Consider the following 115,343-nt stretch of genomic DNA (forward strand, 5'->3'; position numbering starts at 1 on the left):
CGGAAGCTAAGCCTTTCAGCGCCGATGGTACTGCAGGGGGGACCCTGTGGGAGAGTAGGACGCCGCCGAACAATCTTTGGCCTCAACCCCCGGACACAGTCCGGGGGTTGAGGCATTTCTGCGTTCATGTCGTGGTTTCCGGTACGGCCCGGCTTCGGGTATGATCTCTCTCGTTGCCCCGCCCCAATAGCTCAGTCGGTAGAGCGTCTCCATGGTAAGGAGAAGGTCTACGGTTCGATTCCGTATTGGGGCTCCAACACGAAGAAGGGCCCCGCCTGTTGGCGGGGCCCTTCTTCGTTCTCGTTCAGTCAGGTCTACTCCATCGCGGTCTCGGTCTACTGCGGTTCCGGCACCCGCATCGCCAGGATGGCCATGTCGTCCGACGCCGGCTCGGCCGCGAACCTCTCCACCGCTCGCAGCACGCGTGACGCGACCGCGCCGGCCGTCAGGCCCGTACAGCCCGTCAGGACGTCGACGAGGCCGTCGTCCCCGAGCATTCGGGTCCCCTCGCGGCGCTCGGTGACGCCGTCGGTGACACAGAGAAGGACATCGCCCGGGTCGAGGGTGACCATCTGCTCGTACAGCTCCAGGTCGTCCATGACGCCGAGCAGCGGCTGCGGGTCCGCCGCAGCCTCTACCGTGCCGTCCTGGCGCAGGCGCAGCGGCAACGGGTGGCCGGCGCAGACGACCTTGAGGACCGCGCTGCCGTCCTCCTGGGGCCACAACTCCCCGTAGAGCAGCGTCAGGAAGCGGCTGCGCGCGCCCTCGTCGAGGATCGCCGCGTTCAGGCGCTCCAGTACGGCCGGGCCGCTGAAGCCCTCTCGGGCGAGGAGCCGGAGCGCGTGCCGGGCGAGTCCCGTCACCGCCGCGGCTTCCGGGCCCGTGCCGCAGACGTCGCCGATGGCGAAGCCGTACGCGCCGTCGCGGATCGGGAAGAGGTCGTAGAAGTCGCCGCCCACCTCGTTGCCTTCGCCCGCCGCGCGGTAGATGACCTCCACCTCGACGTTGGGCACCTGGGGCAACTCCGGCGGCAGCAGGCTGCGTTGGAGGGACTGGCTGATGGCCATGCGCTCCGAGTAGAGGCGCGCGTTGTCGAGCGCGAGCGCCGCCCGGCGGGACAGGTCCTCGGCCAGCTCCAGGATCTCCTGGCGGAAGTGGTCGTCGGACGGCTTGCCGAGGGTGAGCATCCCGATCACGCGGTTACGGGCGACGAGTGGCAGCACGACGGTCTCTCCGCCCACCGCGGCGGCCGTCGCCAATGTCGTACCGATTCCGGAGGAGACGGGCGTGGAGGCCCCTCCCAGCTCTCTCATGGACGTACGGAGCGCCGCCTGGTGCGCGGCGTCGGCCGGGCCGGTCCAGACGCGGGCGCCCGGGGTCGGCACCGGCTCGGGCGGATCGATCTTGGAGAGCAGGGCCTTGAGACCGTCGATGCGCTCCTCGTCCTCGTGCAGGACGTACGAGAGGTACGGATCCGACGTCTGGTCGGCGATGGTGTAGACGGCGCACCAGGTGGCGAGGGTCGGCACCGTCATCTGGGCCATCAGCGCGAGAGTCTGGTCCCGGTCGAGGGTGCCGGCCAGCAGGTCGGAGGCTTCGACGAGGAACGAGAGCGAACCACGGCGGAGGCGTTCCAGCTCGCCGAGCCTGGCGGACTCGACGGCCAGGGCGATGCGGTCGGCCGCGAACTGGAGTCGCAACGCTTCCTCGTTCGAGTAGCGGCCCGCGGATTCGGCGGCGACGCCGAGGGAGCCGGTGAGGCGGCCCTCGACCTTGAGCGGGACGGTGACGACGGAGCGCATGCCGGTGCCGTTGAGCAGCGGGACGGCTCCGGGGACGATCACCAGGTCCTCGTGGACGGCGGGCATCCTGGCGGAGCCGTACCGCCCCGTGCCGGCCTCCACCGGGACGCGGGCGAAGCGCTGACGGGCCGAGGGAAGGCCGGTGGTGGCCCGGACCTCCAGTTCCGTCTCGTCGTCGGTGGCGAGCAGGAGGAAGGCCGAGTCGCCTTCAAGCATGTCGCGGGCGCGCTCCACGGTGCGCTGGAGCAGACCGTCGAGATCCTCTGGGGCCGGTGAGCCGATGAAGACCTCGAAGGGGTCCACGGTGCGGCTCTCGGCGCCGGTCTCGGTGACGGGGGCGCGTTGCGGGGTCTGGATGACGGCGCGTTCGTCGTCGCGTACGAGGAGGCAGACGGTGGACGGCTCGCCTTCCGTGTCGCGCACCCGGAGGTGGGACGCGTACACGGGGATGACTCTGCCGTCGCTGCCCCGGATTCCGTAACTGCCCTCCCAGCGTGACAGCAGCAGCGCCTCGGCGATGCCGGTGCCGATGCCCGGTGTGTGCGGCCAGGCGGCGAAGTCGGTGAGGGGTTTGCCGACGACCTGGTCCGCCGGGTAGCCGAAGAGGCGCTCCGCGTCCTCGTTCCAGGTCGAGACGGTGCCGGTTCTGTCGATCTGGACGACGGCGACCCTGACCCGTTCGTCGGTGACGGGGAGGAGCGCGTTCGGGATGACGGGGCCGGCGGACCGCGCGCCGACGGGGCGGTCGGGGAGGTCGAGCTGGAACCAGACCTGTTTGTGCGTCGGGGTGTAGTCGACGCCCCAGCGGGAGGCCAGGGCGGCGCAGAGGAGCAGTCCCCGGCCGTTCTCCCGGTCGGGGCTGCCCAGGGACAGCCCCGTGCCCTGCATGGGGATCTCACGTTCGGGATAGCGGTCGGAGACCTCGACGCGGACGCCGTCCTCCGTACGGAGGCAGAGCACGTCAGCCGACGTGCCGGCGTGGATGACGGCGTTGGTGACGAGTTCGCTGGTGAGGACCACGGCGTCGTCGACGACGTCGGCGTATCCCCAGCCCTGGAGCGTGTCACGGACAAAGGCGCGGGCGGTCGCGACGGACCGCCCGACAGGGTCGAAGCTGGCAGCCGCCCGCGCGGTGATCACAGAACTCCTCGTACGCGTCTCGACGCCCGGCTCCGCCATGATTCGGCCCCGCCCTCCAGGTGCCCGGTGGTAGTACGTTCGCCACACCGCCCCCGCCGGGCAGACCGGGACGGTTGGACAGCCGGATGCCAGGTTACTTACCTTCGCTGGGTGGGTGGATGCCGGTCGCCACTGTTTCCGCCTACCGGGGGTGGGGACGCTATGCGAAGCTGCCGAACTGTTATCGCCAGGTTCAGCCGTGGTGAAACACTGGGCAGGATTCCAGAGACAGTCCGAGTAACAGGTCTGAGCAGTCAGTACGGTCAACCCCCGCGGGAGGGACACGGTGGAGTCTGGCGTGGCGGCGCGTGGCAACAGCACGCGCGCGAAAGGCGGACGGTCCCGGAACAACGGGGCCATCGAGGTCGATGCGGCGGCTCTGAACAGACTGCTGACGGCCCTGGTGGCGATGCGGGACGGCAACTTCCGTAAACGCCTCACCGTCTCCGGTGACGATGTGATGGCGGAGATCTCCGCCGTGTTCAACGAGGTGGCGGACCGGAATCTGCACCTCACGGGCGAGCTGGCCCGCGTACGGCGCATGGTCGGGCGCGAGGGCAAGCTCACCGAGCGGCTGGAGACGGGCGCCTGTGAGGGGTCCTGGGCCACTGCCATCGACGCGTCGAACGCGCTGGTGGACGACCTGGCGCGCCCCGTGTCCGAGGTCGGGCGGGTGCTGTCGGCGGTCGCCGAGGGCGACCTGGAGCAGCGGATGGAGCTGCGTTCGCACTTCACCGAGGGTTCGGCGGGGACGGAGCGCCCGCTGCGCGGCGAGTTCCTGAAGGTCGCCAGGACCGTGAACAACCTGGTCGACCAGCTGTCCGCGTTCACCGACGAGGTGACGCGGGTGGCGCTGGAGGTCGGTACCGAGGGCAAGCTCGGTGGACAGGCCAAAGTGCGAGGTATGTCGGGTTCGTGGAAGGACCTGACGGACTCCGTCAACACGATGGCGTACCGGCTCACCGCTCAGGTACGTGACATTGCTCTCGTTACGACGGCCGTCGCCAAGGGTGATCTGTCGCGCAAGGTCACCGTGCACGTGGCCGGCGAGATGCTTCAGTTGAAGAACACCGTGAACACGATGGTGGACCAGCTGTCGTCGTTCTCGTCCGAGGTGACCCGGGTGGCCCGCGAGGTGGGCACCGAGGGCGAGCTGGGGGGCCAGGCCACCGTGCCCGGCGTGGCCGGCGTGTGGAAGGACCTCACCGATTCGGTGAACACGATGGCCGGCAACCTGACGAGTCAGGTGCGTGGCATCGCCGAGGTCACCACCGCCGTCGCGAACGGCGATCTTTCCCAGAAGGTCACCGTGAGCGCGCGCGGCGAGGTCGCGCAGCTCGCCGAGACGATCAACCAGATGACCGAGACGCTGCGTACGTTCGCCGACGAGGTGACCCGGGTGGCGAGCGAGGTCGGCGGCTCGGGTGTGCTGGGCGGCCAGGCGCAGGTGCCGGGCGCGGCGGGCACCTGGAAGGACCTGACGGACTCGGTCAACACCGTCTTCCGCAATCTGACCACCCAGGTGCGGGACATCGCCCAGGTGACGACGGCCGTCGCGAACGGTGACCTCTCTCAGAAGGTCACCGTCGACGTGGCCGGCGAGATGCTCGAACTGAAGAACACCGTCAACACGATGGTGCGGCAGCTCAATTCGTTCGGCTCCGAGGTGACGCGGGTCGCCCGCGAGGTCGGCGTCGAGGGTCAACTGGGCGGCCAGGCCGAGGTTCCGGGCGCGGCGGGTACGTGGAAGGACCTCACCGACTCCGTCAACACCGCGTTCCGTAATCTCACCGGCCAGGTGCGGGACATCGCGCAGGTGACGACGGCGGTGGCGAACGGCGATCTTTCCCAGAAGGTGACCGTCAACGTCGCGGGCGAGATGCTCGAACTGAAGAACACGGTCAACACGATGGTGGCGCAGCTGTCGTCGTTCGCCGACCAGGTGACGCGGATGGCGCGTGACGTGGGTACGGAGGGCAGGCTGGGCGGCCAGGCGCGGGTGGACGGCGTCTCCGGTACCTGGAAGGAACTGACCGACTCCGTCAACTTCATGGCCGGCAACCTGACCGATCAGGTGCGCCAGATCGCCCAGGTGACCACGGCCGTGGCGCGTGGCGACCTGTCGCAGAAGATCGACGTCGACGCCCGTGGCGAGATCCTGGAACTGAAGAACACCATCAACACGATGGTCGACCAGCTCTCCGCCTTCGCCGAGCAGGTCACGCGCGTGGCCCGTGAGGTGGGCACGGACGGCAGGCTCGGCGGTCAGGCGCAGGTGCCGGGCGTCGCCGGTGTCTGGCGCGATCTGACGGACTCCGTGAACGGCATGGCCGGGAACCTGACCTCCCAGGTCCGCAACATCGCGCAGGTCGCCACGGCGGTGGCGCGCGGTGACCTGTCGCAGAAGATCGACGTGGACGCGCGCGGCGAGATCCTGGAGCTGAAGAACACCCTCAACACGATGGTGGACCAGCTGTCGAACTTCGCCGAGCAGGTCACCCGGGTCGCCCGCGAGGTCGGTACGGAGGGCATGCTCGGCGGTCAGGCCGAGGTGCAGGGTGTCTCGGGCACTTGGAAAGACCTCACCCAGTCGGTCAACTTCATGGCCGGCAATCTGACGGACCAGGTGCGGCAGATCGCCCAGGTCACGACGGCCGTCGCCAAGGGCGACCTGTCGAAGAAGATCACGGTCGACGCCAAGGGCGAGATCCTCGACCTCGTCACGACCGTCAACACGATGGTCGATCAGCTCTCGAACTTCGCGGACGAGGTGACCCGGGTGGCCCGCGAGGTGGGCACCGAGGGCATCCTCGGCGGCCAGGCGCGGGTGCGCGGCGTCACGGGCATCTGGAAGGACCTCAGCGACAACGTCAACACGATGGCCAACAACCTGACCAGTCAGGTGCGGAACATCTCGCGGGTCTCCTCCGCCGTCGCCAACGGTGACCTGACCAAGAAGGTCACCGTCGAGGCGCGGGGCGAGGTCGCCGAACTCGCCGACACGGTCAACATCATGGTGACGACGTTGTCGTCGTTCGCCGACGAGGTGACCCGGGTCGCCCGTGAGGTGGGCACCGAGGGCGAGCTGGGCGGCCAGGCGCGCGTCCCGGGCGTCTCGGGGACCTGGAAGGACCTCACCGAGTCCGTGAACTCGATGGCGTCCAACCTGACCGGTCAGGTGCGCCAGATCGCGACGGTCACCACCGCCATCGCCAAGGGCGATCTCACCAAGAAGATCGACATCGACGCCCGCGGTGAGATCCAGGAGCTGAAGAACACCATCAACACGATGGTCGACCAGCTGTCGTCGTTCGCCGAACAGGTCACCAGGGTGGCCCGCGAGGTGGGCACGGACGGGCAGTTGGGCGGCCAGGCCCGGGTCAGGGACGTCGACGGCACCTGGCGCGACCTCACCGAGTCGGTGAACGAGATGGCCGGCAACCTGACCCGTCAGGTGCGGGCGATCGCCGCCGTCGCCACCGCGGTGACCCGCGGCGATCTGAATCTGAAGATCGACGTCGACGCGGCGGGCGAGATCCAGGTCCTCCAGGACAACATCAACACCATGATCGCCAACCTGCGCGACACCACCCTCGCCAACGAGGAGCAGGACTGGCTCAAGGGCAACCTGGCCCGTATCTCGGGTCTGATGCAGGGCCGCCGCGACCTGGACGACGTCGCCTCCCTGATCATGAGCGAGCTGACACCGGTGGTGGCGGCGCAGCACGGCGCGTTCTTCCTCGCGATGCCGACCGGCACCGTCTCCGAGCTGGGGACGGGCGGCGGGCGCGACGGCTCGTACGAGCTGTGCATGCGCGGCAGTTACGGCTACTCGGCCGGTTCGATGCCGACCTCCTTCCGGCCGGGCGAGACCCTGATCGGTACGGCCGCCGAGGAGAAGCGCACGATCCAGGTCAACGTTCCGCCGGGCTATCTCAAGATCTCCTCGGGGCTCGGCGAGGCGTCACCGGCGTACGTGATCGTGCTGCCGGTGCTGTTCGAGGGCAAGGTCCTCGGGGTGATCGAGCTGGCCTCGTTCCAGCCCTTCACCCAGATCCAGCGGGACTTCCTGAACCAGATCGCGGAGATGATCGCGACGAGCGTCAACACGATCAGCGTCAACACCAAGACCGAGGTGCTGCTCAAGCAGTCGCAGGAGCTGACCGAGCAGCTGCGGGAGCGCTCGGCGGAGCTGGAGAACCGGCAGAAGGCCCTGCAGTCCTCCAACGCGGAGCTGGAGGAGAAGGCGGAGCTGCTGGCCCGTCAGAACCGCGACATCGAGGTGAAGAACACCGAGATCGAGGAGGCGCGGCAGGTCCTGGAGGAGCGCGCCGAGCAGCTCGCGGTGTCGATGCGCTACAAGTCCGAGTTCCTGGCGAACATGTCGCACGAGCTGCGTACGCCGCTGAACTCGCTGCTCATCCTGGCGAAGCTGCTCGCGGACAACGCGGAGATGAATCTCTCACCGAAGCAGGTGGAGTTCGCCGAGACGATCCACGGGGCGGGCTCCGACCTGCTCCAGCTCATCAACGACATCCTCGACCTGTCGAAGGTCGAGGCGGGCAAGATGGACGTCAGTCCGACGCGCATCGCGCTCGTACAGCTCGTCGACTACGTCGAGGCGACGTTCCGGCCGCTGACGGCGGAGAAGGGGCTCGACTTCTCCGTACGGGTCTCCCCGGAGCTGCCGGCGACGCTGCACACCGACGAGCAGCGGCTGCTCCAGGTGCTGCGCAACCTGCTGTCCAACGCGGTGAAGTTCACCGACACGGGCGCCGTCGAGCTGGTGATCCGGCCCGCCGGGGCGGATGTGCCCAACGCGATCAGGGAACAGCTTTTGGAGGCGGGTTCGCTGCGGGACGCGGACGCCGATCTGATCGCCTTCTCGGTCACCGACACCGGTATCGGGATCGCGGCGAGCAAGATGCGGGTGATCTTCGAGGCGTTCAAGCAGGCGGACGGTACGACGAGCCGTAAGTACGGAGGTACGGGTCTGGGCCTGTCCATCAGCCGGGAGATCGCCCGGCTGCTGGGCGGCGAGATCCACGCGGCGAGCGAGCCGGGCCGCGGTTCGACGTTCACGTTGTACCTGCCGCTGCACGCCAGTGAACTGCCCCCGCAGGGCTACCCGCAGCTGACTCCGGGCATCGACCCGCAGCGCGCCGGCGGCGACTCCTCGGCCCTGTCGGCGGAGCAGGCGCGGCTGGACCGGCCCGCGGCGCCGTCGGAGGCCCGTACGGGGCCCGCCGCGCTGTTCCGGCGCCGTCGCAAGGCCCTGGGCGGTCCGGAGCAGTTGAACTCGTCGGCGGCGCGTCCTGGGGGTCCCGGTGGTACGTCAGGCGGCCTGCCGGGCGGCGGGAACGGTTCCGCGGGCACCGCCAACGGCTCGAGGCCGTCGGGCGGTTCGGGGATGGAGGAGCCCTGGCCGGCCGACACGCAGGACGCTCCGGAGGAGCGGCGTACGTTCTCGTTCGGTGGTGAGAAGGTGCTGATCGTCGACGACGACATCCGCAACGTCTTCGCGCTGACCAGCGTCCTGGAACAGCACGGTCTGTCGGTGCTGTACGCCGAGAACGGCCGTGAGGGCATCGAGGTGTTGGAGCAGCACGACGATGTGACGCTGGTGCTGATGGACATCATGATGCCGGAGATGGACGGATACGCGACGACGACGGCGATCCGCAGGATGCCGCAGTTCGCCGGGCTGCCGATCATCGCGCTCACCGCGAAGGCGATGAAGGGCGACCGGGAGAAGGCGATCGACTCCGGCGCATCTGACTATGTGACAAAGCCGGTCGATCCCGATCATCTTCTGTCGGTGATGGAGCAGTGGATGCATCAAAAGTGACACGTACGCGACGCCGGGAGCGGCTTCGGAAGCGCCCGGCGGCTGTGCGAACCTGTGGGAGAAGGTGAGTTCTTGTGGCCGATCACGTGTGGGCCGCAGGTAATCGGGGAACTTTCCGAGCTCCTGTGACGTTTTTGCTACGTGCACAGTGACATCGCGGTGACAGGGTGTGGCGACAGGCGGGGTGCGGCTACCATGACCGGCACAAGGACGGACGGCGTAAGGGAGTCGTCCCCTGGGGCGGCGCCCGGTGCACAGCCGGGGCGAGGAGGGCGGGCCATGGTGCAGAAGGCCAAGATCCTCCTGGTCGATGACCGGCCGGAGAATCTGCTGGCGCTGGAGGCCATTCTCTCCGCGCTCGATCAGACGCTGGTGCGGGCATCGTCAGGGGAGGAAGCGCTCAAGGCGCTGCTGACGGACGACTTCGCGGTCATTCTGCTGGACGTCCAGATGCCTGGGATGGACGGCTTCGAGACCGCCGCGCACATCAAGAGGCGTGAGCGGACGCGGGACATCCCGATCATCTTCCTCACGGCCATCAACCACGGTCCGCACCACACCTTCCGGGGCTATGCCGCCGGTGCGGTGGACTACATCTCCAAGCCGTTCGACCCGTGGGTGCTGCGCGCGAAGGTCTCGGTCTTCGTCGAGCTGTACATGAAGAACTGCCAGTTGAAAGAGCAGGCCGAACTGCTCAGGCTGCAACTGGCGGGAGCGGGCGAGGTCAAGGAACCTGCCGGTCTCCTGGCCGAACTGTCCGCCCGGCTGGCGGCAGTTGAGGAGCAGGCCGAGGCGCTCTCCAAACAGCTGGACGACGAGTCCGCCGACGCGGCGGCCGTCGCCACGGCCGCGCATCTGGAGCGCAAACTGACCGGACTCCGCCGGGCGCTGGACGCCCTGGAGCCGGGCAGCGGAGGCGGCTCACCGCTTCCCTCACCGAACTGACCGGGCGCGTCGCGGGCTCAACGGGCCCGTGGGCGGCCCGTTTCGGTCTGCCCCGAGCCCCTGCCCCGAGATCTGCTCCGAGCCCTGCCCTGAGCCCTCCTTCGAGGTCCGGCCCGAGGTCCGGCCCGCAGAGCTGAGAGCGCGTCAGTTTCCGGTCCCCGACGGGCGACACGAACGGGTGAAGCGGTGGGCACACGTGTCCGTCGCCGTTCACACCGGTAACCTCACCCCCATGGCCTCACGTACGTCCGGCAAGGGTTCCCAGGGCACGGCGGGCACCGCGAAACCGCGTGCCGGCCGTCCGAGCGGTGCCGCGAAGAAGGCGGCCCCCGCCGCCAAGGCCGCGGCGAAGAAGACAGCACCCACGAAAAAGGTGCCCGCCAAGAAGGCTCCCGCGAAGAAGTCCGCGGCCAAACCGGCGCCCAGGCCCGCGCCGTCCCCGACGAACGGCGTCTACCGCCTCGTACGCGCCCTCTGGCTGGGTCTCGCGCACGCGGTCGGCGCGATGTTCCGCGGCATAGGCCGGGGCGCGAAGGGACTCGACCCGGCGCACCGCAAGGACGGCATCGCGCTCCTGCTGCTCGGGCTCGGTCTGATCGTCGCCGCCGGTACGTGGTCCAACCTGCGCGGTCCGGTCGGCGATCTCGTCGAGATGCTGATCACCGGCGCCTTCGGCCGGCTCGACCTGCTCGTCCCGATACTGCTCGGCGCCGTCGCCGTCCGGCTGATCCTCTACCCGCAGCGGCCCGAGGCCAACGGACGCATCGTCATCGGTCTCTCCGCGCTCGTGGTCGGTGTCCTGGGGCTGGTGCACATCGCCTGCGGCTCCCCGGGCCGGGACGCCGGTACGGAGGCGATGCAGGACGCCGGCGGGCTCATCGGCTGGGCCGCCTCCATGCCGCTGATCTTCGCCATGGGCGAGGTGCTGGCCGTACCGATGCTGGTCCTGCTCACCGTCTTCGGGCTGCTCGTCGTCACGGCGACGCCCGTCAACGCCATTCCGCAGCGGCTGCGACAGCTCGCCGTCCGGCTCGGGATCCTCGATCCCGCCCCGACCGACCGCGACGACGAGGAGCGGGAGGAGTACGACGGGGACGACGAGCGCTACGACGAGCAGTGGCGTGAGGCCCTGCCCGCGCGGGGACGGCGCTCGACGGCCCGCCGTGCCGCGGCGCCCGACGACGACTACGACCCCGACCAGGCCGAGGTCCAGGCGCTGGCCCGCCGCCGGCGCCCGCGCGGTCAGTCGGCGCAGCCCGGCCGCGACCGGCCCCTCGACGCCGTCGACGTGGCAGCCGCCGCCGCTGCCGCGCTGGACGGAGCCGTACTCAACGGGATGCCGCCCTCGCCGATCGTCGCCGACCTCACGCAGGGCGTCTCGGCCGACCGCACGCGGGACGCCGCGAAGGCACGGCCGGGGGCGTCCACGCGCGGCGCGGCCGGCGGCCGGTCCGGAAGCGGCGCGGGGTCGGGGGAGCACTCCGTACCCACGGCGCGCGAGCCGGAGCCACGTGCGTCCGCCGCGCAGTCCCTGCCCGGCGCCGTCGCCGACCTGACCAAGCCCGCGCCCGCGCAGGACCGGCCACTGCCGCCGCGCGCCGAGCAGCTTCAGCTCGCCGGCGACATCACCTACTCCCTGCCGTCCCTGGACCTGCTGGAGCGGGGCGGCCCCGGCAAGACCCGCAGCGCCGCCAACGACGCGGTCGTCGACTCGCTGACCAACGTCTTCATGGAGTTCAAGGTCGACGCGACGGTCACCGGCTTCACGCGCGGGCCGACCGTCACCCGTTACGAGGTCCAGCTCGGCCCCGCCGTGAAGGTCGAGCGCATCACCGCGCTCACCAAGAACATCGCCTACGCCGTGGCCAGCCCCGACGTCCGGATCATCAGCCCCATCCCCGGCAAGTCCGCCGTCGGCATCGAGATCCCGAACTCCGACCGGGAGATGGTCGTCCTCGGTGACGTCCTGCGGCTCGCCGACGCCGCCGAGGACGACCATCCGATGCTCGTCGCGCTCGGCAAGAACGTCGAGGGCGGCTACGAGATGGCCAACCTCGCCAAGATGCCGCACCTGCTGGTCGCCGGTGCCACCGGATCCGGCAAGTCCTCCTGCATCAACTGTCTGATCACCTCGGTGATGGTCCGGGCGACCCCCGAGGACGTACGGATGGTCCTCGTCGACCCCAAGCGGGTCGAGCTGACGGCGTACGAGGGCATCCCGCACCTGATCACGCCCATCATCACCAACCCCAAGCGGGCCGCCGAGGCGCTCCAGTGGGTCGTGCGGGAGATGGACCTGCGCTACGACGACCTCGCGGCGTACGGCTACCGCCACATCGACGACTTCAACCAGGCCGTACGCACCGGCAAGGTCAAGGCCCCCGAGGGCAGCGAGCGCGAGCTGACGCCGTATCCGTACCTGCTCGTGATCGTGGACGAGCTGGCCGACCTGATGATGGTCGCGCCGCGCGACGTCGAGGACGCGATCGTCCGTATCACCCAGTTGGCCCGCGCCGCCGGCATCCATCTGGTGCTCGCCACCCAGCGCCCCTCGGTGGACGTCGTCACCGGTCTGATCAAGGCGAACGTGCCCTCCCGGCTCGCCTTCGCGACCTCCTCGCTCGCCGACAGCCGGGTCATCCTCGACCAGCCCGGCGCCGAGAAGCTGATCGGCAAGGGCGACGGGCTCTTCCTCCCCATGGGGGCCAGCAAGCCGACCCGTATGCAGGGCGCCTTCGTTACGGAGGACGAGGTCGCCGCCGTCGTCCAGCACTGCAAGGACCAGATGGCGCCGGTCTTCAGGGAAGACGTCGTCGTCGGCACGGCCAAGAAGAAGGAGATCGACGAGGACATCGGCGACGATCTCGATCTGCTGTGCCAGGCCGCCGAGTTGGTCGTCTCCACACAGTTCGGTTCGACATCGATGCTTCAGCGGAAGTTGCGCGTGGGTTTCGCCAAAGCGGGCAGACTCATGGACCTGATGGAATCGCGGAACATCGTCGGTCCGAGCGAGGGTTCCAAGGCGCGTGATGTGCTGGTGAAGGCAGACGAGCTGGACGGAGTGCTCGCGGTGATCCGTGGCGAGCCCGCTCCCGAAGGAGCTGACGGGAATTGACGGTAACTGAGGCGATCCGAGAGATATCCGAAGCAACCCTTTCGGCCGGTCGGACGTCAACGTGGAGAGACAGACATCCCGATGTCCCGTCGACACGCCGCCCGGCCATTCAGATGGCGTACAAAGTGCGTCCGCCCGGTTGCCCCACCCTTTCGTACCACCCATAGACTGAACATCCAGCAGGTGGCTACACGCTCGAAAGGCACTCCCGTGTCCATCGGCAACTCCCCCGAAGACGACCAGCCTTCCGCCGTCGACCCCGCTGAGGACGAGCGGCCCGCGACCGAAGAGGACAAGCCTTCGGTCGGTCATGTCCTTCAGCAAGCACGCACCGCCGCAGGACTGACCGTCGAAGAGGTCAGCGCCTCCACCCGGGTGCGTGTTCCCATCGTGCAAGCGATCGAACAGGACGACTTCTCGCGCTGCGGCGGCGACGTCTACGCGCGCGGTCACATCCGTACGCTCGCGCGCTCGGTCGGGATCGATCCCGAGCCTCTTGTCGGGCAGTACGACTCCGAGCACGGCGGGCGCCCCGCGCCGACGCCCGCGGCCCCGCTGTTCGAGGCCGAGCGGATCCGCCCGGAGCGGCGCCGTCCCAACTGGACGGCCGCCATGGTCGCCGCGATCGTCGCGGTGATCGGCTTCGTCGGCTTCACCATGTTCAACGGCACCGACGACGAGGGCCAGGGCAAGCAGGTCGCCGAGGGCCCCGCGCCGGAGAAGAGCACCTCCGAGCCGAGCACCACGAAGCCCGCCGACCCGAAGCCCGACCCGTCGGACAGCGCCATCGCCGCGGCCCCGGCCGACAAGGTGACCGTCAAGCTCTCCGCCGTCGAGGACAAGAGCTGGATCTCCGCGAAGTCCCCCAACGGCGAACTGATCTTCGACGGACTGCTCCTCAAGGGCGAGTCCAAGACCTTCCAGGACGACGAGCAGATCGACTTCATCCTCGGCAACGCCGGCGTGATCGACATCTTCGTCAACGGCAAGCAGGTCGACGAGGACTTCAAGCCCGGCCAGGTGGAGCGCCCGTCGTACACGAAGGGTGACCCCGAGGCCGGCTGATGCCGCGGTCGGCGCCGGAGCATCTGACGGCGTCGGCGGGCATCGGGCGCAGGTCCTGCAGCGGGGCGCGGGGTCCGCGGGGGAGAGCGGGCAGCGCCTTCCGGACGGTCCTGGCAACCCTGCACGGCAGGAGGGCGGCCAGGACAAAGTAGTCTTGAGCCCATGCCCGAACGCCGTACCGTCGCCCTTGTCACGCTTGGCTGCGCCCGTAACGAGGTGGACTCGGAGGAGCTTGCAGGCCGCTTGGCAGCGGACGGCTGGGAGCTCGTCGAGGAAGCCGCCGACGCGGACGTCGCCGTCGTCAACACCTGCGGCTTCGTCGAAGCCGCCAAGAAGGACTCCGTCGACGCCCTGCTGGAAGCCAACGATCTGAAGGATCACGGCAGAACCCAGGCCGTCGTCGCCGTCGGCTGCATGGCCGAGCGCTACGGCAAGGAACTCGCGGAATCGCTCCCCGAAGCGGACGGCGTGCTCGGATTCGACGACTACGCCGACATCTCGGACCGCCTCCAGACCATCCTCAACGGCGGTATCCACGCCTCGCACACGCCCCGAGACCGGCGCAAGCTGCTCCCGCTGAGCCCGGCCGACCGGCAGGGCGCCATCGGTGTGGCACTGCCCGGACACGGCGCCACGGCGACACCTCCTACGGAGGCGGGGGGCACTGGGCTCCTGCCGGAGACGGCCGTCATCCCCGCCCCCGCCGACCTGCCGCAGGGACTCGCGCCGGCCTCCGGTCCGCGCGCACCGCTGCGCAGGCGCCTCGACAACAGCCCCGTCGCCTCTGTGAAGCTGGCCTCCGGCTGCGACCGGCGCTGCACCTTCTGCGCCATCCCCTCCTTCCGCGGCTCCTTCATCTCGCGCCGCCCCTCCGACGTCCTGGGCGAGACGCGCTGGCTGGCCGAGCAGGGCGTGAAGGAGGTCATGCTCGTCTCCGAGAACAACACCTCCTACGGAAAAGACCTCGGCGACATCCGCCTCCTGGAGACGCTGCTGCCCGAACTCGCGGCGGTCGACGGGATCGAGCGCGTCCGGGTCAGCTACCTCCAGCCCGCCGAGATGCGCCCCGGACTCATCGACGTCCTGACGTCGACGCCGGGCGTCGCCCCGTACTTCGACCTGTCCTTCCAGCACTCCGCGCCCGCCGTGCTACGCGCGATGCGTCGCTTCGGGGACACCGACCGCTTCCTGGAGCTGCTGGAGACGATCCGGGGCAAGGCACCCCAGGCCGGGGTGCGCTCCAACTTCATCGTGGGCTTCCCGGGCGAGACCGAGGCCGACTTCGCCGAGCTGGAACGGTTCCTCACCGGCGCGCGGCTCGACGCCATCGGTGTGTTCGGTTACTCGGACGAGGACGGCACCGAGGCGGCGACGTTCGAGCACAAGCTGGACGAGGACGTCGTGGCCGAGCGGCTGGCGCGGCTGTCGCGGCTGGCCGACGAGCTGACGTCGCAGCGGGCCGAGGAGCGCCTGGGAGAGACCCTGACGGTCCTCGTGGAGTCCCTGGGGTCCGCGGACGACCCCGAGGACGGCGCCGTCGGCAGGGCGGCCCACCAGGCGCCCGAGACCGACGGCCAGGTGATCTTCACGTCGCGCGAAGGTCTGCACCCCGGCCGTATGGTCGAGGCGAAGGTGGTCGGCACCGAGGGCGTGGACCTGGTGGCCGAGTACTGCGGCTTCACCGGGGACGAGCCCCGGAGCCCCGGCGAGGAGGCAGCCAGATGACCGGAGTCCCGGCATCGGCCGGGGGCGGCCAGGGAAGTAGGCCGGCGCCCGGTGGCAAGCTCGGGGCTGCGGCCGTCAATCAGGCCAGCGTGTGGAACATCGCCAACATCCTCACGATGATGCGACTGGTGCTCGTACCGGCCTTCGTGGCGCTGCTCCTCCAGGACGGCGGGTACGACCCGGCCTGGCGTGCCTGGGCATGGGCCGCGTTCGCCGTAGCCATGATCACCGACATCTTCGACGGACATCTGGCCCGTACGTACAACCTGGTCACCGACTTCGGGAAGATCGCCGACCCGATCGCCGACAAGGCGATCATGGCGGCCGGCCTGATCAGTCTCTCCGTGCTCGGGGACCTGCCGTGGTGGGTGACCGGAGTGATCCTCTTCCGGGAGCTGGGGATCACGCTGATGCGATTCTGGGTGATCCGGCACGGGGTCATTCCGGCCAGCCGCGGCGGCAAGATGAAGACGCTCGCGCAGGGCACGGCGGTCGGCATGTACGTGCTGGCGCTGACCGGGCCGCTGGCGACGCTGCGGTTCTGGGTGATGGCCCTCGCGGTCGTACTGACCGTACTGACCGGCCTCGACTACGTACGCCAGGCCATCCTCCTACGGAGGGCGGGGCTGGCGGCCGAACGTGACGGGGCGGAGCGCGCTTCGTGACGTCGGGGACGGAGGGGACGTTCGGGACGCGGACCGGGGCGGGGGCCGATGCCCTGGGGGGCGCCGGGAAGGATGCGGCGGCCCACGGCGTTCTTCCTCTTGAAGAGGTTGCCGCCCAGGTGCTCGATCTGCTCGTACGCCAGGGGACGACCCTGGCGGTGGCGGAGTCGCTGACCGGCGGTCTGGTGGCCGCGGAGCTGACGTCCGTCCCCGGCGCCTCCCGGGCGCTTCGCGGGGGAGTCACGGCGTACGCCACGGACGTCAAGCGCGATGTCCTCGGTGTGGAGGGAACACTTCTGGCCGAGCGGGGCGCGGTGGATCCCGAGGTCGCACGGCAGATGGCCGTCGGCGTACGGGGTGCGCTGGGCGCCGACTGGGGCATCGCGACCACGGGAGTCGCGGGTCCCGAGCCGCAGGACGGACAGCCCGTGGGCACTGTCTACGTGGCTGTGAGCGGTCCGCAGGGTGCCGAGAAAGTGGCCGCACTGCGGTTGAACGGTGACCGGGCGGAAATCCGTAGAGAGAGTGTACGGAGCGTGCTGGAACTGCTCTCCGGCGAACTGACCGGGAACGGGCGGACACAGGATACGGAACGGAACGGGGGGACTTGATGTTTGCAGCCCTGAGTGAACACGACATCGCTCCCCGCACGGCCGCAGCGCGAGGCGGTACGGTGGGGCGAGAAGGATGCGGCTACGCGGTCCGAGGAGGGAGCCACCGATGATTCTGCTCCGTCGCCTGCTTGGTGACGTACTGCGTCGGCAGCGCCAGCGCCAGGGCCGTACTCTGCGCGAAGTCTCCTCGTCCGCCCGAGTCTCGCTCGGCTATCTCTCCGAGGTGGAGCGGGGGCAGAAGGAGGCTTCTTCCGAGCTGCTCTCCGCTATCTGCGACGCGCTTGACGTACGGATGTCCGAGCTCATGCGCGAAGTGAGCGACGAACTGTCGCTGGCCGAACTGGCCGCGTCCGCAGCGGCCAGCGAGCCGGTGCCCGCGGCGGTACGCCCGATGCTCAATTCCGTCTCCGTGACGTCGGTGGCTGGTGTGCCGACGGAGCGTGTGACCATCAAGGCGCCTGCGGAAGCGGTGAATGTCGTCGCCGCTTGATCCGTACGGCGTGACCGAGGCCTGAGCCCCGGACGGTCCCAGTGACCGGCCGGGGCTTCTGCTTTGCCCGTTCCCGGCCGGCCGGGGGTGCGGCTCATCTGGTGGGTGAATGTCGACAATTTTTCCCGAAATGAGCCTTTTGGGGTCTTGTGCCATGGTGGGCGTACGTGTGAACGGAACTGGAGGACGCCCCATGTCTGTCGTCAAAAGCTCACTGCCCGAGGCGGACCTGAAGCTGGTCGGCGAGGCGCTACAGGGCGCGCTCGTCGATCTGCTCGATCTCTCACTGGTGGCCAAGCAGGTGCACTGGAACATCGTGGGGCCGCGTTTCCGGTCCGTACATCTCCAGCTCGACGAGGTCGTCAGCACGGCCCGGACGCACTCGGACACGGTGGCGGAACGGGCCGCCGCGATCGGTGTGACCCCGGACGGCCGCGCGGCGACGGTGGCGGCGCAGAGCGCGATCGGCACCGTTCCCAGCGGCTGGATCAAGGACACCGACGCCGTACGGACGCTGGTGGACGCCCTCAGTGCGGTGATCGTCCGCATGCGCGAGCGGATCAGCGTGACCGATCAGCCCGACCCGATCACGCAGGACATCCTGATCGGGCTGACGGCCGATCTCGAGAAGCATGCGTGGATGTTCCAGGCGGAGAGCGCGTAGGCGCGTGAGCCGGGTGCGGGTGCGTCGCGTGGTGTGCTCCGGCGAGGGGCGCCCATGCGCCGTGCACGCCTCCGATGCGCCCTTTCGCCGGATACGCGGGCCGGTCTAGCGTCGGTCTGAGGAGGCGGCCATGGCACGGCGACGGAACCTTCTGCCGGTTCTCGCTCTGGGTGGGCTCTGGTGGTGGGCCGTGCTGCGGCTCGCGCTGACGCCCGAGCACGCCGGGGTCATCGAAGGGGCGGTGGCCGCGGGCGGCTGGGGGCTGAGCCTGTTGCCGGTGCATGTGGTGGCGGCCCGTACGTCGGTGCGGTCCCGGAAGGGCGCCGTCGTGGCGGCCGAGGGGGCGGTCCCGGACGGCTGGGACGACCCGGACGGTTCTCAGGGGACGGGGCCCAACTGGCAGCGGGGGCACCAGTAGACGGGGCGCTCGTCGTCGGTCGTCTTGCTGATGGGGGTGCCGCAGCGGCGGCAGGGGAGGCCGCCGCGGCCGTAAACGTACAGATGACGGCGCGATCGTTCCCGGTTGGCCTCAAGGAGCTTCTTCGCGGCCGTCACCAGCCGCTCGGGGGCCGGCAGGTCCCCGATGGGCAGCCAGGGGGTGGTGCGGGCGAGGAAGCAGGTCTCGCACCGGAAGACATTGCCGATGCCCGCGAGATTGCGCTGGTCCAGCAGCGCCTCCCCGACGGTGCGGGCCGGCTCGGCGAGCAGATTGCGCAGGGCGGTCTCCGCATCCCAGTCCGGCCCGAGGATGTCCGGGCCCAGATGGCCGACCACGCTCTCCTCGTCCGCGGTGCGGAGGAGTTCGAGCACGGGGAGCCGGTAGCCGACGGCGGTGCGTTCGGCGTTGCCGAGGATGGCCCTGATCTGGTGGCCGGGGCCGCCGCGCCAGCGCTCGTCGGGGCCGTACACCCGCCAGGCTCCGTCCATCCGCAGATGGGAGTGGACGGTGAGGTCACCCTCGACGCGCATCAGGATGTGCTTGCCGCGCGGGGTGACGTCGAGAACCGTGCGTCCGGTGAGGTCGGCGGTCGCGAACCGGGGGACGCGGAGGTCGGAACGGGTCAGCAGCCGCCCGGCGAGGGCGGTGTTCAGGCGCCGGGCGGTCTGAAGGACGGTGTCACCTTCGGGCATGCCTCCATCATGCGCGAGACGGCCGCCGTGACCGGTGGCGTACGGGGTGTGGCGTGCGTGGATGTACGGCGCGAGGGCGGCTGCCGGGCCACGGCGCGGGTGCGGCTGCCCGGTCTTGTCCCAGGGCCGGTCCCACGCCCCTCTCAGGCCCGCAGGCGCAGGCCCGTCTCAGGCCCGCAGACGCAGGCCCCTCGGGGTGGCGTGGAAGCCCGCCGACTCCAGGACACGGCCCACGGGTGAGGTGAGTGCCTGTTCGCCGTTGGCGCGCTCGACCGTGACCGTACCGAGCGCGCCGGCGCGGGCGGCGGCGGCCAGGGCCTCGGCCGCCGAACGCAGCGCCGTGTCGTCGGCCGCGTCCGGATGCTCCGGGTCGGACCGGGGGGCGTCCTCGCCCGGCCAGGCGAGGAGGGTCTTGCCGCCCCGTTCCATGTACAGCGTCAGCGCGCCGTCGACGAGGACGACCAGGGAGCCCGCCTTGCGGCCCGGCTTGTGGCCGGCGCCCGCCGGCGGATCCGGCCAGGGCAGCGCCGCTCCGTACGCGTTGGCCGGGTCGGCGGCGGCCAGGACCACGGCGCGCGGCGAGGGGTCGGAGGCGGCGCGGTCACGGGCCGTGGAGGCTGCGCGGAGACGGTCCACCGCGCCGTCCATGGCGAACTGGGCGGCGCCGAGACCTTCGACGACATAGCCGCGGCGTGCCTGCCCGCTGTCCTCGAAGGCGGACAGCACCCGGTACACCGCCGAGAAGCCGCCCTCGACTCCTTCGGAGGCGACGGCGCCGCGGGTCACCACGCCGTGCCGGTCGAGAAGGGTGCGGGCCAGGGCGTGGGCGCGGCGTGTGGTGTCCGGATCGGCGGCCGGGAGCAGCGACCAGCGTCCGCTCACGGTCGGCGGCCCCGTACGGGAGGCGGGCCGGGCGGCGGCGGTGAGGGTGCCGTAACGGCCGCGTGGGACAGCCCGTTTGGCACGGTGGGCCGTCGAGCCCGCCGTACGTCCCGAGCCGAGGAGGGAGCGCAGCGGCGCCAGGGTGTCGTTGGTCAGCCGTCCCGACCAGGCCAGGTCCCAGACACTGTCGGCCAGTTGGGGATCGGTGACATCGGGGTGAGTGGTGGCCCGTACCTGGTCGGCGATCTGACGGAAGAACAGGCCGTAACCGCCGGAGAGGGTGGAGAGGACCGATTCGTGCAGTGCCGTCAGCTCAAGAGGGTGCGGCGGCGGGAGCAACAGCGGCGCCGAGTCGGCCGGATAGAGGGAGATCCAGCCGTCCTTGCCGGGGAGAGCCCCGGCGCCGGCCCAGAGGACCTCCCCGGTGGTGGTCAGCTCGTCCAGGAGCGTCGGGGCGTATCCCGTCACGCGCGAGGGCAGCACCAGCTTCTCCAGCGCGGACGCCGGGATGGGCGCGCCCTGCAACTGCTCGATCGCGCGGGCCAGTCCGTCGATACCGCGCAGACCGTGGCCGCCCAGATGCTGCCACTGCGGCAGGAACGTGGCGAGCGCGGCGGGCGGCACCGGCTCCAGCTCGTGGCGCAGGGCGGCGAGCGACCGGCGGCGCAGCCGGCGCAGGACCGTGGCGTCGCACCACTCCTGGCCGATCCCGGACGGATGGAACTCTCCCTGGACGACCCGGCCGCTCGCGGCGAGGCGTTGCAGCGCGCCTTCGGTGACGGCGGGACCGAGCCCGAAGCGGGCGGCGGCAGCGGAGGAGGTGAACGGCCCGTGCGTACGGGCGTAACGGGCCAGCAGATCGCCGAGGGGGTCCTTGACGGGCTCGGTGAACGCCTCGGGGACGCCGACCGGCAGGGCGGTGCCGAGCGCGTCACGCAGCCGGCCGGCGTCCTCGATCGCCGCCCAGTACTCCGCGCCGCCGATCCGGACCCGGATGGCGCGGCGGGACGCGGCGAGGTCGGCCGGCCACCGCGCCTGGGAGCCGCGCTCCGCCAACTCGGCGTCGGTGAGCGGGCCGAGGACCCGCAGCAGGTCGGCGACGCCCTCGATGTCCTTGATACGGCGGTCGTCGGTGAGCCACTGGAGCTCGCGCTCCAGCTCCTCCAGGACATCGGCGTCGAGCAGCTCGCGCAGCTCCGCCTGACCGAGGAGCTCCGCCAGCAGCCGCGAGTCGAGGGAGAGGGCGGCGGCGCGCCGCTCCGCGAGCGGGGAGTCACCCTCGTACAGGAACTGCGCGACATAGCCGAAGAGCAGCGAGCGGGCGAACGGGGACGGCTCGGTGGTCGTGACCTCGACCAGCCGGACCCGGCGGGATTCGATGTCGCCCATCAACTCGGTGAGACCGGGCACGTCGAAGACGTCCTGGAGACATTCCCGGACGGCCTCCAGGACGATGGGGAACGAGCCGAACTCGCTCGCCACCTGGAGCAGTTGGGAGGCGCGTTGGCGCTGCTGCCAGAGCGGGGTGCGCTTGCCAGGACTACGGCGCGGCAGCAGCAGGGCGCGCGCCGCGCACTCACGGAAGCGGGCGGCGAACAGCGCGGAGCCGCCCACCTGATCGGTGACGATCTGCCCGATCTCGCTCCCCTCGAACGCGACATCACCGGCGCCGACCGGTGCCTGCTGGTCGTCGTACGTCGCGTCGAGCGACACCGGGTCCTGGTCGAGGAGGTCCAGGCTCATCAGATCGGCGTCCGGCAGCCGCAGCACGATGCCGTCGTCGGCGTGCATGACCTGGGCGTCCATCCCGTACCGCTCGGAGAGCCGGGCGCCGAGGGCCAGCGCCCACGGCGCGTGCACCTGGGCACCGAACGGGGAGTGGATGACGACCCGCCAGTCGCCCAGATCGTCCCGGAACCGCTCCACGAGGATCGTGCGGTCGTCGGGGACATGACCGCAGGCGCGGCGCTGCTCGTCCAGATACGCCAGGACGTTGTTCGCCGCCCAGGCGTCGAGGCCGGCGGCCAGCAGGCGCAGCCGGCCGTCCTCTGTGGAGAGGGCGCCCACCTCGCGCAGGAACGCCCCCACCGCGCGGCCCAGTTCGAGCGGGCGGCCCAGCTGGTCGCCCTTCCAGAAAGGCAGCCGGCCCGGCACCCCGGGGGCGGGGGAGACCAGCACCTGGTCGCGGGTGATGTCCTCGATACGCCACGAGGTCGTGCCGAGGGTGAAGACGTCGCCGACCCGCGACTCGTACACCATCTCCTCGTCCAGCTCGCCCACCCGGCCGCCGCCCTTGCGGCCCTTGCCGTCGCCGGAACCGGCACCGGAGGCACCGGCGAGGAACACCCCGAAGAGACCGCGGTCGGGGATCGTGCCCCCCGAGGTGACGGCGAGGCGCTGCGCACCGGGGCGGCCCGTGACCGTACCCGTCACGCGGTCCCACACCACACGGGGGCGCAGCTCCGCGAACGCGTCGGACGGATAACGGCCCGCGAGCATGTCGAGGACGGCCGTGAACGCGGACTCGGGGAGGGAGGCGAACGGCGCCGCGCGGCGAGCGAGCGCGAGCAGGTCGTCGGCCTGCCAGGTGTCGAGCGCGACGGTCGCGACCAGCTGCTGCGCGAGCACGTCCAGCGGATTGGCCGGGATCCGCAGGGCCTCGATGGAGCCGGTGCGCATCCGCTCGGTGACGACGGCGGCCTGCACCAGATCGCCCCGGTACTTGGGGAAGACGACGCCCGTGGAGACCGCGCCGACCTGGTGGCCGGCCCGGCCCACCCGCTGGAGGCCGGAGGCCACCGACGGGGGCGACTCGACCTGGATGACCAGATCCACCGCGCCCATGTCGATGCCCAGCTCCAGGCTGGAGGTGGCCACGACGGCGGGCAGACGGCCCGCCTTCAGGTCCTCCTCGACCCGGGCTCGCTGCTCCTTGGAGACGGAGCCGTGGTGGGCGCGGGCCAGGAGGGGAGGGGCGCCCTTGGCGGCGCCCGACTCGGCCATGATCTCGGCGGGGGAGTGGGCCTCGGGCATGGCCTCGCCCGTGGCGCGTTCGTACGCGATCTCGTTGAGCCTGTTGCACAGGCGCTCCGCGAGGCGGCGGGAGTTGGCGAAGACGATCGTCGAACGGTGCGCCTGGACGAGATCGGCGATGCGCTCCTCGACATGCGGCCAGATCGACGGCTTGTCGCCGTCGCCCGTGCCGCCGCCGCTCCCGCTGTCGGACGCCGGGGAGCCGCCCAGCTCGCCCAGGTCCTCGACGGGGACGACCACCGAGAGGTCGAACTCCTTCCCGGAGGGAGGCTGCACGATCTCGACGCGCCGCTGGGGGGAGAGATAGCGCGCGACCTCGTCCACCGGGCGCACCGTGGCCGACAGGCCGATACGGCGGGCGGGGCGCGGCAGCAGCTCGTCGAGCCGCTCCAGGGAGACCGCGAGATGGGCGCCGCGCTTGGTCCCCGCGACGGCGTGGACCTCGTCCAGGATCACCGTCTCGACACCGGCCAGGGCGTCGCGCGCCGACGAGGTGAGCATCAGGAAGAGGGACTCCGGGGTGGTGATCAGGATGTCCGGCGGCTTCGTGGACATCGAGCGGCGCTCGGCGGCCGGGGTGTCGCCGGAACGGATGCCGACCCGGATCTCCGGCTCGGGCTGTCCGAGGCGCACGGACTCCTGCCGGATGCCGGTGAGCGGGCTGCGCAGATTGCGCTCCACGTCCACCGCCAGGGCCTTGAGCGGCGACACGTACAGCACCCGGCAGCGCTTGCGCGCCTCGGCGGGCGGCGGCACCGAGGCCAGCCGGTCCAGGGCGGCGAGGAAGGCGGCCAGGGTCTTGCCGGAACCGGTCGGGGCCACCACCAGCACGTCCGAGCCCTCGGCGATGGCGCGCCAGGCACCCTCCTGCGCGGCGGTGGGCGCGGAGAAGGCCCCGGCGAACCAGCTGCGGGTCGCGGGCGAGAACGAGTCGAGTGCGGTGCCGGACATCTCCCCATCGTGCACCCGACCACTGACAATCGCCCGGACCTGCGGAAACGGAGCACCGGACGCGGCGGGGAAGCGGGGCGCGGCGGGCCGAGGGGGTGGGGGGGATCCGACCGGGCGTGGGCGGGGGCGCGGGTTCGCCGGGCGGGGAAATCGGGAGGTGGGGCGGTACGCGGCCGGTGCAGACTGGAGGCATGGCGGCTCGGGAGCAGGCACGGCACTGGCGCTACCCGGAGCTGCCCGGCGTCGACCTCCTGCGGGCCCGGTACATCAGGAAGACCTTCGTCAAGCACACCCACGAGACATTCGTCATGGCCGCGATCACTCACGGGGTGGACGTGTTCCACCACGGCGGCAGCCTCCAGTACGCGGGCCCCGGCTCCCTCGCCCTGGTCAACCCCGACACCCCGCACACCGGGCACGCGCAGGGGCCCGAGGGCTGGCAGTACGGGGCCGTGTACCCGTCGACCGATCTCGTCGCCGAGATCGCGGCCGAGACGACGCGGATCAGCGGTACCCCAGGCTTCGTCAGACCCGTCGTCGACGACCCGTACGCCGTTCACCTCGTCCACCAGGTCCTGCGCGCCGCCGACGAGGGGAACGCTCTCGCCGCCGACACCCTGCTGCGGGTCGCCGTCACCCGTCTACTGCGGGTGAACGGGGGCACGCTGCCGCAACGTACGGTGCGCGGCGCCGGTGCCAGGACGGCGGTACGCGCGCGTGCCGTGCTGGAAGGGCGGCTGGCCGACCCGCCGTCGCTGGAGCGACTCGCGACCGAGCTGGGCACCAGCCCGTTCGCTCTGCTGCGGGCCTTCCGGGACACGTACGGCATGCCGCCGCACACCTGGCTCACCGACGCGCGGGTGCGCCGGGCCCGTCATCTGCTCGACGCCGGGACGGCGCCCGCCGAGGTGGCCGGTCTCGTCGGCTTCACCGACCAGCCGCATCTCAACCGGCACTTCACCCGGATCGTGGGGGTGCCGCCCGGCGCGTACCGCAAGGAGCGGACGCCGGGCGGGGGTGCCTGAGCGGGCGGGGTGCCTGGACGCGCGGGGCGCGAGGCTTAGAGGCGCGGCGCGAGGCGGCGCGGGGTGGCGCATACGGGGCGCGGGGCGCGGGGCGCGGGGCGCGGGGCGCGCAAGAACGTACAAGACGGGGTTCGGGGCTGCCCCGTAACGTCCCTGACGTGGCAGAACAGACAGCATCCGCAGACAGGCCCGAAACGGCGGGGATACCCGCCCGGTCGGCCCCAGAGACCAGGGACGAGGCCGGCACGGCCGTACCGGGGGCGACTTCCCGCACGCGACCGGGACCCGTGCCCGACGGTGAGCCGAAGCCGGACTCGGCCGTCGTCCGTGACGCGCTGGGCGTCGGCATCGCCGTCGGCCTCTCCGGCTTCGCCTTCGGTGTGACGTCCGCCGGGGCGGGCCTCACCCTCCTACAGAGCTGCGCGCTCAGCCTGCTGGTCTTCACCGGCGCCTCGCAGTTCGCGCTCGTCGGCGCGCTCGCCGCGGGCGGCAACCCGCTGACCGCCGCTGCCGGTGCCTTCTTCCTCGGCGTACGGAACACCTTCTACGGACTGCGCCTGTCCCAACTGCTGGCACTGCCGCGCTTCGTACGCCCCTTCGCCGCCCAGTGGGTCATCGACGAGACGACGGCCGTCGCGCTCGCGCAGCCCACCCGGCGCAGCGTGCGCATCGGCTTCACCGTCACCGGGCTCACCCTCTACGTCCTGTGGAACCTCACCACGCTGCTCGGCGCGCTCGGCGCCGAGGCCATCGGCGACACCGACGCGTGGGGCCTCGACGCGGCCGGGCCGGCCTCCTTCCTGGCCCTGCTCGCCCCCATGCTGCGCACGACGACGGAGCGCGCCGTCGCCGTCGTCGCCGTCCTCCTCGGACTCGGTTTCCTGCCGGTGCTGCCCGCCGGTGTGCCGGTGCTTGTCGCGGCGCTCGCCGCCCCCGCCGTGCTCTGGTTCGAGGGGCGCGGAACGGGGCGGGGAACGGGGCGCGGGGCCAAGCGCGAGACGACCGGCCCAGGGGCCGTCAGTGGGACCACCGACCGGAAGGGGACGGACCGTTGAGTATCTGGATCGCCATCGGGCTGACCGCGGTCGGCTGCTACCTCGTCAAGCTGCTCGGCCTCCTCGTACCCGCTGGGGCTCTGGAACGCCCCCTCGTCCAGCGGCTGTCCGCCCTGCTGCCCGTCGCCCTGCTCGCGGCGCTCACGGCGCAGCAGGTCTTCGGCGACGGGAACGGCGCACTGGTGGTCGACGCCAGGGTGGCCGGCGTCGCCGCGGCCGGGCTCGCGCTGGTGCTCCGTGCCCCGTTCCTGGTCGTCATCGCCGCAGGTGTCGCGGTGACCGCCGGAGTACGCGCCCTGGGCGGCTGACACCGGGCATCACGCAGGCGCCACCGGACCCGGGGCAGTGCTTCAGCCGATGGCCCGGCCGTACGCCCGCAACGTCCGCAGCGCCTCGATCGTCGCCATCGGACGACGCTCCACGGTCGCGACGGGCGTCCACGCCGGCCGGCCGGGCGGCCAGCCGCCGTCCGTACGCTGCGCCCGCGCGAGGAAGCGGAGAGAGCCGTCCATCTCCTCGTCGGTGAACCAGTGGCGGGCGACCGACTCGGGCACGCGCGCGTAGTCGTGCGGGAAGACGCGGTCGCCGCCGGGCGGGTCTCCGACGGCGTACGTGGTGGCGCCCGGGTACGCGTCGGGGCGGCTCGGATCCAGGACGGCCATCCGCCGCTCCCGTACGAGCCGTCCGAGCCGGTCGGCGGCGCCGACCGCGCGGGCCCGGTCCGGCACACCGTCCAGAAAGGCGACAGCCGCCGCGACCTCATAGGGATGCGGCTTCTCCAGCCCGTCGACGGCGGCCCAGCAGAAGTCCGTGGCCCGGAACAGCCACGCGTGCCACACCTGATTGCGGTGCAGCAGCCCCACCACGGGCCCGGTGGCCAGCAGCTCGCCCCGTGCGGGCGGTGTGGCGGCCTCCGAGGCGTCCCGCGCCGACGGGTGCGGCGCCGACAGCGCCCCGTCCGCCGCCGACACCAGCGTGAGATACCTGCACATCCGCTCCACCCGGGGCCCGCCGCAGCGCCCGGCGGAGTCCAGGACGTACAGCGCGTGCGCCGTGTGGGACGGGTGGCTGACGGGGCCGCGCAGATCGGGCTCCAGGCCGTGGCCGTAGCCACCGTCCTCGTTGCGGTACGCGGCCAGCGCCGTCTCGACGGCATCCGCCCCGCCGCCCCTGAAGTGATGGGCGAACCGGCGCTGTTCGAGGACCCGCGCCGTCAGCCACACGAAACGCTCCGCGCGGGCGAGGGGACTCGGCTGGGATGCTGCGGTCGCGGCCATCCACCGACCGTAGGGCGCCCCGCGCCCCGTACGGGGCGGACCGCCCGGGCTGCACTCTCAGGAGCGGGATACTGGTTTCATGCGGTTGACGATTTTCTGGGAACGGATGGCGGACCATTTCGGCGCGGCGTACGCGGACTCGTTCGCGCGCGACCATGTGATGGCGGAGCTGGGCGGCCGTACGGTGCACGAGGCCCTCGACGCCGGCTGGGAGGCCAAGGACGTCTGGAGGGCGGTCTGCGCCGCCATGGGAGTGCCCGCCGACAAACGGTGACATCCGCGTACGCGACACTGGCTCCGTGGCACTGACCGACGAAGCAACCCAGGAACCTCAGCCATCGACCCCACCGCCGCCTCCTCCTACGGAGGGGAACCGCGCCGAGTCCGCCCGTATGCCCCGCTGGCTGCCGCGTGCCATGGTGCTCGCCCTGACGCTCATCGCCTGTTTCCAGCTGGGCAGTTGGGCGTTCCACCAGCTCATCGGCCTGTTGATCAACATCCTGATCGCCTTCTTCCTGGCCCTGGCGGTCGAACCGGTCGTCAGCCGGATGGCGGCGCGCGGCATGCGGCGCGGGCTCGCCACCTTCCTGGTCTTCTTCGCCGTACTGATCGCGTGCGTCGGTTTCGTGGTGCTGCTCGGCTCGATGCTCGCGGGGCAGATCATCGAGATCGTCGAGGACTTCCCGAAGTACCTCGACTCCGTCATCAACTGGATCAACCAGAGCTTCCGGACCGAGCTGTCACGGGTGGCCGTCCAGGACAGCCTCCTGCACTCCGACTGGCTCCAGAGATACGTCCAGAACAGCGCGAGCGGTGTGCTCGACATCTCGACCACGGTGCTCGGCGGCCTCTTCCGGCTCCTGACGATCTTCCTGTTCTCGTTCTACTTCGCCGCCGACGGACCGCGCCTGCGGCGCACCGTGTGCTCCGTCCTGCCTCCGGCCAAGCAGGTCGAGGTGCTGCGTGCCTGGGAGATTGCGGTCGACAAGACCGGCGGCTACCTCTACTCGCGCGGACTGATGGCGCTCATCTCCGGCGTCGCGCACTACATCCTGCTGGAGATCCTTGGGATCCAGTACGCGCCGGTGCTGGCGGTGTGGGTGGGCCTCGTCTCGCAGTTCCTGCCGACCATCGGTACCTATCTGGCCGGCGCCCTGCCGATGCTGATCGCGTTCACGGTGGACCCCTGGTACGCCCTCTGGGTGCTCGGATTCGTCGTGATCTACCAGCAGTTCGAGAACTACGTCCTCCAGCCCAAACTCACCGCCAGGACCGTCGACATCCACCCCGCCGTCGCCTTCGGCTCGGTCATCGCCGGTACGGCCCTGCTCGGCGCCGTCGGCGCGCTGATCGCCATCCCCGCGGTCGCGACGCTGCAAGCGTTCATGGGGGCGTACGTGAAGCGCTACGACGTGACGGACGACCCGCGGGTGCACGGGCACCGGCGCCGAGGCAGCGGACGGGCCCTGGCGCGGATACGGCGTACGGTGCGCCGCGCCTCCGCCCGGGTGCGACCGCCCCGCACGGAGGGCGGCGCCTGACGGCGCCGGTCGGCCTCTTTCAGGAGGCGGGACTCTCCGGACCCGCCCTAGCCGCGCAGATAGGCGAGCACCGCCAGGACGCGGCGGTTCGTCGCGTCGGTCAGGGACAGGTCGAGTTTGGTGAGGATGCTGCCGAAGTGCTTGCTCACCGTCCCCTCGCTGACATGCAACGCCGCGCCGACGGCGGCGTTGGACCTGCCCTCCGCCATCAGCGCCAGTACTTCCTGTTCGCGGGGTGTCAGCCTCGACAGAGGGTCGCGTCGGTGCCGGAGCAGTTGCCGTACGACCTCGGGGTCCACCACCGTCGCTCCCTCGGCGACGCGGCGGACGGCGTCGACGAACTCCTCGACGTGCCCGATCCGTTCCTTGAGCAGATAGCCGACGCTGGTGCCGTCCGAGGAGTCGAGCAGTTCCTCGGCGTACGCGCGCTGCACGTACTGGCTCAGTACGAGGATGGGCAGGTCCGGCTGCCGCTCGCGCAGCGCCAGCGCGGCCCGCAGCCCCTCGTCGGAGAACCCGGGTGGCATCCGTACGTCCGTCACGACGATGTCGGGCCGGTGCGCGGCCACCGCCTCGGTCAGCTCGTCGGCGGTCCCGGCCTCGGCGACGACCGTGTGCCCGAAACGTTCGAGCAGACCGGTGAGTCCGTCCCGCAGGAGCACGCTGTCCTCGGCCAGCACGATGCGCGACATCAGGTCCTCGTTCGGGTCGGAGTGCGGGTGGCGGCGGTGGGGGCGGCGACGGGCCGGCAGGGTATCCGGACGTGGAACACGGTGGGCCCGCCGACGGGGCTGGAGATCCGCAGCCGGCCGTCGAGCACCGAGATGCGGTCCGCCACCCCCTGAAGGCCCGTGCCGCCCGAGAAGTCCGCGCCGCCCGCCCCGTCGTCCCTGACCTCGACCACCAGCTCGCCGCCGGCGATCCTGCCACAGACCTCCGCGCGGTCGGCCCCGCTGTGCTTGGCGACGTTCGCGAGCGCCTCGGAGACCGCGAAGTACGCCGCAGTCTCGACCGGTTCGGGCAGCCGCCCCGGCAGCTCGAACCGTACGTCGACCGGCACCGTCGACCGGTCGGCCACGTCCTCGACCGCGTCCTTCAACCCCCGGTCGGTGAGGACCTGCGGGTGGATGCCCCGGATCAGCTCCCTGATCTCCACGAGTGCGGTCCCCGCCTCGTCGTGCGCCTTGGCGAGGAGACCTCCCAAGGGCTCACCGGGGTTCTCCAGTCTCGCCAGGCCGAGCGTCATCGACAGGGCCACCAGCCGCTGCTGGGCCCCGTCGTGGAGATCGCGCTCGATCCGGCGCCGTTCCGCCTCGAAGGCGTCCACCAGCCGCATCCGGGACCGGCCCAACTCCTGGATCCGGGAATCGACTGCGGCGTCACGGGGCGACAGCAGCGCCCTGGTGAGCGCCGCGCGCCCTGCTGCCACCAGCCCCAGCGGATAGGCGAGGACGGGCAGCAGGAGCGCACCGATCAGGGCCGCCGCGAACGCCTGCGGATACGAGTCGGCCAGCCAGAGCTTCAGTACACGGGCCTCCTCGCCGCCGCCGGCCGTGGCCATCACGACGGGCGTGGCCAGCAGCCCGCCGCAGACGACGAGCAGAGTGCCCACGACCAGCGCCTCCAGGGGCCACAGCACGCAGGCGAACAGCAGCGCGTAGCCCAACTCCCGCCACGTGGTGGGCTCTTTGAGACGGACCCGGACCCAGGCGGCGAGCCCCGTGCCGTCCGGGTCACGGTGCGGATCGGCCAGGACGACGGGGTCGACCAGCCGTAGCCGGCGACGCTCCAGCGCGGCCAGCGGGATACCCGCGAGCGCGAACATCAGCAGCAGTGGAACGCCGATGAGGACCACGGCGAGCGCGCCTCCTGCGACGGCCAGCAGGAGCAGCGAGAGCAAGGTCGCGAGACCGACCAGCACACCGCTCAGCAGATACGCCGCGGAACGCCACGGCCAGCTGCTGAGGAGATAGCGGGGCGACCGGAGCGCCTGCCAGAGGCTGGGGGAGTGCATGGACGCACGGTAGGTCGGCGTCGTACGGGGCGACCACCCAGCTAGCTCCACCTTTCGCCCCGTACACAGCTGTGATGTGCGCGGCGTCCGGCGCGGCTTGAGTGATCACCATGAACAACGCAGCGATGAACAGAGTCGTCCCGCCCGGCGCCGCCCCCGGCGACATGGCGGTCCGGCTCAGCTCCCTCACCCGGTCCTACGGGAAGGGCGCGGCGGCGGTGACCGCGCTCGACCGGGTCACGCTCGACATACCCAAGGGCACCTTCACCGCCGTCATGGGGCCCTCCGGCTCCGGCAAGTCCACCCTGCTCCAGTGCACGGCCGGCCTGGACCGCCCCACCAGCGGCACCGTGCTGCTCGGGGACCGCGACCTGACCGCGCTCAGCGAGAACAAGCTGACCCTGCTGCGGCGCGAACGCATCGGCTTCGTCTTCCAGGCGTTCAATCTGCTGCCCTCGCTCACCGCCGAACAGAATGTGGCACTGCCGCTGCGCCTGGCGGGCCGCAAACCCGAACGGGGCGCCGTGCTCGACGTGCTGGAGCAGGTGGGGCTGCGGGAGCGCGCGGGGCACCGGCCCAGCGAGCTGTCCGGCGGCCAGCAGCAGCGTGTGGCGCTCGCCAGGGCGCTGGTCACCCGCCCCGACGTGCTGTTCGGGGACGAGCCGACCGGGGCGCTGGACTCCCGGACGGGCCGGGAGGTCCTGGCCCTGCTGCGGGGCATGGTCGACGGGGGCCAGACGGTGATCATGGTGACGCACGATCCGATGGCGGCGTCGTACGCGGACCGTGTGCTGTTCCTGGCGGACGGCCGTGTACGGGGCGCCCTGGACTCCCCGACCCCGGACCGGGTCGCCGAGCGGATGACGGCACTGGCGGTGGCCCCGTGCTGAGGCTGACGCTCCAAGGGATGCGGGCCCGCTGGGTCACCTTCGCCGGCTCGTTCATCGCCCTCGCCCTCGGGGTGGGGCTCATCGCCGCCACCGGGCTTGCCTTGGCGGCCACGTTCCAGGCGCCGCACCGGGGGCCCGAGCGGTTCGCCGCCGCCCCGGTCGTCGTCAGGGCCGCCGACACCCTGCGGGTCTCCACGCCGATCGGTGAGCGTACGCAGCCCCTCGCCGATCCACGGGCGGTGCCCGCCGAGTTGGCCGCCGCGCTCGCGCGGCTCGGCAGGACGGTCGAGGACCGGACGTTCCCGGTGTCGTTCGCCGCCGCCTCCTTGGGAGGCGGCGCCGCCGACCGTACGGAAGGCGAGGGCGCCGGAGCGGTCGGCCACCCCTGGTCGGTCGCGGCGGCCACGCCCTACCGGCTCTTGGAGGGGCGCGCGCCCGGGGCGCCCGGCGAGATCGTCGTCGCGGTGGCGCCCGGTGAGCGGGACCGGTCCGGTGCCGGCGTGGTGGTCGGCGACCGCGTGCGCGTCGTCACCTCGGCGGGGGCGGGGAGCCGCACCGTCGTCGGCACCGTGGCCGCGACGGACTTCGAGAGCGCCGTGTTCTTCACCGACGCCGAAGCCGCCCAACTCTCGCCCCGTATCGACGCGTTGGTGGTGCACGCGGACGCGACAGCCGTACGAAAGGCCGTACGCGGTGCCGTACGGGACCCCGGATCCGGGATCGACGTCCTGACCGGTGACGAACGGCGCCGGGCCGATCCCGACCCGGACCGGGACAGCGAGGCCCTGGTCTCCGTCAACGCGCTGCTGGGCACGGCGGCGGGCATCACCTGCTTCGTCTCCGTCTTCGTCGTGGCGTCGACCTTCGCGTTCGCCGTGGCCCAGCGCAGACGCGAGTTCGGTCTGCTCCGTACGGCGGGCGCCACTGCGCGCCAGATACGGCGGACGGTGTTCGCCGAGGCGGTCCTCGTCGCCGTACCGGCGTCGGCCGCGGGCTGTCTGCTCGGCACCGTCGGCGCGCCACCGCTCGCCGCGTGGATGGTCGACAGCGGCATCGCACCGTCCTGGTTCGCGATCGGCGACCAGACCTGGCCACTGCACACAGCCTTCTGGACGGGCCTGTGCGTGGCGATGGCGGGCGTCCTGACGTCCTCCTGGCGGGCGGGACGGATCAAGCCCACAGAGGCGCTGCTCGAGGCCGCGCTCGACAGCCGGACGATGCCCCCGAGCCGCTGGTTGTCCGGAGCCCTCCTTCTGCTGGCGGGACTGGGACTGCTCGTGTGGTCGCTGGCCACCGATCCCGGTGAGGCTCTGAAGAGGAAGACCTACATCACCCGGCCGATGCTGCTGATCGTCGGCTTCGCCTTGTACGCGCCGGTGCTCGTGCCGCCGCTGGTCAGGCTCGTCACCTGGCTGCCCGCCCGGCTGCCGGGCGCCACCGGCCTGCTGGCACGGGAGAACGCGGTCACCGGGGTGCGCCGTACGACGGCCGTCGCCGCTCCCGTACTGATCACCGTCGCGCTCGCCGGCTCCCTCCTGGGCACGACGGCGACGATCAACGAGGCCAAGGCCACCGAGGCCGCGACGCAGACCACCGCCGACTACGTCGTGACGGCGCCGGGCGAGAAGGGTGTGCTGCCCGCCCCGTTCGTGGACCGGGCACGGAGCATCCCCGGCGCGACCGTCAGCGCCTCCCGCTCCACCACCGTGACCGCGCTCGAAGAAGGCGTCGCGCTGGTCACGTCCGAGGCCAGGGCCGTGGACCCGGCCGCTCTCGCGGCCGTTTCCCGGCTGCCGGTGGCGTCCGGCCGGCCGGCCGACCTCGACGACGGCGGCATCGTCGTCAACGAGGAGTGGCGGACCAGGACGGTCGGTCAGCGGGTCAGGGTCTGGCTGGGCGACGGCCGCGAGGCGACTCTGCGGATCGTGGCGGTGCTCCGGACCGGCACCGGCGACAACGGTGTGTATGTGACCCCGCGCAACGCCCCCGGCGCCACGGTCGACCGCGTCGACGTCGCATTGCGCGACGGGGCGGACGCCGCAGCTGTCGACGCCGCGCTGCGCGAGGCGGGACGGGCGACGGACACGCCCGTCCTGACGAAGGACGAGTGGCTGGCACGGAGCCATCCCCGCTCCAGCGAGAGCACCCGTCTGGGGATGCTGCTGATCCTGGGGATCGCCCTGCTGTACACGGGGATCGCGCTGGCGAACACCCTGGTGATGGCGACGTCCGACCGGGTCGGGGACCTCGCGGTGCTCCGGCTGACCGGGGCGACCAAGCGGCAGGTACTCCGTCTGGTCGCGGCGGAGGCCCTTGTGGTCGTGGCTGTGGGCTCTCTCCTCGGCGCCGCCGTCGCTGGCCTGAATCTCCTCGGTCTGCGGGGCGCCCTCGCGCTGCTCTCCGTCCGGTCGCCCCTGGTCGTGCCCTGGGGGAGCCTGGGAGCGATGGTGGCGGCGAGCGCCGTGCTGGCGGTGTCGGCCGCCGTCGTACCCACGCTGACGGCGCTGCGTACGAGGCCGGTCGAGTACGCGGGGAGGCGCGAGTAGCCCGCACGTCGCCACGCCGATGAGTTCCGCCGGACGCGGGGGTCGTCAGTGGTGGACGACACAACCGAATCCGGAGGTCCGGACATGCGTGACCTGATCGTCACCGAGAACATCACCGTCGACGGCGTCATCGACTCGGCGGGCGGCTGGTTCACCCCGGCGGAGGGGACGGTGGACCAGTCGGACATCAACGAGGCGCTGCGGGAGCAGATGGCCGCCGCCGACGCCTTCCTCGTCGGGCGGGTGACCTTCGAGGACATGCGGGGCTACTGGCCGGCGCGGACCGACGACACCACGGGGGTCGCCGCCTATCTCGACTCGGTGTCGAAGTACGTGGTCTCCCGCACGCTTGGGGAGCCCGGCTGGCGGCACACCACGGTGCTCCGGGGCAACGTCCGCGACGTGGTACGGGAGTTGAAGGCCGAGCCGGGCGGCGACATCGTGACGACGGGCAGCGTGACGCTGGTCCGGGAACTCGTCGCGGCCGGACTGGTCGACGAGTACCGGCTGTTCGTGTATCCGGTGGTCCTGGGGCAGGGCCGCCGGCTGTTCGCCGACGCGTCCGGCGTACCGGGGCTGCGGCTGGTCGAGAGCCGGCCGTTCACCTCGGGTGTCGTACTGCTGCGCTACCGGACGGCGTGACCCACGGGCGGTCGGGCAGGGCCGGTCGGCGGCTCCGCGACGCCGATGCCGTCGTCCAGCCGGCGCAGCACCGTGGGTACGGGGCCCTCCGTGACGACCTTCTCGCTCGCCGCCACGGCGGGGCCGTCGTCGATGAAGACCGCTCTGCCGCCCGGCGTGAGCATCGCGGCGACGGCGCTCCAGAAGGCGGGCAGTCGCGCCGGCGGGACATGGGAGAGCCAGAAGGCGAAGAGCACCGTGTCGTAGTGCCGCGGCGGCTGCCATGCGAAGACGTCGGCCCGGACGAACCGGACGTGGGGGAGGGGAGCCCGCGCACGGGCCAGGGCCAGTACCTCCGCGGCCACGTCGACGTCGACGGCCGTCACCGAGCGCGCCCGCGCGGGAAGCGGCGGGGTCCACCGGCCCGTTCCGCAGGCCGGCTCCAGCACATCCCCGTCGATCGGGAGTTCGTCGAGCACGGCCGGCAGGCGCCGCAGCTCCGCGCGGTCCGTACAGGGCCGGTCGTACTCGGCCGCGCCCGCGCGGTAGTAGGCGATCCGCTCGGCGAGAAGGGCCTCGTCGCCACCGGTCATGACGAGGACGATCGGGTCCGTCCCTGGGACAAGGTCAAGAGAAGTGGCAGGGATTCGGAGGTGCGGCCACCGTGGCCCACCCCGCAGAGAAGGAGATCCACCATGACGATCCAGCGGATGGACAACGTCCTCATCGTTGTCGAAGACCTCGATGCCGCCGTCGCCTTCTTCGTCGAACTCGGCATGGAGCTGGAGGGCAGGTCGCCGGTCGAGGGGCGGTGGGTGGAGCGCGTGATCGGGCTGGACGACGTGCGGCAGGAGATCGCGATGCTGCGGACCCCGGACGGCCACGGCCGGATCGAGCTGGCGATGTTCCACACGCCGAAGGCGATCAGTGCCGGGCCGAGGAACGCGCCGACGAACACGCTGGGCATCCGGCGGATCATGTTCGCCGTCGAGGACATCGAGGGTGTCATCGCCCGGCTGCGCACCCACGGGGCCGAACTCGTCGGCGAGTTGGCGGACGAGGACAACTACCGGCTCTGCTACGTCCGTGGGCCCGAGGGCATCGTCGTCGGACTGGCGGAGCCGCGCGACTGAAGCCGGCGGACGGGGCGGGAGGCGGCGTGGAACACCCCCGCCCGTTCCACGACACGCCCGTGGGATGCGCTTGACACCAAAATCGAACAAGCATTCTCATGGGTGTCGGGCCCGTTGGCCGGGGCCCCGGAAGCCGGAGTTTTCCACAGGCCGGGAGGACGTCGAGGCCCATTGTCAGTGGCAGGGGATAGCGTCTTTGATGTGAAGCGATCGACACAAGCAAATCGGGTGGAACCCATGGCAGGATCCGACCGCGAGAAGGCGCTGGACGCCGCTCTCGCCCAGATTGAACGGCAATTCGGCAAGGGTGCGGTGATGCGCCTCGGTGAGCGGCCGAACGAGCCCATCGAGGTCATCCCCACCGGCTCGACCGCGCTCGACGTCGCGCTCGGAGTCGGCGGTATCCCGCGCGGCCGTGTGGTGGAGGTGTACGGGCCGGAGTCCTCCGGCAAGACGACGCTGACGCTGCACGCGGTGGCGAACGCCCAGCGGGCGGGTGGCACGGTGGCCTTCGTGGACGCCGAGCACGCGCTCGACCCGGAGTACGCGAAGAAGCTCGGCGTCGACATCGACAGCCTGCTGCTGTCCCAGCCGGACAACGGCGAACAGGCCCTGGAGATCGTGGACATGCTGGTCCGCTCCGGGGCGCTCGACCTCATCGTCATCGACTCCGTCGCGGCCCTGGTGCCGCGCGCGGAGATCGAGGGCGAGATGGGCGACTCGCACGTGGGTCTACAGGCGCGGCTGATGAGCCAGGCGCTCCGGAAGATCACCAGCGCGCTCAACCAGTCCAAGACCACGGCCATCTTCATCAACCAGCTCCGCGAGAAGATCGGCGTGATGTTCGGCTCGCCGGAGACCACGACCGGTGGCCGGGCGCTCAAGTTCTACGCCTCGGTGCGGCTCGACATCCGTCGTATCGAGACGCTGAAGGACGGCACCGACGCCGTCGGCAACCGCACCCGCGTCAAGGTCGTCAAGAACAAGGTCGCGCCGCCCTTCAAGCAGGCCGAGTTCGACATCCTCTACGGCCACGGGATCAGCCGCGAGGGCGGTCTGATCGACATGGGCGTGGAGGAGGGCTTCGTCCGCAAGGCCGGTGCCTGGTACACGTACGAGGGCGACCAGCTCGGCCAGGGCAAGGAGAACGCCCGCAACTTCCTCAAGGACAACCCCGATCTCGCCAACGAGATCGAGCAGAAGATCCTGAAGAAGCTGGGCGTCGGCGTACAGCCGGAGGAGCCCGCCGCCGAGCCTGCCGGGGACGCGGCCGGTGCCGCCGCTGCGCCGGCCGGTGCGTCGGCAGGCGACACGGCCAAGACGGTGCCCGCTCCTGCCACCAAGGCCAAGACGGCCAAGGCGGCGGCGGCAAAGAGCTAGTTCGGCGCCGTGCCTTACGCGAAGAGGCGGCGAACTGAACGGCAGGGCGGCAGCCCCGACTCGTCGAGGGCCGAGAAGGAGTTGCCGCCCCAGGACCCGGCGGAGCGGGCGCGGGCGATCTGTCTGCGCCTGCTCACCGGGACCCCCCGCACCCGGAAACAACTGGCGGACGCGCTGGAGAAGCGCGACATCCCCGAGGATGTCGCGGCGGAAGTCCTCTCCCGCTTCGAAGACGTGGGATTGATCAACGACGCGGCTTTCGCCGACGCGTGGGTGGAGTCCCGGCACCACGGCCGGGGCCTGGCCCGCAGCGCCCTGGCGCGGGAACTGCGCACCAAGGGGGTGGACTCCGAGCTGATCGACGAGGCGGTCGGGCAGCTCGACTCCGAACAGGAGGAGGCGACCGCACGGGAGTTGGTGGCCCGCAAGCTCCGCTCCACCCGTGGCATGGAGCGGGACAGGCGGGTACGCAGGCTCGCCGGAATGCTGGCGCGCAAGGGATATCCGCAGGGCCTGGCCCTGCGGGTGGTCAGGCAGGCACTGGAGGCGGAGGGCGAGGACACCGAGGGACTGGACGAGGGCATCTACTGAGGGCCGGGCCCCGGGGGAGGCCGGGAGCGCAGACGCAGACAGCGGGGCCCGGCGGGGCAGCGAAGCCGACAGGACAGGCGGCCGACAGAACAGGGCGGGCGGCCGGGGCGGCGAAGACGGCAGTCGGCGCGGTCGGGAGAGCGGCACGGAGGATCCGGCCCACACGGGGGGTTGGTCGGGTCCAGGTCGATGTGGCGGACCGGACCGGACCGGCTACCGGCTCAGCGCGAGACCGGCAGGCCCGCCGCCCTCCACGCCTGGAAGCCGCCGACGAGGTCTGTCGCCCGGTGCAGCCCCAGCTGGCGCAGGGAGACAGCCGCGAGACTCGACGCGTACCCCTCGTTGCAGATCACCACGACGCGCAGATCATGGCTCGTGGCCTCCGCGGCCCGATGGCTGCCCTGCGGGTCGAGGCGCCACTCCAGCTCGTTGCGCTCCACGACCAGCGCGCCGGGGATCAGTCCGTCCCGGTCTCGCAGTTCCTTGTAGCGGATGTCCACCAGCAGCGCGCCGGCCTCGGCGGCGGCGAAGGCCGCACGCGGCTCGATCCGGTCAAGTCCCTCGCGGACTTGGTCGAGCAGTTCGTCTATCCCCACCGGAGCCTCGGCGCCCGTCGGCCGGTCCGGCCCGCCCTGCCCGCCGCTCACTGCCACTCCTGCGGACGCTCGACCTGCTCAAGCCGGAGCACCGCGCCGGTGCGGCTGTAGCGGCGCATCAGCGGCAGCGGCGGATAGTAGGCGTGCACCGAGACGGCGTGCTCCGACTCCGACTCGTTGCGCACCTCGTGCACATGGTGGCTGCCGAATGCCCTGGCGTCGCCGTTCGTCAACGTCCTCTCCCGGTCGACCCCTTCGGCCAGCTCCAGCGTCTTCCAGCCCTCGGTGGGCAGCCGGGCGGCCAGCGAGTCCTCGCGGAGCGTGCCCCCGGCCGTGGCGAAGGCGCCGTACGAGCCGCCGTGGTCGTGCCAGCCGGTCCCGGTGCCGGGCGGCCAGCCGATGATCCACGCCTCGCTGCCGGCGGGTCCGTCGAGACGGATCCAGGTACGGCCCTCGGGGTCGAGGGGGAGGGTGGCGACAAGCTCGGTGTCGGCCGCCGTACGCCGGACGAAGGCGAGCAGTTCCGCCTGCGTGGGAACGCTCGCCGGCGCGGACACCGCACCGGCGGATGTCCCGGTCGCGGCGTCAACCGCCTTGGAGGGAAGGGCAGTTGGCGCCGAGGCGGCCGGTGCGGGGGTGCCGAGAGAGGAAGACATGAAGACCGTCCTGGAAGTTCGCGGGGGCGCGCCGTCATGTGCCGACACGACGAGCGCTACGAGATGGGGGCGAATTCAGCAGGACGGACGACACACGCAGCCCGCATAGCGGACCAGGTCCATATGGACCCTCCGCCACAGGCGCACGTCGGTGTCAGTCACGTTCCGGAGTACACCATGTGATCGCGACGACGGTCAATTGATGTTCGCGGTCCGGTCCGACCGGTCGGAGCGATCTCTGGACGAATTGGTCTCGGGTGCGCCCCCACGTGCGGCGTCGGCCGCCGCGTACAGCTCGTCGGGACGCACTCCGCCGAAGGCCGCGACCAGGTGCCCGTCGGGCCGTACGAGCAGCACCGAATGCGCGGACGCCCCCGGGTAGCTCTCGGTGACCAGCAGCTCGGCCGGTGACGGCAGCCCCGCCACCGCCTTGGCGAGCCTTGGCATCACACCGGCGGTCAGCCAGTGCCGCCGGTCCCACACACCGGTCCCCGGCGCGACCAGCACCACCAGTAGCCTGCCCCTGCCGAGCCGGTCCCGCAGCCGTGCGGTCGTGCCGTCGGGCGCGGTCACGACCACGTCGTCGACGGGTGCCCCCGTCCGGGTGTCGACCGTCGTGTGCGCCTCGGCGTACGGAGGCGCGAGAGGGGAGTGCGGGTACGCGGGGGGCGCGCCCAGCGGCCCGCTCCCCAGATGCCCGTCGGCGAGCAGCGAGTCATGGCCGCGCGCTGTTCCCGGCAAGTACGTACGCAGCCCGCCGCCGCCCCGAAGTATCGTCAGCGACTGGTCGGCGGCGCGCAGCCGGGCGGCGACGGCCGTACGGCGCTCCGCCTGATAGCTGTCCAGCAGCGTCTCCGACGCCCCGTGGTGCCAGGCGTGCGCCAGCTTCCAGCCCAGGTTCTCGGCGTCCCGCAGCCCCTCGTCCAGGCCCTGTGTGCCCAGAGCGCCCAGCAGGTGCGCGGCGTCCCCGGCGAGGAACGCCCGCCCGACGCGCCAGCGCCGCGCGAGCCGGTGGTGCAGCGTGTACACGCCGGTGTCGAGCAGGTCGTACGGCGGCGTCGCGCCGCACCAGCCGGCCAGGGTGTCCCGTACCCGCGCCACCAACGCCTCCGGCGTCACCAGGTCCCCCCGGGCCGGCAGCAGCCAGTCCAGCCGCCACACACCGTCGGCGAGCGGCCTGGCGGACACCTCCTGCCCGCCGCCCCGCCACGGCGGCTGACGGTGCAGCACGGCCTCGCCCGGCCACGGCAGTTCGACGCGCAGGGCGGCGACCGCGTGCCGCTCCACCGCCGTGCGGCCAGGGAAACGGACGCCCAGGAGCTTGCGGACGGTCGACCTGGCACCGTCGCAGCCCACCACATGACTTCCGCGCCACCAGGTCGCCCCGGGGCCCCGGGTGTGGACCGTGACGCCCCGCGCGTCCTGTTCCAGCGAGTCGAGCCGGCTGTCCGTCACCAGCCGCACCAGGTCATGGCGCGCGACGGCGTCCCTGAGGCCGCGCGTCAGGGCGTGCTGGGGGAGATGTAAGGGTGAGGGGTACATCGCGTCGGCACGTTCGCCGTCACCGACGGCGCCTCCCGCACCGGCGACCGCACCGCCCACCGCACCGCCGACAGCCCCGGCGCCCGAACCGGCCCCGGCACCACCGGCCCCACCCGTGACACCGGCCTCGTCGGCGTCACCGAGCGGCAACTGCCGCATCTGCTGCTTGCGCCGCATCTGTCGCCAACCGACCCACCAGGCTCCTTCGTCACGGAGCGTGGAGCAGCCCAGCCGTGCCATCAGGGCGGCCGTGTCGGACCGCAGCACCGCCGTACGGGCCGGGCGGAGGTCGTCGGTGCCGGCCCCCTCGTCCAGCACGACGACGGGAACGCCCTGGGTGGCCAGGCAGAGCGAGAGCGCGAGTCCCACGGGGCCCGCGCCGACAACGATCACCGGGTCCACGGCGCGACCCCTCCGGCCCGTACGGTCAAGTGGCGATTGGCGGTTGGCACCCGGGGAGCGATCACAGAACGTATGCAACCTACTGCGGGTGCTTGCGTCAAGTGACGGAGGCAGCGACGCCGCGCGCCGCTGCCTCCGTCAGGTACTTCGGGCCCCGTTTCCGGGGCCGCAGGGGGGCTAGACGCCCCCGCCTCCGAATCCGCCGCCCTCGTTGCCGGTGGCGCGGTCCGTCTTGCTCATCGGCGTACCGGTGACACTCAGATCATCCATGGCCCCGCCCGTCAGCACGGCCCCGGTGCTCCGCTTCGCGCGGCGCAGCCGCTTCTCCAGCCAGGACGCGAACGTCGTGAGCAGCAGATTCAGCAGGATGAAGATCACCGCGACGACGATGAAGCTCGGGATGACGTTGCCGTAGTTCGCGGCGAGCGTCTTCCGGGCGCTGAGCAGTTCGGTGAAGCTGAGCAGCGCGCCGCCGAGCGCGGTGTCCTTCACGATGACCACGAGCTGGCTCACCAGCGCGGGCAGCATCGCCGTCACCGACTGCGGCAGCAGGATGGTGCGCATCGTCTGGCCCTTGCGCAGACCGATCGCCTTGGCGGCCTCGGTCTGACCCTTGGGCAGGGACAGGATGCCCGCGCGGACGACCTCGGCCAGCACGGACGCGTTGTACAGCACCAGACCGGTGACGACCGCGTACAGCGGGCGCATGTCCGTACTGATGTCGGTGTACTCCGCGTACAGCTGGTTCGCGAACACCATCAGGATCAGTACGGGGATCGCGCGGAAGAACTCGACGACCACGCCGGACGGGATCCTGACCCAACGGTGGTCGGAGAGCCGCGCGATGCCGAAGAGGGCGCCGAGGGGGAGCGCGATGACCAGCGCGAGACCTGCGGCCTTGAGGGTGTTGACGAGACCCGGCAGCAGATACGTCGTCCATGCCTGGGACTCGGTGAAGGGGCTCCACTTCGCCCACTCCAGCTGTCCCTTGTCCGACATGGCGGAGTAGATCCACCACACGCCGAGACCCAGGACGACCACGAAGACCGCCGAGTAGATGATGTTGCGCCGCTTGGCGCCGGGACCCGGCGCGTCGTACAGAACGGAAGTCATCGCTTCACCGCCACTCGCTTGGCGACCCAGCCGAGGATGAGACCGGTCGGCAGTGTCAGGACCACGAACCCGAAGGCGAAGATCGCCGAGATGAGGACGAGTTGAGACTCGTTCTCGATCATCTCCTTCATCAGGAGGGCGGCTTCGGCCACACCGATGGCGGCGGCCACCGTCGTGTTCTTCGTCAGGGCGATCAGCACGTTGGTGAGCGGCCCGATGACCGAGCGGAACGCCTGCGGAAGGACTATGAGGGACAGGACCTGGGTGAAGTTCAGCCCGATGGCCCGCGCCGCCTCCGCCTGCCCGACAGGCACCGTGTTGATGCCGGACCGGATGGCCTCACAGACGAACGCCGCCGTGTAGACGGTCAGTCCGAGAATGGCCAGCCGGAAACTCAGCGCGTCGAAGTCGTCGGCCGCGCCCAGAGTGATACCGAAGATGTCGGCGAGACCGAGGGAGGCGAAGACGATGATGACGGTGAGCGGAATGTTCCGCACCACGTTCACGTACACCGTGGCGAATCCGCGCATCAGCGGAACCGGGCTCACGCGCATCGCCGCGAGTATGGTGCCCAGGACGAGGGAGCCGATGCCGGAGAAGACGGCGAGCTGCACCGTTACCCAGAACGCCCCTAGCAGGTCGTAACCTTCAAGAAAGTCGAACACGATCTCCCGCGCTCTCGCGTTTGTTGATGGCGTGGCGCGCCACCCTCACGGGGCGGCGCGCCACATCTGCGCCGAATGAGCCGAACAGGCCGACGAATTCGAGGAACCCGGGGAATCCGAGGAATCCGAGGAATTCAGGGCCTGTCGATTCAGCTGACGATGTTGCCGATCTTCGGGGCGGGCTCGTTCTTGTACTCGGCCGGACCGAAGTTGTCCGTCACGGCCTTGTCCCAGGCCTTGTCCGCGACCATCTTCTCGAGGGCGGCGTTGATGTCGTCGACGAGCTTGGTGTCGCCCTTCTTGACGCCGATGCCGTAGTTCTCGTTGCTCAGGCTGAGGCCGGCGAGCTTGAACTTGCCCTTGTTCTGGTCCTGCGAGGCGTAACCGGCGAGGATCGAGTCGTCCGTGGTCAGCGCGTCGACGGCGCCGCTCGCGAGTGCGTCGATGCACTCCGAGTACGTGGCGTTCTGCTTCAGCTGGGCCTTCGGCGCGAAGTCGTCCTTCACGTTCTGCGCGGACGTGGAGCCCGTCACGGAGCAGAGCTTCTTGCCGTTGAGGTCCGCACCCTTGGTGATGTTGTCGTCGGCGCGGATCAGCAGGTCCTGGTGGGCGAGCAGATACGGGCCGGCGAAGTCGACCTTCTCCTTGCGCTCGTCGTTGATCGAGTAGGAGGCCGCGATGAACTTCACGTCGCCGCGCTCGAGCGCGGTCTCACGGTCGGCGCTCGGGGTTTCCTTCCACTCGATGTCCTTGGCCTCGTAGCCGAGTTCCTTGGCGACGTACGTCGCGACATCGACGTCGAAGCCGGTGAAGGAACCGTCCGGGGTCTTCAGACCGATACCGGGCTGGTCGAACTTGATGCCGATGGTGATCTTCTTGCCACCACCGTCACCCTCGCCCGCCGAGTCGCTGTCGTCGGAACCGCACGCGGTCGCGGTCAGGGCAAGGGCCAGTACGGCGGCGGCAGCAGCGCTTGTTTTACGGAGATTCATGGTCAACATCCTTCGTTGTCTCGAAAGTTACGGGCAGCTCAGTGGTGCAGGATCTTCGACAGGAAGTCCTTGGCCCGGTCGCTGCGAGGATTGGTGAAGAACTGCTCCGGCGTCGCCTCTTCGACGATCTGGCCGTCCGCCATGAAGACGACCCGATTCGCGGCGGACCGCGCGAAGCCCATCTCGTGGGTCACTACGACCATGGTCATACCGTCACGTGCGAGCTGCTGCATGACTTCGAGCACCTCGTTGATCATCTCCGGGTCGAGCGCGGAGGTCGGCTCGTCGAAGAGCATCACCTTCGGCTCCATGGCCAGCGCGCGGGCGATCGCGACGCGCTGCTGCTGGCCACCGGAGAGCTGTGCGGGGTACTTGTCCGCCTGGTTGGCCACGCCCACCCGGTCGAGCAGGGTCCGCGCGAACTCGTCAGCGGCGCCCTTGTCCTTCTTGCGGACCTTGATCTGTCCCAGGGTGACGTTCTCCAGGACCGTCTTGTGCGCGAAGAGGTTGAAGGACTGGAAGACCATGCCGACATCGGCGCGCAGCCGGGCCAGTTCCTTGCCTTCGGCGGGCAGCGGCTTCCCGTCGAGCGAAATGCTGCCGGAGTCGATCGGCTCCAGACGGTTGATGGCGCGGCACAGTGTGGACTTGCCGGACCCGGAGGGCCCGATCACGACGACGACCTCGCCACGGGCGATGGTCAGGTCGATGTCCTGGAGCACATGCAGCGCGCCGAAGTGCTTGTTGACGTTGCTCAGCACGACCAGGTCGCCCGACGCCGGCCTGGCGTCGTCGGTTTCCTTGGTCACTGAAACTCCGCTCATCGGCTTCTTGCTCCGTCCTCCTCGGTTGGGGAGGACCTTAGTCACGCACTGCGACCAGCGTCATTACATCTGAGGGGAAATTGAGCATAACGATCCGGCCGCAACCGGACACACCGTGTGAAGAGGGCCGCTTCGGCGTACCGGGTGGGTAACGGAAACCGCCGCTTAACGGAAAGTGACTTGACTGGTGCGGCAGCCATGGGCGTGGATGCCCTGGTACGTACTGTGACCGCCACACCACGGAGGAGGGCCATGAGGCTGCTGCTCGTCGAGGACGACGACCACGTCGCAGCCGCCCTCGCCGCGGTTCTGAAGAGGCACGGGTTCGACGTCACGCACGCGCGCAGCGGCGAGGAGGCCTTGCAGGCGCTGCTGCCGGTGACCGACGGGACGAAGTCTCCTTACGGAGTCGTACTCCTCGACCTCGGGCTGCCCGACCAGGACGGTTACGCGGTCTGCGGCAAGATCCGGAAGCTCTGCTCGACGCCGGTGATCATGGTGACGGCGCGTGCCGACGTCCGGTCCCGGATCCACGGGCTGAACCTCGGCGCCGACGACTACGTCACCAAGCCCTACGACACCGGTGAGTTGCTGGCCCGGATCCACGCCGTCAGCCGGCGCAGCGTCGGCGGCGAGGAGGCCGGCGCGGTCGGCGGGGACTCGCTGCGGCTCGGACCGGTCACCATCGAGCTGCCCACGCGCCGCGTCACCGTGGACGGTGCCCCGGTCCAGCTCACCCGTAAGGAGTTCGACCTGCTCGCCCTCCTCGCGCAGCGTCCGGGCGTGGTCTTCCGGCGGGAGCAGATCATCAGCGAGGTGTGGCGCACCAGTTGGGAGGGGACCGGCCGCACGCTCGAAGTGCATGTGGCGTCCCTGCGCTCGAAACTGCGGATGCCGGCCCTGATCGAGACCGTCCGGGGCGTCGGCTACCGCCTCGTCGCCCCCGCCGCACACCAAGGACCGTAGTACCCGGTGAGTACCCGACTTCTGCCCCTGCTCATCGTCCTCATGGCGGGCGTGCTCCTGGCGCTCGGCTTCCCGCTCGCCGTGAGTCTCGCCTCCGCGCAGCAGCAGGACGTCGTCGTCGACCGGATCGACGACACGGCGCGCGTCGCCGCGCTCGCGCAGTTCGTCAGCGAGGGCGAGGCGGGGGCCTCCGGCGCGGGCGCCGGGTCCGACGAACGCGGATCCATGCTGGAGGAGGAGCTCGCGCGCTACTTCGAGGTCTACGGCATCCGCGCGGGTGTCTTCTACCGCGACGGAGAGGCCATGGCGCGTGCCCCGGGAGGCTGGACGGTGCCCCGGACGGGGGAGGGGCGCCAGGCCTTCCAGGAGGCCCTTCTGGGGCGCCGTAGCGACGACCCCCAGCAGGTGTGGCCGTGGCAGGCGCACGGCCGGCTGATCGTCGCGTCGCCGGTCGTACGGGACGGGGACGTCGTCGCCGTCGTCGTGACCGACTCACCCACCGGGCAGATGCGGTCGCGGATCCTCGAAGGCTGGCTGTACATCGCCGCGGGCGAGGCCGCCGCCATGCTCCTCGCCGTGGGGGCCGCGTTCCGGCTGACGGGCTGGGTGCTGCGTCCGGTACGCGTACTGGACGCGGCCACGCACGACATCGCCACCGGCCGGATGAAGTCCCGCGTCGCCGCCGCCGGGGGCCCGCCGGAGCTCAGACGGCTCGCCCACTCCTTCAACGAGATGGCCGACAACGTCGAGGACGTGCTCGAACAGCAGCGTGCCTTCGTCGCCGACGCCTCCCACCAACTGCGCAATCCGCTGGCGGCCCTGCTGCTGCGGATCGAACTGCTCGCCCTCGAACTGCCCGCCGGGAACGAGGAGATCGCCTCCGTAAGGACGGAGGGCAAGCGGCTCGGGCAGGTGCTCGACGATCTGCTCGACCTGGCGCTGGCCGAACACGCCCCCGCCGATCTGCGGCTCACGGACGTCGGGGCGCTGGCCTCCGAGCGGGTCGCGGCCTGGCGGGCGTACGCGGAGGAGAAGGGCGTACGGCTGACCGGCAGCACCGGGGCGGTCACCGGCTGGGCGGATCCGGTCGCGCTCTCCAGCGCGCTCGACGCGGTCGTGGACAACGCCCTGAAGTTCACGCCGGAGGGCGGCGAGGTGGATGTGCGGGTGGCGCGCGGCGCCAGCGACCGCACCACCATCACCGTCACCGACGGTGGGCCCGGACTCTCCGACGACGAGATGGACCGGATCGGCGACCGCTTCTGGCGCAGCAACCGTCATCAGAACGTCAAGGGGTCGGGGCTGGGCCTGTCCATCTCGCGGGCGCTGCTCGCGGCGGGCGGCGGGACGATCGCGTACGAACACGGGGAGCCGCGCGGGCTGCGCGTGACGCTCTCGGTCCCGAGGTCGTCACCGGCCTCCTCCTGAGGAGGCGGCCGAGGAGGCGGCCGAGCAAGCGGCCCTAGGGGGGCCGCCCGAGGATGAGACCCGCTACGGCTTGACCGACCGGTAGTAGCGCAGCGCGCCCTCGTGCAGGCCCAGCGGATCGGTGTAGATGGCGGTGCGCAGATCCACGAGCTGGGCCGGGTGGACCTTCTTGCCGATCCGGTCGCGGCTCCTGATGACCGTGCGGGTGAAGCCCTCGGTCAGCTCGGCGTCCATCCGGTCCGTGGTGACCAGCAGATTCGCCACGGCCACCGTCGGCACCGCCGTACCGTCCTGCGCCTTCTTGTACGCGTCCGCCGGCATCACCGCGGAGCGGTAGTAGCGGGTCGCGACCTTGGCCGTGTGGTGCAGCGTGTCGACGAGGGCGTCGTCGAGGGGCACCAGCCGTATGTCGAAGCGCTTCGACAGCTCCTGTATGGACGCGGTGGGCAGCCCGCCGGACCAGAAGAACGCGTCGAGGTCGCTCGATTCCAGACGGCCGGGCATGGTGTCGATGCCCGCCGAGACCGCCGTGACGTCCTCCTGGGGATGCAGCCCGGCGGCGGCCAGTACCTGGTCCGCGATCAGCCGCACGCCCGAGCCCTCCTGCCCCACGCCCACCCGCTTGTCCCGCAGGTCCTCCACGGATCTGATGTCCGAGTTCTTCGCGGCGATCAGCTGTACGTAGTCGTCGTAGAGCCGCGCGCAGCCGCGCAGCCGGTCGGCGCCCGGCCCGTTGTCCCGCTGATACTTCGCGACCGCGTCCGCCGTGGCGATGGTGAAGTCGGCCTTCCCGGTGGCCACGCGCGAGATGTTCTCCTGCGAGCCCTCGCTGGTCAGCAGCTCTATCGACACATCGGGCAGATCTTTGGCGAGGTCCTCCTTGAGGAGGTCCCCGTAGCGTTCGTAGACGCCGCTCGTCACACCCGTACTGAACTTGACGGACCCGCTCGGTGTCTTCTCCCCGAACGGCGCCAGCCACCACGAGAGCAGCCCGGCCACCACCAGCGCGGCCACGCCTCCTACGAAGGCGGTGCGACGGCTCATACGGGGCGGAAGGGGGAACATGCGGTGATCCTGCCAGCTCACTCGGTGTCCTGGCCAGGCCTTGCCTCCGGGGCCCGGAGCCGGCACCGGTCGACCCGTACGCGCCCCGGCCGGGTGCCCGTCCCGCGACGTTTGGCACTGCGCCCCGGTCCACGTCCTTCACAGGTCCGGGACCGGGTTGACCAGCGCCTTGAGACCTCCCCAGGCCCGGCGCCGGGCGCAGCCCAGAGCCCGTACCCCCGGTTTCGGAAGTCAAACCACCCCGGACACGGTTCAGTTGATCCGGCCCGGAGCCGGGCGCCACCGGGCGTCAGGCGCGCTCCTCCCACGCCTGGCTGCGCGCGTAGTGGTTGTCGTACGTCAGGGAGGAGTCCTTGATGTCCTGCACGGTCGCCTCGCCGTCGTGCACGCGGCCGAGCAGCCGGTAGTAGTCGAACCGGTCCATGCCCGGCGTGAAGCCGACCAGGACCTCCGCCGTCGTGTCCGGGGCGGGCGCGAAGGCGTGCGGCGTGTGCGGCGGTACGGCCACGAAGTCACCCTTCTCCAGGGTCAGCACCTCCTCACCGACCAGGACCTGGAGGGTGCCGTCGACGACGAAGAAGAACTCCGTCGCGCGGGTGTGGAAGTGCACGGGCGCCCCGGCCGCGCCCTTCTCGAAACGTGCGGTGTTGACGGTGAGCGCGCCGCCCGTCGTGTCCGAGTCGGCGAGGAGTGTGATCAGGCTGCCCGGGGCGTCGGCCAGGGCCTCGGCGGTGGTGCCACGGGTGAGGAGCGGCTGGTGGGTGCGGTTCGCCGGGGTCGTCGCCGGGTTCGTGGCCGGGTTCGTCGTCGTGTTCATGAGTACGAATCTAGAGGTGTAAGTGACCGGGTGACGGGTGCATTCAGCGGCTGAATCAATGGGGCAATCGCGATCGGCCGACCGCCCGCGCTCCGGCCTCCGCACTCCGTCGGCAAGCTCCCTCGGACACCCCCTTACCCTTGACGGGTGACCATGAGCAGTGACCGGACCGGAGCAGTGGGCGAAGTGGGCGTTGACCGGACCTACGAAGTACGCACCTACGGGTGTCAGATGAACGTCCACGATTCCGAGCGATTGTCCGGTCTGCTGGAGGACGCGGGCTATGTCCGGGCCCCCGAGGACGCCGACGGCGACGCCGACGTCGTCGTCTTCAACACCTGTGCCGTACGTGAGAACGCCGACAACAAGCTGTACGGCAACCTCGGCCGGCTCGCCCCGATGAAGACCCGGCGCCCCGGCATGCAGATCGCCGTCGGCGGCTGCCTGGCCCAGAAGGACCGCGACACCATCGTCAAGAGGGCGCCGTGGGTCGACGTCGTCTTCGGTACGCACAACATCGGCAAGCTCCCCGTACTGCTGGAGCGGGCCCGCGTACAGGAAGAGGCGCAGATCGAGATCGCCGAGTCGCTGGAGGCGTTCCCCTCCACGCTGCCGACGCGGCGCGAGTCCGCCTACGCCGCCTGGGTGTCCATCTCCGTGGGCTGCAACAACACCTGCACCTTCTGCATCGTCCCGGCGCTGCGCGGCAAGGAGAAGGACCGCCGCCCCGGCGACATCCTCGCCGAGGTCGAGGCGCTGGTCGCCGAGGGCGTCTCGGAGATCACGCTGCTCGGCCAGAACGTCAACGCGTACGGCTCCGACATCGGCGACCGCGAGGCGTTCTCCAAGCTCCTGCGGGCCTGCGGGCGGATCGAGGGACTGGAGCGCGTGCGCTTCACCTCGCCGCACCCGCGCGACTTCACGGACGACGTCATCGCCGCGATGGCCGAGACGCCCAACGTGATGCCGCAGTTGCACATGCCGCTCCAGTCCGGCTCGGACACCGTCCTGAAGGCGATGCGCCGCTCGTACCGGCAGGAGCGCTTCCTCGGGATCATCGACAAGGTGCGCGCGGCCATCCCGCACGCCGCCATCTCCACCGACATCATCGTGGGCTTCCCCGGCGAGACCGAGGAGGACTTCCGGCAGACGCTGCACACGGTGCGCGAGGCGCGCTTCGCGAACGCCTTCACGTTCCAGTACTCCAAGCGTCCCGGGACGCCCGCGGCCGACATGGACGGGCAGATTCCCAAGGAGGTCGTGCAGGAGCGCTATCTGCGCCTCGTCGCCCTCCAGGAGGAGATCTCCTGGGACGAGAACAAGACGCAGATCGGCCGCACCCTCGACGTCATGGTCGCCGAGGGCGAGGGCCGCAAGGACGGCGCCACCCGCCGGCTCTCCGGCCGCGCGCCCGACAACCGGCTGGTGCACTTCACCGCGCCCGACGAGGAGGTGCGGCCCGGCGACGTCGTCACCGTCGACATCACGTACGCGGCTCCGCACCATCTGCTCGCCGAGGGTCCGACGACGCGGATACGGCGCACCCGCGCCGGGGACGCGTGGGAGAGGCGCAACGCGGCCCCGCCCGCGCCCGCCGGCGTGCTGCTCGGCCTGCCGTCGATCGGCGTCCCGCCGCCGCTGCCCGCCGCGACCGGCGGCTGCTCGGTGGTCTGAGGCGGCGCGGGCGTCCCGCGCGGGCGCCCCGCGCGGGCGGGACAGCGCTTAGTGTGCGCTGCATGCTCGTATCCGCCGCCGTATGCCCCTGTCCGCCCCTGCTCGTCCCCGCCCTGGCCGCCGGTGCCGCTCCGGAACTCGACGCCGCGCGGGACGCGTGCGCCGACGCTCTCGGCGTGCTCGCCGCCTCCCGGCCCGATCGGCTGATCGTCGTCGGGCCGGCGCCGGGCCCGCGGGACCTGGAGCCGTACTCGCAGGGCGCGCACGGCTCCTTCCGGGGCTACGGGGTGGACGTCGACGTGACACTCGACGGGACGCAGGCGGGCCCCGGTCCCCGCGACGGACGAAGCGGCGACGATTCACCGACCTTGCCGACCTCGCTGGCCGTCGCCGCCTGGCTGCTCGGGAACGTCGCCTGGTCCGCCTCGCCGGTCCAGGGCATCGGCGTGCGGGAACCACTCGACGCCGAGCGGTGTATCAGAAGCGGTAGGGACATCGCGGCGCGCGACGAGCGGGTGGCACTGCTGGCGATGGGCGACGCCAGCGCGTGCCGCACGCTCAAGGCGCCCGGCTATCTCGACGAGCGCGCCGCCGCGTTCGACGCCGAGGTCGCACGGGCGCTGGCCGAGGCCGACACCGCGGCGCTCGCGGCGCTGGACGTGCGGCTGGCGACCGAGTTGCAGGCGGCGGGCCGCCCGAGCTGGCAGGTCCTCGCGGGCGCGGCGCGGGGGGCGGGCCTGGGCGGCGCCCTGCTCTACGAGGCCGCTCCGTACGGCGTGGGTTACCTCGTGGCGACCTGGTCGTAGCGGGCGGTTGGCAGGGGGAGGAGATCTGGAACGATGTGCCCGTGCATGCTGATGATCAGGTCGACGCGGGCGTTCCCGCGCCACTGGCGGAGTTCCTCCGGGATGCCGACGACATACGCCCGGTGAGGATCGTCCCTGCCGTCTGCGAGGCGTGCGGCGGTCGGGTGTTCCGCGTACTGGTCAACTCCTCCGGCGCGGAACGCGAGTGCGCCGGCTGCGGCAGCCGTGCGTTCGTCGCGGACAGCGAGGAGTACTGGAACGAGGAGTCCTGGGAGGGCGACGAGCCCGGTCCGGCCGGATGCCCGTGCGGGAGCGAGGAGTTCGAGGCCGCGGTCGCGTTCTCACTCGGGGACGACGGATCGGTCCGCTGGGTGACCGTGGGGCTGCGGTGCGTCATGGACGGATTCCGCGGGATCTATGCCGACTGGAAGATCGATTACGGCCCCACGGATCACCTTCTGGCCGCGGTCCAGGTCTGAGGGAGGCGGCGGGCCCCGGCGACAACAGGACGGCGACGGCCGCGAAGCACCATTGGCGCTTCGCGGCCGTCGCCGTCACTCCTGCGGCTCGTCCCGGCTGGTCCCTCGCCCCGCCGTCGCCCGTCGGGGGCGTCGGGCGGGGCTCAGTGGGGCCTCAGGAGGCCGGGGGCGGCGGCGGGGAGGAAGGCGGGGTCCCGGTGTCGCCGTCCTTGTGGGACATCCGCTCCAGCGCGTTCTTGGCCTTCCCGGTCCCGGACTCGATCTTGTCGCTGTACTTGCCCTTGGTCTTCTGGTCGACCGTCTTGGCGGCCTTGTCCAGGCCCTCCCCGATCTTTCCCCCGTGCTGCTGCGCGAGGTCGGAGACTTTGTCCTTGGCCGGGGACAGTCTGGCCTTCAGTGAGTCAAGGAAGCTCATGGGTCGCCTTCCCTCGAAGCCCCCGGTGGGGGCTGTCGGCTCTGTGCCGGGTTATTTGCGGGCGCCTTCGCCGGCTTCGTTGTCGGCCGCCTCGTCGACGGTCTGCTGCTTCGGGATGTCGACGCTCTCCGAATTCTCCGAGGCGTTCGTACCACCGTCGGTGGCGTGGTCCCCGCCCGCAACCGTATCGCTGTCCGGGTCGATCCCCGAGGCGGCCTCCGCCGCCCCAGAGCCGCCGTCCGCGGTGGCTTCGGTCGAGGTGGCGCCGGTCGCCGAAGAAGCCGACCCGGCCTCCTCGGCCGTCCGCCTGGACTTCCGACGAAGTCGCTCAAAAACACCCATATCTGCTCCATATGCTACTCGTGCGGGCGAAATCCCGCGTCGCCCGGAGCGTCCCGTTGCGCCGCCCCGTGGCACCGGCCCGAAACCGGCAGCCGGAATCTCGCAACGGCCAACGACCCCGGACAGGCGGCCGTCACGTAACTCGTTCGGGAACCGGCCACCGGGTTTGCGAGACTGGGGCCGTGAGAAGCGCAGCGCCAGCACCCCGGGTCATCGCCGTCGTCGGCCCCACCGCGGCCGGCAAGTCCGATCTGGGCGTGCATCTCGCCCGGCAACTCGACGGTGAGGTCGTCAACGCGGACTCCATGCAGCTGTACCGAGGGATGGACATCGGCACCGCCAAGCTGACGACCGAGGAGCGCCGCGGCGTCCCGCACCATCTCCTCGACATCTGGGACGTCACCGAGGCGGCCAACGTCGCCGAGTACCAACGGCTGGCCAGGATCGAGATCGACCGGCTCCTCGCCGAAGGCCGTACCCCCGTCCTCGTCGGCGGCTCCGGCCTCTACGTAAGAGGCGCCATCGACGCCCTCGACTTCCCCGGCACCGACCCCGAGGTACGCGCCCGGCTGGAGGAGGAACTGAAGCTGCGCGGCTCCGGTGCCCTGCACGCCCGGCTGGCCGCCGCCGACCCCCCGGCGGGCCGCGCGATCCTCCCGAGCAACGGGCGCCGCATCGTGCGCGCCCTTGAGGTGTTCGAGATCACCGGGAAGCCGTTCACCGCCAATCTGCCCGGTCATGACGCGGTGTACGAGACCGTGCAGATCGGCGTCGACGTGGCACGCCCCGAACTCGACGCGCGCATCGCGCTGCGCGTCGACCGTATGTGGGAGGCCGGCCTCGTGGACGAGGTGCGCGAGTTGGAGGCGCGCGGCCTGCGCGAGGGGCGTACGGCCTCGCGCGCGCTCGGCTACCAGCAGGTGCTGTCGGCCCTCGCCGGGGACTGCACCGAGGACCAGGCGCGCGCCGAGACCGTACGCGCCACGAAACGCTTCGCACGCCGTCAGGACTCGTGGTTCCGCCGCGACCCGCGCGTGCACTGGCTGAGCGGTGCGGCCGTCGACCGGGAGGAACTCCCGCACCTCGCGCTGACGTTGGTCGAACGAGCGGTCACAGCCTGATCACGTGATGGCATCGGGACGCTCAGGCCGTCAATCCGGTGCCCGGGGCCGTGCCATCATCGAGCATCGATCGACCAGTGGAGTCCGAGTTGGGAGGGCGCGTGGCGATGGAGGCCGGCCCTCGCAACACGGATCAGGGGACTCAGGACCCACCGGACGAAGCACCACGGCTGAGTCCTGATGGACCCGACGAAGACGCGGTGACTCCCGAGGTGGAGGTCGAGCTGCGTCCGCAGCGACGCCTGCGGATCTGGCAGCTCGCACCCATCGTGATGCTCGCCGCCATCGGCTCGCTGATGTTCGCCTTCCCCCTCGCCTTCGGTACGGGCGACGGCGGCGCCGTCGTCGCCATGCTCGGCCTGCTGATCAGCTGCTGCGCCGCGGGCTGGGGCATGATGGCCGCCCGCCGTGTCGGCCACGCCTGGCCCGGTCTGCCGGCCCGCGGGTCGGGTGAGCGCCCGGACTGGCGGGTTCTCGCGCTGTACGTGGCCGGGGGCGCCGCGCTCGTCGCTCTCGCCGTCTGGCGGGTCGCGCGCCTCCGCTGAGCGGCGGCACGCCGTCCGCGCACGGGCGGCCCCGCCCTTCCGTGTTCGCGCTGTCGGTCCCACCTCGTACGATTGACGTGTGAGTACCTACCGGCCCGCCGCGCAGTCGTCACCGATCCCCTTCCTCAAGGGGCACGGGACGGAGAACGACTTCGTGATCGTGCCCGACCCGGACAACGCTCTCGCCCTGTCCGCCTCCGCCGTCGCGAAGCTCTGCGACCGCCGGGCCGGTATCGGTGGCGACGGGCTGCTGCGTGTCGTACGGACCGCCGCGCATCCCGAGGCGCGGTCGATGGCCGACCGGGCCGAGTGGTTCATGGACTACCGCAACGGCGACGGATCCATGGCCGAGATGTGCGGCAACGGGGTTCGGGTCTTCGCGTGGTATCTGCGGCGCGCCGGTCTCGTCCAGGCCGGTGACCTCGCCGTCGCCACCCGTGGCGGCGTGAAGAAGGTGCACATCGCCAAGGACGCCGAGAGCGGCGGGCCGGCCGGTCCGGTGTCGGTCACGGCCCACATGGGACGCGCCCTCCTTACCGAAGACGACGTCACCGTCGCTGTGGGGGACCGCGGTTGGCCCGCGCGGAACGTCAACATGGGCAATCCGCACGCCGTCGCCTTTGTGGAGGATCTCGCCCACGCGGGAGATCTGTTCACCGCCCCGCCCGTCAGCCCCGCCACGGTCTATCCGGACGGTGTGAACGTCGAGTTCGTCGTCGAGCGCGGCCCGCGCCACGTCGCCATGCGCGTCCATGAACGCGGCTCGGGCGAGACGCGGTCCTGCGGTACGGGCGCGTGCGCCGTCGCCGTCGCGGCGGCGCGCAGGGACGGCCTCAACCCCGCGGTGACGGGCGAGCCCGTCACGTACACCGTGGACGTGCCCGGCGGACGGCTCGTCATCACCGAACACCCCGACGGCGAGATCGAGATGACCGGCCCGGCCGTCATCGTCGCCGAGGGAGTGCTCGACGCGCAGTGGGCGGAGCGGCTCGACACGCTCTGAACTCCGCCGACCCCGCCCACAGGTTCCCTCGAATGGGTGATCCGTTTCACGCTGGGGGAGAGGTGGACCGAGGCACGTGGTGGGGTCGGTAGCATCAAGCACCGGCCGGGAGGGCGTTCCTGTCCCTCCCACCGCCGGTCGACGCTGCCGGAGGTGCCCCATGAGCGCAGAGGCGACCAGCCCTGGTGCCCGGAGCCGCAGGCGCGGCCGTACCAGTATCGACCTCCGCCGACTCGGCAGGGCCGCGCTGCTGGGACCCGCGTCCAGGGACCGGCTGCCGGACGCGATCGGCCATGTCGCCGACGCCCACCGCGCACACCACCCCGACGCCGACCTGCTGGTGCTGGGCAAGGCGTACGTACTGGCGGAGATGTCGCACCGCGGCCAGTTCCGCAAGAGCGGTGAGCCGTACATCACGCATCCGCTCGCCGTCACGCTGATCCTCGCCGAACTCGGCGCCGAGACCACGACGTTGACCGCGTCCCTGCTCCACGACACCGTCGAGGACACGGATGTGACGCTCGATCAGGTCCGCGCGGAGTTCGGCGACGAGGTCTGCTATCTGGTCGACGGTGTGACGAAGCTGGAGAAGGTGGACTACGGCGCCGCCGCCGAGCCCGAGACCTTCCGCAAGATGCTCGTCGCCACCGGCAACGACGTCCGCGTCATGTCGATCAAACTCGCCGACCGGCTGCACAACATGCGCACCCTCGGTGTGATGCGGCCGGAGAAGCAGGCCCGTATCGCCAAGGTCACCCACGACGTCCTCATCCCGCTCGCCGAGCGGCTCGGTGTGCAGGCGCTCAAGACCGAGCTGGAGGACCTGGTCTTCGCGATCCTCCAGCCGGAGGAGTACGAGCGCACCCGCGAGGTCATCGCCGACCGGGCCACCGCGGGGCCGAGCCTGGAGACGATCGCCGAGGACGTGCGACGCACGCTCCGCGAGGCCGGCATCACCGCCGAAGTCGTCGTCAGGCCACGGCACTTCGTCTCGGTGCACCGCGCCCGCCTGAAACGCGGCGAGATGCGCGGCACGGACTTCGGCCGGCTGCTCGTCCTGGTCGGCGAGGACGCCGACTGCTACGCCGTGCTGGGGGAGTTGCACACCTGCTTCACGCCGGTGATCTCCGAGTTCAAGGACTTCATCGCCGCCCCCAAGTACAACCTGTACCAGTCACTGCACACGGCGGTCGCCGGCGTCGACGGCGCGGTCGTCGAAGTCCTCATTCGTACGCACCAGATGCACAAGGTCGCCGAGGCGGGCGTCGTCGCGCTGGGCAACCCGTACACGCCCGTCGACGGGGCGGAGCCGGCCGACGGCGAACGCGCCGACCCGACCAGGCCCGGCTGGCTGTCCCGCCTCCTGGAGTGGCAGGAGGCGGCCACGGACCCGGACACCTTCTGGACGACGCTGCGCGCCGATCTCGCCCAGGACCGGGAGATCAGCGTCTTCCTCGCCGACGGCGGCATGCTGGGGCTGCCCGCGGGCGCGACATGTGTGGACGCGGCGTACGCCCAGTACGGCGACGGCGCCCACGGATGCATCGGAGCGCGCGTCAACGGCCGTCTGGCGACGCTGAGTACGGTCCTGGTGGACGGCGACACGGTGCAACTGCTGCTGGCCCACGGCCCCGTTCGGACGAAGGACGACGAAAGCACCGGGCCGGCGGCGGAGCAGGCGCGGGAGCCGGAGGAGGCCGCCCCGGGGCCCTCTCCGGAGTGGCTGGACCACGCCCGTACGCCCGCCGCGCGGATCGCGATCGCGGGCTGGCTCGCCGCCAACCCGGAGGGCCTGAAGACACCGGAGTCCGAGCCCCGGGCGCCCGGCGCCGTCACGGCGGGACGGCGGGGCGTGGCCAACGTGGTCGTGGACGCGCCCGAGGACGCGTCCGTACGGCTCGCGGGCTGCTGCACGCCCGTACCGCCCGACGACGTCACCGGCTTCACGGTGCGCGGCGGCGCCGTCACGGTGCACCGCGTGGAGTGTTCCGCCGTCGGCCGGATGGCCGCGCTCGGCCGCTCGCCGATCGCGGTGAGCTGGGGCGACGAGGCGGAGTGCCGGGTCACCCTGTACGCGGAGTCCTTCGGCCGGCCACGGCTGCTCGCCGATCTGACCGAGGCCATCGCCACGGCGGGCGCGGCGATCGTGTCGGCCAACGTGGAGCCGCCGAGCGAGCAGCGGGTCCGGCACACGTACACGCTTCAGCTGCCCGACGCGGCGGGGCTGGCCGGTCTGATGCGTGCGATGCGGGACGTGCCGGGTGTCTTCGACGTACGCCGCGCGCACCCCGAACCTGCCTCCTGACAGCACCGGCCGGGCCCCGGCGGGGACGCGCCGAAACGGCGCCCCGTAACTGAGGCACGCCCTCCTCTTTCGGGTGGGGATGAAGCGCGCCGCCCTCATACATATGCCGCGCGCTGGTAGCGGTGGTCCATGCTGCTCACCTCCCGCCGGCTGCGCGCCGCCCTGCTGGCCACCGCGTCGGCCACCCTCGTCGCGGCGACGCTCCCCGCCGCCGCCCCGGAACCCCTCGGTATCGGCGATCCGCTCTTTCCGCACCTGGGCAACCCCGGGTACGACGTCCTCTCCTACGACATCGGTCTCACCTACCGCGGCGACAACACCGAGCCGCTGGACGCGATCACCAGGATCGACGCTCGCGCGACCACGCGGCTGGAGCGGATCAACCTCGACTTCACCCATGGCGTCGTCCGCTCCGTCGAGGTCGACGGCGCGCGTGCCGACCACGCGACCGCCGGGGAAGACCTGGTGGTCACACCGCGCGAGCCCGTCGAGGCGGGCTCGCCCGTACGCGTCACGGTCACCCACACCAGCGACCCGACGGGCGGCAAGGGCGGCTGGGTGCGGACCGACGACGGCCTCGTGATGGCCAACCAGGCGAACGCCGCGCACCGTGTCTTCCCCGGCAACGACCACCCCGCCGACAAAGCCGTGTTCACCTTCCGTGTCACCGCCCCCGGCAAGCTCACCGCCGTGGCCAACGGACTGCCGGAGGCGAAGATCCGCCGCGGCGACACCACCACCTGGACGTACCGCACCCGCCACCCCATGGCCACCGAGCTGGCGCAGGTCTCCATCGGCGACTCGGCCGTGCTGCACCGGAAGGGGCCGCGCGGACTGCCCGTGCGCGACGTGGTCCCGGCGGCCGACCGCGCGAAGCTGGAGCCGTGGCTGGCGAAGACGCCGGGGCAGTTGGAGTGGATGGAGCGGCAGGTCGGGCCGTATCCGTTCGAGACGTACGGCCTGCTGATCGCCGCCGCCCAGACCGGCTTCGAGCTGGAGACGCAGACGCTCTCGCTCTTCGAGCGTTCGCTGTTCACCCGGCCCGAGTTCCCGGAGTGGTACGTCGACTCGCTCATGGTCCACGAGCTGGCGCACCAGTGGTTCGGCGACAGCGTCTCGCCCCGCGCGTGGTCGGACCTCTGGCTCAACGAGGGGCACGCGAGCTGGTACGAGGCCCTGTACGCGCAGGAGCACGCCGACAAGCCGCTGGACAAGCGCATGCGCGAGGCGTACCGGCAGTCCGACGGCTGGCGCGCGGCGGGCGGTCCGCCGGCCGCGCCGAAGGCGCCCGAGCCGGGCAAGCAGCTCAGCCTCTTCCGGCCGGTGGTCTACGACGGCAGCGCGCTGGTGCTCTACGCGCTGCGCCAGGAGATCGGCGCGGGGGAGTTCCAGCGGCTGGAGCGGGACTGGGTGCGCGACCACCGGGACAAGACGGCGAGCACGGCGGACTTCACGCGGCTGGCGTCCGAGATCGCGGGGCGTGACCTGTCGGACTTCTTCCAGGCGTGGCTGTACGGGCCGACGACGCCGCCGATGCCGGGGCACCCGGACTGGAAGAGCGCGGCGGCGAAGTAGGGCGGGAAACCCATATGACGGTCCCGGCGGTGACGTGCCACCATCAAGGGGTCGGCGGCGCCGCCGACCGGGATTCCGGGACGGGGGCGCCGGGCCCGTGGCGCCGGGAATCAATCCGGATCGTTACGCGTTGTGACCGATGTGGGTGGGCAGCCTTCTGTCCACCACCCGAACACTCTCTTCGACGTAAGGATCCAATGACCTCCTCTTCTTCCCCTTCCCAGGATGAGCAGATCGCCGCGGACCCCCGCACGGACAGCCTTCGGGCCGATGCCCTGATGGAAGAGGACGTCGCCTGGAGCCAAGAGATCGACGAACAGCGGGACGGCGACCAGTTCGAGCGTTCCGACCGCGCGGCGCTACGGCGCGTGGTGGGCCTCTCCACCGAGCTCGAAGACGTCACCGAGGTCGAGTACCGGCAGCTGCGCCTGGAGCGTGTGGTGCTCGTCGGCGTCTGGGTCACGGGGACCGTGCAGGAAGCCGAGAATTCGCTCGCCGAGCTGGCGGCGCTGGCCGAGACGGCCGGCGCGCTGGTCCTGGACGGTGTCATTCAGCGGCGTGACAAGCCCGACCCGGCCACCTACATCGGCTCGGGCAAGGCCCGCGAGCTGTACGACCTGGTGCTGGAGACCGGCGCGGACACGGTTGTCTGCGACGGTGAGCTGAGCCCCGGCCAGCTCATCCATCTTGAGGATGTCGTCAAGGTCAAGGTCGTGGACCGTACGGCCCTGATCCTGGACATCTTCGCCCAGCACGCCAAGTCCCGAGAGGGCAAGGCGCAGGTCGCGCTGGCCCAGATGCAGTACATGCTGCCGAGGCTGCGCGGCTGGGGTCAGTCGCTGTCCCGGCAGATGGGTGGCGGCGGCGGTGGCGGTATGGCCACGCGTGGTCCCGGTGAGACCAAGATCGAGACGGACCGGCGGCGGATCCGCGAGAAGATGGCGAAGATGCGCCGGGAGATCGCGGAGATGAAGACGGGCCGCGAGATCAAGCGGCAGGAGCGCAGGCGCCACCGGGTGCCGTCGGTCGCGATCGCCGGATATACGAACGCGGGCAAGTCCTCGCTGCTCAACCGCCTCACCGGCGCGGGCGTCCTGGTGGAGAACGCGCTGTTCGCCACCCTGGATCCGACCGTGCGCCGGGCCGAGACGCCGAGCGGCAGGATCTACACGCTGGCCGACACCGTCGGGTTCGTCCGGCATCTGCCGCACCACCTCGTGGAGGCGTTCCGCTCGACCATGGAGGAGGTCGGAGACTCCGATCTGATCCTGCATGTGGTCGACGGCGCGCACCCCGCGCCGGAGGAGCAGCTGGCCGCCGTGCGTGAGGTGATCCGTGACGTGGGCGCTGTCGACGTACGCGAGATCGTGGTGATCAACAAGGCCGACGCGGCGGACCCGGAGGTCCTCCAGCGGCTGCTGCGGATGGAGCGGCACGCGATCGCCGTGTCGGCGCGTACCGGCGCCGGGATGAGCGAGCTGCTGGCGCTGATCGACAGCGAGCTGCCCAGGCCGGAGATCACCGTCGAGGCCCTGGTGCCGTACACCGACGGCGGTCTGGTCTCACGGGTGCACGCCGAGGGTGAGGTGCTGTCCGAGGAGCACACCCCGGAGGGCACGATGCTGAAGGCACAGGTCCACGAGGAACTGGCCGCGGCGCTCGCCGCGTACGTGCCGGTTCCCGCGATCGGCTGACGCAGGCCGTAACGACGGAAGGCCCGCCCCCTCCTCGCGAGGGCGCGGGCCTTCCGCCGTTGACACGGGCGGGCCTACCGGCCCGCGAACTTGTCGCTCATCATCGTGTAGAGCTGCTCGGCGCCCTCACCGAGCCGGGGTCCGGCCAGCCAGCCCGAAGTGACCGGGCCGATCGAGGTGTTGGAGACCAGCACCGAGTCGCCGTCGGGTCCGGCCGCGAACCAGCCGCCGCCGGAGGAACCACCGGTCATCGTGCATCCGATGCGCCACATCGTGGGCGTACCGGTGGCGATGGAGAGCCGGCCGGCGTTGTCGACGCACTTGTGCATGATCAGCCCGTCGTACGGCGGGGCCGCGGGGTAACCCCACGCGCCCAGGCTGCCGATGGTGCTCGCCTCGGGGGCGTCGAAGTCGACGTCCAGGGCCGCGCCGACGGTCTCCTCCAGCGACTTGCCGCCGTTCTCCGGGGTGACGTGCATGACCGAGTAGTCGTACGCCGCTCCGTCGCCGCCGTTCGGACCGCCGTCGTTGATCCACTCGTTGGAGGTCGCGACCCAGTCGGCCCAGTACTGCCCGTACGGGGCGATCTCCTGCGGCTGCGCGTTCTGGAGCGCGTCGGCGGACTTCCCCGTGTTGTTGTAGGCGGGGACGAACATGATGTTGCGGTACCAGCCGCCGCCCGCGCCCGCGTGCACGCAGTGGCCCGCGGTCCACACGAGGTTGGACCTGCCCGGGTTCTTCGGGTCCTTGACGACGGTGGCCGAGCAGACCATCGAGCCCTCGGGGGAGTCGAAGAAGACCTTGCCGACGGGCGCCGCGTGGTCGGTGTACGGCGTCTTCTCCGGCTCGGCCTGGACCGGCCGGGGCTCGGGGTCGGTGACGTCCTGGTCGCCGGAGATGTCACCGACGGCGAGGGTCTTCGTCGGCGACTTCGCCGTCTTCATCCGCTCGGGCTTCCACAGGTCCTCGATGACCGGGTTGACGAAGTCCTTGGCGCCGCGCAGCCACTTGTCCTTGTCCCAGTTCTTCCACTCACCGTCCTTCCACTTCTCCGGGTCGACACCGTGCTCCTTGAGCCGGTCGGCCAGATCCGCGGGTATCTCCGGACCTCCCGCGTCGGCGGCGGGAGTCGAGGCGGCGGCCTTGTCCGCCGCCTTGTCGTCGCTGCCGCCGCCGCAGGCGGTGGCCGTCAGTGCGAGGGCCGCGGCGAGGCTGGTCGCGGCCAGCAACGGACGTATGGATCGCATGAGAACGTTCCCCCTGAAAATCTTGAGTCACTTGCCATGAACGTGTCACGCGCAGGGGTGGTCCTGAGTCGGGACCGCCCTGCGCCGCGCACCCCTGTTCCGCGGGCCGATTCCGGGCCCGCGGAACAGGGGGCACGAGGATAGGCGTACGGTCCGCCGTCGGCCGCACCGGGCAGATGCGGCGGACGGCTCACCGGCCTACCGGTCCGCCGGGTCCTACTGGCCGGCGTACTTCTCGCTGACCGCCTCGTAGATGCCCTTGGCCTCGTCACCGAGTCGCGGGCCCGCCAGCCAGCCCGCGGTCACCGGGCCGATCGAGGTGTTCGAGACCAGGGCGGGCTTGCCGTCCGGGCCGTCGGCGATCCAGCCGCCCCCGGACGAACCGCCGGTCATCGTGCATCCGATGCGGTGCATCGTCGGGTCCTGGGCGTTGACGGACAGCCGGCCCGGCTTGTCGGCGCACTGGTAGAGCTTCTGGCCGTCGAACGGCGGCGCCGCCGGATAGCCGGTCGCCGTCATCGAGTCGATCTCCGGCGTGGCCGGTGCGTTGAAGTCGACCGGCAGCGCCGCGCCGACGGTCTCCTCCAGCGACTTGCCGTCACTGCCCTTCTCCGGCGTCACATGGATCACCGCGAAGTCGAAGGGAGCGCCCAGGCCACCCGTCGGCGCCCCTTCCGAGATCCACTCCTCGGAGGTCTGCGCCCACTTGCCCCACCAGATGCCGTGCGGGGCGATCTCCTCCTTGGCGGCGGTCTCCAACTCCGATATCGGCAGGTCGCTGTTGTTGTACGACGGGACGAAGGCGATATTCCGGTACCAGCCGCCGCTCTTGCCCGCGTGCACGCAATGGCCCGCCGTCCACACCATGTTGGACTTACCGGGGTTGGCGGGGTCCTGCACCACGGTGGCCGAGCAGACCATCGAGCCCTCGGGACCGTCGAAGAAGAGCTTGCCCGCCTCGGGTACGTCCCCGTCGTACGGCGCGCTCACCGCCGTCGCCTCCACCGGCTGCGGAGTCGGGTCGGTGACGCCGGCGTCACCGGAGATGTCCTGCTCCTCCACCGGCTTGTCGGGCTCCTCGGCCTCCCGCATCCGGTCGGGGTCCCAGAGTCCCTCGATGATCGGATTGACGTAGTCCCGTGCCTCACGGAGCCACTTGTCCTTGTCCCAGTTCTTCCACTCGCCGTCCCGCCACTTGTCCAGGTCGATCCCGCGCTCCTTGAGGCGCTCCTGGAGATCGGCCGGGATGGTGATCTTGTCGCCGGAGGACTCGCCGGTCGAACCACTGGGCTTGTCGGCCGAGTTCGTGTCCTCGGTGGGGCCGCAGGCGGTGGCCGTCAGAGCCAGGGCCGCCGCGAACGAGGCGATCGCGACGGCGGAAGAGCTTCTACGCCGCGCGCTCCTCCCACGGCGAGTGGTGAACGGTGGGCGAATGGCTCGCATGTCGGGATCCCCCTGGGACTTCGGAACTGTTCTGAACTGACGGATCAACCGGGTTGAACCGGACGGATCGGCCCGGTCATGGCGACCTGAGCCGGAAGTCGGCCCCCACTATGCCGGTGCCGTTGGGGACGGCCGACGGCAGGGGCACGGTTCCGCCGGTGAAGGATCTTCCGATCGGCCGTGATCCCGGCAGCCTCCCGTCGTTGGTACCTACGGGGGACTCGGCGCCGGCGTTCATCACACCCACCCGCGGCGCTCGACCCGCCGCGTCGACGTGTGACGTAACCGTTCCCGCGGGAGGACCGACAGCCGTGGCCGTGACCGAACTTCCTTCGCCGGTACCGCTCGTCGCCCCCGTCGGTGACCCCTCCCACCGGTCCGGGGACCACCGCCGTGACGACCACCGGAAAGACCACCGGTCAGCGACCACACCGGCTCCCTGACCCGGCCCCCACACAAGGAAGCCCTCCCTTGAACTACTCCACCCCCACATCCGACGCGCCCGAGATCCTCGGTCGCTCCTTCACCCAGGACCTCGGACCGGGCGACCCGCATGCCCAGGCGACGGTCGCGCCCGTGACGATCGGCGTGGCCACGCTGCCCCGCCAACTGCCGCCGGGCGACCGGGCGGACGCGGACGCCCGCACACCGGGCACGCGTCCCACGGACCCCGCCACCGACCTGACGGCGGCCGACCTGCCGGACCACCCCGACCATCTCGACGACCCGGATCCGCGACGGGCCGCCGACGCCGCGACCGTCGAGAATCTGCTGCGGTGCTGGATCAGGGAGAGCGACGTCCCCCGGCCGGAGGGGAACACCCTCAGAATCCCGCTCGACGCGAGCGGCACCGCCCTCCTGGTCCCTGTGCGCTACTGGTCGGCCACCGGCTGGCACCGCTTCGGAATGCCCCTCCTGGAGAGCGCGGGACCGCGCTCCACCCCCGCCGACGCCGTCACCGTCGCCGCCCTCCTCGGCCGCGAGTCGGGTCACAGCCAAGGCACCGAACTGGTCGCGAGGGTCGCCGACTCCGCCCGTCGTACGGCCGACTTCCTCACCAACCGCCGGGCGAACCCCGACCCCGTCGGCACCGACCTCTTCCTCACCGCCGAACAGTCGCTCCTCCTCGGTCATCCGCTCCATCCCACCCCCAAGAGCCGCGAAGGGCTCTCCGACACCGAGCACCGTCACTTCTCGCCCGAACTGCGTGGCTCCTTCCCCCTCCACTGGATGGCCGTCGACCGGTCCGTGCTCGCCACCGACTCGGCCTGGACCGAACAGGGCCGCGCCGTACACGCGGATCAGCTGACCACCCGGCTCGCGGGAGACCTGACACTCCCCGACCACACCGTCCCGCTGCCGCTCCACCCGTGGCAGGCACGCGAGTTGGCGCAGCGCCCCGAAGTACGCGCGCTCCTCGACGCCGGCCTGCTCCACGACCTCGGGCCGCACGGCGCCCCCTGGTACCCCACCTCCTCCGTCCGGACGGTGCACCGGACCGGCGCCCCCGCCATGCTCAAGCTGTCCCTCGGCGTACGCATCACCAACTCCCGCCGCGAGAACCTCCGTAAGGAACTCCACCGCGGCGTCGAGGTCCACCGGCTGCTGCGCGGCGGCCTCGCCCAGCAGTGGCGTACCGCGCATCCCGGCTTCGACATCGTGCGCGACCCGGCCTGGCTCGCCGTCGACACTCCCGGCGGCGAACCCGTCGCCGGGCTCGACGTGATGCTGCGCCACAACCCGTTCCGCCCCGACAACGACGCCGTCTGCGTCGCCGGACTCGTCACCCCGCGCCCCTGGCCCGGCCGCGCGGACACCCACTCGCGCCTCGCCGACATCGTGACGTGCCTCGTCGCCCGCACCGGTCGGCCCGCCGGCGCGGTCGCCGCCGAGTGGTTCCTCCGCTACCTCGACCACGTCGTACGCCCGGTGCTCTGGCTCGACGCCATGGCGGGGGTCGCCCTGGAGGCCCACCAGCAGAACACCCTGGTGGTGCTCGACCCCGACGGCTGGCCCGTCGGCGGACGCTACCGGGACAATCAGGGCTACTACTTCCGCGAATCCCGCCGCGCCGCGCTCGATCGCCGCCTCCCCGGCATCGGAGCGGTGAGCGACACCTTCGTCCCCGACGACATCACCGACGAGCGCTTCGCCTACTACCTCGCCATCAACAACGTCTTCGGTCTGATCGGGGCGTTCGGCTCCCAACGCCTCGCCGACGAACGCGTACTCATCGCGGCCTTCCGCCGCTTCCTCACCAGGGACGTGGCGCTCGGCTCACCCCTCCCGGGCCAACTCCTGGAGGCGACCACGCTGCGCTGCAAGGCCAACATGCTCACCCGGCTGCACGGGCTGGACGAACTCGTCGGCCCGGTCGACACCCAGTCCGTCTACATCACCATCGCCAACCCCCTTCGCCACTGATCCGTACGCGCCCCCGTCCGAACCGCCGAGAGGAGACCGTCACCATGCCTCCTACCGACGCGGGCACCGGCAGCGGTACGAGCACCGGAACCGGCCCGGGACCGCACCTGGCCGGGGGCGCCGAGGACACACTCGACCTGCGACTGACCGAGGAACTCGTCGCGCTGCTCGGCGCCGGTGAGCCGGTGGCGGCCGGGACACGGCCGCCGGGCGGCGCGGGTGAGTCCGCCCTCCTCGATTTCCCCGCCAGGTGGGGCGCGGCCGGCACGTCCGTCGGCGTCTTCCAGCTCGTGCCCGTACGCGTGGAGCGCGACCTGACCCTCATCAGCCGCTGGATGAACGATCCGGCCGTCGCCGCCTTCTGGGAACTGGCCGGCCCCGAGGACGTCACCGCCGGCCATCTGCGCGCCCAACTGCGCGGCGACGGACGCAGCGTCCCGTGCCTGGGCGTGCTCGACGGTGTCCCCATGAGCTATTGGGAGCTCTACCGCGCCGATCTCGATCCTCTTGCCCGCCATTACCCCGCCCGTCCTCATGACACCGGACTCCATCTCCTCGTCGGGGGTGTGGCCGACCGCGGCCGTGGTGTCGGCACCACTCTGCTCAGAGCCGTCTCCGAACTCGTTCTGGACCACCGGCCGCACTGCGGCCGGGTCATCGCCGAACCGGACCTGCGCAACACCCCCTCCGTCTCCGCCTTCCTCAGCGCCGGCTTCCGCTTCGCCGCGGAACTCGACCTCCCCGCCAAAAGAGCCGCCCTCATGATCCGCGAACGAGCCCTGCGAGACCTGCTGTGAACGACCCGCTGCTTTCCATACACCGCACGACCCACATCGGTTCCGTCCCGAGGAGTCCCTTTGCCGACATCCCCGACCACACGCGCTTCCGCCACCGGCAGCGGTCCCACCACCACCAACAGCCCCCGAGCCGACACTCCCGACCCCGACCTCGGCCCCGATGAAGGCCCGGGTGACCCGCACCCCGCCCGCCTGTTCACCCCGCCCGAGCTGACCCCGCGGCTCTGGGCCGGAGCCGCCGCCCGCCTCCTCGCGAAACTCCTCGGCGAATTCGCGTACGAGGAGATCATCGCCCCCGTCGCACAGGCCGGCTCCAACGGCGCGGCGCCCGGCCGCTACACGCTCGCGCTCGACGACGGCACCCCCCTCACCTTCGCGGCCCGACGCGGCGCGTACGGCGCCTGGCGCGTCGACCCCCACTCCGTCGAGTACGCCGGAGAACCGTTCCGGGACCCCCTCCGCTTCCTCGTACTCGCGCGCCGCCTACTGGCGATCGACGGCGCCACCCTCGGCCATCTGGTCCGCGAACTGAACGCCACCCTCGTCGCCGACGCCAGAATCGACGGCACCGCGCTCACCGCGGGGCAGCTCGCCGACCTCGACTACGCCGACCTCGAAGGCCACCAGACCGGCCACCCCTGGCTCATACTCAACAAGGGCCGCATAGGCTTCTCCGCCGTCGACTCCACCCGCTGGGCGCCCGAGTCCCGCACGCCCTCCCGGCTCCCCTGGCTGGCGGTCAGCACCACCCTCGCCGCCTACCGGGGCGTCCCCTCCCTCGCCTCTCCCGAGCAGCTCTACGGCTCCGAACTCGACCCCGCCACCCGCGAGGCCTTCGCCTCCGAGCTCCGCTCACGCGGCCTCGACCCGGACGCGTACCTCTATCTCCCCGTACACCCCTGGCAGTGGGACGAGGTGCTGCTGCCCCTCTACGCCGCCGAGATCGCCACCGGCGCGATCGTCCCGCTCCCCACCGACGGCGATGTCAGACTGCCGCAGCAGTCCATCCGTACCTTCCTCAACACCACCCGGCCCGACCGCCACACGGTGAAACTCCCCCTGTCCATCCTCAACACCCTCGTCTGGCGCGGCCTGCCCACCGAACGCACGCTCGCCGCCCCGGCTGTCACCGCCTGGATGCACGGGCTGTACGAGTCGGACCCCTTCCTCCGCGACGAATGCGGAGTGATCCTGCTCGGAGAGGTGGCGTCGGTGACCGTGACCCACCCCCTCTACGACCACCTCCCCGAGGTCCCGTACCAGTACAAGGAGCTCCTCGGCGCGATCTGGCGCGAACCCCTCCCGTCCCGGCTCGCCCCCGGCGAACGCGCCCGGACCCTCGCGTCGCTCCTGCACACCGATCCACTGGGCCGCTCCTTCACCGCCGAGCTGGTGGAACGGTCCGGGCTCCCCGCCGAGGTCTGGCTCCGCCGCCTCTTCGCCGCGCTGCTGCCGGCTCTGCTGCGCTTCCTCTACCGCTACGGCACCGTCTTCTCACCGCACGGCGAGAACGCCGTCGTCGTCTTCGACGACAGCGACGTCCCCGTCCGCCTCGCGATCAAGGACTTCGTGGACGACGTGAACATCAGCGCCCGGCCGCTGCCGGAGCACGAGACGATGCCGCGGGAGGTCAGGGACACCCTCCTTACCGAAGAGCCGTCCTTCCTCACCCAGTTCATCCACTCCGGGCTCTTCGTCGGCGTCTTCCGCTTCCTCGCACCGCTGTGCCAGGAACAACTGGCTGTCCCCGAGCGGACGTTCTGGTCACTCGTACGGGCCGAAATCCTGCGCCACCACGCCCGGTTCCCCGAACTCAAGGACCGCTTCGAGACGTTCGACCTGCTCACACCCCGTATCGCGCGCCTCTGTCTCAACCGCAACCGGCTGCATCTCGACGGATACCGCGACCGCGCCGACCGCCCGCACGCCGCCGTGCACGGCACGGTGCCCAATCCGCTCGCCCTCCCGGCGGGCGGTGCGCACGGGACGTGATCGCTGTTGTCAGTGGTGAGCCGTAGGGTGGTCGGGCTATGACGAAGCCATCTCTCTCCGAGCTCCTCCATGCCGCCGTCACCGCTGTCGGCGGTGTGGAACGCCCAGGCCAGGTCACCATGGCCGAGGCCGTCGCGGAGGTCATCGACGACAACTCCCATCTGCTCGTGCAGGCCGGCACCGGCACCGGAAAGTCACTCGGCTATCTGGTGCCCGCGCTGGCGCACGGCGAGCGTGTCGTGGTGGCCACCGCGACCCTGGCCCTCCAGCGGCAGCTCGTGGAGCGCGACCTTCCGCGCACGGTCGACGCGCTGAGCCCCCTGCTGCGGCGGCGGCCCGAGTACGCCATGCTCAAGGGCCGCTCCAACTACCTCTGTCTGCACCGGCTCAACGAGGGTGTGCCGCAGGAGGAGGAAGACGGGCTCTTCGACCAGTTCGAGGCGGCGGCGCCCACGAGCAAGCTCGGCCAGGATCTGCTGAGGATGCGCGACTGGGCGGACGAGACGGAGACCGGCGACCGGGACAATCTCACGCCGGGTGTCTCCGACCGGGCGTGGGCGCAGATCTCCGTGTCGTCCCGCGAGTGTCTGGGCGCGACGAAGTGTGCCTACGGCGCCGAGTGCTTCGCCGAGATGGCACGCGAGCGGGCCAAGCTCGCCGACGTCGTGATCACCAACCACGCGCTCCTGGCGATCGACGCGATCGAGGGAGCCCCCGTCGTCCCGCAGCACGAGGTGCTGATCGTCGACGAGGCCCATGAGCTGGTGTCGCGGGTCACCGGGGTCGCCACCGGGGAGCTCACGCCCGGCCAGGTCAACCGCGCGGTGCGCCGCGCGGCCAAGCTGGTCAACGAGAAGGCGGCCGACTCGCTCCAGACGGCCGCCGAGACATTCGAGCGGCTGATGGAGCTGGCCCTCCCCGGCCGCCTCGAAGAGATCCCCGAGGACCTCGGCTACGCGCTGATGGCACTGCGTGACGCCTCGCGCACGGTGATCTCGGCGATGGGCGCCACCCGGGACAAGTCCGTGCAGGACGAGGACGCCGTACGCAAGCAGGCTCTCGCGTCCGTCGAGTCCATCCACAGCGTCGCCGAGCGGATCGCCAACGGCAGCGAGTGGGACGTGGTCTGGTACGAGCGCCACGACCGGTTCGGCGCGTCGCTGCGGGTCGCTCCGCTCTCCGTGTCGGGCCTGTTGCGGGAGAAGCTCTTCAGCGAGCGCTCGGTGGTCCTGACCTCCGCCACGCTCAAGCTCGGCGGTGACTTCAACGGCGTCGGCGCGTCGCTCGGCCTGGCCCCGGAGGGGACGGAGGGGGAGGACGTCCCGCAGTGGAAGGGCATCGACGTCGGCTCGCCCTTCGACTACCCCAAGCAGGGAATTCTCTATGTCGCGCGGCATCTCTCGCCGCCCGGCCGGGAGGGTTCGCGCGGCGACATGATGGACGAGCTGGCGGAACTGGTCGAGGCGGCGGGCGGCCGTACGCTCGGACTGTTCTCCTCGATGCGGGCCGCACAGGCCGCCGCCGAGGAACTGCGCGGCAGACTCGACAATCCGATCCTGCTCCAAGGCGAGGAAACCCTCGGTGAGTTGATCAAGGCTTTCGCGGCCGACCCGGCGACGTGTCTGTTCGGCACGCTCTCGCTCTGGCAGGGCGTGGACGTCCCCGGGCCGAGTTCACAGCTGGTGGTGATGGACCGGATTCCGTTCCCGCGTCCCGACGACCCGTTGATGAGCGCCCGCCAGAAGGCGGTGGAGCAGGCCGGTGGCAACGGCTTCATGGCCGTGGCCGCCACGCACGCCGCCCTGCTGATGGCCCAGGGCGCCGGCCGGCTGGTGCGGGCCTCGGGGGACCGCGGTGTCGTGGCCGTACTGGATCCGCGGCTGGCGAACGCGCGGTACGGCAGCTATCTGCGGGCCTCGATGCCCGATTTCTGGTACACGACGGACCGCAATCAGGCCCGTCGCTCGCTGGCCGCGATCGACGCGCGGGCCAAGTCGGAGGGTCAGTAGGCCAATTCCGGGCCCGGCCCGCCGTCGGGCGCCCGGCTCACCGTCGGGCGCGCGGCGGGCCCTTGGCGAGCGCGTGGCGGGCACAGCGAGGCCCCGGGACCGGCGCAGTAGGTCCCGGGGCCGGCCTGATGCCGGCGAGCCCTCACACCCGCCGCAGGACCGCCACAACCTTGCCGAGGATCGTCGCGTCGTCGCCGGGAATCGGCTGGTACGCCGCGTTGTGCGGGAGCAGCCACACATGGCCGTCCTCGCGCCTGAAGCGCTTGACGGTGGCTTCGCCGTCCAGCATCGCGGCGACGATGTCCCCGTTCTCCGCGACCGGCTGGCGGCGGACGGTCACCCAGTCGCCGTCGCAGATGGCCGCCTCGATCATCGAGTCTCCGACGACCTTGAGGACGAACAGCTCGCCGTCACCGACCAGTTGGCGGGGGAGGGGGAACACGTCCTCGACGGACTCCTCGGCGAGGATCGGTCCGCCCGCCGCGATCCGGCCGACCAACGGCACGTACGACGCGGCGGGTTTGCCGGTCGTGTCCGTCTGCTGGGTGCTGGGCTGGTCGGAGCCCCGGACCTCGTAGGCCCTGGGCCGGTGCGGATCCCTGCGCAGGAATCCCTTGCGCTCCAGAGCCATCAACTGATGGGCGACGGAGGAGGTGCTGGACAGGCCGACGGCCTGGCCGATCTCGCGCATCGACGGCGGATATCCCCGCCGCTGCACCGAGTCGCGGATGACTTCGATGACCCGCCGCTGCCGGTCCGTGAGACCGGAGCTGTCCGCCCGGATTCCAGGAGGTCGGCCGGGCAGCGAGCGAGTGGGCTTTACGCCCTCCGGATTCGTGGCTGCGTCATTCATGGCATGCACCGGCTCGACTCGGCTCTGGGAGCGGTCCTGGGCGGTAATGGTGGCGCTGTCTGCGGTAGTGGTCACATCGGCCCCTCTCGAAATGTTCTCCCTAGCTGGACAACGGTAGTTGCTTTCGAAAGGTTGCGCCAAACACACGTTCGAGTGAAAATCCCCGGAAGCGCTGACGTGGCAATATCCGGGGTGTATGTGGCGCGTATTCGGCGCCCTCCGCGCGGGTTGTCCCGCGCTCATCCACGGGCCGTCCACGGCTCATTGCGGAAATCCTCACCGCCGTCACGGCCGGGCCGACAGCGCCCAGTCTCTCATCGGGCGGCCCGGAATCGCGGTACGTTCCGGGCTCCCGTACTCTCGTGCCGGACCGCCTCCCACCGTCGCCCCGCGCGGCCCCGCGCGGCCCCGCGCCCGGCGCCGTACGGCCGTCGATCCGCCGCCCACCGCGACACGCGCGACCGCTCCGAAGCGTGCGCCGACCCCACATGTAGTGGTTGGATTGGCTCAGTCGCCCAGAAGTAGTGGTCCCGGGTCTTTCCTGCCGGAGGCCATCGCCTATGCTGGAGACTGCTTCGCAGGGCCCGTCCAGGGCCCGTCGAGGCTTCTCAGTCGTGCTGTGAAGGAGGGTCGGAAGCCATGCACTGTCCCTTCTGCAGGCATCCCGACAGCCGTGTCGTCGACAGTCGCACCACCGACGACGGGACGTCCATCCGACGCCGCCGTCAGTGCCCCGACTGCTCCCGCCGTTTCACAACGGTGGAGACCGCCTCGCTGATGGTGATCAAGCGCAGCGGAGTCACGGAACCTTTCAGCCGTACCAAGGTCATCTCCGGTGTGCGCAAGGCATGCCAGGGACGACCGGTCACCGAGGACGCTCTCGCCCAACTCGGCCAGCGGGTCGAGGAAGCGCTGCGCGCCACCGGCAGCGCCGAACTGACCACCCACGATGTAGGGCTGGCCATACTCGGCCCCTTGCAGGAGCTCGACCTCGTCGCGTACCTGCGCTTCGCATCCGTATACAGGGCGTTCGACTCGCCCGAAGACTTCGAGGCCGCCGTGGCGGAGCTGCGTACGCGGCCTCCTACTGAGGAAGGCGGGCCCGGCGCGACCCCCTCGGTCCCCGAACCCGTCACCGCTGCCGACTGACCGCACCGCGGTACCGGCACCGGCTCACCGTCACCGATGCATGAAGGCTGATGCATGAAGGGTGACGGCCGATCGGTCATCGATCGGTTACCGACCTATCGCGACAGCTCAGCGACCGATCATTGGCGATCGACGCTCCAGCGGCGATGAGACCCGCCACGAGCGCCCGACGCGGCGTGCGTGGCAATGGACACATCACTGTGCCATGGGAAGAACGTGGCACTTCAGGGCGTTTTCGCCTGTATATGGGAGGCGGCATGACAGAGACGGCGAGCGGTCCGACGGCACGAGGTTCCCGGAGCAAGGGAACCAAGGGCGGTAAGGGCCTGCGTATCGAGCGAATCCACACGACCCCCGGCGTGCATCCGTACGACGAGGTGGTCTGGGAGCGCCGGGACGTCGTCATGACCAACTGGCGCGACGGCTCGGTCAACTTCGACCAGCGTGGCGTCGAGTTCCCCGGCTTCTGGTCGGTGAACGCGGTCAACATCGTCACCAGCAAGTACTTCCGCGGGGCCGTCGGCACGCCGCAGCGCGAGACGAGCCTCAAGCAGCTCATCGACCGGATCGTGAAGACGTACCGGAAGTCGGGCGAGGAGAACGCGTACTTCGCCTCGCCGGCGGACGCGGAGATCTTCGAACACGAGCTGGCGTACGCCCTCCTGCACCAGATCTTCAGCTTCAACTCGCCGGTGTGGTTCAACGTGGGCACGCCGCAGCCCCAGCAGGTCTCGGCCTGCTTCATCCTGGCCGTCGACGACTCCATGGAGTCGATCCTCGACTGGTACAAGGAAGAGGGCATGATCTTCAAGGGCGGCTCCGGCGCCGGCCTGAACCTCTCGCGGATCCGTTCCTCCAAGGAACTGCTCTCCTCCGGCGGCAACGCCTCGGGCCCCGTCTCCTTCATGCGCGGTGCCGACGCCTCCGCCGGGACGATCAAGTCCGGCGGTGCCACGCGCCGTGCGGCCAAGATGGTCATCCTCGACGTCGACCACCCCGACATCGAGAACTTCATCGAGACCAAGGTGAAGGAAGAGGAGAAGATCCGCGCGCTTCGTGACGCGGGCTTCGACATGGACCTGGGCGGCGACGACATCACGTCCGTCCAGTACCAGAACGCCAACAACTCGGTCCGGGTGAACGACGAGTTCATGAAGGCCGTCGAATCCGGCGGCAAGTTCGGGCTGCGCGCCCGGATGACCGGCGACGTCATCGAAGAGGTCGAGGCGAAGTCCCTCTTCCGTAAGATGGCCGAGGCCGCGTGGGCCTGTGCCGACCCCGGCATTCAGTACGACGACACGATCAACCAGTGGCACACCTGCCCGGAATCCGGCCGGATCAACGGCTCGAACCCGTGCAGCGAGTACATGCACCTGGACAACACGTCGTGCAATCTGGCCTCGCTGAACCTCATGAAGTTCCTCAAGGACGACGACAAGGGAAACCAGTCGTTCGAGATCGACCGTTTCTCCAAGGTCGTCGAACTCGTCATCACGGCGATGGACATCTCCATCTGCTTCGCCGACTTCCCGACGCAGAAGATCGGCGAGAACACCCGCGCCTTCCGTCAGTTGGGCATCGGCTACGCCAACCTCGGCGCCCTGCTGATGGCGACGGGCCACGCGTACGACAGCGACGGCGGGCGCGCCCTCGCAGGCGCCATCACCTCGCTGATGACGAGCACGTCGTACAAGCGCTCCGCCGAACTGGCGGCGGTCGTCGGCCCGTACGACGGCTACGCCCGTAACGCCGAGCCGCACCAGCGCGTCATGAAGCAGCACGCGGACGCCAACAGCGCGGCCGTGCACGTCGACGACCTCGACAGCCCGATCTGGGCCGCGGCCACCGAGGCCTGGCAGGACGTCATCCGTCTCGGCGCCAAGAACGGCTTCCGCAACGCGCAGGCGTCGGTCATCGCACCCACCGGCACCATCGGTCTCGCGATGTCCTGCGACACCACCGGCCTCGAACCCGACCTCGCGCTGGTCAAGTTCAAGAAGCTGGTCGGCGGCGGTTCGATGCAGATCGTCAACGGCACCGTGCCGCAGGCCCTGCGCCGCCTGGGCTACCAGGAGGAGCAGATCGAGGCGGTCGTCGCCCACATCGCCGAGAACGGCAACGTGATCGACGCGCCCGGCCTGAAGCCCGAGCACTACTCGGTCTTCGACTGCGCGATGGGCGAGCGGTCCATCTCCGCGATGGGCCACGTCCGGATGATGGCGGCGATCCAGCCGTGGATCTCCGGCGCGCTCTCCAAGACGGTGAACCTGCCGGAGACGGCCACCGTCGAGGACGTCGAAGAGGTCTACTTCAAGGCCTGGAAGCTCGGCGTCAAGGCGCTGGCGATCTACCGCGACAACTGCAAGGTCGGCCAGCCGCTCTCCGCGAAGAAGAAGGAACAGGTCGCGGAGAAGGCCGAGGACACCATCCGCCAGGCGGTGGAGAAGGTCGTCGAGTACCGCCCGGTCCGGATGCGCCTGCCCAAGGGCCGTCCCGGCATCACCACCTCGTTCACGGTGGGCGGCGCCGAGGGTTACATGACGGCGAACTCCTACCCGGACGACGGTCTCGGCGAGGTCTTCCTGAAGATGTCCAAGCAGGGGTCGACCCTCGCGGGCATGATGGACGCCTTCTCGATCGCGGTGTCCGTGGGACTTCAGTACGGCGTCCCGCTGGAGACGTACGTTTCCAAGTTCACCAACATGCGCTTCGAGCCGGCCGGTATGACGGACGACCCGGACGTGCGCCTCGCCCAGTCGATCGTGGACTACATCTTCCGTCGCCTCGCGCTCGACTTCCTACCTTTCGAGACGCGGTCGGCCCTCGGGATCCACTCGGCCGACGAGCGTCAGCGTCACCTGGAGACCGGCTCGTACGAGCCGTCCATGGACGACGAGGAGGGGATGGACGTCGAGAGCCTGGCGCAGTCCGCCCCACGCCATGTGGAGCCGCTGAAGTCGGTGGGTCCGGTCGCGACATCGATCGAGGCGGGGACACCGGCTCCGAAGCAGGCACACACCTCGGCGGAGCTCGTGGAGATGCAGCTCGGCATCAGCGCCGACGCGCCGCTCTGCTTCTCGTGCGGTACGAAGATGCAGCGGGCGGGCTCCTGCTACATCTGCGAGGGCTGCGGATCGACGAGCGGTTGCAGCTGACAACGGGCGGGAGTGAGTCCCGTCCCGGGACGTAGGTCCTGAGCGGAGGGGCGTCGGCAGGTGCCGGCGCCCCTCTCGCGTGGCGTGGGGCGGTCGCGCATGGCGTGCGCCGCGGAGGACGCCCCGTCCGCGATCAGACGGCCCGGTGGGCCGGCCCTGTCAGGCCCCGCCCATCCGCTCGGTGAACTCCTGCGGATCGGCGACGTCGAAGCCTCGCAGTATCGGCCGGAAGTCCCACGTACCCGACTCGTCCCTGGTGAACTCGGCGACCGTCGCCGCCGTCGCCCCGGAGACATCGGCGAAGTCGCTCGCCGTCAGCTCCACGAGACCTTCCATGACCTGGACGGCCGGACGCGATATGTCGGCGAACGCCCGCCGGCCCTCGCGCTGCTGGATGACGACCCCCACCACCACCCGCGCGTAGTCCGAGCCCAGCCGGTCCAGCTCCAGCGTCATCACCTCGTCGGAGCCGAACCCCTGGCCCGTCCGGCTCTCCCTCTCCAGGATGATCGTCCCGTCGGGGGAGCGGCTGTCGAAGTGCACCAGATATGTCGGACGGTCGCTCGGCGCGTCCGAGGTGTACGTCGCGGCGACGATGTCCAAGTCGTGCGGCGGCCGGCCCAGCGGGCTCGGATCCCATTTGAGGGTGACCTCAACCTTCTCGACGCCCCTCTTGAGACTGCTGCTCACCGGTCATCCCCTCCGTGCGTCCAATAGCTCTGTGTACAAGGCTAGTGCGCGGGACCGACAACACACCCCCCGTACCGGTCAGTTGAACGTCTCTTGGCCATGACTCGCCACGTCGCGCGAGCCTGGAACGGGGTGCCGGGAGCGTGACCTGGGCCACGTCCGGCGCCGTACGATGGCGCGGTGCTGGTCAAGTGGATTCGCTGCACGGTGACGGACCGACGTGGTTTCGAACGGGGGCAGCGGAAATGGGCGGGGCTGCTCGGTGAGCCGGGATTCCGGGGACAGGGCGGGGGGTGGAGCAGGGGGCGGCCGGGGGTGGCGCACGTCTTCGCGTTCTGGGAGAGCCGTGCCTTCTACGACTCCTTCATGGCGCGCTCCCACGACCGGCTGGCCGCGGCGCAGTCGGGCACGTTCAGGGACGCCCAGGCCAAGCTCTTCGACTACCGCTTCGATGTGAAGACGGGTTTCGAGCCGAGGTTCACCGACGCGGACGTGGTCCGGATCGCGCACTGCAAGGTCCACGAGGACCGTGTCGAGCACTTCGCGCTGATGCAGGAGAAGGTGTGGAATCCGGCGATGGCCGGCTCGCCGGGGATGGTGCGCGGGGTGTTCGGTGACGCGCCGGGCAACGAGTTCCTGGTGCTCTCGATGTGGCAGTCGGCCGCCGAGCACGGCAAGTACCGGATCGAGCGGGTGGAACGGCTCTCGCTGCGCGCGCAGACCGCCGCGGACGTGGCGGCGCTGGCGGGCGACGTCGTCCAGCTCGAACCGGGCTGGACGGTGTGACCGCGCGCCCGACGGCAGTGCGGACGGCACGCCCGACGGCACGCTGATCGCGCTCCGTACGGCACGACGTACGGAGCGACCTGCGGAGCGACCCCGCGGGGCGACGTACGGCGCGAACGCCGGGGGCCGCCGCATGGACCGCTCCCGCGCGATCTAGGGTCGACCCATGGTGAGACCGCGACGCATTGTCCTCGTCCGGCACGGCGAGTCGGAGGGCAACGCAGACGACACGGTGTACGAACGCCGGCCCGACCATGCCCTGGGGCTCACCGAGACCGGCTGGCGCCAGGCCGAGGAGACGGGCGCGCGGCTGCGCGAGGTGTTCGGCCGCGAGCGCGTGAGCGTGTACGTGTCGCCGTACCGCCGCACCCATGAGACCTTCCGCGCCTTCGGCCTCGACCCGGAGCTGGTGCGGGCCCGCGAGGAGCCCCGGCTGCGCGAACAGGACTGGGGAAACTGGCAGGACCACGAGGACGTACGCCTCCAGAAGGCGTACCGCGACGCCTACGGGCACTTCTTCTACCGCTTCGCCCAGGGCGAGTCCGGCGCCGACGTGTACGACCGGGTCGGTGCCTTCCTGGAGAGCCTCCACCGCAGTTTCGAGGCGCCCGACCATCCCGCGAACGTGCTGCTGATCACCCACGGCCTGACCATGCGGCTCTTCTGCATGCGCTGGTTCCACTGGTCGGTCGCCGAGTTCGAGTCGCTGTCCAACCCCGGCAACGGGGAGTCCCGGACACTGCTCCTCGGTGAGGACGGGCGCTACACGCTGGACCGGCCCTTCGAGCGCTGGCGGACCCCGGAGCCGTACGGCATCACCGGATAGAGTGAGGCAGCGATGACCGCTGACACCACACCCCCTCCGCTCGATCCGCGCTACCGGCGCGCCCTGGCCAGCCTGCGCGGCCTCTCCGTAGGAGACGCGCTCGGTTCACAGTTCTTCGTCCCCGTGAACTATCCGCTGCTGAAGCGGCGCGAAACGCCGCCCGGCCCCTGGCAGTGGACCGACGACGCCGAGATGGCCACCTCGGTCCTGGCCGTCCTCGCCGTTCATGGCCGCGTCGACCAGGACGCGCTCGCCCACTCCTTCGCCACGCACCACGACTTCGACCGCGGCTACGGCCCCGCCGTCAACCGCATGCTCCGGCTGATCCGGGAGGGCGGCGACTGGCGTGAGCTGGCCGCCGGGCTCTTCAACGGCCAGGGTTCCTGGGGCAACGGCGCCGCCATGCGTATCGCGCCGCTCGGTGCCTGGTACGCCGACGACCCCGAGCAGGCCACGCACCAGGCCGAGATCTCCGCGTACACGACGCACCAGCACCGTGAGGCCGTGGCCGGTGCCATGGCGGTGGCCGCCGCGACCGCCATCGCCGCCGGCGAGGCCGGACCGCCCGCCCCGCAGGACCTGCTCGACGGGGTCATCGCGCTCGTGCCCCGCAGCGCCGTGGGAGCCGGGCTGCGCCGGGCGCGCGACATGCTCGACTACGACGACGCCGGTACGGTCGCCGCGGTGCTCGGCAGCGGACGGCGTACGACAGCGCACGACACCGTCCCGTTCGCACTCTGGTCGGCGGCCCGTTCGCTGGGTGACTTCGAGCAGGCCTTCTGGAACACGGCGCAGGTGGGCGGCGACGTCGACACGAACTGCGCCATCGTCGGGGGAGTGGTGGCCTCGGTGAGCACCTCCGCGCCGCCGGCGCGATGGCTGGAGCAGACGGAGGCATTGCCCGACTGGCTGCCGACCGGCCCCCGGTGACGCCCCGGTGACGGCCGGGAGCGACCACGGCGGCCGAGCGGTCGGGGCGTCGCCTTCCTAGGAGGCGCGCCCGCCGCTTCTGTCACGGTCCCGCCACAGACTCGCTCCGGCGGAAGCGCTCCCGCCGCATGGCGCTAGCCTCGCCCCATGCCGCCGCGTTGATCATCGACGGGCGTGCGTCCACGTGAGCCCGGGATCCAGCGCCGACCTGTCGCCGTGCGCCTGGCACCGGGCGGTTGAGGGGGGCTCGTGTCGGACACGCCGTCACATGCGAATGAGAAGAAGGAAACGGCGCCGGGCGCGGATCCGAAGTCGCGTCCAGGTGCCGCTGCCGGGGGGCAGGACATCGAGGACGCCGTGCCGAGCCCGCGCGCCGCGCGGGCGCACACGGAGGCCCCGGCCCGCGCTACCGGGGCGGGGCAGCCGCGCCCCGCGCCGCATCGGCCCCCGCCCGCGCACACCGGACGCCGGCCGCAGGCGCCGGCCGCGCCCCAGTGGCAGCAGTGGCAGCCGGCGCGGCACGAGCCTCCCGTCTGGCTCGGCGAGATCGGCTCCGCCGAGCCCGCGCGTGTCAGCGTCGCCACCCTGTGGTGCGTCGTCGTCACCGGCCTGCTCAGCGCGCTGCTCCTCGGTGACGGGCTCGGGCTCAATCTGCTGATCGTGACCGTGCCCGCCGCGCTCGGCACATACTTCGCCGCGCGTGACGCCGGACGGCGGCTGCGCCCGTGGACCCTGGTCTGGGCCGTGGGCGGGGTCGCGCTGCTCTCCGTCCCCGCCCTGCGCGACGCGGGCTGGCCGACGTTCCTCGCCGTGACGTCCGCGCTGGCGCTCGGCTCGCTCGCCCTGCACGGCTGCCGCACCTGGCTCGGCGTCCTCCTCGGCCCGTTCGGACTGTTCGGCTCGCTCGGCACCGGCCTGTTCTGGGGCGTCCGGGGCGTGCGCGAGCGCGCCGAGGGTTCGCGCGGCCGATGGGCCCCCGTTGTCCGTACGGCGGCGGTCGCCCTCGTCCTGCTCATCGTCTTCGGAGCGCTCTTCGCGAGCGCCGACGCCGCCTTCGCCGATCTGCTCGGCGGGCTGACACCCGACATCTCCGTCGCCGACGGGCCGTGGCGCACCGTGCTCTTCGTACTCGGTGTCGTCGGGGCGCTCGCCGCCGCCCACACGGCCGCCGCGCCGTTGCGCTGGGACCGGATCACGGTTCGGCCGGGGCCGGCGCGTGGCCGGATGGAGTGGGCGCTGCCGCTGATCGTGCTCAATCTGCTCTTCGCCGTGTTCATCGGCGTCCAGCTGACCGTGCTGTTCGGCGGCTACGACAAGGTTCTGAGCGAGACCGGCCTGACGTACTCCGAATACGCCACCCAGGGCTTCTGGCAGCTGCTCGGCGCCACGCTCCTGACCCTGCTCGTGATCGGTCTCGCGCGACGCTGGGCACCGCGCGACGGGGCCAGGGACCGTACGCTCGTGGGCGCCGTGCTCGGTGTCCTGTGCGTGCTCACGCTGGTCGTCGTCGCGTCCGCGCTGCGCCGTATGGACCTGTACGTGGACGCGTACGGGCTGACCCGGCTGCGTGTCTCGGTGGCGGCGATGGAGCTGTGGCTCGGGCTGGTGATCGTCCTGATCATGGCCGCCGGCGCGTTCGGCGGTCGCTGGCTGCCGCGCGCCGTGGCCGTCAGCGGCGCGGCGGGCGTTCTGATCTTCGGACTGATCTCGCCGGACGCGCTCGTCGCCGAACGGAACGTCGAGCGCTACCGGACCTCCGACAAGATCGACATCAACTACTTCCAGCAGCTCTCCGCCGACGCCGTACCGGCGCTCGACACACTGCCCGAGCCGCTGCGTTCCTGCGCCCTGGACGGCATCGCGCGGGACCTCGGCGACGCGGACGAGCCGTGGTACGCGACGAGTTGGGGCGAGTCGAAGGCGAGGGACATCCTCGACGAGCGGCCGATCGATCCTCGGTGGGAGGAGTGCTCGTCGATGAACCTGCGGAACGGCTCGGGCGGCGAGCGCGACCCGTACGACGACGGCCGCACCGGCGACGGTTACTGACGGCCGCCTCGGCCGTCGGGCCGACCTGCGGCCGGCGGGCCCATCCGTCGGGCCGGCCCACGCGTAGGGCCGGCCCGCTCCGGTCGTACGAGTCCACCTTCTACGTACGCCACCTTCCGCGTACGGGACGTCCTCCCCCGGGGGACGTCCCGTACGGCTCTACGCCGCCGGTCCGCCCGCACTCGCCTTGCCGCTGAGCGCTTCCAGGTCGCTCTTGCGTACGCGTACCACCAGCGTCGCCGTCAGCAGGGCCAGGACCACCATGCCCACGGCGGCCGTGAAGGCGGTCGAGATGCCCTGCGTCAGCACCTCGTGGCCCCAGCGCCCCGGCAGCTCGTGGGCCGTGGCGAACTGCGCCTTCTCGGCCGGGGACGCCTCCGCCATGAACGACGGCACCTGCTTCTCGGCCTCGTTGCGGCTCGCCGTACCGAAGACCGTGACCAGGATGGACAGTCCCAGCGAACCGCCCACCTGCTGGCTCGCGTTGAGCAGCCCCGACGCGGCGCCCGCCTCGTGCTGCGCGACCCCGGAGACCGCGGTCAGCGTCAGTGTCACAAAGTTGAGCCCCATGCCGAAGCCGAAGACCACCATCGGACCGAGCACACCGCTCACATACGAGCTGTTCGGGCTGATCAGCGTCAGCCACAGGAGCCCCACACCGGTGATGGTCGAGCCGGCGACCATGAACGGCTTCGGGCCGAGCACCGGCAGCAGCCGTTGCGAGAGCCCCGCTCCCAGGCCGATCGCGAGGGTCACCGGCAGGAACGCGAGGCCGGACTCGATCGGGCTGTAGTCGAGCACGTTCTGCACGAACAGGACGATGAAGAAGAACATCCCGAACATGGCCGCGGCCAGGCTGAGCATGATGACGTAGCTGCCCGACCGGTTCCGATCGGCGAACATCCTGAGCGGAATGATCGGTTCCTTCGCCCGCGACTCGACGACGGCGAAGGCGGCGAGCAGGATGACGGCCGCCGCGAACGATCCGATGGTGAGCGAGTCGCGCCAGCCCTCTTCCGAGGCCCGGATGAAGCCGTACACGAGCGAGGCCATGCCCAGGGTGGACGTGGCGGCGCCGGAGAGGTCGAAGCGGCCCGGGTGGCGCTTGGACTCGCTGATGTACATGGGTGCGAGGACGGCGATCAGCACGCCGATCGGCACGTTGACGAAGAACACCCAGCGCCAGTCGAGCCACTCGGTGAGCATGCCGCCGGCCAGCAGACCGATCGCGCCACCGCCCGCCGAGACGGCGGCGAAGACTCCGAACGCCCTGTTCCGGGCCGGTCCTTCGGGGAACGTCGTGGTGATGAGGGCGAGCGAGGTGGGTGAGGCGATGGCGCCGCCGACCCCCTGGAGCGCGCGGGCGGCGAGCAGTTGCCAGGGCTCCTGCGCGAAGCCGCCGAGGAGCGAGGCGAAGGTGAAGAGCAGGATGCCGGCCATGAAGACGCGGCGGCGGCCGAGGATGTCGCCCGCGCGGCCACCGAGCAGCAGGAGGCCGCCGAAGGTGAGCGTGTACGCGCTCAGCACCCAGGAGAGGTCCGTGGTGGAGAAACTGAGGGCATCCTGGATGTGCGGGAGTGCGATGTTCACAATTGTCGCGTCGAGTACGACCATGAGTTGACAGGCCGCGATGACGGTCAGCGCGATGCCGGGCCGTCCCTCGCGGCGAGCCGCACCCGGTTCGCGTGTCGCTTCTAGTTGAGAGGTTGTCACTACGGGTCCCCCAAGTGAATTAGTGAACGGACGCGTTCACTGTGTCGTCCACGGTAGTGAGTCCCCGTCAGTGAACGCAACCGTTCACTGGAGCTGCCGTATGAATCTTTGCCTGATGGAGAACTTGCTGATGGTTACCTCACGCTCGGCGGCCACCGCTCGGCCGCGGACGGCGGTGTCGCGACGTCGCGGGCCGGTGCTGGAACGCGCGATCCTCGACGCCGCGTTGGAGCAATTGAGCACGGTGGGTTGGAACGGCCTGACGATGGAAGGCGTCGCCGCTCAGGCGCAGACCGGCAAGGCCGCCGTCTACCGCCGCTGGCCTTCCAAGGAGGATCTCGTCGCCGACGCGCTGGCGGCGGGGCTCCCCTCGCTCGACGACGCGCCCGATCACGGCGGAGTCCGCGAGGATCTCTACGAGTTGACCCGGCTGGTCCGGGACGCGATGTACTCCCGGCCCGGATGGGCGCTCCGCGCGGTCCTCCATGAATGCGACAATTCATCCTCGGAGCGCTTCCACGCGCTGATCATGAGTGGCGTGATCGAGCCGTCGGCCAATCTGTTCGGTGAGGTCGTCCACCGGGGAATCCGGCGGGGCGACGTACGGGCCGACGCCACCAGCTCGTTCGTCTTCGACGTCATCCCGGCCGTGCTGATGTACCGGTCGAAGGTGCGCGGCAGCGATTGGCCCGACGAGGACATCGCGCAGCTCGTCGACCAGGTCATGCTGCCGATGCTGCGGCCGTCCGCCGGCTGACGCCCGCCGCTGTCGGCCGCCGTCGGCCGGAAAGCCTTACGGCGAGGGTGTGTTGAGGCGTACGGCGCATCGGCGGGAGGGGCGGCGCCGACGGTCGCGTACGGGAGGGGGAGCCCGGGGTGTCGGGCGGGGGAGCGGCGGCGTAACCTTGGTTGCGCCATGCCGTACGAACCACCCACCCACGCCGTAGAGCGATCGCTCCGCGCCACCACCGGTGCCAAGATCATCGCTGGTGTCGACGAGGTCGGACGCGGAGCGTGGGCGGGGCCGGTGACGGTCTGCGCGGCGATCACGGGTCTGCGCAGGGCCCCCGTCGGACTCACCGACTCCAAGCTGATCACTCCCAAGCGCCGTGCCGAGATGGCGCGGGAGCTCGAATCGTGGGTGACCTCCCACGCCATAGGGCACGCATCGCCGGAGGAGATCGACGACCACGGGATGACCGCGGCGCTCCGGCTCGCCGCCGAACGGGCCCTGGACGCGCTGCCGGTGCGGCCCGACGCCGTGATCCTCGACGGCAAACACGACTACCTCGGCAAGCCCTGGCGGGTCCGGACGGTCATCAAGGGCGACATCTCCTGTGTCTCGGTGGCCGCCGCCTCGGTGCTCGCCAAGGTGCGCAGGGACGCGATGATGGCCGAACTGGGCGCCACCTCCGAGGAATGCGACGGTTTCGCCTTCCACGCCAACGCGGGGTATCCCTCGCCGGTGCACAAGGCGGCGCTGGCGGAGCGGGGGCCGACCTCGCACCACCGGCTCTCGTGGTCCTATCTCGACGCGCTGCCCCGGTGGCGCCATCTCAAGAAGGTCCGTATCTCCGCCGAGGCGGAGCTGCTGGAGAGCGAGGGCCAGCTCGGCTTCGACTTCTGACCCGAACGATCGGAACCGTCCGAATCATCCGAACGATCCGTCCGAGCGACCCGCTCGGTTCTGGCGGATACGGCCCGCGCACCGCCCCGGCCGTACTCGGCAAGCGCAACAAATGGCACACATGTGCCCACCCGCCGATGACTTGCGCGTCGGCGTTTGATAGACATCCACTCATGCCTCTCATCCCCGAGGAGCCTCAGATTCCCGAGAGCGCCCAGGGTCCCCGCGCCACTCCGGCCACCGGCCGTACCGCGTCGACCCCCCGTCCCGTACCCGGCCCGCGTCCCCGTCCCGTTCCCGGGCCGAGGTCCGCGGCCACACCGCGTCCCGGACACCCGGGTCGCGGTCCCGCGAGGCCCGCGCCGCCGGAGCGCTCGCAGGTCCCCGCCGAACGGCCCGCCGCCGTGCCGGAGGAGACCCGTTCCGTCCCTCAGATCCAGCTGATCCCCGCCTCGGTGGACGGTGCGCTGGACGCCGCCGACGAGGCGGTCGACCTGCTGCTGGACTCCGGTCGCGCGCCGGGCGACATCCTCGTACTCACCACGGGCGAACGGCACCCGTGGGCCACGCATGAGCTGTCCTTCGGTGAGAACTCCTACTGGGAGCAGCACGACACGGGCGACGACGTGTTCTTCGCCGACGCCTCGGCCGTGGACCGCGCGAAGTCGCGCCCCGTGGTCGTCGTGGCGCTCAACGGTGGTGGCGACGACGTTGTCGCGCGAGTACTGCCGACGGCGCGGGAGCGGGCCGCCGCGCTGCTCGTCGTGTGCGGTGACCCGCAGCGGGTCAACTCCGTGCTCGGCGCGGGCGTCTGACCCGATCCCGCCGAGTGGTGGGCCGGGTCTCCGGGTCCGGCTCCCGGGCCCGGGTGGGCTACGGGTCCGGGTCCCGGGCCTGGCCACGGCCGTTCATGACCCGGCTGCCCCGCGTGGGCGGCCGGGCCGGCGCCCGCGGGCGCCGCGGGTCAGCGGGCCGCCGTGCGCCGCAGCGCCTCCACCGCGCCGCCCCCGGAACGCAGGGGTGAGGGAGCGGAGTCGGACACCGTCTCGGCGAGACTCTCGGGCGGCGACTCGGAGTTGGGCCGCCGGCCGCCCCGGCCCTCGCCCAGCACCTGCCAGCCACCACGCGTCAGTGTGATGTACGCGCCGCAGCGCAGGCCGTGCAGTGTGCAGGCGTCCCGCAGCCCCCACATCCAGGCGCCGTCCTCCTCCGTCCAGCGCTCGTCGCCGTCGCGGCAGTAGAGCAGGACGGCGGTGCGCACCGGCGTACGGCGCCGCAGATCGTGCGGGATGACCCGGCGCAGATGCGCCAGCAGCGCGTTGCGGAACTCCCACCCGTCGACCGGCGCCGCTCGTGGGGCGAACGAGGCACTGGCGGCGAGACGTTCCTCGTGGTCGAGGACGGCGACGACGGCGGTCGCCGGAGTCGGCCGGTGCCGGGAGTGCAGACCGCTGACGACCTCGCGTGGGCTACGGAGCAGGGGTATGCCGGCCGCCGCCCATTCGGCGGGTTCGAGCATTCTGGCGAGGCGGGTGACGGAATCGGCTGTCGTGATCGATGAGGCTGCGGACGGAGCGAATCCGAAGGTCACGTTCCTCCCTTCGCATACGCGCCCACAGTGCGGGCAGGGTCGGGTGAGGCGCGCCGGGGCACAGTCCTTCCGGACCGCGAACAGTCCGACCGTGCGGGGGGCATCTCCAATTCTTGCCGGGCTTGAGGCAGGCGGCAACGAGCAATTGGCACCGCTGACCGGAATGAGCGGGAATGGCGCTCATATCCCTGCCATGATCCTGCCCATCCGGGGCCCCTCTGATACGTGGTCACGTCTGAACGGCGAGGACCAGCGGGAACACCCCTTCGGCTCCGGCCCTGCGCAGCAGCCGGGTGGCCACGGCCAGCGTCCAGCCCGTGTCCGAGAGATCGTCGACGAGCAGGACGGGACCCGCCGCCGAGGTCAGGGCCTCGGCCAACTCCGGTGACACGGTGAACGCCTCGTGCAGCGCCCGGACCCGCTGGGCGCTGTTCGTACGGGAGATGTGCTCCCCCTCGGCGCCCGGCGCGTACTCGACCGTACCCAGCAGGGGCATCCGGCCCACCTCGGAGATCCGGCTGCCCAGCGACCCCACGAGCTGGGGCTTGCTCCGTGAGGCGACGGTCACGACACCCACCGGCCTTGCCGGTGCGTCGTCCTGCCCGGACGCCCAACCACCGGGCCCCTTCGCCCAGTCGGCGAGGACGCTCACCACGGCGCTCACCACGTCGTCGGGGACCGGACCGTCGGGCGACTGCGGCGCCAGCATCGGGCGCAGCCTGTTGCCCCACCCGATGTCCGAGAGCCGGCCGAGCGCCCGACCGGGGAAACTGCGCTCACCGGCGGGAACGCGACCCCGCAGATCGACGCCCACGGCGGTCAGCCCGGTCGGCCACATCTTGCGCGGCTCCACGTCCACGCCGGGCCTGCCCAACTCGCCCCGGGCGGCGTCCAGGGCGCCGCCGGAGACCTTGTCCGTGAACCGCGCCCCCGCGCAGTTGTCACACCGTCCGCAGGGCGCGGCCTCCTCGTCGTCCAACTGGAGCCGCAGGAACTCCATCCGGCAGGCCGTCGTCGTCGCGTAGTCCCGCATGGCCTGCTGCTCGCTCTGCCGCTGGCGCGCCACCCACGCGTACCGCTCCGCGTCGTACACCCAGGGCTGTCCGGTGCTGGTCCAGCCCCCCTTGACCCGGTGCACCGCGCCGTCCACGTCGAGCACCTTGAGCATCGTCTCCAACCGGGTGCGCCGCAGCTCGACCAGCGGTTCGAGGGCCGGCAGCGAGAGGGGCCTGTCCGCGTGCGCCAGGACGTCCAGCGTGCGCCGGACCAGCTCCTCGGGCGGGAAGGCGACCGACGCGAAGTACTGCCAGATGGCCTCGTCCTCCTTGCCGGGGAGCAGCAGCACCTCGGCGTGCTCCACCCCGCGCCCCGCGCGGCCGACCTGCTGGTAGTACGCGATGGGGGAGGACGGGGAGCCGAGATGGACGACGAAGCCGAGGTCGGGCTTGTCGAACCCCATGCCCAGGGCGGAGGTGGCGACCAGCGCCTTGACGCGATTGGCCAGCAGGTCCTCCTCGGCCTGCTGACGGTCCGCGTTCTCCGTGCGGCCCGTGTACGACGTGACGGTGTGGCCGCACTGGCGCAGATAGGCGGTGACCTCCTCGGCCGCGGCGACGGTCAGGGTGTAGATGATCCCGGAGCCGGGCAGGTCGACCAGATGATCGGCCAGCCAGGCCAGCCGGTGCGCGGCGTCCGGAAGCCTCAGTACGTTGAGACTCAGGCTCTCCCGGTCCAGCGCTCCGCGCAGCACGAGCGCGTCCGTGCCCGCTCCGGTCCCCAGCTGCTCGGCGACGTCGGCCGTCACGCGCGCGTTCGCCGTGGCGGTGGTGGCCAGCACCGGGACGCCGGACGGCAACTCGGCGAGCATCGTGCGCAGTCGGCGGTAGTCGGGGCGGAAGTCGTGGCCCCAGTCGGAGATGCAGTGGGCCTCGTCCACCACGAGCAGTCCGGTGGCCGCCGACAGGGCGGGCAGGACCTGGTCGCGGAAGTCGGGATTGTTGAGCCGCTCGGGGCTGACGAGCAGCACGTCGACCTCGCCGGCCGCCACCTCGGCCTGAATCGTGTCCCACTCCTCGGAGTTGGACGAATTGATCGTGCGCGCGCTGATCCCGGCGCGGGCGGCGGCCTCCACCTGGTTGCGCATCAGCGCCAGCAGCGGGGAGACGATCACGGTCGGGCCGCTGCCCTGGGCACGCAGCAGGGACGTCGCGACGAAATACACCGCGGACTTGCCCCAGCCCGTCCGCTGCACGACCAGCGCTCTGCGTTTGTCGGCGACGAGCGCCTCGATGGCCCGCCACTGGTCCTCGCGCAGGCGGGCAGCGCCGGTGGGATCACCGACGAGGCGGGCGAGGACGGAGTCGGCCGAGGCCCGGAGAGCTGCGCGTTCTGCGTTGGTCATGCCCCCATGCAACCTGATGGCTCGGACAAAGCGCGAATGCCGGACCCGCCCTGTGGATAACGCTGTCCACAGGGGGCACGGGATCGGACCGAAACCGTCGCGCTGCTCCCGGATCTCGCCGCCGCCGACGGCTAGCTTGTGCGCGAGCCCTTCTCGCGATGTGGATCCGCGGTTCACGCGGCTCCGGAGGTTGTCATGCCCGTACGACGCATCGGCCTGATCGTCCACCAGGGACGCCCCGCCGCCCTGGACGTCGCCCGCGCGGTGCACGCCTGGTGCGACGCGTACCGCATCCGCTGCACAGAGATCGACGTCTGGGCGAAGCAGCACCGCCGGGGCAGCCGTGAGGAAGCCGAAGCGGCCGGCAGCCCGGATCTCGTGGTGACGCTCGGCGGAGACGGCACCTTCCTGCGCGGGGCCCGTATCGCGGTCAACTGCGGCGCGAGTGTGCTGGGGGTGGATCTGGGGAAGGTCGGCTTCCTCACCGAGGTGCCCGCCGGCGATGTGACCCGGGCACTGGAGGCCGTACACCACGGGCATGCCGTCGTCGAGGAACGGATGGCGCTGACCATGCGCGCCTCCCGGGCCCTGGAGATCCCCAAGGAGATGGAGGCCCTGCTCCGCTACGGCCGCGGCCCCGCACTGCCGCCACCACAGGTCAGGCCCGCGACCACCGAAGGGGCGGGCTGGGGCCTGGCTCTGGACGTGGTCGCCCTGAACGACATCGTCCTGGAGAAGCTGGCCCGCGACCATCAAGTCGCCGTCGGCGTCTACCTGGCGGGCAGTCTGCTCGCCTCGTACGCGGCCGACGCCCTGGCGGTGGCGACTCCGACCGGGTCCACGGCCTACAGCTTCGCGGCCGGCGGGCCCGTGCTGTCCCCGCACATGGACGCGGTCGTCTTCACCCCGATCGCCCCGCACATGACCTTCAACCGGAGCGTCGTGGCGGCGCCGGACGAGCCCGTCGCCCTACGGGTGCTTCCGCACTCGGGCCAGGCCGCCGTCAGTATCGACGGCCAGCTCAGTGGGGTACTCGACCCGGGCGACTGGATCGGCGTCTTCCGCGCCCGGAACCGGGTACGGCTCATCCGACTGCACCCGACCGACTTCTACGGCCGGCTGCGGGACCGCTTCCGGCTGGCCGACGCTCCCGCGACGACGCCCGACGGGGAGGCCGCGCCGTTCTTCCGCCCCGACACCCCCATCCCGCCGGACCTCGCCCATATGCGGCTGCCGCCCCCCTCGGCGGCGCGCTGACCGCTCGCTCGACGGCCGGGGGAGGGTCACGCGGACGGCAGTAGTTCGCGCAGCCCGGCGGTGTCGATGACATGGGCGCGGGACGGGAACACCTTGTCGAGCGGTTCCCGGTGGATCCGGGGGTCGCCGTCGGCGGTTCCGTCGGCCAGCCGGCCGCGCCGGCCAGGAGTCCGCCGATGGGCGGGCCGACGGCGGCGGTGGCCATGCCCGCGATGGCGGGCCGCCGACCACGCCGCCGAGCAGCACCAGGACGATGCCGAGGAGGAAGATCCGTCGCGCGCCGAGGACTTCCGCGAGTTTGCCCGCGGTGGGCTGCGCGACGGCGCTGGCCGCCCTGGTCGGTGAGCTCAAGCTGCGTGACCCGGACTTCCGCACATGGTGGGCCGGCCATCAGATGCGCGGGCCAAGGCAACTCACCAAGACGTATCTCCTGCGGTGGGCCGGGAGCGCCGAGGGGACGGCTCTCCCTGGCCTGAACTGACCTGTGGATAAAGTTATCCACAGGGGTCGCGGGATCGTGGGTTCCGCGAGAGCGTCGAGGCATGAACAAGCACACCGAACCGACCCGTCCCGCCGCCCAGCAGCAGGTCACCCTGCGCAGCCCCGCCGAACTCGCCGATGCCCTGCCCTTTCTGATGGGCTTCCATCCTTCCGACTCGGTGGTGCTCGTCGCGCTCCACGGCGACGAGGGCCGCTTCGGCGGGCGGCTGAGGCTCGGCATTCCGCGCGCGCCCCGCGAGTGGGCGCCCGTCTCCGAACAACTGGCCGCGTGCCTGGTGGAGGGGAGCGAGCGGCGCGGATCCCGGCCGGACGGGATCGTGGCCTTCCTCTGCCAGGACCCGGAGCACGGGGGCACGGGCCGGGGCGTACGTGACCGGCTGCAACCGCTCGCACAGTTCATCCGCACGGGTTTCGGCCGCCTCGACATCCCCGTGCACGAGGTGCTCTGCATCTCCGACGGGCGTTTCTGGTCCTACTGCTGCCCGGACACACGCTGCTGCCCGCCCGAGGGCACTCCGCTGGCGCTGCCCGGTACTTCGGTGATGGCCGCCGCCTCCGCCTACGCGGGAATCCAAGTGCGCGGATCCCTGCGGGAGATGGAGGCGCGGCTGGAGCCCTGGCCCGGTTCCGTCGAGCGGTCGGCGAAGCAGGAGCGGGCGCTGGACGAGGCCGCCGGCGCGCTGGTGCCGGCGATCCTGGGCGGAGGCGACCGCGAGCAGGTCGGCAGGTCGACGCTCCGGACGGCGCGGGATCTGCTGGACCGCCTGGCACAGTCGCCGCCCGCCCCACCGCGCCGGGAAGGGGCTGGGCGCGCCACCGAGGGCGACGGCGGCCCGGACGCCGCCGACGACCGGCTCATCGGCGACGACGAGGCGGCGGCGGTCATCATCGGCCTCCAGGACCGGGAGATCCGGGACCGGGCGGCGCGGTGGATGGAGGGTCCCGACGCCGAGCCGGCGCTACGGCTCTGGCGGGCCCTGGCCCGTCGCTGTGTCGGCTCCTACGCCGAACACGCCGTCGCGCCGCTCACCTTGGCCGGCTGGGTCGCGTGGTCCCGCGACGACGAGCCGACGGCCCGGGTCGCGCTCGGACTCGCCCTGCGTCTCGACCCCACGTACACCTTCGCCCAACTCCTCCATCAGGCCTTCAACGAGGGGCTCGACCCGGAGACCCTCCGGCGCTGCATCCGCGGCGAGCGCGACGCCGCCGTGAGCCCACCGGCCCACCCGGTGCGGCGGGCCACCACGAAGCGGGCCAGGAGGCTGATGAAGAAGACGATCAAGAAGGCGACTCCCAGGACGGTGCCGTCACCGCGGACGCGTCCCGGTCCGCCGGCGACACGCGGCTGGGCCGACGGCCGCAGTGGGCAGCGCGGTACGAAGACGGGCAAGTGAGAGCCGGGCGCGGCGGCACGTGGTGGGCGCGGGCGGGGCGGCGCGTTCGCACCCCCGGCGGGGGCCGGTGGCGGGGCGCGGAAGAAACCGGCGGACCTGAGGGGAACGCCTGTTTATCGTCAGGCAGACGACTAAGATCACCGGCATGTCGCCCTACGACCCGTCGGCTTACCCCGCGTTCGCAGTCACCGTGGACCTGGTCGTGCTCACCGTGCGCCAGCACGCCCTCTGCGCGCTGGTCGTGCGGCGTGGCGAGGCGCCCTTTCAGGGGCGCTGGGCGCTGCCCGGCGGCTTCGTCAAGGGCGACGAGGATCTTGGTGCGGCGGCGGCGCGTGAGCTGGCCGAGGAGACGGGTCTGCGCGCGCACGACCCCGCTTCGCCCGCACCGGCGAACGTCGCCCATCTCGAACAGCTCGCGACCTACGGCGACCCGGCACGCGACCCCCGGATGAGGGTCGTCAGCGTGGCCCATCTCGCGCTCGCGCCCGACCTTCCCGCCCCTCGCGCGGGAGGTGACGCCAACAGCGCCCGCTGGGCCACCGTGGACGCGCTGCTCGACCACGAGGGCGGCTTCGGCCGGGACGGCGAACAGCCCACGCCGCTCGCGTTCGACCATGCGCGCATCCTCGGGGACGGGGTGGAGCGGGCCCGTTCCAAGATCGAGTACTCCTCCCTGGCCACCGCCTTCTGCCCGCCGGAGTTCACCGTGGGTGAGCTGCGCCGCGTGTACGAGGCGGTGTGGGGCGTCGCGCTGGACCCCCGCAACTTCCACCGCAAGGTCACCGGCACCCCCGGGTTCCTCGTGCCGTCCGGCGGCACCACCACGCGACAGGGCGGGCGGCCCGCGCAGCTGTTCCGCGCGGGCGGTGCCACAGTCCTCAACCCGCCGATGCTCCGCCCGGAGGTCTGAGCCCGGCCGACCTCCGACCCCCGACTCCCGACCCCGGCACTCGTCCTCAGCTCCTGGACGCCGGAGAGAACCGCTCGTCGCGATCCTGCGCCACAAGTCGGACATATCGCGTTATCTTGCTGCGGTACCCATACTGCCGCCGAGCGGTCACACCTCCCCGCGAGAGAAGCGATGCTCCAGGCCATCGGACTCACCAGCCGCCCCCACCGCGACCTCCCGCCCGCCGTGGACGATCTCACGTTCGAGGCCCGGGCCGGTGGCGTCACGGCGCTGCTCGGCGCTGAGGGCGCAGGCAAGACCACCGCCCTGCGGCTGATGCTCGAACTCGAATCCGGCCGGGGGATCACCTACTTCCGCGGCCGGCCCCTCCACCGCATCACCCACCCCGCCCGCGAGGTCGGCGTGCTGCTCGGCGATGTGCCGGGACACCCCGCGCGTACCGCGAAGGGCCAGCTCCGTATGCTCTGCGCCGCCGCCGGAGTGCCCGCCGCGCGCGCCGACGCCCTGCTCGACCTCGTCGGCATCGGCGCCCTGCGCGACGAACCGCTCGGCACCCTCTCCCTGGGCATGGACCGCAGACTCGGCCTCGCCGCCGCCCTGTTGGGCGACCCGCACACACTGGTCCTCGACGAACCGGCCGCCGGTCTCTCGCCCCGCGAGAACAGCTGGCTGCACGGACTGCTCCGGGCGCACGCCGCGCACGGCGGCACCGTTCTCTACACCACCAGCGACCCCAAAGAGGCCGCCCGCGCGGCCGATCGTGTCGTCACCGTCCATGAAGGCCGCCTCGTCGCCGACCAGGACGCCGCCGACTTCGCGCGGACCCGGCTGCGCCCACGCGTCGTCATCCGTACCCCGCACGCGGCCCGCCTGGCCGACGCCGTCACCCGTGAGGCGCGTGCGGACCACCGCTCCGTCGAGGTCGTCAGCGAGACGGGCGGGCGGCTGACCGTCTTCGGCAGCAACTGCGCCGAGTTGGGCGAGACGGCCTTCCGGCACGGCATCCTCGTCCACCAACTCGCCGACGAGACCGGAGACACCGGCCCGAAGCCCCCCGCGGACCCGGCGCCGCTCCCAGAGGCGCGACAGGCACCCGAACGCTCCGCCACCGTCCCTCTGCCGCCTCCGCTGTCCGCGCGGCCCGTGCGCAGCCCCCTGCGCCCGTTCCGGTACGAACTGCGCCGGTTCCTCGGCGTACGGACCCCGTGGCTGGTCGCCCTCGCGGTCCTGGTCGCCTCCGTCGCGCTGACCCTGCCGCTCGCCCGTACCGGCAACACCCCGCTGCCCGGCCTCCTCGCGGCCTGGCCCGGATTCCTCCCGCTGCCGCCCGCGGCCCTCGGCGCCGGTCTGCTCGGCGCGTTCGCCTTCGGCGACGAGTACCGCTACCCGGCGCTCGCCGCAGGACGCGGCACCGTCCCGCGCCGCCTCGGCCTGCTGCTGGCCAAACTCACCGTCACCGGTACGGCCGCCCTGCTGCTGGCGGCCCTCACCGTCGCCGTCGACTCGCAGGCGATGCGACTGGTGTACGGCGGCGGTACGGAGGTGGTGCCCGCGGACTGGCCCGCGCTCGTGGCCAGTTGGGCCGGACTGACCGTCGGCTGCGCCTGGGCGGGACTGCTGGGGGCGGGCATCTTCCGGGTCACCGGCGCCGGGGTCGCCGCCGTCCTCGCCGTACCGGTCGTCGTCGTCCCCCTCCTTGAGAAGGGGCTCGCCGTTCCGTCGGCGCGTTCGATCGTCGGACTGCCGTCCAGGCTGCGTGAACTGGCCTGGCCGCAATGGCCGGAGGCCGCCGACCGCTGGCTGGTGGCGACCGGCCGGGTCCTCGCCCAGCCCGTCGGGGCGGCATTGACGCTGTCGCTGTCCGCCCTGCTCTGCGCGTATCTGTTCACGAGCCTTCGTCGCAGGGCCCGTTGGTGATCGCCGGGTGACCGGAGCTGTCGCAGCTGCCCATAACTCCCTGATTGCGCCCGCTTCTTTACGATAAGTCGTCAATCGAAGGGCGGACGCCGATCACCCTTTCGTGTGCTTTTCACCAAAGACCTCAAGGGGCCGACGAGCAGAGCCGACAAAGGATGCGTGAGTACCCTTGCGCACACCATGATGACCGCCGCCCGCTCCGTCGAGTCCGGGCTCGCCGCCCCGGGCGGAATCGACCGCTACCCCTACGCGGAGGCGCCCGGCGCCGACCGCATCCCCGCGCCCACGTGGGACGGCGCGGACAACGAGTTGGGCCGGGTGGGCCGGCGCTCGGCGGGCAGCCGGGGCCGTGGACTGCACGGCCAACTCGTCCAGCAGCTCGGCCAGATGATCGTCTCCGGCGACCTGGGCGCCGACCGGCCGCTCGTACCCGAGGAGATCGGTCAGCGTTTCGAGGTCTCCCGCACGGTGGTCCGCGAATCGCTGCGCGTCCTCGAGGCCAAGGGCCTCGTCAGCGCCCGCCCCAACGTCGGCACCCGCGTCCGGCCGGTCAGCGACTGGAATCTGCTCGACGCCGACATCATCGAATGGCGGGCGTTCGGCCCGCAGCGTGACGACCAGCGCCGCGAGCTGAGCGAGCTGCGCTGGACGATCGAGCCCCTCGCCGCACGCCTCGCCGCCGGCCACGGCCGTGAGGACGTCCAGCAGCGGCTGGCCGACATGGTCGAGATCATGGGCCACGCCATCGCCCAGGGCGACTCGATCACGTTCTCCCGCGCCGACGCCGAGTTCCACTCGCTGCTGATCCAGCTCGCGGGCAACCGGATGCTGGAGCACCTGTCGGGCATCGTCTCGGCGGCCCTCCAGGTCTCCGGCGGCCCCGTCACCGGCTGCGACCGCCCCACCGACGCCTCGCTGGCGCACCACGCGCGGATCGTCGAGGCCCTGGCCGCGGGCGACGCCCAGGCGGCCGAATCGGCCATGCGCCAGCTTCTGATGGTGCACCCTGAAGTGGAACGGGTCGTTCCGGCGCCCCGCGAGCACTGACGGCGTCACCGGGGCACCGAGGGCGAGTCCCGCGGTGCCGAGCAGGAAGACAGAGGTCAGGACGGACGAGGGCGTACGCGTCACGTGCCGCCGGACCCCAGGGCCCGGCGGCACGAAAGCGCGATAAAACCCCTTCTGGCTGCTTTGCCGCAAATGAGGTGTGACTCGGGCCACGTGGATTGGGCGTAACACTCCACGAGGCAGGGCGATGACCTAAGAGGTAAGAGCCACGGAGGGAATAGCGCCACGAGGAGTGGCGCTGTATCGAGCTCCGAGGTCCAGCCCGCGCCGTCGGCACATCCCCAGTCGACGGTCGTCGGCTCCGCCCCGATCCTGGGGTGAGCCGGAAGCCGTTTCCATCGTTCCGAGAGGTTGTTCGTGTCGGCCAGCACATCCCGTACGCTCCCGCCGGAGATCGCCGAGTCCGAGTCTGTGATGGCGCTCATCGAGCGGGGAAAGGCTGATGGGCAGATCGCCGGCGACGACGTGCGTCGGGCCTTCGAGGCTGACCAGATTCCGCCAACCCAGTGGAAGAATGTTCTGCGCAGCCTCAACCAGATCCTCGAGGAAGAGGGTGTGACGCTGATGGTCAGTGCTGCCGCGGAGTCGCCCAAGCGCGCCCGCAAGAGCGTCGCTGCGAAGAGCCCGGCGAAGCGCACCGCCACCAAGACAGTCGCCGCCAAGACCGTTCATACGAAGACCGTCGCGGCCACCGCCGCCCCGGTCGCCGAGACCGTCGAGACGCCCGCCGACGAGAGCGCCGCGCCCGCCAAGAAGGCGGCGGCGAAGAAGACCGTGGCCAAGAAGGCGGCGGCCAAGAAGACCGCCGTCAAGAAGGTCGCGGCGAAGAAGACCGCCGGCAAGAAGGACGCCGACGAGGCCGCCGAGGGCGAGGAGACCCCCGAGGAGGTCCAGGCCGGCAAGGGCGAGGAGGAGGAGACCGAGGGCGAGAACAAGGGCTTCGTCCTCTCCGACGACGACGAGGACGACGCGCCGGCCCAGCAGGTCGCCGTCGCGGGTGCCACCGCCGACCCGGTCAAGGACTACCTCAAGCAGATCGGCAAGGTCCCGCTCCTCAACGCCGAGCAGGAGGTCGAGCTCGCCAAGCGCATCGAGGCGGGTCTGTTCGCCGAGGACAAGCTGGCGAACGCCGACAAGCTCGCCCCCAAGCTCAAGCGCGAGCTGGAGATCATCGCCGAGGACGGGCGCCGCGCCAAGAACCACCTGCTGGAGGCCAACCTCCGACTGGTGGTCTCGCTGGCCAAGCGCTACACCGGCCGCGGCATGCTCTTCCTGGACCTGATCCAGGAGGGCAACCTGGGTCTGATCCGCGCGGTCGAGAAGTTCGACTACACCAAGGGCTACAAGTTCTCCACGTACGCCACCTGGTGGATCCGTCAGGCGATCACCCGCGCCATGGCCGACCAGGCCCGCACCATCCGTATCCCGGTGCACATGGTCGAGGTCATCAACAAGCTCGCGCGCGTGCAGCGCCAGATGCTCCAGGACCTGGGCCGTGAGCCCACCCCGGAGGAGCTGGCCAAGGAGCTCGACATGACCCCTGAGAAGGTCATCGAGGTCCAGAAGTACGGTCGTGAGCCGATTTCGCTGCACACCCCCCTGGGCGAGGACGGGGACAGCGAGTTCGGTGACCTGATCGAGGACTCCGAGGCGGTCGTCCCGGCCGACGCGGTCAGCTTCACGCTTCTCCAGGAGCAGCTGCACTCGGTGCTCGACACGCTCTCCGAGCGTGAGGCCGGCGTGGTCTCCATGCGCTTCGGTCTCACCGACGGCCAGCCCAAGACGCTGGACGAGATCGGCAAGGTCTACGGCGTGACGCGTGAGCGCATTCGTCAGATCGAGTCCAAGACGATGTCCAAGCTCCGCCACCCGTCGCGTTCGCAGGTGCTGCGCGACTACCTGGACTAGGCCGCTCTCCGCACCACGGCACAGCCCCTCCTGAGGGCCCGCCATCCCGACCGGGATGCGGGCCCTCAGGCGTTGCGGGGATGCGTTTGTCGGCTCAATGGGTGACTCTGTGTCAGTAGGAGTCACCGGAGAGTCAGGAGCCAGTATGCGACGCCCTATTGCCCGAGTGCTCACGGGAGGACTGGCCACGATCGCCGCGGGGGCGGTGCTGCCGCTCGTCTCCCCAGTGCCGGCCGCCGCCGACCGGGTGGTCGTGGGCGGGGAGCCGGCGCCGACCGAGGAGAGCCCCTGGGTCGTGGCCCTCTCCAGTCGTGAACGCTTCGGCGACACCCGTGCGGGCCAGTTCTGCGGCGGCGTCGTGGTCGCGCCGACGAAGGTGCTCACGGCCGCGCACTGCATGGGCCGGGACGTGCTCGGGGTGAAGCCGGAGGACGTGACCGATCTGCGGGTCATCGCGGGGCGGGAGGAGCTGCGCGGGAAGGGCGGCAAGGAGGTCCGGGTCGGTTCCGTACGGATCGACCCGGCGTACGAGCCCACCACCCACGCCTCGGACCTCGCGGTGCTGACACTGGCGCAGGCGCTGCCCGCGCGTTACGCCGTCCGGCCGGCCGATCCCGGCACGGAGGCCCTGGCTCCGGGCACCTCGGCGAAGGTGTACGGGTGGGGCGACACCACCGGCGAGGGGAAGTACGCCTCCGCGCTGCGCTCCGCCCCTGTGACGGTCCTGGCGGACTCCGAGTGCGAGCGGGCCTACCCGGGGGGCTCAGGGGGCCGCTACGCGGCTGCCACGATGCTCTGTGCCGGCGACCCCCAGGGCGGGCACGACGCCTGCCAGGGAGACAGCGGCGGGCCGCTGGTGGCCCGTGGGCGGCTCATCGGGCTGGTCTCGTGGGGGAGCGGCTGCGGACGGGCCGGGAGCCCGGGGGTCTACACGCGGATCACCTCGGCGGTCGAGGAGGTGGCCGCGGCCACCGGGACGCACCGCACGGGCTGAGGCCGCGCGGCGGAGGCGCCGCACGGGCACCGCGCGCGGGTGACGAGAACGGGCCGCCATCCCGGTTCTACCGGAGTGGCGGCCCGTCGGCCGGTCCTGGATCGGCCCTTGGCTCGTCGTGGATGCGAGGTATCAGTGTTCCTCTTCACCGGCGGCGGCCTGCACGGCCGTCAGTCGGTCGGTCTCATCCTGTATTTCCGCGGCGATCTTCTTGAGTTCCGGCTCGAACTTGCGTCCGTGGTGGGCGCAGAAGAGCAGTTCACCACCGCTGGTCAGGACGACGCGCAGATATGCCTGGGCGCCGCAGCGGTCGCAGCGGTCAGCGGCCGTCAGCGGGCTCGCGGGGGTCAGAACAGTAGTCACGTCGCCTCTTCTCTAGCTCGACGAGCTGTCGTACCAGGGTCAACATCCAACCAGGCCGAAAACGTTCCCGCTCGCGGCCTTTCCTCGAAACTTCTTCCCGAGGCGGCTGTCTGTTGCCGGTTGGCGGCGAATGAGCCGTATTGCTTCGCTTTACGGTTTCGCGTTGCTTGTCAGGGTCGATCCTCCCGGCTGGCTTGCCGGTCGTTCATGAGGACGTGCCCGGAGCCTAAATGGTTCATGCCTGGAAGGGAACGTGATGTGTGCTTCACTCCATCGAGCGATCGAACACTCATGCGAGCCTCGGTTAGCATGAGAATTCAATAGGGTGGCGCTACAACGGCTCTACCAGGCCTCTGTACCCTCTGAGCGGCGACCGATGCCGGGCCCTTACCCACTGGGCCACATTTCAAATTCAGCGAGGAGCGAACCGCGTGACCGCCGAGACGTCCGTGCCGTCCAGTGCGCTGCTGACAGCAGACCGTGACGGTTCCAACTACACCGCGCGGCACCTGCTCGTCCTTGAGGGGCTCGAAGCGGTCCGGAAGCGACCCGGCATGTACATCGGGTCGACGGACAGCCGCGGCCTGATGCACTGCCTCTGGGAGATCATCGACAACTCCGTCGACGAGGCCCTCGGTGGTTACTGCGACCGGATCGAGGTGATCCTCCACGAGGACGGCTCCGTCGAGGTCAAGGACAACGGCCGGGGCATCCCCGTCGACATCGAGCCCAAGACCGGCCTCTCCGGCGTCGAGGTCGTGCTGACCAAGCTGCACGCGGGCGGAAAGTTCGGCGGCGGCGCGTACGCGGCCTCCGGCGGCCTGCACGGCGTGGGCGCGTCCGTCGTGAACGCGCTCTCCGCCCGGCTGGACGTCGAGGTCGACCTCCACAGCGCCACACACACGATCAGCTTCCGCCGCGGCGTCCCCGGCATGTTCACGGAATCGGGCCCCGACGCCCCCTTCGACCCGGCGAACGGCCTGCTCAAGGGCAAGCGGGTGCCCAAGACGCGCACCGGCACCCGGATCCGTTACTGGGCCGACCGGCAGATCTTCCTCAAGGACGCCCGGCTCTCCCTGGAGACGCTGCACCAGCGGGCCCGCCAGACCGCCTTCCTCGTCCCCGGCCTGACCATCGTCGTACGTGACGAGCGGGCGGCCGGCGAGAGCGAGGGCGGCGGCACGGTCGAGGAGACGTTCCGGTACGACGGCGGGATCAGTGAGTACTGCGAATACCTGGCGCAGGACAAGGCCGTCTGCGACGTGCTGCGGCTGACCGGGCAGGGCGTCTTCAAGGAGACCGTGCCGGTCCTGGACGACCGCGGGCACATGACCCCCACCGAGGTCACCCGCGAGCTGGGCGTCGACATCGCCCTGCGCTGGGGCACCGGGTACGACACCACGATGCGCTCGTACGTCAACATCATCGCCACCCCCAAGGGCGGCACCCACATGACCGGCTTCGAGCGGGCGGTGACCAAGACCGTCAACGAGGCACTGCGCTCGGCGAAGCTCCTGCGCGTCGCCGAGGACGACGTCGTCAAGGACGACGCCCTGGAAGGGCTCACGGCCGTGGTCACGGTGCGGCTGGCCGAGCCGCAGTTCGAGGGGCAGACCAAGGAGATCCTGGGGACGTCGGCGGCCAACCGGATCGTCGCGAGCGTCGTGTCCAAGGAGCTCAAGGAGTTCCTGACGTCGACCAAGCGCGACGCGAAGGCGCAGGCCCGCGCGGTGCTGGAGAAGGCCGTCGCCGCCGCCCGTACGCGTATCGCCGCCCGTCAGCACAAGGAGGCGCAGCGCAGGAAGACGGCGCTGGAGACCTCCTCGCTGCCGGCCAAGCTCGCCGACTGCCGCAGTGACGACGTCGAGCGCAGCGAGCTGTTCATCGTCGAGGGCGACTCGGCGCTCGGTACGGCCAAGCTCGCCCGGAACAGCGAGTTCCAGGCGCTGCTGCCGATCCGCGGCAAGATCCTCAACGTTCAGAAGTCGTCCGTCTCCGACATGCTGAAGAACGCCGAGTGCGGCGCGATCATCCAGGTCATAGGGGCCGGTTCGGGCCGGACGTTCGACATCGACGCCGCCCGCTACGGCAAGATCGTGCTGCTGGTCGACGCCGATGTCGACGGGGCCCACATCCGCTGTCTCCTGCTGACGCTGTTCCAGCGCTACATGCGCCCGATGGTGGAGGCGGGCCGCGTGTTCGCGGCGGTTCCGCCCCTGCACCGGGTGGAGCTGGTGCAGCCCAAGAAGGGCCAGGACAAGTACGTGTACACGTACTCGGACAACGAGCTGCGGCAGACGCTCCTGGAGTTCCAGCGCAAGAACGTGCGCTACAAGGACTCCATCCAGCGCTACAAGGGCCTCGGTGAGATGGACGCCGACCAGCTGGCCGAGACCACGATGGACCCGCGCCACCGCACGCTGCGGCGCATCAACATCGGGGACCTCGAATCGTCCGAGCAGGTCTTCGACCTGCTCATGGGCAACGAGGTCGCGCCGCGCAAGGAGTTCATCACCAGCTCGGCCGCGACGCTGGACCGCGCCAGGATCGACGTCTGATCCCCACGGGCCGTACGACGGCGCCGGGCTCCACCCACGGGTGGAGCCCGGCGCCGTTTCCGACTCCCCCCGGAAGGGGATTCGGCGGGCCGTCGCGCTCCGTAGCATCGAAGCCGAGAGAGGGGGCTTCGCATGTCGATCGGTGCCATGACCGGGTGGCCGAGCAGGGAGGCGCTGACCCGGGTGGGCGTGCCGCCCGTCAGGACGGTGCTGGACATCCTGCTGTGGGCCGGGGTGGCCGTCTGGATACTGACGACCGCGTACACGGCGGAGGTCTTCCACGGCTGGCCGGCGGCGCTGCCCGTGCTCGGCCTGCTCTGCTTCGTGGGGGCCGTGCTGCTCCTGCGCCGGTGGAGCGTCGCCCGCCGGCTGCTTCCCTCGCTGGCGGCGCTCGCGCTGATGGTGCTGCTGGGGAGCGGGGCGTACGCGGCGGGGGCCGAGGCGACCGGCGCGCTGCTGTGGATCCTGACCAGCGTCCTGGCGCTGGACCGGCTGCCACTGGCGGCGGGGGCCGCCGTCTGGGGGGTGGTCTTCGCCATCATCCTGCTGATGGACACCGGGAAGCCGCTGCACGTGGTGATCACCATGTCGGCCGTCCTGCTCGGCGGTTACACACTGCGGCTCGACGCCCAGGCACGCGGCGCCGGCTTCCGGCTGCTGGCCCAGGAGCGCGCCGCGCGGGCGGCCGAGGCGGAGTCGGCGGCGCTGGCGGAGCGGGCCAGGATCGCCCGCGAGATCCACGACGTGCTGGCCCACAGCCTCTCGGCGCAGCTCGTGCATCTGGAGGCGGCCCGCCTCCAGATCGAGGGCGGGTACGACCGCGAGCAGGTGCTGCGGCGTGTGGTGGAGGCCCGGAGCATGGCCCGGCAGGGGCTGGCGGAGACGCGCCAGGCGCTCTCCGCCCTCCGCGGCCAGCTGGTGCCCGTCGAGGACTATCTGCGTGACCTGGCGGCCGACGGGGTGCGGACGGAGGTCGTGGGGGAGCCGCGGCTGCTGCCCGCCGAGGCCTCGCAGGCGGTACGGCGTGTGGCGCAGGAGGCGCTGACGAACGCGCGCAAGCACGCCCCCGGGGCGGACGTGACGATGCGACTGGAGTACGCGCGGGACGCGGTGACCCTGGAGGTACGGGACGAGGGCGCGGACGGGCCCGGGTCCGAACTCGGCGCCTCCGGCTCCGGGTACGGTCTGCTGGGGATGCGGGAGCGTGCCGAACTGCTCGGCGGCAGTCTGGAGGCCGGGCCCGCGGTCTCCGGGGAAGGCGGCGCGGGCGGGGCGTACGGCTCCGGACCGCCGGACGGTTTCGAGGGGAAGGGCTTCACCGTGCGTCTGCGAGTGCCCGTATGACGGCCCCCACGACCGCCCGGGTGATCGTCGCCGACGACCAGGCCGTGGTGCGCGAGGGCATCGTCATGCTGCTCGGGCTGCTGCCCGGTATCGAGGTGGTCGGCGCCGCGAAGGACGGCGAGGAGGCGGTGGCCCTCGTCGGTGAACTCGCCCCCGACGTCGTGCTGATGGACCTGCGCATGCCGCGCTGCGACGGCGTCGAGGCGACGCGCCGGATCCGGGACCGGTATCCGGCGACCCAGGTCGTGGTGCTCACCACCTACGCCGACGACGACTCGCTGTTCCCCGCGCTGCGGGCCGGTGCGCGCGGCTATCTGACCAAGGACGCGGGCGGCGACGAGATCGTCAAGGCCGTTCAGGACGTCATGGCCGGTGACGCCGGACTCGCCCCCGGTGTGCAGCGGCGGCTGCTGGAGCGGGTCGGCGCGGCCCCCGCCGTACCGGAGCGCGAGGCGGTTCCGGACGGGCTCACCGCCCGTGAGAGCGAGGTGTTGTCCCTGGTCGCCGAGGGGCTCTCCAACCACGAGATCGCCCGCCGGCTGCACATCGGGCCGGCCACGGTGAAGACCCACATCAACAACATCTTCGCCAAGTCCGGGGTGCGCGACCGGGCGCAGGCGGTGCGCTACGCCTATCAGCACGGGCTCATCCGGCCACCCGGGACAAACATCACCTGATGGGGTGAAGCCGGAGCGGAGGGGAGTCCGGGATCCTCCCGTTCTGGCCATCCTTGGGGCGCGGCCGAAACGGCCCGCTGACAAGGAGAGTTGACCGGTGGAGAAGCAGGACGGGCGCGGCGCCGCGGAGTTGCGGACCGACGACCCCTGGTACGACGCACTGGCCTCCGGCTGGGGCGAACTGGACGGCACGGGTACGCCGATGACACCCGCCGTACCCGCACCGGCCACGGACGCGGGCCCCGCCCCGGCCGAGATCTATCTGGAGGTCCAGCGGAGCGCCGCCTTCCAGGAGGTACGGCGCCGCTACCGAAGGTTCGTCGGTCCGGCCACCCTCGCCTTCCTGCTCTGGTATCTGGCGTATGTCGTCGCCGCGACCACGGCGCCCGGTCTGATGGCCCGCCCGGTGGCGGGAGCCGTGAACGTGGCGATGGTCGCCGGACTGGGCCAGTTCCTCAGCACCTTCCTGCTGACCTGGGCATACGTACGCCATGCCCGGCTGCACCGGGACCGGGACGCGCTCGATCTGCGCTGGAGCGTCTTCGACCGGACGAGGGCTCACGCGCACCACGGGCCCCGGGCGGGGGAGCGGCGGCGATGAGCGGCGACCACCAGACCCTGGCGCTGCTGCTGTTCAGCGCGTTCATCGCCGTCACCCTCGGGATCACCACCTGGGTGAGCCGCCACCGGCACGGCTCGGCGGAGGAGTTCTACACGGGCGGACGGCTCTTCTCACCGATGGAGAATGGTTTCGCCATCGCGGGCGACTACATGTCGGCCGCCTCCTTCCTCGGCATCTCCGGCCTCATCGCCCTCTTCGGCTACGACGGCATGCTCTACTCCGTCGGCTTTCTCGTCGCCTGGCTCGTCGTCCTGCTCCTGGTGGCCGAACTCGTCCGCAACTGCGGCCGGTTCACCCTGGCCGACGTCGTCGCCGCGCGGATGCGGGAGCGCCCGGTCAGGATCGCGGCGGGAACGTCCTCGGTCGCCGTGTCCGTGCTCTATCTGGTGGCGCAGATGGTCGGCGCGGGCAGCCTGGTCGCGCTGCTGCTGGGCGGCACCAGCGGGGCGGCGCGCGCGTGGACGGTGATCGGCGTCGGCGCGCTGATGGTCGTCTATGTGACGCTCGGCGGGATGCGGGCCACCACCTGGATCCAGATCGTCAAGGCCGTGCTGCTGATGGCCGGCACGATCGCGCTGACCGTGCTCGTACTGCTCCGTTTCCACGGCGACTTCAACGCGCTGCTCACGACCGCGGCCGAACGCAGCGGCCACGGGAAGGAGTTCCTTGCCCCCGGCCTCGCCTACGGCGGCGGCTGGACCGCGCGCTTCGACTTCATCAGCCTGGGGCTCGCCCTGGTGCTCGGCACGGCCGGACTGCCGCACATCCTCTCCCGCTTCTACACCGTGCCGACCGCCCGCGCCGCGCGCCGCTCGGTCGTCTGGGCCATCGGGCTCATCGGCGGCTTCTATCTGATGACGATCGTGCTCGGCTTCGGCGCGGCGGCCGTGGTCGGCACGGACGAGGTCCGCGCGTCGAACGCGGCGGGGAACACGGCCGTGCCGCTGCTCGCCCTCGATCTCGGCGGCGGCGCGGGCTCCACCGGCGGAACGGTCCTCTTCGCGGTGGTCGCCGCCGTCGCCTTCGCGACGATCCTCGCCGTCGTCGCCGGTATCACCCTCGCCTCGTCGGCCTCCGTCGCGCACGATCTGTACGCCTCGCTCAGACGCCGTCGGGCGGACTCCCGCGCCGAGCCACGCGGCGAGGTCGCCGTGGCCCGGCTCGCGGCGGCCGGTATCGGCGCCGTCGCCATCGCGCTCGGACTGCTCGCCCGCGATCTCAACGTGGCCTTTCTCGTCGGGCTCGCGTTCGCCGTCGCCGCCTCCGCCAATCTCCCCGTACTGCTCTACTCCCTGTTCTGGCGGAACTTCACCACGCGCGGAGCGGTCTGGTCGGTCTACGGCGGGCTGGTGCCCGCCGTGCTGCTGGTGGTCTTCTCACCCGTCGTCTCCGGCGGCCCGGAGGCGATCTTCCCCGGCGTGGACTTCCAGCTCTTCCCGCTCCAGAACCCGGGTCTGGTCTCGATCCCGCTCGGTTTCCTGGCGGGCTGGCTCGGCACGGTCCTCTCCCGTGAACGCCCGGACGAGGCCAGGCACGCGGAGTCGGAGGTGCGTTCACTCACCGGCGCGGGCGCGGTCTGACGGGGCGACCGGTGGCTCAGCCGCTCGTCGCCCACGCGTAGCGGTGCTCGGGGCGCCCCGTCTCGCCGTACCGCAGGCTGAGCCGTACCCGCCCCGCCCGCTCCAGCAGTTTGAGATACCGCTGCGCCGTCTGCCGGCTCATCCCCGCGCTCTCCGCGATCTCGTGCGCGGAGAGCGGCCCCTCGGCGCCGAGCAGCACCTGGCGCACCACCTCGGCGGTGCTCGGCGAGTGGCCCTTGGGCAGCTGGGGCGGCGCGGCCGACGCCGACAGCGCGCCGAACATCCGGTCCACGTCGGCCTGTTCGGCCTCGCCACCGCTCTCCAGGGTGCGGCGCAGCGTCGCGTACGCCTCAAGCTTCGTGCGCAGCCCGGCGAAGTTGAACGGCTTGACCAGATACTGGAGCGCCCCGTGGCGCATCGCCGACTGGACGGTGGCCACGTCACGCGCGGCGGTCACCATGATCACGTCGGAGCGGTGGCCGAGCCCGCGCAGTTCCCGCACCACCGAGAGCCCGTCGCGGTCGGGCAGATAGTGGTCGAGCAGGATCAGGTCGACGGGCCGCTCGGTGAGCCGGGTCAGTGCCTCCGCCCCCGAGTGCGCCTTGGCGACGACCCGGAACCCGGCGACCTTCGCCACATAGGCGGTGTTGATGTCGGCGACCCGGATGTCGTCGTCCACGACCAGTACGTCGATCATCGTGTCTCTCCTGTGCCGACGGGCTCCGCCGGATCGTGGACGAGATCCCCCGCGCCGTCCCGTCCCATGTCCGCCGACTCGGTCAGCGCCTCGGGCAGTACGACGGTGAACTCGGCTCCCCCGTCGGCGGATTCGCCGACCCGGGCGCTGCCGCCCTGACGCTCGGCGAGCCGGTGGACCAGGGCGAGACCCAGTCCGCGCCTGCCGTGGGCGGGCAGTTCCTTCGTCGTCCAGCCCTCGGTGAAGACGAGTTCGCGCTGCTCGGGCGGGACTCCGGGGCCGCTGTCGGAGATCCGCAGGACGACCGTACGGCCTTCGGCCCGTACCTCCACCTCGATGCGCGGGTCCTCCGATCCGGCCGCCGCGTCCAGCGCGTTGTCGACGAGATTGCCCAGCACCGTGACCAGTCCCTGCGGGTCGACGAGCCGGTCGGGCAGCAGGGTCGCGGGCGAGATACGCAGCGAGACGCCCCGCTCGGCGGCGACGGTGGCCTTGCCGACCAGCAGGGCGGCCGGCAGCGGATCGTGGATCCGCTCGGTGACCTGCTCGGCGGTGGCCCGGTGCACGCCGACGACCTCGGTCACGAACTCCACCGCCTCCTCGTGCATCTCCAGCTCCAGCAGCCCCATCAGCGTGTGCATCCGGTTGGCGTGCTCATGGTCCTGCGCCCGCAGCGCGTCGATGAGCCCGCGGGTGGCGTCCAGCTCCCGGCCCAGCTGTTCCAGCTCCGTGCGGTCACGGAGGGTGGCGACCGCGCCGCCGTCGTCGGTCGGCATCCGGTTGGCGATGAGCACCCGGCCGCCGCTCACGGCCAGCAGGTCCTCGCCCGCCACCCGGCCCGCGAGGACGTCGGTGGTACGGCCGGGGCCGAGCACCGTGTCCAGGGGCTGCCCCGTGGCCTCGGGCCCCAGCCCCAGCAGCCGCTGCGCCTCGTCGTTCATCAGCCGGATCCGCCCCGACCCGTCGAGGGCGATCACACCCTCGCGCAGGCTGTGCAGCATCGCCTCGCGTTCCGCGAGGAGCGCCGAGATGTCGGAGAAGGCCAGGTCGTGGGTCTGGCGCTGGAGCCGCCTGGAGATCAGATACGCGGCCAGCGCGCCGACGGCGAGGGCGCCGCCCGCGTACGCGAGGAGTCCGGGGATCGTCGCCAGCAGACGCTCGCGGACGCTGTCGTACGCGATGCCCACCGACACGGCGCCGATGATCTTCCCCGAGGCGTCGCGCAGCGGGACCTTGCCGCGCGCCGAGCGGCCGAGGGTGCCGGTGTCGATCTCCATGACGTCCCGGCCGGCGATCGCCTCGCTGGGGTCGGTGGAGACGACCTTGCCTATCTGTTCGGTGTCGGTGTGTGACCAGCGGACCCCGCGTCTGTCCATGATCACGACATAGTCGGCGCCGGTGGCCCGGCGGATGCGCTCGGCCTCGCTCTGCACGGGCCCGTCGACCGAGGGCCGCGACGCCAGCAGCGCGTCCGCCACCGGCTGGGACGCGGTCGTCTCGGCGATCGCGAGCGCCCGGCGCATCGCCTGGTCGTCGAGCTGGTCGCTCAGGGGTCTGAGGAACAGTCCGGTGGCGAGCACGGCGGTGCCCGCGGCGATCGCCAGCTGCATCAGCAGCACCTGGGAGAAGACACGCTGTGGCCAGCCGAATCGCCGTCGTCGCTGGGGGGTCGTCGGTCCGGCGTTCATGGTTCAGAACGGTAGACGGCGCAGGTGTCTTTCTGAAATTTCCAGGATTACGCAAATGACTTACGTGTCTTGCGGGCCGCTTGCGGTGCCCTGAAGAGCCACCCGAAAGCTGACTGATAGGGGCCGGTGGGTCCGTCTTGGGTGTTTTCGAGCCAGAGAACGGCCGACTTGGTTCTGTCGGAGCAGTGGACGCTCTCGCATTTCTCTGCAACTCTCTGACCGCGTAACGCAAAAGATCCCGCTCGTCAGTGCAGAAAACGCTTGTCGCACCAGCCAGGTGGCACCAGCCATGCAGACAGAGCCGCGCCTCGCCGCCCCCGCGCCGAGGCCGAAGATCGGGGATACATGAGATCTCATCGATGGAGATGGCGGGCGATCTCCGCCGCCGTCACCACCAGTCTCCTGATGGTCGGCGTGCCGTCGCTCACCGCTTCGGCGGCCGACGGCCCCAACATCGCCGCGGGCAGTACCGCGGCGGCGAGCAGCGCCAAGAGCGACCACTCCGCCCGGATGGTCGCCGACGGCAATCAGTCGACCTACTGGCAGGGCTCCGGCAAGAGCCTCCCCCAGTGGGTCCAGACCGATCTGGGCTCCGCCGCCCGGATCGACCAGGTCACGCTGAAACTCCCCGCGGACTGGGAGACCCGCCGCCAGACCCTCGCCGTCCAGGGCAGCGCGGACGGCACCAGCTTCGCCACGTTGAAGACGTCCGCCTCGTACACCTTCAGTCCGGGCGAGGCCAACGAGGTCAGCATCTCGTTCCCCGCCACCCGGACGCGTTACGTCCGCGTGAACATCACGAAGAACTCCGTCGCGTCCGCGGGCCAGCTCGCCGAGCTCCAGGTCCACAAGGCCGCCGCCGCTTCCGTGAACCTCGCCGCCGGCCGCACGCTCACCGAGAGCAGCCACACCGAGGTGTACGCGGCGGCCAACGCCAACGACGGCAACAAGGCCAGCTACTGGGAGAGCCGCAACGGCGCCCTCCCGCAGTGGCTCCAGGCCGACCTCGGCTCGTCCGTCGGCGTCAACAGCGTCGTCCTGAAACTGCCCGACGGCTGGGGCGCCCGGAGCCAGACCCTCAAGCTCCAGGGCAGCACCAACGGCACGGCCTTCACCGACCTGACCACGTCCAAGGCGTACCAGTTCGCGCCCGGGTCCGGCAACACGGTGACGATCCCCTTCGACGCCACCACCACGCGCTACGTACGGGTCCTGGTCACCGCCAACTCCGGCCAGCCCGCCGCCCAGGTCTCCGAGCTGGAGATCTACGGCCCCGAGACGGGCGACACCCAGGCGCCGACCGCGCCCACCGAGCTGGCGTACACCGAGCCCGCCTCCGGTCAGATCAAGCTGACCTGGAAGGCGTCGACCGACAACACCGCGGTCACGGGCTACGACATCTACGCCAACAACACGCTGCGCACCAGCGTCGCCGGCAACGTCACCACCTTCACCGACACCCAGCCCGGCAACGCCGACGTCTCGTACTACGTACGGGCCAAGGACGCGGCCGGCAACACGTCGGGCAACAGCAACACCGTCACCCGTAAGCCGCCGGGCGGCGACACCCAGGCGCCGACCGCGCCCACCGGTCTCGCCCACACCTCGCCCTCGCCGACCCAGGTCAAGCTCACCTGGCAGGCGTCCAGCGACAACACGGCGGTCACCGGCTACGAGATCTACGCCAACAACGTGCTGCGCGAGACCGTCGCGGGCAACGTCCTGACCTTCACCGACACCCAGCCGGCCAGCACCACGGTCTCGTACTTCGTCCGGGCCAAGGACGCGGCGGGCAACCGGTCGGGCAACAGCAACACGGTCACCCGCACCGGCAGCACCGGCTCGGTCTCCAACCTCGCCGTGGGCAAGCCGATCAGCGCCTCCTCCGTGGTCCACACGTTCGTCGCGGCCAACGCCAACGACAACTCGACGTCGACCTACTGGGAAGGCGCCGGCGGCAGTTACCCCAACACGCTGACCGTGAAGCTCGGCGCCAACGCCTCCACCGAGAGCGTCGTCGTCAAACTCAACCCGGACAGCAGCTGGGGACCGCGCACCCAGAACATCCAGGTGCTCGGGCGCGAGCAGAACGCCACGGGCTTCACCAGCCTGGCCGCCGCGAAGGACTACGCGTTCAGCCCGGCCTCCGGGAACCAGGTGACCATCCCGGTCTCCGGCAACGTCGCGGACGTCCAGCTCAAGTTCACCTCCAACACCGGCTCCGGCGCGGGCCAGGTGGCGGAGTTCCAGGTGCTCGGCGAGCCGGCACCCAACCCGGACCTCCAGGTCACGGCCGTGACCGCGAGCCCCGCCGAGCCGGTCGAGTCGAACCCGATCACTCTGACGGCGACGGTCCGCAACAACGGCACGGTCGCCGCGGCGGCCAGCTCCCTCGAATTCCGCCTCGGCGACTCCAAGGTCGGCACGGCGGCGGTGGGCACCCTCGCCCCCGGCGCGTCGGCCAACGTCAGCGCCGCGATCGGTCCGCGCGACGCCGGCTCCTACGAACTCAGCGCGGTCGCCGACATCGCGGACGCGGTGATCGAGCAGAACGAGACCAACAACACCTACACCGCCTCGGCCCCGCTGGTGGTCAAGCCGGTCGCCAGCTCCGACCTGGTGGCCACACTCGGCACCTCCCCGTCCGCCCCGGCGGCCGGAGACACGGTCAACTTCTCCGTCTCGGTGAAGAACCAGGGCACCGTCGCCTCCGCGGGCGGCAGCCACGGCATCACCCTGACCGTGGTCAACTCCGAGGGCGCCACGGTGAAGACCCTCACCGGCGCGCACAGCGGAGTCATCGCGGCGGGCGCCACCGCGCCGGCGGTCGCCCTCGGGACCTGGGCCGCCGCCAACGGCTCGTACACCGTGAAGGTCGTCCTCGCCGACGACGCGAACGAGGTGCCGGTCAAGCGCGAGAACAACACCAGCAGCCAGTCGCTGTTCGTCGGCCGCGGCGCGAGCATGCCGTTCGACATGTACGAGGCCGAGGACGGCACCACCGGCGGCGGCGCGACGAAGGTCGGCCCCAACCGGACGATCGGCGACATCGCGGGTGAGGCGTCGGGCCGCAGGGCCGTCAACCTCGACGCGACCGGCGAGTTCGTCGAGTTCACCACCCGGGCCAGCACCAACACCCTGGTCACCCGCTTCTCCATCCCCGACTCCGCCGGCGGCGGGGGCATCAACTCCACGCTCAACGTCTATGTGGACGGCGTCTTCCTGAAGGCGATCGACCTCACGTCCAAGTACGCCTGGCTGTACGGCGCCGAGGCGGGACCGGGCAACTCCCCAGGCCAGGGCGCGCCCCGTCATATCTACGACGAGGCGAACGTGATGCTGGGCAAGACCGTCCCGGCGGGCAGCAAGATCAAGCTCCAGAAGGACGCGGCCAACAGCACCACCTACGCGATCGACTTCATCAACCTGGAGCAGGTCGCACCGGTCGCGAACCCGGACCCCGCCACGTACACGGTGCCGGCCGGCTTCACCCACCAGGACGTGCAGAACGCGCTGGACCGGGTCCGGATGGACAACACGGGCACCCTGAAGGGCGTCTACCTGCCGGCCGGTGACTACCAGACGGCCAGCAAGTTCCAGGTGTACGGCAAGCCCGTACAGGTGATCGGCGCCGGTCCCTGGTACAGCAAGTTCCACGCCCCGTCGACGCAGGACAACACCGACATCGGCTTCCGGGCCGAGGCCGCCGCCGCGGGTTCGTCGTTCAAGAACTTCGCGTACTTCGGCAACTACACCTCGCGTATCGACGGTCCGGGCAAGGTGTTCGACTTCTCGAACGTACGGAACATCGAGATCGACAACATCTGGAACGAGCACATGGTGTGCCTCTACTGGGGCGCGAACACCGACGACATGACCATCAAGAACTCCCGGATCCGCAACATGTTCGCCGACGGCATCAACATGACCAACGGCAGCACCGGCAACCACGTGGTCAACAACGAGGCCCGGGCGACGGGAGACGACAGCTTCGCGCTGTTCTCGGCGATCGACGCCGGCGGCGCGGACATGAAGGACAACGTCTACGAGAACCTGACGTCGATCCTGACCTGGCGCGCGGCGGGTGTGGCCGTCTACGGCGGCTTCAACAACACCTTCCGCAACATCCATATCGCGGACACGCTCGTGTACTCGGGCATCACGGTCAGCTCGCTGGACTTCGGCTATCCGATGAACGGCTTCGGGACCGAGCCCACGACGATCGAGAACGTGTCGATCGTCAGAGCCGGCGGTCACTTCTGGGGCGGGCAGACGTTCCCCGGCATCTGGCTGTTCTCCGCGTCCAAGGTGTTCCAGGGCATCCGGATCAACAACGTGGACATCGTCGACCCGACGTACAGCGGGATCATGTTCCAGACCAACTACGTAGGAGGACAGCCCCAGTTCCCGATCAAGGACACGATCCTCAGCGACATCTCCATCACCGGTGCGAAGAAGAGCGGTGACGCCTACGATGCCAAGTCCGGCTTCGGACTGTGGGCGAACGAGCTGCCGGAGGCGGGGCAGGGTCCCGCGGTCGGTGAGGTCACGTTCAACGGTCTGACGCTGAGCGGCAACGCTCTGGACGTGAAGAACACCACGCCCAACTTCAAGATCCATATCAACCCGTAGCGCCCGGCACCGCGCCGTGGTGCCGTCCGGGACTCCCTCGGGCGGCACCATGGCTGTGCAGGGACTTTACGCTGAGAAGTAAGTAGCTTGCATTGTTTGCGCTAGTCTTGCGTGTATGACGCGACGACTTGCTCAGGTGGCTAAGAAGGTTGGGGTCAGCGAGGCCACGGTCAGCCGGGTGCTCAACGGCAAGCCGGGAGTTTCCCAGGCCACCCGGCAGTCCGTGCTGACGGCGCTGGACGTGCTGGGGTACGAGCGGCCGACGCAACTGCGCGGCGAGCGCGCCAGACTGGTCGGGCTCGTCCTGCCCGAGCTCCAGAACCCGATCTTCCCGGCCTTCGCCGAGGTGATCGGCGGCGCGCTGGCCCAGCAGGGGCTCACCCCCGTCCTGTGCACGCAGACCAAGGGCGGCGTCTCCGAGGCGGACTACGTCGAACTGCTGCTCCAGCAGCAGGTGTCCGGAGTCGTCTTCGCCGGCGGTCTGTTCGCCCAGGCCGACGCGCCCCACGAGCACTACCGGCAGCTCCACGAGCGCAAGATCCCGGTGGTGCTCATCAACGCGCCCATAGAGAACCTGGACTTCCCCACCATCTCCTGCGACGACGCCGTCGCCGTCGAGCAGGCGTGGCGGCATCTGGCCTCGCTCGGCCACGAGCGCATCGGCCTCGTCCTCGGCCCGGCCGACCACGTACCGTCGCGGCGCAAGCTCGCCGCCGCCCTCGCGACCGTGAAGGCGGCGGGGGAGTCGCTGCCCGACGAGTACATCGAGCGGTCGATGTTCTCCTTGGAAGGCGGCCAGGCCGCCGCCGCGCGGCTGCTGGACCGCGGGGTCACCGGCATCATCTGCGCCAGTGACCCGCTGGCGCTCGGCGCCGTACGGGCCGCCCGCCGGCGCGGACTCGACGTCCCCGGCGAGGTCTCCGTCGTCGGGTACGACGACTCCGCCTTCATGAACTGCACCGAGCCGCCGCTGACGACGGTCCGTCAGCCCATCGAGGCGATGGGGCGGGCCGCGGTCGAGCTGCTGTGCGCCCAGATCCAGGGCGGTGCCGTGCCGCCCGGCGAGCTGCTGTTCGAGCCGGAGCTGGTCGTACGCGGCTCCACGGCGCAGTCGCCGCGCTAGGCCCTGTCCCCGTCTTCCGGCCCCCGTGCGGGCCTTGCAAGCCCCTTCCAGGGCCCCCTCGGGGGCCCTGTGGCGGTCCCGCGGGTCCTGTCTGACAAATCCCGCCCTGTCCAACTCCGGGCCCCCGGGCGGGTCGTGACCCATGCGGAAGGCTGTCAAACTTTTACGAAAACGGCGCGAGATCTTGCGGTCTCCTGTCGACGGTGGTTGAGTGTGCCGCGCCCCGGCAGAGTTTCAGCCGTGGGCCTTCCACGCTCATGCCCGAAGGGGACCATCGATGAGAAGTGCTGGGTTCCGCCGTAATCGCCGTATCGACCGCACCGCCGCGGCCGCCATTGTCACCGTGCTCGCCCTGACTCTCGCCGCCTGCGGCACGAGCAGCAGCAGTAGCGACGACGACGGCGACTCCGGCGGCGGGTCGTCCGACCCGTCAGCGCCGTTGGACCCGAAGGCCAAGGTGACACTCTCGATCGACTGTATGCCGCCGGCCGCGAAGGCCGCGGAGTTGAAGGAGTGGAACGAGGACGTCAAGGAGTTCAACAAGACGTACCCCAACGTCAAGATCAACGGGAAGTCCACGCCGGGCCAGTGCCTGGAGCCGCCGCGCTTCACCGCGATGCTCAAGGCGAAGTCCCAGCCCGACGTGTACTACACCTACTTCACCGACCTTCAGCAGGTGCTGGACAACGACGGCGCCGAGGACATCTCCGCGTACGTCAACGACAAGTCCGTGCCCGCGCTGAAGGACATCGACCCCAATGTGCTGGACGTGCTGAAGAAGGACGGCAAGCTCTACGGCCTGCCGACCAGCAACTACACCATGGGTCTGCTGATCAACCGGAAGCTCTTCGAGCAGGCCGGACTGGACCCCAACTCGCCTCCCACCACCTGGGAAGAGGTCCGTACGGCGTCCGACAAGATCGCCGGGATCGGCGGCGGCGTCTCCGGCTTCGGCGAGTACAGCGCCGGCAACAACGGCGGCTGGCACTTCACCGCCTCGCTCTACGGACTCGGCGGCGACGTCGTCGACGCGTCGGGCAAGAAGGCCGCGTTCAACACCGACCTGGGCAAGCAGGTCCTGGAGAACCTGCGCACCATGCGCTGGGACGACGACAGCATGGGCAAGACCCAGCTGCTCAAGTGGGGCGACCTCCAGAAGCAGATAGCCACCGACAAGCTGGGCATGTTCCTCGCGGCGCCCGACGACATCACGTACATGGT

At 70.9% G+C, this 115,343-nt stretch carries 90 protein-coding genes and 1 tRNA gene (1 of these 91 running past the window's edge); 62 read left to right on the top strand and 29 right to left on the bottom strand.

Translation table 11 applies throughout. The features are described 5' to 3' along the window. Positions 1-180 precede the first annotated feature (180 nt). Positions 181-256, top strand: a tRNA-Thr gene (locus ACFYNU_RS18640). A 79-nt stretch (positions 257-335) separates the two neighbouring features. Here the strand turns inward: ACFYNU_RS18640 and ACFYNU_RS18645 are convergent. Beyond that, entirely contained in the window at positions 336-2,981 is a 2,646-nt protein-coding gene (locus ACFYNU_RS18645; RefSeq protein WP_356592006.1) for a SpoIIE family protein phosphatase, read from the bottom strand. Positions 2,982-3,267: 286 nt separating this feature from the next. On the opposite strand from ACFYNU_RS18645, the gene ACFYNU_RS18650 reads away from it, so the two are divergent. From ACFYNU_RS18650 to ACFYNU_RS18695, 10 genes are all read left to right on the top strand, one after another. Then, entirely contained in the window at positions 3,268-8,829 is a 5,562-nt protein-coding gene (locus tag ACFYNU_RS18650) for a HAMP domain-containing protein (protein WP_356592004.1), read from the top strand. 279 nt (positions 8,830-9,108) lie between these two features. Further along, positions 9,109-9,774, top strand: coding sequence for a response regulator (locus ACFYNU_RS18655; RefSeq protein WP_356592002.1), 666 nt, complete (start codon positions 9,109-9,111; stop codon positions 9,772-9,774). A 232-nt stretch (positions 9,775-10,006) separates the two neighbouring features. Then, entirely contained in the window at positions 10,007-12,889 is a 2,883-nt protein-coding gene (locus ACFYNU_RS18660) for a DNA translocase FtsK (RefSeq protein ID WP_356592000.1), read from the top strand. 210 nt (positions 12,890-13,099) lie between these two features. After that, positions 13,100-13,954, top strand: a complete 855-nt coding sequence (locus ACFYNU_RS18665) for a helix-turn-helix domain-containing protein (RefSeq protein WP_388766813.1) — start codon at positions 13,100-13,102, stop codon at positions 13,952-13,954. Between the two features lie 162 nt (positions 13,955-14,116). Next, positions 14,117-15,679, top strand: a complete 1,563-nt coding sequence (gene rimO, locus ACFYNU_RS18670) for a 30S ribosomal protein S12 methylthiotransferase RimO (protein WP_356591996.1) — start codon at positions 14,117-14,119, stop codon at positions 15,677-15,679. Next, positions 15,676-16,344, top strand: a complete 669-nt coding sequence (pgsA, locus tag ACFYNU_RS18675; RefSeq protein WP_356591994.1) for a CDP-diacylglycerol--glycerol-3-phosphate 3-phosphatidyltransferase — start codon at positions 15,676-15,678, stop codon at positions 16,342-16,344. The genes rimO and pgsA overlap by 4 nt, the downstream gene beginning before the upstream one ends. 53 nt (positions 16,345-16,397) lie before the next feature. Further along, a complete protein-coding gene (locus ACFYNU_RS18680) occupies positions 16,398-16,955 on the top strand; it encodes a CinA family protein (protein ID WP_356592022.1) in 558 nt (185 codons plus the stop codon). Between the two features lie 109 nt (positions 16,956-17,064). Next, on the top strand, positions 17,065-17,448 hold the full coding sequence (locus ACFYNU_RS18685) for a helix-turn-helix transcriptional regulator (RefSeq protein ID WP_356591992.1): 384 nt from the start codon (positions 17,065-17,067) through the stop codon (positions 17,446-17,448). Positions 17,449-17,641: 193 nt separating this feature from the next. Further along, positions 17,642-18,112 (top strand): DNA starvation/stationary phase protection protein, encoded by a 471-nt coding sequence (locus ACFYNU_RS18690; protein WP_356591990.1) that lies wholly within the window; start codon positions 17,642-17,644, stop codon positions 18,110-18,112. 130 nt (positions 18,113-18,242) lie between these two features. Further along, positions 18,243-18,530, top strand: coding sequence for a hypothetical protein (locus tag ACFYNU_RS18695; protein ID WP_356591988.1), 288 nt, complete (start codon positions 18,243-18,245; stop codon positions 18,528-18,530). Here the strand turns inward: ACFYNU_RS18695 and ACFYNU_RS18700 are convergent. Both ACFYNU_RS18700 and ACFYNU_RS18705 read right to left on the bottom strand, forming a co-directional pair. After that, a complete protein-coding gene (locus ACFYNU_RS18700; RefSeq protein ID WP_356591986.1) occupies positions 18,491-19,243 on the bottom strand; it encodes a DNA-formamidopyrimidine glycosylase family protein in 753 nt (250 codons plus the stop codon). The genes ACFYNU_RS18695 and ACFYNU_RS18700 overlap by 40 nt on opposite strands. A 168-nt stretch (positions 19,244-19,411) precedes the next feature. Next, the gene (locus ACFYNU_RS18705) at positions 19,412-24,109 is read right to left on the bottom strand and encodes an ATP-dependent helicase (protein ID WP_356591983.1); all 4,698 of its coding nucleotides are present in this window, start codon (positions 24,107-24,109) and stop codon (positions 19,412-19,414) included. Between the two features lie 191 nt (positions 24,110-24,300). Here ACFYNU_RS18705 and ACFYNU_RS18710 point away from each other — a divergent pair, with 191 nt between their 5' ends. The 3 genes from ACFYNU_RS18710 (at position 24,301) to ACFYNU_RS18720 (ending at position 26,497) form a co-directional block, all read left to right on the top strand. After that, entirely contained in the window at positions 24,301-25,134 is an 834-nt protein-coding gene (locus ACFYNU_RS18710; RefSeq protein ID WP_356591981.1) for an AraC family transcriptional regulator, read from the top strand. Positions 25,135-25,421: 287 nt separating this feature from the next. Next, complete coding sequence (locus ACFYNU_RS18715; RefSeq protein ID WP_356591979.1) at positions 25,422-26,189, top strand: AzlC family ABC transporter permease; 768 nt, start codon at positions 25,422-25,424, stop codon at positions 26,187-26,189. Then, complete coding sequence (locus tag ACFYNU_RS18720) at positions 26,186-26,497, top strand: AzlD domain-containing protein (protein ID WP_356591977.1); 312 nt, start codon at positions 26,186-26,188, stop codon at positions 26,495-26,497. Before ACFYNU_RS18715 ends, ACFYNU_RS18720 begins: the two co-directional genes overlap by 4 nt. Positions 26,498-26,539: 42 nt before the next feature. On the opposite strand, the gene ACFYNU_RS18725 is transcribed toward ACFYNU_RS18720, so the two are convergent. Further along, the gene (locus ACFYNU_RS18725) at positions 26,540-27,466 is read right to left on the bottom strand and encodes a hypothetical protein (RefSeq protein WP_356591975.1); all 927 of its coding nucleotides are present in this window, start codon (positions 27,464-27,466) and stop codon (positions 26,540-26,542) included. A 79-nt stretch (positions 27,467-27,545) separates the two neighbouring features. Between ACFYNU_RS18725 and ACFYNU_RS18730 the strand changes: the two genes are divergently transcribed. Together ACFYNU_RS18730 and ACFYNU_RS18735 are read left to right on the top strand one after the other, a co-directional pair. Next, the gene (locus ACFYNU_RS18730) at positions 27,546-27,740 is read left to right on the top strand and encodes a DUF3046 domain-containing protein (protein ID WP_356591973.1); all 195 of its coding nucleotides are present in this window, start codon (positions 27,546-27,548) and stop codon (positions 27,738-27,740) included. 118 nt (positions 27,741-27,858) lie between these two features. Beyond that, positions 27,859-29,007 (top strand): AI-2E family transporter, encoded by a 1,149-nt coding sequence (locus tag ACFYNU_RS18735; protein ID WP_356592020.1) that lies wholly within the window; start codon positions 27,859-27,861, stop codon positions 29,005-29,007. A 47-nt stretch (positions 29,008-29,054) separates the two neighbouring features. Here ACFYNU_RS18735 and ACFYNU_RS18740 read toward each other — a convergent pair whose 3' ends face one another. Together ACFYNU_RS18740 and ACFYNU_RS18745 are read right to left on the bottom strand one after the other, a co-directional pair. After that, positions 29,055-29,699 carry a response regulator transcription factor gene (locus ACFYNU_RS18740; protein ID WP_356591971.1) on the bottom strand — a complete coding sequence of 215 codons (645 nt, stop codon included), beginning with the start codon at positions 29,697-29,699 and terminating at the stop codon, positions 29,055-29,057. Beyond that, positions 29,699-31,021: a sensor domain-containing protein gene (locus ACFYNU_RS18745; RefSeq protein ID WP_356591969.1), complete on the bottom strand. Its 1,323-nt coding sequence runs from the start codon at positions 31,019-31,021 to the stop codon at positions 29,699-29,701. Before ACFYNU_RS18745 ends, ACFYNU_RS18740 begins: the two co-directional genes overlap by 1 nt. A gap of 110 nt (positions 31,022-31,131) precedes the next feature. On the opposite strand from ACFYNU_RS18745, the gene ACFYNU_RS18750 reads away from it, so the two are divergent. From ACFYNU_RS18750 to ACFYNU_RS18760, 3 genes are all read left to right on the top strand, one after another. Next, positions 31,132-31,911, top strand: a complete 780-nt coding sequence (locus ACFYNU_RS18750) for an ABC transporter ATP-binding protein (RefSeq protein WP_356591967.1) — start codon at positions 31,132-31,134, stop codon at positions 31,909-31,911. Next, positions 31,905-34,457 (top strand): FtsX-like permease family protein, encoded by a 2,553-nt coding sequence (locus ACFYNU_RS18755; protein ID WP_356591965.1) that lies wholly within the window; start codon positions 31,905-31,907, stop codon positions 34,455-34,457. The genes ACFYNU_RS18750 and ACFYNU_RS18755 overlap by 7 nt, the downstream gene beginning before the upstream one ends. Positions 34,458-34,541: 84 nt before the next feature. Next, on the top strand, positions 34,542-35,099 hold the full coding sequence (locus tag ACFYNU_RS18760) for a dihydrofolate reductase family protein (protein WP_356591963.1): 558 nt from the start codon (positions 34,542-34,544) through the stop codon (positions 35,097-35,099). Here ACFYNU_RS18760 and ACFYNU_RS18765 read toward each other — a convergent pair. Further along, a complete protein-coding gene (locus ACFYNU_RS18765; protein WP_356591961.1) occupies positions 35,084-35,671 on the bottom strand; it encodes a class I SAM-dependent methyltransferase in 588 nt (195 codons plus the stop codon). The genes ACFYNU_RS18760 and ACFYNU_RS18765 overlap by 16 nt on opposite strands. A 102-nt stretch (positions 35,672-35,773) precedes the next feature. On the opposite strand from ACFYNU_RS18765, the gene ACFYNU_RS18770 reads away from it, so the two are divergent. The 3 genes from ACFYNU_RS18770 (at position 35,774) to recX (ending at position 38,182) form a co-directional block, all read left to right on the top strand. Then, positions 35,774-36,211, top strand: a complete 438-nt coding sequence (locus ACFYNU_RS18770) for a VOC family protein (RefSeq protein ID WP_356591959.1) — start codon at positions 35,774-35,776, stop codon at positions 36,209-36,211. A 237-nt stretch (positions 36,212-36,448) separates the two neighbouring features. Next, entirely contained in the window at positions 36,449-37,591 is a 1,143-nt protein-coding gene (recA, locus tag ACFYNU_RS18775; protein WP_356591957.1) for a recombinase RecA, read from the top strand. Between the two features lie 9 nt (positions 37,592-37,600). After that, on the top strand, positions 37,601-38,182 hold the full coding sequence (gene recX, locus ACFYNU_RS18780) for a recombination regulator RecX (RefSeq protein ID WP_356591955.1): 582 nt from the start codon (positions 37,601-37,603) through the stop codon (positions 38,180-38,182). A 221-nt stretch (positions 38,183-38,403) separates the two neighbouring features. Here the strand turns inward: recX and ACFYNU_RS18785 are convergent, their stop codons facing one another. The 8 genes from ACFYNU_RS18785 to ACFYNU_RS18820 all read right to left on the bottom strand — a co-directional run bounded on the left by ACFYNU_RS18785 (position 38,404) and on the right by ACFYNU_RS18820 (position 44,972). Further along, positions 38,404-38,829 (bottom strand): rhodanese-like domain-containing protein, encoded by a 426-nt coding sequence (locus ACFYNU_RS18785; protein WP_356591953.1) that lies wholly within the window; start codon positions 38,827-38,829, stop codon positions 38,404-38,406. Then, positions 38,826-39,434, bottom strand: coding sequence for a cysteine dioxygenase (locus ACFYNU_RS18790; protein ID WP_356591951.1), 609 nt, complete (start codon positions 39,432-39,434; stop codon positions 38,826-38,828). Before ACFYNU_RS18790 ends, ACFYNU_RS18785 begins: the two co-directional genes overlap by 4 nt. A 75-nt stretch (positions 39,435-39,509) precedes the next feature. Continuing rightward, positions 39,510-39,596 (bottom strand): putative leader peptide, encoded by an 87-nt coding sequence (locus ACFYNU_RS18795; RefSeq protein WP_311605579.1) that lies wholly within the window; start codon positions 39,594-39,596, stop codon positions 39,510-39,512. A gap of 33 nt (positions 39,597-39,629) precedes the next feature. Further along, positions 39,630-41,378: an FAD-dependent monooxygenase gene (locus tag ACFYNU_RS18800; RefSeq protein WP_356591949.1), complete on the bottom strand. Its 1,749-nt coding sequence runs from the start codon at positions 41,376-41,378 to the stop codon at positions 39,630-39,632. Positions 41,379-41,555: 177 nt separating this feature from the next. Next, a complete protein-coding gene (locus tag ACFYNU_RS18805) occupies positions 41,556-42,491 on the bottom strand; it encodes an amino acid ABC transporter permease (protein ID WP_356591947.1) in 936 nt (311 codons plus the stop codon). Continuing rightward, positions 42,488-43,156 carry an amino acid ABC transporter permease gene (locus ACFYNU_RS18810; protein WP_356591945.1) on the bottom strand — a complete coding sequence of 223 codons (669 nt, stop codon included), beginning with the start codon at positions 43,154-43,156 and terminating at the stop codon, positions 42,488-42,490. The genes ACFYNU_RS18805 and ACFYNU_RS18810 overlap by 4 nt, the downstream gene beginning before the upstream one ends. A gap of 149 nt (positions 43,157-43,305) precedes the next feature. Further along, positions 43,306-44,148, bottom strand: a complete 843-nt coding sequence (locus ACFYNU_RS18815) for a glutamate ABC transporter substrate-binding protein (protein ID WP_356591943.1) — start codon at positions 44,146-44,148, stop codon at positions 43,306-43,308. Between the two features lie 38 nt (positions 44,149-44,186). Further along, entirely contained in the window at positions 44,187-44,972 is a 786-nt protein-coding gene (locus ACFYNU_RS18820) for an amino acid ABC transporter ATP-binding protein (protein ID WP_356591941.1), read from the bottom strand. A gap of 252 nt (positions 44,973-45,224) precedes the next feature. Between ACFYNU_RS18820 and ACFYNU_RS18825 the strand changes: the two genes are divergently transcribed. Together ACFYNU_RS18825 and ACFYNU_RS18830 are read left to right on the top strand one after the other, a co-directional pair. Further along, positions 45,225-45,938 carry a response regulator transcription factor gene (locus ACFYNU_RS18825; protein ID WP_356591939.1) on the top strand — a complete coding sequence of 238 codons (714 nt, stop codon included), beginning with the start codon at positions 45,225-45,227 and terminating at the stop codon, positions 45,936-45,938. 6 nt (positions 45,939-45,944) lie between these two features. Continuing rightward, positions 45,945-47,366 (top strand): HAMP domain-containing sensor histidine kinase, encoded by a 1,422-nt coding sequence (locus ACFYNU_RS18830; protein ID WP_356591937.1) that lies wholly within the window; start codon positions 45,945-45,947, stop codon positions 47,364-47,366. A gap of 63 nt (positions 47,367-47,429) precedes the next feature. On the opposite strand, the gene ACFYNU_RS18835 is transcribed toward ACFYNU_RS18830, so the two are convergent. Both ACFYNU_RS18835 and ACFYNU_RS18840 read right to left on the bottom strand, forming a co-directional pair. Further along, positions 47,430-48,431: a TAXI family TRAP transporter solute-binding subunit gene (locus ACFYNU_RS18835; protein WP_388766734.1), complete on the bottom strand. Its 1,002-nt coding sequence runs from the start codon at positions 48,429-48,431 to the stop codon at positions 47,430-47,432. Positions 48,432-48,720: 289 nt separating this feature from the next. Then, entirely contained in the window at positions 48,721-49,248 is a 528-nt protein-coding gene (locus tag ACFYNU_RS18840; protein ID WP_356591935.1) for a cupin domain-containing protein, read from the bottom strand. Between the two features lie 153 nt (positions 49,249-49,401). Here ACFYNU_RS18840 and miaB point away from each other — a divergent pair, with 153 nt between their 5' ends. The 3 genes from miaB (at position 49,402) to ACFYNU_RS18855 (ending at position 52,207) form a co-directional block, all read left to right on the top strand. Further along, positions 49,402-50,922: a tRNA (N6-isopentenyl adenosine(37)-C2)-methylthiotransferase MiaB gene (gene miaB / locus ACFYNU_RS18845; RefSeq protein WP_356592016.1), complete on the top strand. Its 1,521-nt coding sequence runs from the start codon at positions 49,402-49,404 to the stop codon at positions 50,920-50,922. Positions 50,923-50,984: 62 nt separating this feature from the next. Continuing rightward, positions 50,985-51,728 carry a hypothetical protein gene (locus ACFYNU_RS18850; RefSeq protein WP_356591933.1) on the top strand — a complete coding sequence of 248 codons (744 nt, stop codon included), beginning with the start codon at positions 50,985-50,987 and terminating at the stop codon, positions 51,726-51,728. 41 nt (positions 51,729-51,769) lie between these two features. Beyond that, complete coding sequence (locus ACFYNU_RS18855; protein ID WP_356591931.1) at positions 51,770-52,207, top strand: hypothetical protein; 438 nt, start codon at positions 51,770-51,772, stop codon at positions 52,205-52,207. A gap of 154 nt (positions 52,208-52,361) precedes the next feature. Here the strand turns inward: ACFYNU_RS18855 and ACFYNU_RS18860 are convergent, their stop codons facing one another. Further along, positions 52,362-52,622 (bottom strand): antitoxin, encoded by a 261-nt coding sequence (locus tag ACFYNU_RS18860; protein ID WP_356591929.1) that lies wholly within the window; start codon positions 52,620-52,622, stop codon positions 52,362-52,364. Between the two features lie 51 nt (positions 52,623-52,673). Continuing rightward, a complete protein-coding gene (locus tag ACFYNU_RS18865; protein ID WP_356591927.1) occupies positions 52,674-52,964 on the bottom strand; it encodes a hypothetical protein in 291 nt (96 codons plus the stop codon). A gap of 182 nt (positions 52,965-53,146) precedes the next feature. Between ACFYNU_RS18865 and miaA the strand changes: the two genes are divergently transcribed. The 6 genes from miaA to hflX all read left to right on the top strand — a co-directional run bounded on the left by miaA (position 53,147) and on the right by hflX (position 61,207). Then, positions 53,147-54,085, top strand: a complete 939-nt coding sequence (miaA, locus tag ACFYNU_RS18870; RefSeq protein ID WP_356591925.1) for a tRNA (adenosine(37)-N6)-dimethylallyltransferase MiaA — start codon at positions 53,147-53,149, stop codon at positions 54,083-54,085. A gap of 107 nt (positions 54,086-54,192) precedes the next feature. Next, the gene (locus ACFYNU_RS18875; protein WP_031229322.1) at positions 54,193-54,630 is read left to right on the top strand and encodes a hypothetical protein; all 438 of its coding nucleotides are present in this window, start codon (positions 54,193-54,195) and stop codon (positions 54,628-54,630) included. A 79-nt stretch (positions 54,631-54,709) separates the two neighbouring features. Further along, the gene (gene dapF / locus ACFYNU_RS18880; protein ID WP_356591923.1) at positions 54,710-55,633 is read left to right on the top strand and encodes a diaminopimelate epimerase; all 924 of its coding nucleotides are present in this window, start codon (positions 54,710-54,712) and stop codon (positions 55,631-55,633) included. Positions 55,634-55,793: 160 nt separating this feature from the next. Then, complete coding sequence (locus tag ACFYNU_RS18885) at positions 55,794-57,938, top strand: HD domain-containing protein (RefSeq protein WP_356591921.1); 2,145 nt, start codon at positions 55,794-55,796, stop codon at positions 57,936-57,938. A gap of 129 nt (positions 57,939-58,067) precedes the next feature. Further along, on the top strand, positions 58,068-59,513 hold the full coding sequence (locus ACFYNU_RS18890) for a M1 family metallopeptidase (RefSeq protein WP_356591919.1): 1,446 nt from the start codon (positions 58,068-58,070) through the stop codon (positions 59,511-59,513). A 197-nt stretch (positions 59,514-59,710) separates the two neighbouring features. Next, complete coding sequence (gene hflX, locus ACFYNU_RS18895; RefSeq protein ID WP_356591917.1) at positions 59,711-61,207, top strand: GTPase HflX; 1,497 nt, start codon at positions 59,711-59,713, stop codon at positions 61,205-61,207. 74 nt (positions 61,208-61,281) lie between these two features. Here hflX and ACFYNU_RS18900 read toward each other — a convergent pair whose 3' ends face one another. Continuing rightward, the gene (locus ACFYNU_RS18900) at positions 61,282-62,454 is read right to left on the bottom strand and encodes a hypothetical protein (RefSeq protein ID WP_356591915.1); all 1,173 of its coding nucleotides are present in this window, start codon (positions 62,452-62,454) and stop codon (positions 61,282-61,284) included. 216 nt (positions 62,455-62,670) lie between these two features. Beyond that, a complete protein-coding gene (locus tag ACFYNU_RS18905; RefSeq protein WP_356591913.1) occupies positions 62,671-63,897 on the bottom strand; it encodes a hypothetical protein in 1,227 nt (408 codons plus the stop codon). 471 nt (positions 63,898-64,368) lie between these two features. Here ACFYNU_RS18905 and ACFYNU_RS18910 point away from each other — a divergent pair, with 471 nt between their 5' ends. From ACFYNU_RS18910 to ACFYNU_RS18925, 4 genes are all read left to right on the top strand, one after another. Beyond that, the gene (locus ACFYNU_RS18910; protein ID WP_356591911.1) at positions 64,369-66,321 is read left to right on the top strand and encodes an IucA/IucC family protein; all 1,953 of its coding nucleotides are present in this window, start codon (positions 64,369-64,371) and stop codon (positions 66,319-66,321) included. A gap of 44 nt (positions 66,322-66,365) precedes the next feature. Further along, positions 66,366-67,118: a GNAT family N-acetyltransferase gene (locus ACFYNU_RS18915; protein WP_356591909.1), complete on the top strand. Its 753-nt coding sequence runs from the start codon at positions 66,366-66,368 to the stop codon at positions 67,116-67,118. Positions 67,119-67,310: 192 nt separating this feature from the next. Beyond that, positions 67,311-69,110, top strand: coding sequence for an IucA/IucC family protein (locus ACFYNU_RS18920; protein WP_356592014.1), 1,800 nt, complete (start codon positions 67,311-67,313; stop codon positions 69,108-69,110). A 38-nt stretch (positions 69,111-69,148) separates the two neighbouring features. Further along, positions 69,149-71,119 (top strand): ATP-dependent DNA helicase, encoded by a 1,971-nt coding sequence (locus ACFYNU_RS18925; protein ID WP_356591907.1) that lies wholly within the window; start codon positions 69,149-69,151, stop codon positions 71,117-71,119. A gap of 142 nt (positions 71,120-71,261) precedes the next feature. On the opposite strand, the gene lexA is transcribed toward ACFYNU_RS18925, so the two are convergent. After that, a complete protein-coding gene (gene lexA / locus ACFYNU_RS18930) occupies positions 71,262-72,047 on the bottom strand; it encodes a transcriptional repressor LexA (protein WP_031229318.1) in 786 nt (261 codons plus the stop codon). A 564-nt stretch (positions 72,048-72,611) separates the two neighbouring features. On the opposite strand from lexA, the gene nrdR reads away from it, so the two are divergent. After that, a complete protein-coding gene (gene nrdR / locus ACFYNU_RS18935; RefSeq protein WP_356591904.1) occupies positions 72,612-73,121 on the top strand; it encodes a transcriptional regulator NrdR in 510 nt (169 codons plus the stop codon). A gap of 257 nt (positions 73,122-73,378) precedes the next feature. Continuing rightward, a complete protein-coding gene (locus tag ACFYNU_RS18940) occupies positions 73,379-76,276 on the top strand; it encodes a vitamin B12-dependent ribonucleotide reductase (RefSeq protein ID WP_356591902.1) in 2,898 nt (965 codons plus the stop codon). Between the two features lie 159 nt (positions 76,277-76,435). Here ACFYNU_RS18940 and ACFYNU_RS18945 read toward each other — a convergent pair whose 3' ends face one another. Next, positions 76,436-76,966 carry a TerD family protein gene (locus ACFYNU_RS18945; protein ID WP_356591900.1) on the bottom strand — a complete coding sequence of 177 codons (531 nt, stop codon included), beginning with the start codon at positions 76,964-76,966 and terminating at the stop codon, positions 76,436-76,438. Positions 76,967-77,146: 180 nt separating this feature from the next. Between ACFYNU_RS18945 and ACFYNU_RS18950 the strand changes: the two genes are divergently transcribed. From ACFYNU_RS18950 to ACFYNU_RS18965, 4 genes are all read left to right on the top strand, one after another. Then, positions 77,147-77,752 (top strand): YdbC family protein, encoded by a 606-nt coding sequence (locus ACFYNU_RS18950; protein ID WP_356591898.1) that lies wholly within the window; start codon positions 77,147-77,149, stop codon positions 77,750-77,752. Between the two features lie 166 nt (positions 77,753-77,918). After that, positions 77,919-78,578: a histidine phosphatase family protein gene (locus ACFYNU_RS18955; RefSeq protein ID WP_356591896.1), complete on the top strand. Its 660-nt coding sequence runs from the start codon at positions 77,919-77,921 to the stop codon at positions 78,576-78,578. A 12-nt stretch (positions 78,579-78,590) separates the two neighbouring features. Next, on the top strand, positions 78,591-79,508 hold the full coding sequence (locus ACFYNU_RS18960) for an ADP-ribosylglycohydrolase family protein (protein WP_356591895.1): 918 nt from the start codon (positions 78,591-78,593) through the stop codon (positions 79,506-79,508). 249 nt (positions 79,509-79,757) lie between these two features. After that, positions 79,758-81,557, top strand: a complete 1,800-nt coding sequence (locus ACFYNU_RS18965; protein WP_388766746.1) for a DUF4153 domain-containing protein — start codon at positions 79,758-79,760, stop codon at positions 81,555-81,557. A gap of 159 nt (positions 81,558-81,716) precedes the next feature. On the opposite strand, the gene ACFYNU_RS18970 is transcribed toward ACFYNU_RS18965, so the two are convergent. Further along, entirely contained in the window at positions 81,717-83,270 is a 1,554-nt protein-coding gene (locus ACFYNU_RS18970) for an MFS transporter (protein ID WP_356591892.1), read from the bottom strand. Positions 83,271-83,400: 130 nt separating this feature from the next. Here ACFYNU_RS18970 and ACFYNU_RS18975 point away from each other — a divergent pair, with 130 nt between their 5' ends. From ACFYNU_RS18975 to ACFYNU_RS18985, 3 genes are all read left to right on the top strand, one after another. Next, complete coding sequence (locus ACFYNU_RS18975; RefSeq protein WP_356591890.1) at positions 83,401-84,027, top strand: TetR/AcrR family transcriptional regulator; 627 nt, start codon at positions 83,401-83,403, stop codon at positions 84,025-84,027. A gap of 159 nt (positions 84,028-84,186) precedes the next feature. Then, the gene (locus ACFYNU_RS18980) at positions 84,187-84,897 is read left to right on the top strand and encodes a ribonuclease HII (protein ID WP_356591888.1); all 711 of its coding nucleotides are present in this window, start codon (positions 84,187-84,189) and stop codon (positions 84,895-84,897) included. Positions 84,898-85,070: 173 nt separating this feature from the next. After that, positions 85,071-85,712 carry a hypothetical protein gene (locus ACFYNU_RS18985; protein ID WP_356591886.1) on the top strand — a complete coding sequence of 214 codons (642 nt, stop codon included), beginning with the start codon at positions 85,071-85,073 and terminating at the stop codon, positions 85,710-85,712. Positions 85,713-85,861: 149 nt separating this feature from the next. Here the strand turns inward: ACFYNU_RS18985 and ACFYNU_RS18990 are convergent, their stop codons facing one another. Together ACFYNU_RS18990 and ACFYNU_RS18995 are read right to left on the bottom strand one after the other, a co-directional pair. Then, positions 85,862-86,488: a hypothetical protein gene (locus ACFYNU_RS18990; RefSeq protein ID WP_356591884.1), complete on the bottom strand. Its 627-nt coding sequence runs from the start codon at positions 86,486-86,488 to the stop codon at positions 85,862-85,864. Between the two features lie 229 nt (positions 86,489-86,717). Continuing rightward, positions 86,718-88,889: a RecQ family ATP-dependent DNA helicase gene (locus tag ACFYNU_RS18995; RefSeq protein WP_356591882.1), complete on the bottom strand. Its 2,172-nt coding sequence runs from the start codon at positions 88,887-88,889 to the stop codon at positions 86,718-86,720. A gap of 195 nt (positions 88,890-89,084) precedes the next feature. Here ACFYNU_RS18995 and ACFYNU_RS19000 point away from each other — a divergent pair, with 195 nt between their 5' ends. The 8 genes from ACFYNU_RS19000 (at position 89,085) to ACFYNU_RS19035 (ending at position 98,838) form a co-directional block, all read left to right on the top strand. Further along, positions 89,085-90,146: an NAD(+)/NADH kinase gene (locus ACFYNU_RS19000; RefSeq protein ID WP_356591880.1), complete on the top strand. Its 1,062-nt coding sequence runs from the start codon at positions 89,085-89,087 to the stop codon at positions 90,144-90,146. Between the two features lie 307 nt (positions 90,147-90,453). After that, positions 90,454-90,627 carry a hypothetical protein gene (locus ACFYNU_RS19005; protein WP_388766819.1) on the top strand — a complete coding sequence of 58 codons (174 nt, stop codon included), beginning with the start codon at positions 90,454-90,456 and terminating at the stop codon, positions 90,625-90,627. Between the two features lie 61 nt (positions 90,628-90,688). Further along, a complete protein-coding gene (locus ACFYNU_RS19010) occupies positions 90,689-92,041 on the top strand; it encodes a DUF4192 domain-containing protein (RefSeq protein ID WP_356591878.1) in 1,353 nt (450 codons plus the stop codon). Between the two features lie 145 nt (positions 92,042-92,186). Next, positions 92,187-92,951, top strand: a complete 765-nt coding sequence (locus ACFYNU_RS19015) for an NUDIX domain-containing protein (protein WP_356591876.1) — start codon at positions 92,187-92,189, stop codon at positions 92,949-92,951. A 171-nt stretch (positions 92,952-93,122) separates the two neighbouring features. Further along, positions 93,123-94,868: an ABC transporter ATP-binding protein gene (locus ACFYNU_RS19020; protein ID WP_356591874.1), complete on the top strand. Its 1,746-nt coding sequence runs from the start codon at positions 93,123-93,125 to the stop codon at positions 94,866-94,868. A gap of 159 nt (positions 94,869-95,027) precedes the next feature. Further along, positions 95,028-95,915, top strand: a complete 888-nt coding sequence (locus tag ACFYNU_RS19025) for an FCD domain-containing protein (protein WP_354604054.1) — start codon at positions 95,028-95,030, stop codon at positions 95,913-95,915. Between the two features lie 378 nt (positions 95,916-96,293). Further along, the gene (locus ACFYNU_RS19030; protein WP_356591872.1) at positions 96,294-97,844 is read left to right on the top strand and encodes an RNA polymerase sigma factor; all 1,551 of its coding nucleotides are present in this window, start codon (positions 96,294-96,296) and stop codon (positions 97,842-97,844) included. A gap of 145 nt (positions 97,845-97,989) precedes the next feature. Then, the gene (locus ACFYNU_RS19035; protein WP_356591870.1) at positions 97,990-98,838 is read left to right on the top strand and encodes a serine protease; all 849 of its coding nucleotides are present in this window, start codon (positions 97,990-97,992) and stop codon (positions 98,836-98,838) included. A gap of 132 nt (positions 98,839-98,970) precedes the next feature. On the opposite strand, the gene ACFYNU_RS19040 is transcribed toward ACFYNU_RS19035, so the two are convergent. Further along, positions 98,971-99,201 (bottom strand): hypothetical protein, encoded by a 231-nt coding sequence (locus ACFYNU_RS19040; protein WP_023538184.1) that lies wholly within the window; start codon positions 99,199-99,201, stop codon positions 98,971-98,973. Positions 99,202-99,632: 431 nt separating this feature from the next. Here ACFYNU_RS19040 and ACFYNU_RS19045 point away from each other — a divergent pair, with 431 nt between their 5' ends. The 5 genes from ACFYNU_RS19045 to ACFYNU_RS19065 all read left to right on the top strand — a co-directional run bounded on the left by ACFYNU_RS19045 (position 99,633) and on the right by ACFYNU_RS19065 (position 105,982). Next, positions 99,633-101,759 carry a DNA topoisomerase IV subunit B gene (locus ACFYNU_RS19045; protein ID WP_356591868.1) on the top strand — a complete coding sequence of 709 codons (2,127 nt, stop codon included), beginning with the start codon at positions 99,633-99,635 and terminating at the stop codon, positions 101,757-101,759. Positions 101,760-101,891: 132 nt separating this feature from the next. Beyond that, positions 101,892-103,103 (top strand): histidine kinase, encoded by a 1,212-nt coding sequence (locus tag ACFYNU_RS19050; RefSeq protein ID WP_356591866.1) that lies wholly within the window; start codon positions 101,892-101,894, stop codon positions 103,101-103,103. Beyond that, on the top strand, positions 103,100-103,780 hold the full coding sequence (locus tag ACFYNU_RS19055) for a response regulator transcription factor (protein WP_356591864.1): 681 nt from the start codon (positions 103,100-103,102) through the stop codon (positions 103,778-103,780). The genes ACFYNU_RS19050 and ACFYNU_RS19055 overlap by 4 nt, the downstream gene beginning before the upstream one ends. A gap of 97 nt (positions 103,781-103,877) precedes the next feature. After that, the gene (locus tag ACFYNU_RS19060; protein WP_356591862.1) at positions 103,878-104,381 is read left to right on the top strand and encodes a DUF485 domain-containing protein; all 504 of its coding nucleotides are present in this window, start codon (positions 103,878-103,880) and stop codon (positions 104,379-104,381) included. After that, entirely contained in the window at positions 104,378-105,982 is a 1,605-nt protein-coding gene (locus ACFYNU_RS19065) for a cation acetate symporter (protein WP_356591860.1), read from the top strand. Before ACFYNU_RS19060 ends, ACFYNU_RS19065 begins: the two co-directional genes overlap by 4 nt. Before the next feature lie 16 nt (positions 105,983-105,998). On the opposite strand, the gene ACFYNU_RS19070 is transcribed toward ACFYNU_RS19065, so the two are convergent. Together ACFYNU_RS19070 and ACFYNU_RS19075 are read right to left on the bottom strand one after the other, a co-directional pair. After that, entirely contained in the window at positions 105,999-106,679 is a 681-nt protein-coding gene (locus tag ACFYNU_RS19070; protein WP_356591858.1) for a response regulator, read from the bottom strand. Beyond that, positions 106,676-108,367, bottom strand: coding sequence for a sensor histidine kinase (locus tag ACFYNU_RS19075; protein ID WP_356591856.1), 1,692 nt, complete (start codon positions 108,365-108,367; stop codon positions 106,676-106,678). Before ACFYNU_RS19075 ends, ACFYNU_RS19070 begins: the two co-directional genes overlap by 4 nt. 345 nt (positions 108,368-108,712) lie before the next feature. Here ACFYNU_RS19075 and ACFYNU_RS19080 point away from each other — a divergent pair, with 345 nt between their 5' ends. The 3 genes from ACFYNU_RS19080 to ACFYNU_RS19090 all read left to right on the top strand — a co-directional run. Continuing rightward, positions 108,713-112,999 (top strand): discoidin domain-containing protein, encoded by a 4,287-nt coding sequence (locus ACFYNU_RS19080; RefSeq protein ID WP_356591854.1) that lies wholly within the window; start codon positions 108,713-108,715, stop codon positions 112,997-112,999. Between the two features lie 115 nt (positions 113,000-113,114). After that, positions 113,115-114,122: a LacI family DNA-binding transcriptional regulator gene (locus ACFYNU_RS19085; protein ID WP_356591852.1), complete on the top strand. Its 1,008-nt coding sequence runs from the start codon at positions 113,115-113,117 to the stop codon at positions 114,120-114,122. A gap of 277 nt (positions 114,123-114,399) precedes the next feature. Next, on the top strand, positions 114,400-115,343 hold the 5' portion of the coding sequence (locus tag ACFYNU_RS19090) for an extracellular solute-binding protein (protein WP_356591850.1). 478 nt of this gene lie beyond the right edge of the window; only the first 944 of its 1,422 coding nucleotides appear in the window; the start codon lies at positions 114,400-114,402; its stop codon lies off the right edge, out of view.

The organism is Streptomyces sp. NPDC006643, assembly GCF_042870175.1.
GTDB lineage: Bacteria > Actinomycetota > Actinomycetes > Streptomycetales > Streptomycetaceae > Streptomyces.

Coding starts and splice junctions, on each gene's coding strand:
- ACFYNU_RS18645 (WP_356592006.1), bottom strand. CDS start 2,981: ATGGCGGAGCCGGGCGTCGAGACGCGTACGAGGAGTTCTGTGATCACC.
- ACFYNU_RS18655 (WP_356592002.1), top strand. CDS start 9,109: ATGGTGCAGAAGGCCAAGATCCTCCTGGTCGATGACCGGCCGGAGAAT.
- ACFYNU_RS18660 (WP_356592000.1), top strand. CDS start 10,007: ATGGCCTCACGTACGTCCGGCAAGGGTTCCCAGGGCACGGCGGGCACC.
- rimO (WP_356591996.1), top strand. CDS start 14,117: ATGCCCGAACGCCGTACCGTCGCCCTTGTCACGCTTGGCTGCGCCCGT.
- pgsA (WP_356591994.1), top strand. CDS start 15,676: ATGACCGGAGTCCCGGCATCGGCCGGGGGCGGCCAGGGAAGTAGGCCG.
- ACFYNU_RS18685 (WP_356591992.1), top strand. CDS start 17,065: ATGATTCTGCTCCGTCGCCTGCTTGGTGACGTACTGCGTCGGCAGCGC.
- ACFYNU_RS18690 (WP_356591990.1), top strand. CDS start 17,642: ATGTCTGTCGTCAAAAGCTCACTGCCCGAGGCGGACCTGAAGCTGGTC.
- ACFYNU_RS18695 (WP_356591988.1), top strand. CDS start 18,243: ATGGCACGGCGACGGAACCTTCTGCCGGTTCTCGCTCTGGGTGGGCTC.
- ACFYNU_RS18700 (WP_356591986.1), bottom strand. CDS start 19,243: ATGCCCGAAGGTGACACCGTCCTTCAGACCGCCCGGCGCCTGAACACC.
- ACFYNU_RS18705 (WP_356591983.1), bottom strand. CDS start 24,109: ATGTCCGGCACCGCACTCGACTCGTTCTCGCCCGCGACCCGCAGCTGG.
- ACFYNU_RS18710 (WP_356591981.1), top strand. CDS start 24,301: ATGGCGGCTCGGGAGCAGGCACGGCACTGGCGCTACCCGGAGCTGCCC.
- ACFYNU_RS18725 (WP_356591975.1), bottom strand. CDS start 27,466: ATGGCCGCGACCGCAGCATCCCAGCCGAGTCCCCTCGCCCGCGCGGAG.
- ACFYNU_RS18730 (WP_356591973.1), top strand. CDS start 27,546: ATGCGGTTGACGATTTTCTGGGAACGGATGGCGGACCATTTCGGCGCG.
- ACFYNU_RS18735 (WP_356592020.1), top strand. CDS start 27,859: ATGCCCCGCTGGCTGCCGCGTGCCATGGTGCTCGCCCTGACGCTCATC.
- ACFYNU_RS18740 (WP_356591971.1), bottom strand. CDS start 29,699: ATGTCGCGCATCGTGCTGGCCGAGGACAGCGTGCTCCTGCGGGACGGA.
- ACFYNU_RS18745 (WP_356591969.1), bottom strand. CDS start 31,021: ATGCACTCCCCCAGCCTCTGGCAGGCGCTCCGGTCGCCCCGCTATCTC.
- ACFYNU_RS18750 (WP_356591967.1), top strand. CDS start 31,132: ATGAACAACGCAGCGATGAACAGAGTCGTCCCGCCCGGCGCCGCCCCC.
- ACFYNU_RS18760 (WP_356591963.1), top strand. CDS start 34,542: ATGCGTGACCTGATCGTCACCGAGAACATCACCGTCGACGGCGTCATC.
- ACFYNU_RS18765 (WP_356591961.1), bottom strand. CDS start 35,671: ATGACCGGTGGCGACGAGGCCCTTCTCGCCGAGCGGATCGCCTACTAC.
- ACFYNU_RS18770 (WP_356591959.1), top strand. CDS start 35,774: ATGACGATCCAGCGGATGGACAACGTCCTCATCGTTGTCGAAGACCTC.
- recA (WP_356591957.1), top strand. CDS start 36,449: ATGGCAGGATCCGACCGCGAGAAGGCGCTGGACGCCGCTCTCGCCCAG.
- ACFYNU_RS18790 (WP_356591951.1), bottom strand. CDS start 39,434: ATGTCTTCCTCTCTCGGCACCCCCGCACCGGCCGCCTCGGCGCCAACT.
- ACFYNU_RS18805 (WP_356591947.1), bottom strand. CDS start 42,491: ATGACTTCCGTTCTGTACGACGCGCCGGGTCCCGGCGCCAAGCGGCGC.
- ACFYNU_RS18815 (WP_356591943.1), bottom strand. CDS start 44,148: ATGAATCTCCGTAAAACAAGCGCTGCTGCCGCCGCCGTACTGGCCCTT.
- ACFYNU_RS18820 (WP_356591941.1), bottom strand. CDS start 44,972: ATGAGCGGAGTTTCAGTGACCAAGGAAACCGACGACGCCAGGCCGGCG.
- ACFYNU_RS18825 (WP_356591939.1), top strand. CDS start 45,225: ATGAGGCTGCTGCTCGTCGAGGACGACGACCACGTCGCAGCCGCCCTC.
- ACFYNU_RS18835 (WP_388766734.1), bottom strand. CDS start 48,431: ATGTTCCCCCTTCCGCCCCGTATGAGCCGTCGCACCGCCTTCGTAGGA.
- ACFYNU_RS18840 (WP_356591935.1), bottom strand. CDS start 49,248: ATGAACACGACGACGAACCCGGCCACGAACCCGGCGACGACCCCGGCG.
- miaB (WP_356592016.1), top strand. CDS start 49,402: ATGAGCAGTGACCGGACCGGAGCAGTGGGCGAAGTGGGCGTTGACCGG.
- ACFYNU_RS18850 (WP_356591933.1), top strand. CDS start 50,985: ATGCTCGTATCCGCCGCCGTATGCCCCTGTCCGCCCCTGCTCGTCCCC.
- ACFYNU_RS18860 (WP_356591929.1), bottom strand. CDS start 52,622: ATGAGCTTCCTTGACTCACTGAAGGCCAGACTGTCCCCGGCCAAGGAC.
- ACFYNU_RS18865 (WP_356591927.1), bottom strand. CDS start 52,964: ATGGGTGTTTTTGAGCGACTTCGTCGGAAGTCCAGGCGGACGGCCGAG.
- ACFYNU_RS18875 (WP_031229322.1), top strand. CDS start 54,193: ATGGAGGCCGGCCCTCGCAACACGGATCAGGGGACTCAGGACCCACCG.
- ACFYNU_RS18885 (WP_356591921.1), top strand. CDS start 55,794: ATGAGCGCAGAGGCGACCAGCCCTGGTGCCCGGAGCCGCAGGCGCGGC.
- ACFYNU_RS18890 (WP_356591919.1), top strand. CDS start 58,068: ATGCTGCTCACCTCCCGCCGGCTGCGCGCCGCCCTGCTGGCCACCGCG.
- hflX (WP_356591917.1), top strand. CDS start 59,711: ATGACCTCCTCTTCTTCCCCTTCCCAGGATGAGCAGATCGCCGCGGAC.
- ACFYNU_RS18900 (WP_356591915.1), bottom strand. CDS start 62,454: ATGCGATCCATACGTCCGTTGCTGGCCGCGACCAGCCTCGCCGCGGCC.
- ACFYNU_RS18905 (WP_356591913.1), bottom strand. CDS start 63,897: ATGCGAGCCATTCGCCCACCGTTCACCACTCGCCGTGGGAGGAGCGCG.
- ACFYNU_RS18915 (WP_356591909.1), top strand. CDS start 66,366: ATGCCTCCTACCGACGCGGGCACCGGCAGCGGTACGAGCACCGGAACC.
- ACFYNU_RS18925 (WP_356591907.1), top strand. CDS start 69,149: ATGACGAAGCCATCTCTCTCCGAGCTCCTCCATGCCGCCGTCACCGCT.
- nrdR (WP_356591904.1), top strand. CDS start 72,612: ATGCACTGTCCCTTCTGCAGGCATCCCGACAGCCGTGTCGTCGACAGT.
- ACFYNU_RS18940 (WP_356591902.1), top strand. CDS start 73,379: ATGACAGAGACGGCGAGCGGTCCGACGGCACGAGGTTCCCGGAGCAAG.
- ACFYNU_RS18955 (WP_356591896.1), top strand. CDS start 77,919: ATGGTGAGACCGCGACGCATTGTCCTCGTCCGGCACGGCGAGTCGGAG.
- ACFYNU_RS18960 (WP_356591895.1), top strand. CDS start 78,591: ATGACCGCTGACACCACACCCCCTCCGCTCGATCCGCGCTACCGGCGC.
- ACFYNU_RS18975 (WP_356591890.1), top strand. CDS start 83,401: ATGGTTACCTCACGCTCGGCGGCCACCGCTCGGCCGCGGACGGCGGTG.
- ACFYNU_RS18980 (WP_356591888.1), top strand. CDS start 84,187: ATGCCGTACGAACCACCCACCCACGCCGTAGAGCGATCGCTCCGCGCC.
- ACFYNU_RS18985 (WP_356591886.1), top strand. CDS start 85,071: ATGCCTCTCATCCCCGAGGAGCCTCAGATTCCCGAGAGCGCCCAGGGT.
- ACFYNU_RS18995 (WP_356591882.1), bottom strand. CDS start 88,889: ATGACCAACGCAGAACGCGCAGCTCTCCGGGCCTCGGCCGACTCCGTC.
- ACFYNU_RS19000 (WP_356591880.1), top strand. CDS start 89,085: ATGCCCGTACGACGCATCGGCCTGATCGTCCACCAGGGACGCCCCGCC.
- ACFYNU_RS19010 (WP_356591878.1), top strand. CDS start 90,689: ATGAACAAGCACACCGAACCGACCCGTCCCGCCGCCCAGCAGCAGGTC.
- ACFYNU_RS19015 (WP_356591876.1), top strand. CDS start 92,187: ATGTCGCCCTACGACCCGTCGGCTTACCCCGCGTTCGCAGTCACCGTG.
- ACFYNU_RS19020 (WP_356591874.1), top strand. CDS start 93,123: ATGCTCCAGGCCATCGGACTCACCAGCCGCCCCCACCGCGACCTCCCG.
- ACFYNU_RS19035 (WP_356591870.1), top strand. CDS start 97,990: ATGCGACGCCCTATTGCCCGAGTGCTCACGGGAGGACTGGCCACGATC.
- ACFYNU_RS19050 (WP_356591866.1), top strand. CDS start 101,892: ATGTCGATCGGTGCCATGACCGGGTGGCCGAGCAGGGAGGCGCTGACC.
- ACFYNU_RS19055 (WP_356591864.1), top strand. CDS start 103,100: ATGACGGCCCCCACGACCGCCCGGGTGATCGTCGCCGACGACCAGGCC.
- ACFYNU_RS19065 (WP_356591860.1), top strand. CDS start 104,378: ATGAGCGGCGACCACCAGACCCTGGCGCTGCTGCTGTTCAGCGCGTTC.
- ACFYNU_RS19070 (WP_356591858.1), bottom strand. CDS start 106,679: ATGATCGACGTACTGGTCGTGGACGACGACATCCGGGTCGCCGACATC.
- ACFYNU_RS19075 (WP_356591856.1), bottom strand. CDS start 108,367: ATGAACGCCGGACCGACGACCCCCCAGCGACGACGGCGATTCGGCTGG.
- ACFYNU_RS19080 (WP_356591854.1), top strand. CDS start 108,713: ATGAGATCTCATCGATGGAGATGGCGGGCGATCTCCGCCGCCGTCACC.
- ACFYNU_RS19085 (WP_356591852.1), top strand. CDS start 113,115: ATGACGCGACGACTTGCTCAGGTGGCTAAGAAGGTTGGGGTCAGCGAG.